General features: G+C 63.1%; 104 protein-coding genes and 4 tRNA genes (1 of these 108 only partly in view). 68 read left to right on the top strand and 40 right to left on the bottom strand.

The annotated features are described in order from the left end of the window. The 3 genes in view from kdsB to murB are tightly spaced (each overlapping or abutting the next) and all read left to right on the top strand, a layout consistent with a single transcriptional unit that may run on beyond the window. Nucleotides 1–550, top strand: partial view of a 3-deoxy-manno-octulosonate cytidylyltransferase gene (gene kdsB, locus BM315_RS02120; protein ID WP_090497321.1) — the 3' portion only. Its footprint begins 215 nt before the window's first position; the window shows 550 of its 765 coding nt (coding positions 216–765); its start codon lies off the left edge, out of view; the stop codon is at nt 548–550. Further along, nucleotides 550–1011, top strand: coding sequence for a low molecular weight protein-tyrosine-phosphatase (locus BM315_RS02115; RefSeq protein ID WP_090497319.1), 462 nt, complete (start codon nt 550–552; stop codon nt 1009–1011). The genes kdsB and BM315_RS02115 overlap by 1 nt, the downstream gene beginning before the upstream one ends. Beyond that, nucleotides 1008–2027, top strand: coding sequence for a UDP-N-acetylmuramate dehydrogenase (gene murB, locus BM315_RS02110; RefSeq protein ID WP_090497317.1), 1020 nt, complete (start codon nt 1008–1010; stop codon nt 2025–2027). Before BM315_RS02115 ends, murB begins: the two co-directional genes overlap by 4 nt. A 106-nt stretch (nt 2028–2133) precedes the next feature. Here murB and rne read toward each other — a convergent pair whose 3' ends face one another. Next, nucleotides 2134–5181 (bottom strand): ribonuclease E, encoded by a 3048-nt coding sequence (rne, locus tag BM315_RS02105; RefSeq protein WP_090497315.1) that lies wholly within the window; start codon nt 5179–5181, stop codon nt 2134–2136. A gap of 590 nt (nt 5182–5771) precedes the next feature. On the opposite strand from rne, the gene rluC reads away from it, so the two are divergent. The 3 genes from rluC to BM315_RS02090 are packed head-to-tail and all read left to right on the top strand — an operon-like array spanning nt 5772 to nt 8383. Continuing rightward, nucleotides 5772–6725: a 23S rRNA pseudouridine(955/2504/2580) synthase RluC gene (rluC, locus tag BM315_RS02100; protein WP_090497313.1), complete on the top strand. Its 954-nt coding sequence runs from the start codon at nt 5772–5774 to the stop codon at nt 6723–6725. Next, on the top strand, nt 6718–7413 hold the full coding sequence (locus BM315_RS02095; RefSeq protein ID WP_090497311.1) for an HAD-IA family hydrolase: 696 nt from the start codon (nt 6718–6720) through the stop codon (nt 7411–7413). The genes rluC and BM315_RS02095 overlap by 8 nt, the downstream gene beginning before the upstream one ends. Beyond that, nucleotides 7403–8383, top strand: a complete 981-nt coding sequence (locus BM315_RS02090; protein ID WP_090497309.1) for a S49 family peptidase — start codon at nt 7403–7405, stop codon at nt 8381–8383. Before BM315_RS02095 ends, BM315_RS02090 begins: the two co-directional genes overlap by 11 nt. 48 nt (nt 8384–8431) lie before the next feature. Here BM315_RS02090 and BM315_RS02085 read toward each other — a convergent pair whose 3' ends face one another. Beyond that, on the bottom strand, nt 8432–9010 hold the full coding sequence (locus BM315_RS02085; protein WP_090497307.1) for a Maf family protein: 579 nt from the start codon (nt 9008–9010) through the stop codon (nt 8432–8434). A 112-nt stretch (nt 9011–9122) separates the two neighbouring features. Between BM315_RS02085 and BM315_RS02080 the strand changes: the two genes are divergently transcribed. The 13 genes from BM315_RS02080 to BM315_RS02020 all read left to right on the top strand — a co-directional run bounded on the left by BM315_RS02080 (nt 9123) and on the right by BM315_RS02020 (nt 19410). Beyond that, nucleotides 9123–9650, top strand: coding sequence for a YceD family protein (locus BM315_RS02080; RefSeq protein WP_090497305.1), 528 nt, complete (start codon nt 9123–9125; stop codon nt 9648–9650). A 13-nt stretch (nt 9651–9663) separates the two neighbouring features. Further along, entirely contained in the window at nt 9664–9846 is a 183-nt protein-coding gene (rpmF, locus tag BM315_RS02075) for a 50S ribosomal protein L32 (protein WP_079201670.1), read from the top strand. Between the two features lie 3 nt (nt 9847–9849). After that, nucleotides 9850–10860 carry a phosphate acyltransferase PlsX gene (gene plsX / locus BM315_RS02070; protein WP_090497303.1) on the top strand — a complete coding sequence of 337 codons (1011 nt, stop codon included), beginning with the start codon at nt 9850–9852 and terminating at the stop codon, nt 10858–10860. A gap of 160 nt (nt 10861–11020) precedes the next feature. Continuing rightward, nucleotides 11021–11956 (top strand): ACP S-malonyltransferase, encoded by a 936-nt coding sequence (fabD, locus tag BM315_RS02065; protein WP_090497301.1) that lies wholly within the window; start codon nt 11021–11023, stop codon nt 11954–11956. A gap of 16 nt (nt 11957–11972) precedes the next feature. Beyond that, nucleotides 11973–12716, top strand: coding sequence for a 3-oxoacyl-ACP reductase FabG (gene fabG, locus BM315_RS02060; RefSeq protein WP_090497299.1), 744 nt, complete (start codon nt 11973–11975; stop codon nt 12714–12716). Nucleotides 12717–12908: 192 nt separating this feature from the next. Beyond that, a complete protein-coding gene (gene acpP / locus BM315_RS02055; protein ID WP_090497298.1) occupies nt 12909–13145 on the top strand; it encodes an acyl carrier protein in 237 nt (78 codons plus the stop codon). A gap of 258 nt (nt 13146–13403) precedes the next feature. Further along, nucleotides 13404–14648 (top strand): beta-ketoacyl-ACP synthase II, encoded by a 1245-nt coding sequence (gene fabF / locus BM315_RS02050; protein ID WP_090497296.1) that lies wholly within the window; start codon nt 13404–13406, stop codon nt 14646–14648. Beyond that, on the top strand, nt 14648–15463 hold the full coding sequence (gene pabC / locus BM315_RS02045) for an aminodeoxychorismate lyase (protein WP_090497294.1): 816 nt from the start codon (nt 14648–14650) through the stop codon (nt 15461–15463). The genes fabF and pabC overlap by 1 nt, the downstream gene beginning before the upstream one ends. Before the next feature lie 3 nt (nt 15464–15466). Next, the gene (gene mltG, locus BM315_RS02040) at nt 15467–16519 is read left to right on the top strand and encodes an endolytic transglycosylase MltG (protein ID WP_090497292.1); all 1053 of its coding nucleotides are present in this window, start codon (nt 15467–15469) and stop codon (nt 16517–16519) included. A gap of 10 nt (nt 16520–16529) precedes the next feature. Then, nucleotides 16530–17162 carry a dTMP kinase gene (gene tmk, locus BM315_RS02035; RefSeq protein WP_090497290.1) on the top strand — a complete coding sequence of 211 codons (633 nt, stop codon included), beginning with the start codon at nt 16530–16532 and terminating at the stop codon, nt 17160–17162. Beyond that, complete coding sequence (locus BM315_RS02030; protein ID WP_090497289.1) at nt 17155–18141, top strand: DNA polymerase III subunit delta'; 987 nt, start codon at nt 17155–17157, stop codon at nt 18139–18141. The genes tmk and BM315_RS02030 overlap by 8 nt, the downstream gene beginning before the upstream one ends. A gap of 36 nt (nt 18142–18177) precedes the next feature. Then, nucleotides 18178–18534 (top strand): PilZ domain-containing protein, encoded by a 357-nt coding sequence (locus BM315_RS02025; protein ID WP_090497287.1) that lies wholly within the window; start codon nt 18178–18180, stop codon nt 18532–18534. A 93-nt stretch (nt 18535–18627) separates the two neighbouring features. Further along, the gene (locus BM315_RS02020; RefSeq protein WP_090497285.1) at nt 18628–19410 is read left to right on the top strand and encodes a TatD family hydrolase; all 783 of its coding nucleotides are present in this window, start codon (nt 18628–18630) and stop codon (nt 19408–19410) included. A 299-nt stretch (nt 19411–19709) separates the two neighbouring features. Here the strand turns inward: BM315_RS02020 and BM315_RS02015 are convergent, their stop codons facing one another. Then, entirely contained in the window at nt 19710–20840 is a 1131-nt protein-coding gene (locus tag BM315_RS02015; RefSeq protein WP_090497283.1) for an aminotransferase class V-fold PLP-dependent enzyme, read from the bottom strand. Between the two features lie 76 nt (nt 20841–20916). On the opposite strand from BM315_RS02015, the gene BM315_RS02010 reads away from it, so the two are divergent. The 4 genes from BM315_RS02010 (at nt 20917) to BM315_RS01990 (ending at nt 24033) form a co-directional block, all read left to right on the top strand. After that, the gene (locus tag BM315_RS02010; RefSeq protein ID WP_090497281.1) at nt 20917–21555 is read left to right on the top strand and encodes a TetR/AcrR family transcriptional regulator; all 639 of its coding nucleotides are present in this window, start codon (nt 20917–20919) and stop codon (nt 21553–21555) included. 89 nt (nt 21556–21644) lie between these two features. Further along, the gene (locus tag BM315_RS02005) at nt 21645–22613 is read left to right on the top strand and encodes a GTP 3',8-cyclase MoaA (protein WP_090497279.1); all 969 of its coding nucleotides are present in this window, start codon (nt 21645–21647) and stop codon (nt 22611–22613) included. A 240-nt stretch (nt 22614–22853) separates the two neighbouring features. Further along, nucleotides 22854–23456, top strand: a complete 603-nt coding sequence (locus BM315_RS01995) for a DUF4823 domain-containing protein (protein WP_090497275.1) — start codon at nt 22854–22856, stop codon at nt 23454–23456. A 10-nt stretch (nt 23457–23466) separates the two neighbouring features. Beyond that, a complete protein-coding gene (locus BM315_RS01990) occupies nt 23467–24033 on the top strand; it encodes a DUF1285 domain-containing protein (RefSeq protein WP_090497273.1) in 567 nt (188 codons plus the stop codon). Nucleotides 24034–24121: 88 nt separating this feature from the next. Here BM315_RS01990 and BM315_RS01985 read toward each other — a convergent pair whose 3' ends face one another. Continuing rightward, on the bottom strand, nt 24122–25786 hold the full coding sequence (locus BM315_RS01985) for an electron transfer flavoprotein-ubiquinone oxidoreductase (protein WP_090497270.1): 1665 nt from the start codon (nt 25784–25786) through the stop codon (nt 24122–24124). A 309-nt stretch (nt 25787–26095) separates the two neighbouring features. Between BM315_RS01985 and BM315_RS01980 the strand changes: the two genes are divergently transcribed. Continuing rightward, a complete protein-coding gene (locus BM315_RS01980; protein ID WP_090497267.1) occupies nt 26096–26845 on the top strand; it encodes an electron transfer flavoprotein subunit beta/FixA family protein in 750 nt (249 codons plus the stop codon). Beyond that, nucleotides 26846–27775, top strand: a complete 930-nt coding sequence (locus BM315_RS01975; RefSeq protein WP_090497264.1) for an electron transfer flavoprotein subunit alpha/FixB family protein — start codon at nt 26846–26848, stop codon at nt 27773–27775. 64 nt (nt 27776–27839) lie between these two features. On the opposite strand, the gene BM315_RS01970 is transcribed toward BM315_RS01975, so the two are convergent. Further along, complete coding sequence (locus BM315_RS01970; protein ID WP_090497262.1) at nt 27840–28778, bottom strand: alpha/beta fold hydrolase; 939 nt, start codon at nt 28776–28778, stop codon at nt 27840–27842. Between the two features lie 114 nt (nt 28779–28892). On the opposite strand from BM315_RS01970, the gene BM315_RS01965 reads away from it, so the two are divergent. The 8 genes from BM315_RS01965 to BM315_RS01930 all read left to right on the top strand — a co-directional run bounded on the left by BM315_RS01965 (nt 28893) and on the right by BM315_RS01930 (nt 36333). Next, nucleotides 28893–29720, top strand: a complete 828-nt coding sequence (locus BM315_RS01965) for a substrate-binding periplasmic protein (protein ID WP_090497260.1) — start codon at nt 28893–28895, stop codon at nt 29718–29720. 36 nt (nt 29721–29756) lie between these two features. Beyond that, a complete protein-coding gene (locus tag BM315_RS01960; protein WP_425287761.1) occupies nt 29757–30080 on the top strand; it encodes a DUF4398 domain-containing protein in 324 nt (107 codons plus the stop codon). Beyond that, the gene (locus BM315_RS01955) at nt 30080–30895 is read left to right on the top strand and encodes an OmpA family protein (RefSeq protein WP_090497256.1); all 816 of its coding nucleotides are present in this window, start codon (nt 30080–30082) and stop codon (nt 30893–30895) included. Before BM315_RS01960 ends, BM315_RS01955 begins: the two co-directional genes overlap by 1 nt. Before the next feature lie 233 nt (nt 30896–31128). Then, a complete protein-coding gene (locus tag BM315_RS01950) occupies nt 31129–32568 on the top strand; it encodes an aminotransferase-like domain-containing protein (RefSeq protein WP_090497254.1) in 1440 nt (479 codons plus the stop codon). Nucleotides 32569–32652: 84 nt separating this feature from the next. After that, nucleotides 32653–34377: a vWA domain-containing protein gene (locus BM315_RS01945; protein WP_090497251.1), complete on the top strand. Its 1725-nt coding sequence runs from the start codon at nt 32653–32655 to the stop codon at nt 34375–34377. Between the two features lies 1 nt (nt 34378). After that, nucleotides 34379–34969: an RNA polymerase sigma factor gene (locus BM315_RS01940; RefSeq protein WP_090497249.1), complete on the top strand. Its 591-nt coding sequence runs from the start codon at nt 34379–34381 to the stop codon at nt 34967–34969. Further along, on the top strand, nt 34966–35664 hold the full coding sequence (locus BM315_RS01935; RefSeq protein ID WP_342029866.1) for a hypothetical protein: 699 nt from the start codon (nt 34966–34968) through the stop codon (nt 35662–35664). Before BM315_RS01940 ends, BM315_RS01935 begins: the two co-directional genes overlap by 4 nt. A gap of 285 nt (nt 35665–35949) precedes the next feature. After that, nucleotides 35950–36333, top strand: a complete 384-nt coding sequence (locus tag BM315_RS01930) for a hypothetical protein (protein ID WP_244527236.1) — start codon at nt 35950–35952, stop codon at nt 36331–36333. A 51-nt stretch (nt 36334–36384) separates the two neighbouring features. Here BM315_RS01930 and BM315_RS01925 read toward each other — a convergent pair whose 3' ends face one another. The 7 genes from BM315_RS01925 to BM315_RS01895 form a co-directional block, all read right to left on the bottom strand. Beyond that, nucleotides 36385–37227: an SDR family oxidoreductase gene (locus BM315_RS01925; protein WP_090497244.1), complete on the bottom strand. Its 843-nt coding sequence runs from the start codon at nt 37225–37227 to the stop codon at nt 36385–36387. Between the two features lie 75 nt (nt 37228–37302). Continuing rightward, nucleotides 37303–39282 carry an acetyl/propionyl/methylcrotonyl-CoA carboxylase subunit alpha gene (locus BM315_RS01920; RefSeq protein ID WP_090497243.1) on the bottom strand — a complete coding sequence of 660 codons (1980 nt, stop codon included), beginning with the start codon at nt 39280–39282 and terminating at the stop codon, nt 37303–37305. 86 nt (nt 39283–39368) lie between these two features. Next, a complete protein-coding gene (locus BM315_RS01915) occupies nt 39369–40163 on the bottom strand; it encodes an enoyl-CoA hydratase/isomerase family protein (protein ID WP_090497241.1) in 795 nt (264 codons plus the stop codon). Between the two features lie 116 nt (nt 40164–40279). Then, complete coding sequence (gene atuD / locus BM315_RS01910; RefSeq protein WP_090497239.1) at nt 40280–41440, bottom strand: citronellyl-CoA dehydrogenase; 1161 nt, start codon at nt 41438–41440, stop codon at nt 40280–40282. An 83-nt stretch (nt 41441–41523) separates the two neighbouring features. Beyond that, nucleotides 41524–43140: a geranyl-CoA carboxylase subunit beta gene (gene atuC / locus BM315_RS01905; RefSeq protein ID WP_090497237.1), complete on the bottom strand. Its 1617-nt coding sequence runs from the start codon at nt 43138–43140 to the stop codon at nt 41524–41526. A 4-nt stretch (nt 43141–43144) separates the two neighbouring features. Beyond that, entirely contained in the window at nt 43145–44026 is an 882-nt protein-coding gene (locus BM315_RS01900) for an SDR family oxidoreductase (protein WP_090497236.1), read from the bottom strand. Nucleotides 44027–44063: 37 nt separating this feature from the next. Next, nucleotides 44064–45851, bottom strand: coding sequence for an acyclic terpene utilization AtuA family protein (locus BM315_RS01895; RefSeq protein WP_090497234.1), 1788 nt, complete (start codon nt 45849–45851; stop codon nt 44064–44066). Nucleotides 45852–46085: 234 nt separating this feature from the next. Here BM315_RS01895 and BM315_RS01890 point away from each other — a divergent pair, with 234 nt between their 5' ends. The 3 genes from BM315_RS01890 (at nt 46086) to BM315_RS01880 (ending at nt 48492) form a co-directional block, all read left to right on the top strand. Next, nucleotides 46086–46709: a TetR/AcrR family transcriptional regulator gene (locus tag BM315_RS01890; RefSeq protein ID WP_090497232.1), complete on the top strand. Its 624-nt coding sequence runs from the start codon at nt 46086–46088 to the stop codon at nt 46707–46709. Nucleotides 46710–46882: 173 nt separating this feature from the next. Then, nucleotides 46883–47596 (top strand): substrate-binding periplasmic protein, encoded by a 714-nt coding sequence (locus BM315_RS01885; protein ID WP_090497486.1) that lies wholly within the window; start codon nt 46883–46885, stop codon nt 47594–47596. Nucleotides 47597–47670: 74 nt separating this feature from the next. Next, nucleotides 47671–48492 (top strand): substrate-binding periplasmic protein, encoded by an 822-nt coding sequence (locus tag BM315_RS01880; protein WP_090497230.1) that lies wholly within the window; start codon nt 47671–47673, stop codon nt 48490–48492. Here the strand turns inward: BM315_RS01880 and BM315_RS01875 are convergent. The 4 genes from BM315_RS01875 to BM315_RS01860 all read right to left on the bottom strand — a co-directional run bounded on the left by BM315_RS01875 (nt 48443) and on the right by BM315_RS01860 (nt 53050). Continuing rightward, complete coding sequence (locus tag BM315_RS01875) at nt 48443–49201, bottom strand: CPBP family intramembrane glutamic endopeptidase (RefSeq protein WP_090497228.1); 759 nt, start codon at nt 49199–49201, stop codon at nt 48443–48445. The genes BM315_RS01880 and BM315_RS01875 overlap by 50 nt on opposite strands. 50 nt (nt 49202–49251) lie before the next feature. Beyond that, nucleotides 49252–50601, bottom strand: a complete 1350-nt coding sequence (locus tag BM315_RS01870; protein WP_090497226.1) for a hypothetical protein — start codon at nt 50599–50601, stop codon at nt 49252–49254. Between the two features lie 16 nt (nt 50602–50617). Beyond that, nucleotides 50618–50794 carry a DUF2897 family protein gene (locus BM315_RS01865; protein ID WP_090497224.1) on the bottom strand — a complete coding sequence of 59 codons (177 nt, stop codon included), beginning with the start codon at nt 50792–50794 and terminating at the stop codon, nt 50618–50620. Between the two features lie 93 nt (nt 50795–50887). Next, nucleotides 50888–53050 (bottom strand): methyl-accepting chemotaxis protein, encoded by a 2163-nt coding sequence (locus tag BM315_RS01860; protein ID WP_090497222.1) that lies wholly within the window; start codon nt 53048–53050, stop codon nt 50888–50890. 539 nt (nt 53051–53589) lie between these two features. Between BM315_RS01860 and BM315_RS01850 the strand changes: the two genes are divergently transcribed. Next, nucleotides 53590–54894 carry an ATP-binding protein gene (locus BM315_RS01850; RefSeq protein ID WP_090497218.1) on the top strand — a complete coding sequence of 435 codons (1305 nt, stop codon included), beginning with the start codon at nt 53590–53592 and terminating at the stop codon, nt 54892–54894. 1 nt (nt 54895) lies between these two features. After that, nucleotides 54896–55813, top strand: coding sequence for a response regulator (locus BM315_RS01845; RefSeq protein ID WP_090497216.1), 918 nt, complete (start codon nt 54896–54898; stop codon nt 55811–55813). Between the two features lie 111 nt (nt 55814–55924). Here the strand turns inward: BM315_RS01845 and BM315_RS01840 are convergent, their stop codons facing one another. Further along, nucleotides 55925–57271 carry a class II 3-deoxy-7-phosphoheptulonate synthase gene (locus BM315_RS01840; RefSeq protein ID WP_090497213.1) on the bottom strand — a complete coding sequence of 449 codons (1347 nt, stop codon included), beginning with the start codon at nt 57269–57271 and terminating at the stop codon, nt 55925–55927. Nucleotides 57272–57517: 246 nt separating this feature from the next. On the opposite strand from BM315_RS01840, the gene BM315_RS01835 reads away from it, so the two are divergent. Continuing rightward, nucleotides 57518–58291: a spermidine synthase gene (locus tag BM315_RS01835; protein WP_425287760.1), complete on the top strand. Its 774-nt coding sequence runs from the start codon at nt 57518–57520 to the stop codon at nt 58289–58291. Between the two features lie 6 nt (nt 58292–58297). Here BM315_RS01835 and BM315_RS01830 read toward each other — a convergent pair whose 3' ends face one another. After that, on the bottom strand, nt 58298–59089 hold the full coding sequence (locus BM315_RS01830) for a crotonase/enoyl-CoA hydratase family protein (protein ID WP_090497211.1): 792 nt from the start codon (nt 59087–59089) through the stop codon (nt 58298–58300). Between the two features lie 457 nt (nt 59090–59546). Between BM315_RS01830 and BM315_RS01825 the strand changes: the two genes are divergently transcribed. Next, a complete protein-coding gene (locus BM315_RS01825) occupies nt 59547–61208 on the top strand; it encodes a DEAD/DEAH box helicase (protein ID WP_090497209.1) in 1662 nt (553 codons plus the stop codon). 93 nt (nt 61209–61301) lie between these two features. Here BM315_RS01825 and BM315_RS01820 read toward each other — a convergent pair whose 3' ends face one another. Then, nucleotides 61302–62069, bottom strand: coding sequence for a DODA-type extradiol aromatic ring-opening family dioxygenase (locus tag BM315_RS01820; protein ID WP_090497208.1), 768 nt, complete (start codon nt 62067–62069; stop codon nt 61302–61304). Between the two features lie 102 nt (nt 62070–62171). Between BM315_RS01820 and BM315_RS01815 the strand changes: the two genes are divergently transcribed. Continuing rightward, nucleotides 62172–62828, top strand: a complete 657-nt coding sequence (locus BM315_RS01815) for a thiopurine S-methyltransferase (protein ID WP_090497206.1) — start codon at nt 62172–62174, stop codon at nt 62826–62828. A gap of 87 nt (nt 62829–62915) precedes the next feature. On the opposite strand, the gene htpX is transcribed toward BM315_RS01815, so the two are convergent. The 3 genes from htpX to BM315_RS01800 all read right to left on the bottom strand — a co-directional run bounded on the left by htpX (nt 62916) and on the right by BM315_RS01800 (nt 65547). Further along, nucleotides 62916–63788, bottom strand: coding sequence for a protease HtpX (htpX, locus tag BM315_RS01810; protein ID WP_090497204.1), 873 nt, complete (start codon nt 63786–63788; stop codon nt 62916–62918). 90 nt (nt 63789–63878) lie between these two features. Continuing rightward, nucleotides 63879–64331 carry a hypothetical protein gene (locus BM315_RS01805; RefSeq protein ID WP_090497203.1) on the bottom strand — a complete coding sequence of 151 codons (453 nt, stop codon included), beginning with the start codon at nt 64329–64331 and terminating at the stop codon, nt 63879–63881. A 4-nt stretch (nt 64332–64335) separates the two neighbouring features. Continuing rightward, complete coding sequence (locus BM315_RS01800) at nt 64336–65547, bottom strand: pyridoxal phosphate-dependent aminotransferase (protein WP_090497201.1); 1212 nt, start codon at nt 65545–65547, stop codon at nt 64336–64338. Nucleotides 65548–65726: 179 nt separating this feature from the next. On the opposite strand from BM315_RS01800, the gene msrB reads away from it, so the two are divergent. From msrB to BM315_RS01785, 3 genes are all read left to right on the top strand, one after another. Further along, nucleotides 65727–66125 carry a peptide-methionine (R)-S-oxide reductase MsrB gene (msrB, locus tag BM315_RS01795; protein ID WP_090497199.1) on the top strand — a complete coding sequence of 133 codons (399 nt, stop codon included), beginning with the start codon at nt 65727–65729 and terminating at the stop codon, nt 66123–66125. 189 nt (nt 66126–66314) lie between these two features. Next, nucleotides 66315–66800 (top strand): glutathione peroxidase, encoded by a 486-nt coding sequence (locus BM315_RS01790; RefSeq protein ID WP_090497197.1) that lies wholly within the window; start codon nt 66315–66317, stop codon nt 66798–66800. Beyond that, nucleotides 66797–67261 carry a MarR family winged helix-turn-helix transcriptional regulator gene (locus BM315_RS01785; protein WP_090497196.1) on the top strand — a complete coding sequence of 155 codons (465 nt, stop codon included), beginning with the start codon at nt 66797–66799 and terminating at the stop codon, nt 67259–67261. The genes BM315_RS01790 and BM315_RS01785 overlap by 4 nt, the downstream gene beginning before the upstream one ends. Here BM315_RS01785 and BM315_RS01780 read toward each other — a convergent pair. Continuing rightward, nucleotides 67245–69578 (bottom strand): hybrid sensor histidine kinase/response regulator, encoded by a 2334-nt coding sequence (locus BM315_RS01780; RefSeq protein ID WP_090497194.1) that lies wholly within the window; start codon nt 69576–69578, stop codon nt 67245–67247. The genes BM315_RS01785 and BM315_RS01780 overlap by 17 nt on opposite strands. 117 nt (nt 69579–69695) lie before the next feature. Here BM315_RS01780 and BM315_RS01775 point away from each other — a divergent pair, with 117 nt between their 5' ends. After that, a complete protein-coding gene (locus BM315_RS01775) occupies nt 69696–70586 on the top strand; it encodes an ATP-binding protein (RefSeq protein WP_090497192.1) in 891 nt (296 codons plus the stop codon). Continuing rightward, nucleotides 70583–71065, top strand: coding sequence for a GAF domain-containing protein (locus BM315_RS01770; RefSeq protein WP_090497190.1), 483 nt, complete (start codon nt 70583–70585; stop codon nt 71063–71065). Before BM315_RS01775 ends, BM315_RS01770 begins: the two co-directional genes overlap by 4 nt. Before the next feature lie 38 nt (nt 71066–71103). On the opposite strand, the gene BM315_RS01765 is transcribed toward BM315_RS01770, so the two are convergent. Continuing rightward, entirely contained in the window at nt 71104–71766 is a 663-nt protein-coding gene (locus BM315_RS01765; protein ID WP_090497188.1) for a glutathione S-transferase family protein, read from the bottom strand. A 42-nt stretch (nt 71767–71808) separates the two neighbouring features. Then, on the bottom strand, nt 71809–72579 hold the full coding sequence (locus tag BM315_RS01760; RefSeq protein ID WP_090497186.1) for a hypothetical protein: 771 nt from the start codon (nt 72577–72579) through the stop codon (nt 71809–71811). A 221-nt stretch (nt 72580–72800) separates the two neighbouring features. On the opposite strand from BM315_RS01760, the gene BM315_RS01755 reads away from it, so the two are divergent. From BM315_RS01755 to BM315_RS01740, 4 genes are all read left to right on the top strand, one after another. Then, nucleotides 72801–72876, top strand: a tRNA-Glu gene (locus tag BM315_RS01755). Between the two features lie 27 nt (nt 72877–72903). Next, nucleotides 72904–72979 (top strand) — tRNA-Gly (locus tag BM315_RS01750). Nucleotides 72980–73052: 73 nt separating this feature from the next. Next, nucleotides 73053–73128, top strand: a tRNA-Glu gene (locus BM315_RS01745). A 27-nt stretch (nt 73129–73155) separates the two neighbouring features. Beyond that, nucleotides 73156–73231 (top strand) — tRNA-Gly (locus BM315_RS01740). 126 nt (nt 73232–73357) lie between these two features. Here the strand turns inward: BM315_RS01740 and BM315_RS01735 are convergent. Next, a complete protein-coding gene (locus BM315_RS01735) occupies nt 73358–73768 on the bottom strand; it encodes a PA2817 family protein (RefSeq protein ID WP_090497185.1) in 411 nt (136 codons plus the stop codon). 82 nt (nt 73769–73850) lie between these two features. Beyond that, nucleotides 73851–76298, bottom strand: a complete 2448-nt coding sequence (locus BM315_RS01730; RefSeq protein WP_090497183.1) for an acyl-CoA dehydrogenase — start codon at nt 76296–76298, stop codon at nt 73851–73853. Between the two features lie 158 nt (nt 76299–76456). Here BM315_RS01730 and BM315_RS01725 point away from each other — a divergent pair, with 158 nt between their 5' ends. Then, entirely contained in the window at nt 76457–77113 is a 657-nt protein-coding gene (locus BM315_RS01725) for a transglutaminase-like domain-containing protein (protein WP_090497181.1), read from the top strand. Between the two features lie 91 nt (nt 77114–77204). Here BM315_RS01725 and folE read toward each other — a convergent pair whose 3' ends face one another. From folE to BM315_RS01705, 4 genes are all read right to left on the bottom strand, one after another. After that, a complete protein-coding gene (gene folE / locus BM315_RS01720; RefSeq protein WP_090497179.1) occupies nt 77205–77753 on the bottom strand; it encodes a GTP cyclohydrolase I FolE in 549 nt (182 codons plus the stop codon). A 161-nt stretch (nt 77754–77914) separates the two neighbouring features. Beyond that, entirely contained in the window at nt 77915–78487 is a 573-nt protein-coding gene (locus BM315_RS01715; protein ID WP_090497176.1) for a Smr/MutS family protein, read from the bottom strand. Nucleotides 78488–78619: 132 nt separating this feature from the next. Beyond that, on the bottom strand, nt 78620–78940 hold the full coding sequence (locus BM315_RS01710) for a hypothetical protein (RefSeq protein WP_090497174.1): 321 nt from the start codon (nt 78938–78940) through the stop codon (nt 78620–78622). 100 nt (nt 78941–79040) lie between these two features. Continuing rightward, entirely contained in the window at nt 79041–79637 is a 597-nt protein-coding gene (locus tag BM315_RS01705) for a cysteine hydrolase family protein (RefSeq protein ID WP_090497172.1), read from the bottom strand. A gap of 145 nt (nt 79638–79782) precedes the next feature. Here BM315_RS01705 and BM315_RS24605 point away from each other — a divergent pair, with 145 nt between their 5' ends. Then, nucleotides 79783–79920: a hypothetical protein gene (locus tag BM315_RS24605; RefSeq protein ID WP_170862138.1), complete on the top strand. Its 138-nt coding sequence runs from the start codon at nt 79783–79785 to the stop codon at nt 79918–79920. Nucleotides 79921–79964: 44 nt separating this feature from the next. Here the strand turns inward: BM315_RS24605 and nhaD are convergent, their stop codons facing one another. Beyond that, nucleotides 79965–81194, bottom strand: coding sequence for a sodium:proton antiporter NhaD (gene nhaD, locus BM315_RS01700; RefSeq protein WP_280140410.1), 1230 nt, complete (start codon nt 81192–81194; stop codon nt 79965–79967). Between the two features lie 238 nt (nt 81195–81432). On the opposite strand from nhaD, the gene prmB reads away from it, so the two are divergent. After that, nucleotides 81433–82353 carry a 50S ribosomal protein L3 N(5)-glutamine methyltransferase gene (gene prmB / locus BM315_RS01695; protein ID WP_244527234.1) on the top strand — a complete coding sequence of 307 codons (921 nt, stop codon included), beginning with the start codon at nt 81433–81435 and terminating at the stop codon, nt 82351–82353. Nucleotides 82354–82382: 29 nt separating this feature from the next. Here prmB and BM315_RS01690 read toward each other — a convergent pair whose 3' ends face one another. Both BM315_RS01690 and BM315_RS01685 read right to left on the bottom strand, forming a co-directional pair. After that, nucleotides 82383–83009 (bottom strand): LysE family translocator, encoded by a 627-nt coding sequence (locus BM315_RS01690; protein ID WP_090497166.1) that lies wholly within the window; start codon nt 83007–83009, stop codon nt 82383–82385. Between the two features lie 68 nt (nt 83010–83077). After that, entirely contained in the window at nt 83078–84427 is a 1350-nt protein-coding gene (locus BM315_RS01685; RefSeq protein ID WP_090497164.1) for an NCS2 family permease, read from the bottom strand. Between the two features lie 634 nt (nt 84428–85061). On the opposite strand from BM315_RS01685, the gene BM315_RS01680 reads away from it, so the two are divergent. Continuing rightward, nucleotides 85062–85832 (top strand): GntR family transcriptional regulator, encoded by a 771-nt coding sequence (locus BM315_RS01680; protein ID WP_090497162.1) that lies wholly within the window; start codon nt 85062–85064, stop codon nt 85830–85832. Nucleotides 85833–86007: 175 nt separating this feature from the next. Here BM315_RS01680 and guaD read toward each other — a convergent pair whose 3' ends face one another. The 4 genes from guaD to xdhA all read right to left on the bottom strand — a co-directional run bounded on the left by guaD (nt 86008) and on the right by xdhA (nt 92342). Further along, nucleotides 86008–87312, bottom strand: a complete 1305-nt coding sequence (gene guaD / locus BM315_RS01675; RefSeq protein ID WP_090497160.1) for a guanine deaminase — start codon at nt 87310–87312, stop codon at nt 86008–86010. Nucleotides 87313–87456: 144 nt separating this feature from the next. Beyond that, nucleotides 87457–88293, bottom strand: coding sequence for a xanthine dehydrogenase accessory protein XdhC (gene xdhC, locus BM315_RS01670; protein ID WP_090497158.1), 837 nt, complete (start codon nt 88291–88293; stop codon nt 87457–87459). A 220-nt stretch (nt 88294–88513) separates the two neighbouring features. Beyond that, the gene (xdhB, locus tag BM315_RS01665) at nt 88514–90910 is read right to left on the bottom strand and encodes a xanthine dehydrogenase molybdopterin binding subunit (protein WP_090497156.1); all 2397 of its coding nucleotides are present in this window, start codon (nt 90908–90910) and stop codon (nt 88514–88516) included. Next, the gene (xdhA, locus tag BM315_RS01660; RefSeq protein ID WP_090497154.1) at nt 90903–92342 is read right to left on the bottom strand and encodes a xanthine dehydrogenase small subunit; all 1440 of its coding nucleotides are present in this window, start codon (nt 92340–92342) and stop codon (nt 90903–90905) included. The genes xdhB and xdhA overlap by 8 nt, the downstream gene beginning before the upstream one ends. Nucleotides 92343–92848: 506 nt before the next feature. On the opposite strand from xdhA, the gene smc reads away from it, so the two are divergent. The 14 genes from smc (at nt 92849) to flgL (ending at nt 111923) form a co-directional block, all read left to right on the top strand. After that, nucleotides 92849–96337: a chromosome segregation protein SMC gene (gene smc, locus BM315_RS01655; protein ID WP_090497152.1), complete on the top strand. Its 3489-nt coding sequence runs from the start codon at nt 92849–92851 to the stop codon at nt 96335–96337. Between the two features lie 238 nt (nt 96338–96575). Then, nucleotides 96576–97400 (top strand): cell division protein ZipA, encoded by an 825-nt coding sequence (zipA, locus tag BM315_RS01650; RefSeq protein WP_090497150.1) that lies wholly within the window; start codon nt 96576–96578, stop codon nt 97398–97400. 424 nt (nt 97401–97824) lie between these two features. Continuing rightward, a complete protein-coding gene (gene ligA / locus BM315_RS01645; RefSeq protein WP_090497149.1) occupies nt 97825–100194 on the top strand; it encodes an NAD-dependent DNA ligase LigA in 2370 nt (789 codons plus the stop codon). Nucleotides 100195–100555: 361 nt separating this feature from the next. Next, complete coding sequence (gene flgB / locus BM315_RS01640; RefSeq protein ID WP_090497147.1) at nt 100556–100963, top strand: flagellar basal body rod protein FlgB; 408 nt, start codon at nt 100556–100558, stop codon at nt 100961–100963. A 14-nt stretch (nt 100964–100977) separates the two neighbouring features. After that, nucleotides 100978–101421 (top strand): flagellar basal body rod protein FlgC, encoded by a 444-nt coding sequence (flgC, locus tag BM315_RS01635; RefSeq protein ID WP_090497145.1) that lies wholly within the window; start codon nt 100978–100980, stop codon nt 101419–101421. A 21-nt stretch (nt 101422–101442) separates the two neighbouring features. Next, complete coding sequence (gene flgD, locus BM315_RS01630) at nt 101443–102108, top strand: flagellar hook assembly protein FlgD (protein ID WP_090497143.1); 666 nt, start codon at nt 101443–101445, stop codon at nt 102106–102108. Between the two features lie 44 nt (nt 102109–102152). Continuing rightward, complete coding sequence (locus tag BM315_RS01625) at nt 102153–103556, top strand: flagellar hook protein FlgE (protein ID WP_090497141.1); 1404 nt, start codon at nt 102153–102155, stop codon at nt 103554–103556. A gap of 275 nt (nt 103557–103831) precedes the next feature. Continuing rightward, entirely contained in the window at nt 103832–104572 is a 741-nt protein-coding gene (locus BM315_RS01620; RefSeq protein ID WP_090497139.1) for a flagellar basal body rod protein FlgF, read from the top strand. Between the two features lie 46 nt (nt 104573–104618). After that, entirely contained in the window at nt 104619–105404 is a 786-nt protein-coding gene (gene flgG / locus BM315_RS01615) for a flagellar basal-body rod protein FlgG (RefSeq protein ID WP_090497136.1), read from the top strand. A gap of 60 nt (nt 105405–105464) precedes the next feature. Continuing rightward, nucleotides 105465–106160, top strand: a complete 696-nt coding sequence (flgH, locus tag BM315_RS01610; RefSeq protein ID WP_090497133.1) for a flagellar basal body L-ring protein FlgH — start codon at nt 105465–105467, stop codon at nt 106158–106160. 77 nt (nt 106161–106237) lie between these two features. Continuing rightward, nucleotides 106238–107335, top strand: a complete 1098-nt coding sequence (locus BM315_RS01605; protein WP_090497131.1) for a flagellar basal body P-ring protein FlgI — start codon at nt 106238–106240, stop codon at nt 107333–107335. 13 nt (nt 107336–107348) lie between these two features. Continuing rightward, nucleotides 107349–108521, top strand: a complete 1173-nt coding sequence (gene flgJ, locus BM315_RS01600; RefSeq protein WP_090497129.1) for a flagellar assembly peptidoglycan hydrolase FlgJ — start codon at nt 107349–107351, stop codon at nt 108519–108521. A gap of 8 nt (nt 108522–108529) precedes the next feature. Next, nucleotides 108530–110581: a flagellar hook-associated protein FlgK gene (gene flgK / locus BM315_RS01595; protein WP_090497127.1), complete on the top strand. Its 2052-nt coding sequence runs from the start codon at nt 108530–108532 to the stop codon at nt 110579–110581. A 103-nt stretch (nt 110582–110684) separates the two neighbouring features. Beyond that, nucleotides 110685–111923, top strand: coding sequence for a flagellar hook-associated protein FlgL (gene flgL, locus BM315_RS01590; RefSeq protein ID WP_090497125.1), 1239 nt, complete (start codon nt 110685–110687; stop codon nt 111921–111923). Between the two features lie 34 nt (nt 111924–111957). Here the strand turns inward: flgL and BM315_RS01585 are convergent, their stop codons facing one another. Both BM315_RS01585 and BM315_RS01580 read right to left on the bottom strand, forming a co-directional pair. After that, nucleotides 111958–112329, bottom strand: a complete 372-nt coding sequence (locus BM315_RS01585) for a helix-turn-helix domain-containing protein (protein ID WP_090497123.1) — start codon at nt 112327–112329, stop codon at nt 111958–111960. Between the two features lie 5 nt (nt 112330–112334). Further along, complete coding sequence (locus BM315_RS01580) at nt 112335–112637, bottom strand: type II toxin-antitoxin system HigB family toxin (RefSeq protein WP_090497121.1); 303 nt, start codon at nt 112635–112637, stop codon at nt 112335–112337. Nucleotides 112638–112804: the final 167 nt, after the last annotated feature.

Here is a 112804-nt window from a genome sequence, read left to right as displayed (position 1 = left end):
CGACCATAACTCCGGCACCGATCGCCTGGCCGAAGTGGCCGCCGTGCTGGGGCTGGCGCCCGACGCCATAGTGGTCAACGTGCAGGGCGACGAGCCGCTGATTCCGCCGGCGATCATCGATCAGGTGGCGGCCAACCTGGCGGCCAACCCGCAGGCGGCAATCGCTACTCTGGCCGAACCGATCGACGATGTGGCGGCGCTGTTCAATCCTAACGTGGTCAAGGTGGTCAGCGATCGCCATGGCCTGGCGCTGACCTTCAGTCGCGCAGCGCTGCCCTGGGCGCGCGATGCCTTTGCCGTCAGTCGCCAGCAGTTGCCGGCTAACGTGCCCTACCGCCGGCATATCGGCATCTATGCCTACCGCGCGCAGTTCCTTCACGATTTCGTCGCCTGGGGCCCTTGCTGGCTGGAGGACGCCGAGTGCCTGGAGCAGTTGCGCGCGCTCTGGCACGGTGTGCGCATCCATGTCGCCGATGCCCGGCAGGCGCCGCCAGCCGGGGTCGATACGGCGGAAGATCTAGAGCGTGTGCGCCGACTGCTGGGGGCTTGATGCGGATCTTGTTTGTCTGTCTGGGCAATATCTGCCGCTCGCCTACCGCCGAGGCGGTGCTGCGGCACAAGTTGCGTGAGCTGGGGCTGGAGGGCGTCGAGGTCGATTCCGCCGGCACCGGCGATTGGCATGTGGGCAAGCCGCCGGATAGCCGCACTCGGCAAGCGGCGCAGTTGCGCGGTTATGATCTTTCCGCCCTGCGCGGGCGTCAGGTCTGCGTCAGTGATTTCAGGCGTTTCGATCTGATTCTGGCCATGGATAACAGCAATCTGGAACAGCTGCGCCGCATGCGCCCCGGCGACGCCATGGCCGAGCTGGATCTGTTCCTGCGCCGCTATGATCTGGCGCCGGTTGAGGTGCCGGACCCCTATTACGGTGGCGAGGAAGGTTTCCAGCAGGTACTGGATCTGCTCGAGCAGGCCTGCGATGGCTTGCTCCGCGAGCTGCGGGGGCGACTATGAGCTTTGGTGTTCAGTCGCGGGTTTCGCTCAAGGCCTATAACAGCTTCGCCGTGGATGTTGCGGCGCGCTGGTTCGCCGAGGCGCATGACGACGATCAGGTGCGTGAGGCGTTGGCTTATGCGCAACGGCAGCAGTTGCCCGTGCTGCTGCTCGGCGGCGGCAGCAATATGCTGCTGACCGCCGATGTCGAGGCGCTGGTGCTGCGCATGGCCAGTCGCGGCATTCGCGTGTTGCAGGATGATGGCGAGCGGGTGCTGGTCGAGGCCGAGGCCGGCGAACCCTGGCACCCCTTCGTGCAGTGGGCCCTGCGGCAGGGACTGGTGGGTCTGGAAAATCTCAGCCTGATACCCGGTACGGTCGGCGCCGCACCGATGCAGAATATCGGCGCCTATGGCGTCGAACTGAAAGACCTGTTCGTCGGCTTGACCGCCCTGGATCGTCGCAGCGGCGAGCTGCGCGAATTTTCCCTGGACGACTGTGGCTTCGCCTATCGCGACAGCCTGTTCAAGCAGGATGCGGGGCGTTGGGTGATCCTGCGCGTACGCTTCGCCTTGAGCCGCACGGCCGCGCTGCACCTCGAGTACGGTCCGCTGCGTCAGCGCCTGGCGGAGCAGGGGGTGATGGCGCCGACGGCTGCCGATGTCAGCCAGGCCATCTGTGCGATTCGCCGCGAGAAATTGCCGGATCCGGCGGTGCTGGGCAACGCCGGCAGCTTTTTCAAGAACCCTATGGTCTCGGTTGAGCTGGCGCAGCGCCTGAATGCCGAACATGCCGATCTGGTGGCCTATCCGCAGGCCGATGGTCGGGTCAAGCTGGCCGCTGGCTGGCTGATCGAGCGCGCCGGTTGGAAAGGCTTTCGCGAGGGCGATGCCGGGGTGCATCGGCTGCAGGCGCTGGTGCTGGTCAATTATGGTCAGGCCACCGGGCAGCAGCTGTTGGCGTTGGCGCAGCGGATCCAGGCGGATATTTTCCGACGCTTTGCGGTTGAGCTGGAAATCGAACCTAACGTGCTTTGAGTCGTATTCGGCGTTACGAGGCCCGCAGGCCATGATTCCATTGGGCTGGCAGAAGCATAAAAAAGGGGATGCCGAAGCATCCCCTTTTTTATTGCGCTGAATAGTCTCAGGCGTGCGGTTTGTCCGCGTGCTCATCCTGCTGCTTTTCAGTTTCAGTTTCAGCGTCGGCATCCATCACGCTGACTGGTGTGTGCTCCGGTTCGTCGCTCTCGGCCGCTGGTGCTACGTTAGCTGCTTCGGTGGCTTCGTCGTTGACTGCAGCTTCGGGTTCGGCTGGGCTGCTTTCTTCTACCACTTCGGTTGGCTGGCTGGCTGCGGCCTCGGTGGCTTCGCGCGCCAGGCGCTCGGCTTCGCGTTGGCGGCGACGTACTTCGCGGGGATCGTTCGGCGCGCGACCGGTGGCGCTCGGTGCGATGCCCTCGATCTCTGCAGGCTCTTCGCTCGCGGTTTCGGTCGCAGTGATGGCTGGTGCGGCCGGCTCGCTGGCAGCGATTTCGGCAGTCACTTCGGCCGGCTCTTCGCTTGGGGCGGGAGTGACGGCTTCTGTGCTGGCCTCAGGGGTTGCTTCAGCGATCTGTGGTGCACTGACTTCCTCTGCAGCTTCAGCCGTCTCAGTGCCTGCTTCGCCGAGTTGCTCGGCCACTGGCAACTCTGGTTCTGCAGGCTGAGCCGGAGTTTCCTCGGCAGCTTGCTCGATCGCCGCGGGCTCGGCGCTGACCAGTTCGGCGCCCATCTCGGCGGCAGCCGCTGCGGCTACTGCCAGTGGGGCAGTGGCCTCAGCCTGGCTTGCGCTGCTTTCTTCAGTGCCTTCGATCGCATTGCCGCTGGCGTCGCCTTGACGCTCGCGGCGATTGCTGCGACGACGCTGGCCGCGCGAGCGGCGGCGCGGGCGCTCACCTTCCGCGCCTTCCGGCTCATCGTCTTGCTGCGGCTGTTCGTTGCTCAGTACTTCGTCGTCGATGACTGCAGCCGTTTCGGGGCGTGGTTGGCGCTCTTCGCGGGGAGTGCGCGGCTGGCGTGGCTCGCGTTGCGGGCGCTCGGCACGAACTTCTGCGGCGCTGCTGTCGCTGCTGCTGTCAGTGCTTTGCGGTGCATCGAGTGGCTCGCGCAGTTCGCGGGTTGGACGCTCTTCGCGTGGCTTGCGCTCGCGGCGATTCTCCTGGCCTTCGCGCGGTGGGCGCGATTGGCGGACTTCCTGCGGCTCGCGAACCTCGACGACTTCGCGTGGTTGGCGTTCTTCACGCGGTTGCGCCTCTTCGCGTGCCACACGCGGCTGGCGTTCTTCGCGAGGTGCCCGTTCTTCGCGCGGGGCGCGCTCTTCACGGGGTTTGCGCTCTTCGTCGCGGCGACCGCTACGGCTGCGGTTCTGCTGACGGCCACCGCGGCGCTCATCGCTGCGCTGCGGACGTTCGCTGGCTTTCTTCTCGATTACCGCAGGTTTGGCTTCCTCTTCCTTGCTGGCAAACAGGCTGACCAGCGATTTCACCAGGCCCTTGAACAACCCTGGCTGGCTGACAACCGGCGGGCTGACTTCGGTCGTCGCTGCCGGTGTTGGTGCGGTGCGTTGTGGTGCGGCCTTGATCGCTGCTTCCTGGCGAACCAGGGTGCGGGTGGCGGCGGCCGGTTGCACTTCTTCCACTTCGGCGGCAGCCATTTCATAGCTGGACTGGGTGGATTGCGCTTCCGGGCTGTCGTCACGGATGCGCTGCACTTCGAAGTGCGGCGTTTCCAGGTGATCGTTGGGCAGGATGACGATGCGGGCGCGGCTGCGCAGTTCGATCTTGGTGATCGAGTTGCGCTTCTCGTTGAGCAGGAAGGCGGCCACCGGGATCGGCACTTGGGCGCGCACTTCGGCGGTGCGGTCCTTCAGGGCTTCTTCCTCGATCAGGCGCAGGATCGCCAGCGACAGCGATTCGACGTCACGGATGATGCCTTGGCCATTGCAGCGCGGGCAGACGATGCCGCTGCTTTCGCCAAGCGATGGACGCAGGCGCTGACGGGACATTTCCAGCAGGCCGAAGCGCGAGATGCGCCCGACCTGAACGCGAGCGCGGTCGGCTTCCAGGCTTTCGCGGACTTTCTCTTCCACGGCGCGCTGGTTCTTCGCTGGGGTCATGTCGATGAAGTCGATGACGATCAGGCCGCCGATGTCGCGCAGACGCAGCTGGCGGGCGATTTCTTCGGCCGCTTCCAGGTTGGTCTGCAGGGCGGTTTCTTCGATGTCGCTGCCTTTGGTTGCGCGCGCCGAGTTGATGTCGATGGACACCAGGGCTTCGGTCGGGTCGATGACGATGGAGCCGCCCGAGGGCAGCTTCACTTCGCGCTGGAAGGCGGTTTCGATCTGGCTTTCGATCTGGAAGCGGTTGAACAGCGGCACGCTGTCCTCGTACAGCTTGATCTTGCTGGCGTACTGCGGCATCACCTGGTTGATGAAGCTCAGGGCTTCCTGCTGCGCCTCGACGCTGTCGACCAGTACTTCGCCGATGTCCTGGCGCAGGTAGTCGCGGATGGCGCGGATGATCACGTTGCTTTCCTGGTAGATCAGGAAAGGTGCGGCGCGATCGAGCGAGGCTTCTTTAATGGCGGTCCAGAGTTGCAGCAGGTAATCGAGGTCCCACTGCATTTCTTCGCTGGAACGACCGAGGCCGGCGGTGCGCACGATCAGGCCCATGTCGCTCGGGGCGACCAGGCCGTTGAGCGCTTCGCGCAATTCGTTACGCTCTTCGCCTTCGATGCGCCGCGAGATGCCGCCGGCGCGCGGGTTGTTCGGCATCAGCACCAGGTAACGACCGGCCAGGCTGATGAAGGTGGTCAGGGCTGCGCCCTTGTTGCCACGCTCTTCTTTCTCGACCTGGACGATGACTTCCTGGCCTTCCTTGAGCACGTCCTTGATGTTGACGCGGCCTTCGGGAGACTTGCTGAAGTATTCGCGGGAGATCTCCTTGAGCGGGAGAAAGCCGTGGCGTTCCGAGCCGAAGTCGACAAAGGCGGCTTCGAGACTGGGTTCGACGCGGGTAATGCGGCCTTTATAGATGTTGGCCTTCTTCTGCTCGCGGGCGCCCGATTCGATGTCCAGGTCGTACAGGCGTTGGCCGTCGACCAGAGCAACACGCAACTCTTCGGGTTGAGTGGCGTTAATCAGCATTCTTTTCATGTTGTACCGTCGGTTTCCGGTGCTGGCGGAAGCGGCGTTCGGCACACACGACTCTCAGGGTCGGTGTCAGGCGCGTCAGAAACGGGCGTAAATCGTTTCATTGTCAAGCGACAGTCAGCCAGTTGGGCTGGGTCGCGACGGACATCTCCTGCTCGCTGTTGTGACAGAAAGCAATGGTCAGGAGGAGGAATCAACTGTCGGTAGCGGACGAGATGAAGCGTCTTCGATAAAGCTAATTGCTACGCAGACCGACGGTTGTGCATCTCCACCTACACGTATCACTGAAAATCGGGTGCCGCTCGCATAACATCCGCAGCGGGTTGGCAGTTACCGCAAACGCCCAATGGGGCGGCTGCGCATCATGGCTTAAGGCTTTATTTCCGAGTTATTCGCGGCCTTTGCGGCTTTCTATCGTCTGAATAACCCGTTGGACGGCCTTACGTCCCAAATGGGTTGCGTCGGTTGGGGATGGCAGTTTTGGCGATCATCCGCAGACCAGACCGCTTTTGGCGGCGTTCGCGACTATAACAGTAATGATTAAGTGCTTCAATTTTATAAAATATGTCCATAAAAATTGTTATGATTGCGCGATGACAATTCCTACTCCTACAACCTCCGGCGTTCAGCTGCTCGAGGTTGCGCCGGAACTCGCCGGCCAGCGCATCGATAATTTCCTCCGCACCCAGTTAAAGGGTGTGCCCAAGACATTGATTTACCGCATTTTGCGTAAAGGTGAGGTGCGGGTGAACAAGGGCCGTATCAAGCCGGAATACAAGCTGCAGGCGGGTGACATCATCCGCGTTCCGCCGCTGCGTCTGGCTGAGCGCGATGAGCCGGTGCCCTTGGCGCAGGGTCTGCTCGAGCGTCTCGAGGCGGCCATCGTTTATGAAGACAAAGCCTTGATCGTGCTGAACAAGCCGGCCGGTATCGCCGTGCATGGTGGCAGCGGCCTCAGCTACGGGGTGATAGAGGCCTTCCGTCAGCTGCGCCCGGACGCCAAGGAGCTGGAGCTGGTGCATCGCCTCGATCGCGATACTTCCGGGCTGTTGATGATCGCCAAGAAGCGCAGCATGCTGCGCCATCTGCATGAGGCTTTGCGCGGCGACGGTGTGGACAAGCGCTATATGGCGCTGGTTCGGGGGCATTGGGCGACCGCCAGGAAGCGGGTCAGTGCACCTTTGCAGAAGAGTAATCTGCGCTCCGGCGAGCGCATGGTCGAGGTCGATGACGAGGGCAAGGAGGCGCTGACGCTGTTTCGCGTGCTGCGCCGTTTCGGTGAGTTTGCCACCCTGGTCGAGGCCAAGCCGGTGACCGGTCGCACCCACCAGATTCGCGTGCACAGCCAGTATGCCGGGCATTGCATCGCCGGTGACAGCAAGTACGGCGATGACGACTTCAGTCGCGAGATCCGCGAGCTGGGCGGCAAGCGTCTGTTCCTGCATGCCTATGCGCTGGTCGTGCCGCTGCCCGATGGTGGCGAGCTCAGGCTGGAGGCGCCGGTCGATGCTGTCTGGGCGCATACGCTGGAGCGCCTGAGTGTCTGACTATGAGCTGTTGATCTTCGATTGGGACGGCACGCTGGTCGACTCCATTGGCCGTATCGTCGAGTCGATGCACTGGGCGGCGGATTCTTGCGGGCTGGCTCGGCGTGGCGATGCGCAGGTCAAGGGCATTATCGGGCTTGGCCTGCCGGAGGCGATCGCCAGTCTGCATCCCGAGCTGGTCGAGCCAGGGTTGGTCGAGCGCTTCCGTCGCTGTTACAGCGAGCGTTACCTGGCGCTGGAGGCTCAGCCTTCTGCGTTGTTCCCGGGGGTGGCCGAGGCGCTGGAGATGTTCCGTGCGCAGGGCTATCGTTTGGCCGTGGCCACGGGCAAGAGTCGTCATGGTTTGCAGCGCGTGCTGGCAGGGCGTGGCTGGCTGGATTACTTCGATGTCACCCGCTGCGCCGACGAAACGGCGAGCAAGCCGAATCCGCTGATGCTGGAACAGATCCTCGGGCATTGCGGCATTCCCGCGGAGCGGGCCTTGATGGTGGGTGATTCGTCGTTCGATTTGCAGATGGCTCGGTATGCCGGGGTGGACTCCGTAGCGGTAGGCTATGGAGCCCAGTCCCTGGCCGCGTTACGTGAGTATGGTCCGGCACTGGCGATAGACAATTTCGTGGAATTGCATGCCTGGCTCGATCGGCGTGCAGATGGGCAACCAATTGAGGTGGGTGAACATGTCGGATGAATGGAAAGCATCGGCTGTCGGCGAAAGCGATGATAAAAGCTGGAAGTTGCTGGAAAAAACCCTGTTGGCCGGCGTCCAGGAGCAGCGCCGGTCGCGGCGCTGGGGGATCTTCTTCAAGTCGCTGACTTTTATTTATCTGTTTGCTGCGCTGGCGCTGTTTGCGCCGCTGCTCGATCTGCAGGAAGGGGTCAAGGGCGGTGCGAGTCATACCGCATTGATCGAGGTGCGCGGGATGATCGCCGACAAGGAGATGGCCAGCGCCGACAACATAGTCGGCAGCCTGCGCGCAGCCTTCGAGGACAGCAAGACCAAGGGTGTGATTCTGCGGATCAACAGTCCGGGCGGCAGTCCGGTGCAGTCGGGTTACATCTATGACGAGATTCGGCGTCTGCGCGCCGAGTACCCGGCGATCAAGCTATATGCGGTGATCACCGATCTCGGGGCCTCCGGGGCCTATTACATCGCCAGTGCCGCGGATCAGATCTATGCTGACAAGGCCAGTCTGGTCGGCTCGATCGGCGTGACGGCGGCCGGGTTCGGCTTCGTCGGGGTGATGGAGAAGCTGGGTGTCGATCGCCGCGTGTATACCGCCGGCGAGCACAAGGCGTTTCTCGATCCCTTTCAGCCGCCTAGAGACGATGAGGCGCGGTTTTGGCAGGGCGTGCTGGAGACTACCCATCGCCAGTTCATCGACAGCGTCAAGCAGGGGCGTGGCGATCGGTTGAAATCGGCGGAGCATCCCGAGCTGTTTTCGGGGCTGGTGTGGTCGGGTGAGCAGGCGCTGCAGCTTGGCTTGATCGATGCCCTGGGCAATGCCAGCTATGTCGCGCGTGAAGTGATCGGCGAGAAGGAGTTGGTTGACTTCACGGTCAAGGAGTCGCCGTTCGATCGCTTTGCCAAGCGCCTGGGTGCCAGTGTCGCCGAGGATCTGGTCATGTGGATGGGCTTTCAGGGACCAAGCCTGCGCTAGTCGATTTTGCGTTGCATGCAGGCCCGGTCATTGATCGGGCTTGTTGCGTTATGGGATGTCGATGCCGGCTAGCTGGAGCATGTCCACCAGGCGGATCAGGGGTAGCCCGATCAGGCTGGTGGCGTCAGTGCCTTCGGTGCTGCGAAACAGGCTGACGCCCAGTCCCTCGGCCTTGAAGCTGCCGGCGCAGTCGTAGGGCTGCTCGGCCTCCAGGTAGCGGGTGATTTGCGCATTGCTCAGCTGGCGAAAGTGCACGGTGAAGGGGATGCAGTCGATCTGGCAGTGGCCGCTTTGGCTGTCGAGCAGGGCCAGGCCGGTGAGGAAGGTGATGCTGTTGCCGCTTGCGGCGAGCAATTGTGCGTGGGCGCGTTCGTGTGTGCGGGGTTTGCCGAGGATCTGCTTGCCCAGTACGGCGACCTGGTCCGAGCCGATGATCAGGTGCTGCGGATGCTGGAGCGATAGTGCACGGGCTTTTTCTTCCGCCAGGCGGCGCACCAGTGAGCTGGCGTCTTCATCGGGTCTAGCGGTTTCATCGATCGCCGGCGCGCTCCAGGTAAAGGGTAGGCGCAGGCGGGCCAATAGTTCTCGGCGGTAGGGCGAGCTGGAAGCGAGCACCAGGGGTAGCATGTTCGTGCATCTCCTTTTATATGGGTCGGGCAATTCTAGTCGGCGCTCTTCGCGCTGGACAGGCCGAATATCCTTTGACAGGGGCAGGGTGCATCCATAGAATGCGGCGCCTATGTTAAATGCACCGATTCCACCTCATGTTGATCCGCGCAAGTTGGCTGATCGTGGTGCCACGCTTGAAGGCGAGGTGCCGCTGGCCGATTTGGCGCGACTCTGCGAGCCACTTGCCGATAACCAAGGCATGGTACGTGCGAAGTTTTTCTTCGAGCGTGATGAGCGTAATGCTGTGGTTTTCCATAGTGAGCTCGAGGTTGAGGTCAAGATGGTTTGCCAGCGTTGTCTGGAACTGGTTGCCCTGCCGATCCACAGCACCTGTGATTACGCTGTGGTGAAAGAAGGTGCGCATACCCAGTCCGTGCCGAAGGGCTATGACGCGCTGGAGTTGGGTGAAGATCCATTGGATCTGCTGGCGCTGGTTGAGGAGGAGCTGTTGCTCGCCTTGCCCATTGTCCCGGTTCATGACCCTAAAGATTGCCAGCAGCCGGTCGGCCTCGAAGAGCCCGAGCCGAGCGAGGACGAGGTAACGCGGTCCAACCCGTTCAGTGTATTGGCGCAGTTAAAGCGTGACCCAAACGTTTAGGAGTTAATCAGTTATGGCTGTTCAGCAGAACAAAAAATCCCGTTCCGCCCGTGACATGCGTCGTTCGCACGATGCGCTCGATGCCAGCACGCTGTCCGTCGAGAAAAGCACCGGCGAAATCCATCTGCGCCACCACGTATCGCCGGAAGGTGTTTACCGTGGTCGCAAAGTGATCGACAAGGGCGCTGACGAGTAAATCTTGTCCGCTCCGATCATCGCGATTGATGCAATGGGTGGGGACTTCGGTCCCCACAGCATTGTTCAGGCCAGCATTGCCTGCCTGGCCGAGTACCCCTCGTTGCACCTGGTCCTAGTCGGCCAAGCCCCTCTTATCGAAGATTTGATTGCCCACAGCCCGGGCGTCGATCGTGCACGTCTGCATGTCGAGCATGCTGGCGAAGTGATCGCCATGGACGAGCGTCCGGCGCAGGCGTTGCGTGGCAAGGCGGATTCGTCGATGCGGGTGGCGCTGGAGTTGCTGCGTGACGGGCGGGCCCAGGCCTGCGTCAGTGCCGGCAATACCGGGGCCTTGATGGCGTTGTCGCGTTATGTGCTGAAAACCTTGCCGGGGATAGATCGTCCGGCCATGGTGACGGCTGTGCCAACTCGGACCGGCTGCTGTCACTTGCTCGACCTGGGGGCCAATGTCGACTGCAGTGCCGAGCAGCTCTACCAGTTCGCCGTGATGGGCGCGGTGGCCGCCGAGGCGCTGGGGGTGGTGCGGCCGCGGGTGGCGTTGCTCAATGTCGGCACCGAAGAGGTCAAGGGCAATCAGCAGGTCAAGCTTGCCGCGAGTCTCTTGCAACAAGCCTCCGGCTTGAATTACATCGGCTTCGTCGAGGGCGACGGGCTCTATCGTGGCGACGCCGATGTGGTGGTGTGCGACGGTTTTGTGGGCAATATTCTGCTCAAGTCCAGCGAAGGCCTGGCGACGATGATCGCGGCGCGTATCGAGCTGTTGTTCAGGCGCAACCTGGTTTCGCGGTTGGCAGGTCTGCTGGCGATGCCGGTGTTGCGTCGCTTGCGCACCGAGCTGGCGCCCGCGCAGCACAATGGTGCGAGCTTGCTCGGCCTGCAGGGTATTGTGGTGAAGAGTCATGGCTCGGCCGGCGCGGACGGTTTCAAGAGCGCCATTCGTCGCGCGCTGAGGGAAATTGGGGACAATTTGCCGCAGCGCTTGCATGGTCGCCTCGAGGGCAGGTTGCTCTGAGGCGGCTGTCGATCGGCTCTTCAGGTTTTCCGGTGCAGGGCTGGCGGTTGCCTGCCGATGTGACCGCGGCGGGTGGCCTGTCATCCAACTGTCAGTTTGTTGCGCTTGACTCTGCCAGGCGTGAATTTATTCGACGATAAGACCATAGAGGCTCGTTTACATGTCTGCATCCCTCGCATTCGTCTTTCCAGGACAAGGCTCGCAGTCGCTGGCGATGTTGGCCGGGCACGGCGCGCAGCAAGTCGTTATCGATACTTTTGCCGAGGCTTCCGAAGCGCTTGGCTACGACCTCTGGGCCTTGACCCAGCAGGGACCGGAAGAGCTGCTCAATCAAACCGACAAGACCCAGCCGGCGATCCTTGCCGCATCCATTGCCTTGTGGCGTCTGTGGTGCGCTGAGGGGGGGAGGCAGCCGGCGTTCGTTGCCGGCCATAGCCTGGGTGAATACTCGGCGCTGGTTGCTGCGGGCAGCCTGGCGTTCGCTGAGGCAGTCAAGCTGGTGGAGCTGCGCGGCCAGTTGATGCAGCAGGCGGTCCCGGCCGGTCAGGGCGGCATGGCGGCTATCCTCGGACTGGACGATGCCGAGGTGCTGGCGTCCTGCGCCGAGGCGGCGCAGGACGAGGTGGTGAGCGCGGTGAATTTCAATGCGCCTGGTCAGGTGGTGATCGCCGGTTCGGCTGCTGCTGTGACGCGCGCCGTCGAGGCGTGCAAGGCGCGTGGCGCCAAGCGGGCCATGCCGTTACCGGTCAGTGTGCCGTCGCATTGCGCGTTGATGCGCCCGGCTGCCGAGCGCTTCGCCGAGGCGGTTGCGGCTGTTGCCTGGCAAGCACCGCAGATCCCGTTGGTGCAGAATGTCAGCGCGAGCGTGGTTGCCGATCTCGCTACGCTCAGGGCCGATCTACTGGCGCAGTTGTACAGCCCGGTGCGCTGGGTCGAGTCTATCGTCTGTATGGCTGAGCAAGGCGTGACCGATCTGCTCGAGTGCGGCCCGGGCCGGGTCCTGTCGGGGCTGAACAAGCGCTGCGTCAAAGGAATCAATACTTATAATCTGGACACCCCGGACGCCTTCGCCGCCGCACGCGCGGCCTTGGCCTGAATTAGGAGAGGTTGTTATGAGCCTGCAAGGTAAGGTTGCATTGGTCACTGGCGCGAGTCGCGGCATTGGTCAAGCCATTGCTCTGGAGTTGGGCCGGCAGGGCGCCGTTGTGATCGGCACGGCGACTTCGCCGTCTGGTGCCGAGCGGATCGCCGAATACCTGAAAGAACATGGCGTCGAAGGGGCGGGTCTGGTGCTGGATGTCGGCAGCGACGAATCGGTCGCCACGACTCTGCAGCACATTCAGCAACACCTTGGCCAGCCGCTGATCCTGGTCAACAACGCGGGTATCACCCGCGATAACCTGATGTTGCGCATGAAAGATGACGAGTGGTTCGATGTCATCAACACCAACCTGAACAGCCTCTATCGGTTGTCCAAGGCAGTGCTGCGCGGTATGACCAAGGCGCGCTTCGGGCGCATCATCAATATCGGTTCGGTTGTCGGTGCCATGGGCAACGCCGGGCAAGTGAACTATGCTGCGTCCAAGGCCGGGCTGGAAGGTTTCGGTCGTGCCCTGGCGCGTGAAGTAGGTTCGCGGTCGATCACCGTAAATGCGGTGGCGCCTGGTTTTATCGATACCGATATGACCCGTGAACTGCCGGAGGCGCAGCGTGATGCGTTGCTGACACAGATTCCTCTGGGTCGTTTGGGGCAGGCCGAAGAGATCGCGAAAGTGGTCGCTTTCCTTGCTTCCGATGGCGCAGCCTACGTCACAGGCGCTACTATCCCTGTGAACGGCGGAATGTACATGAGCTGAATGTGGTCGTGCCTTCGGAAACTGTCATGGATGCTGCCTAGAATCCGCTATAAAAGCTGCATCGGATTATAGGTGGATCTTTCAAGTGTTCTGGGGCAACCTCGCATTCTGCTTGAAATGCTGAAAACCCTTTCTATACACTTGGCCGCAGACCAGCTGCCCGGATTTGTCCAATAGGAGTGAAAACACGGTATGAGCACCATCGAAGAACGCGTCAAGAAAATCGTTGCCGAGCAACTTGGCGTCAAAGAAGACGAAGTAACCAACAGCGCTTCCTTCGTTGAAGACTTGGGTGCCGACTCCCTTGACACTGTTGAGCTGGTGATGGCTCTCGAGGAAGAATTCGAGACGGAAATCCCGGATGAACAAGCCGAGAAAATCACCACCGTTCAGGAAGCTATCGATTACGTGACTGCGCACGCGCAATAAGCTGATCGTCGATTCCCGACCTGGAAAAGCCGCACAGCCCTTATCGGGCGTGCGGTTTTTCTTTGACGGGGTGTTGAAAACGGCCATGCGGCCCGCTTGCGTATGCTTGGCTGGATGACTTGCTACGTTTGCCCTGCGGGTCCGCTTTGGCTGTTGCTGCGTAGCGTGGCGTAGTGTCTTGCCTTTTCTTCGCTCGTTATCTGCGGTCAGGATAAGGGAGCTGTTAGGCGTTGAATAACCGAATAAGAGGAGATTGCTGTGTCGCGTAGACGCGTCGTGGTTACCGGTATGGGCATGCTGTCGCCGCTGGGTAACGATGTGCCGAGCAGCTGGCAGGGGATTTTGGCCGGACGCAGTGGCATCGCCCCCATCGAACACATGGATCTTTCCGCTTACACCACCCGTTTTGGTGGTTCGGTCAAGGGGTTCAATGTCGAGGAGTATTTGTCCGCCAAAGAGGCGCGCAAGCTCGATCTATTTATTCAATACGGCTTGGCCGCGAGCTTTCAGGCTGTGCGCGATTCCGGGTTGGAAGTGACCGACGCCAACCGTGAGCGTATCGGTGTGGCGCTTGGCTCGGGTATTGGCGGTCTGACCAATATCGAGAACAACTGCAAGTTGTTGCATGAACTCGGCCCGCGGCGCATTTCGCCGTTTTTCGTGCCGGGCTCGATTATCAACATGATTTCCGGGTTCCTGTCGATCCATCTGGGGCTGCAGGGGCCGAATTATGCGATCGCCACGGCCTGTACCACAGGTACTCATTGCATCGGCATGGCCGCGCGCAATATTGCCTACGGCGAAGCCGATGTAATGGTCGCCGGTGGCGCCGAGATGGCCGCGTGTGGTTTGGGCATCGGTGGTTTTGCTGCGGCGCGGGCGCTGTCCACGCGCAACGACGATCCGGCCAGTGCCAGCCGTCCGTGGGATAAGGATCGTGACGGCTTCGTGCTGGCCGATGGTGCCGGTGCGCTGGTGCTGGAAGAGTTGGAGCACGCCAAGGCGCGTGGTGCGACCATCTATGCCGAATTGATCGGCTTTGGCATGAGTGGCGACGCCTATCACATGACGTCGCCACCGGAGGATGGTGCCGGCGCCGCCCGCTGCATTGCCAATGCCATGCGCGACGCCGGCTTGAATGCTGATCAGGTGCAGTACATCAACGCCCACGGCACCTCGACTTCAGCGGGCGACAAGGCCGAGGTCGCGGCCATCAAGTCGGTGTTCGGCGAACATGCCTACCGGCTTGCCGTCAGCTCGACCAAATCGATGACCGGCCACCTGCTGGGCGCTGCTGGCGCGGTTGAGGCGATCTTCAGCATCCTGGCGATTCGTGAGCAGGTGGCGCCGCCAACCATCAACCTGGACGAACCTGGTGAGGGCTGCGACCTCGACTTCGTTGCGCACCAGGCCAAAGCCATGCCGATCGATGTGGTGCTGTCCAATTCCTTCGGTTTTGGCGGCACCAACGGCTCGCTGGTGTTCCGCCGGTACGTCGGTTGATGCCGAGCTGGATCGACGGTCAGCCGCTGGAGTGGCTCTCCGTCAAGGATCGTGGTCTGGCCTACGGCGATGGGTTGTTCGAGACCGTCGCCGTCAGAGCAGGCAGCCCCGTACTGCTGGACCGGCACCTGGCGCGGCTTGGCGAAGGCTGTGCGCGCCTGCTGATCGATCTCGATCTGGCGCTGGTGCGTGCGGAGCTGCTGGCCTTCAGTCGTGAATTGGGCGATGGCGTGGCCAAGTTGATCGTGACCCGTGGCGACGGTTTGCGCGGTTACGCTCCGCCGCAGCCAGCGGTGCCGCGACGGATTCTGCAGGGCGGCGCGAAACCCGCTTATCCGGCCGGTAATGCAGCGCTGGGCGTACGTTTGTTCCCCTGTGCGACGCGCCTGGCCGAGCAACCGCTGTTGGCCGGGATCAAGCATTTGAATCGGCTCGAGCAGGTGCTGGCGCGTGCCGAGTGGCAGGACGCCGAGCATGCCGAAGGCTTGATGCTGGATGCCTCGGGGCGGGTGATCGAGGGTGTCTACAGCAATCTGTTTCTGTTGAAGGGTGGCGTCTTGCTCACGCCTGATCTTGCTCGTTGTGGCGTGGCTGGGGTGATGCGTGCCGAACTGCTGGCACAAGCTGAGCGGCAAGGTTTGCCCTGCCAGGTGGGCGACATCGCACTTGAGGCGTTGCTGCAGGCCGATGAGGTCTTTCTCTGCAACAGTCTCTATGGCGTCTGGCCTGTCCGTGCCTTGCAACGGCATCAGTGGTCGGTTGGCCCGCTGACCCGTAAACTGCAGGTCATAGCCCGCGATCTACTGGACAGCTGATTTGTGATACGTAAATTGTTGTTGCTGCTTGAGGGCGGTGTATTAGTGGCTGGTCTGCTGTTGGTCTTTGTTGCCTGGCAGCAGCACTCTGCGCTCGAGCAACCGTTGAATCTGACCGAGGAGTTGATGCTTGAAGTGCCTGCAGGCGCCACGCCGGGTGGCGTGCTCAATCGCCTGCAGGCTGATGGTGTTTTGCATGATGCGTTCTGGCTGCGACTCTACTGGCGCTTCAATCTCAAGGGGCAGCCTCTGCATAGTGGCGAGTATCGCCTCACTCCGGAACTCAGCGTACGCGATTTGCTCGGGCTGTGGCGACGTGGCGAGGTGGTGCAATACAGCCTGACGCTGGTGGAAGGTTGGAGTTTTCGTCAGGTTCGTGCGGCCCTGGAGCGCCAAAGCAAGCTTGAACTGACCTTGAGCGAACTTAGCGACGCCCAGTTGATGGCGCGCCTGGGCTACCCGGACGTCAATCCGGAAGGGCGCTTCTTTCCCGATACCTACCGTTTCGTGCGCGGCATGAGCGACCTTGATTTACTCAAGCAAGCCTACACCCGCCTGGAGCAGGTCTTGGCCGATGAGTGGCAAGGGCGCGCCGATGGGCTGCCTTATAAGAGTCCTTATGACGCCTTGATCATGGCCTCGATCATCGAAAAGGAGACCGGGGTGCCTGAGGAGCGTGGCGAGATTGCCGGTGTGTTTGTCCGGCGTCTGCGCATCGGCATGCGCCTGCAGACCGACCCGACGGTGATTTATGGCCTGGGTGAGCGCTACAACGGCAAGTTGACGCGCGCGCACCTGCGTGAGCCGACGGCCTATAACACTTATGTGATCGATGGCATGCCGCCGACGCCGATCGCCATGGTCGGACGCGAGGCGATCAATGCCGCGCTGCATCCGGTGGCGGGCAAGAGCCTGTATTTCGTCGCCCGCGGCGATGGCAGCCATGTATTCTCCGACAGCCTCGAGGCGCACAACCGTGCAGTGCGCGAGTACCAGCTCACGCGCCGCGAGGATTACCGTTCAACTCCTGCCCCGGTGCAGTCGAACAATCAATAAAGGACAGCCTGTGAGCGGTTTGTTTATCACGCTGGAAGGCCCTGAAGGCGCTGGCAAAAGCACCAACCGCGAGTTCCTCGCCGAGCGTCTGCGCGCGCAAGGTATAGAGGTGCTGTTGACTCGTGAGCCAGGCGGTACACCACTGGCCGAGCGCATCCGTGAGCTGTTGTTGACGCCGAGCGATGAACCGATGGCGGCCGATACCGAGTTGCTCTTGGTGTTCGCGGCCCGTGCCCAGCATCTGACCCAGGTGATTCGCCCCGCGCTGGCCCGTGGTTGCGTGGTGCTCTGCGACCGCTTTACCGATGCGACCTATGCCTATCAGGGTGGCGGTCGCGGTCTGTCGCAGGCACGTATTGCCGTGTTGGAAAACTTCGTGCAGGGCGATCTGCGTCCGGATTTGACCCTGGTGTTCGATTTGCCGGTAGAGGTCGGCCTGGCCCGTGCTGCGGCGCGCGGCCGCCTGGATCGGTTCGAGCAGGAGGGGCGGGGTTTTTTCGAAGCGGTGCGCCAGACCTATTTGCGCCGTGCCAGTGAAGAGCCGCGGCGTTATCGGATCTTGAATGCCGCGCAGTCGCTGAGTCAGGTGCAGCAGGATCTGGACGCCATGTTGGGGCATATCGTGGAGCTGTGCCGTGGCTGAAGGCTATCCCTGGCAGGCCACACTCTGGCAGCAACTGGCCGGGCGCAGCCAGCATGCCCATGCCTATCTGCTGCATGGGCCGGCCGGTATCGGTAAGCGTGCGCTTGCCGAACGTCTGATGGCCCGTTTGCTCTGTCAGCGGCCTGTAGAGCTGGATGCCTGCGGTCAGTGCAAGTCCTGCCACCTGCTGGCTGCCGGCAGCCATCCGGACAACTACATTCTGCAGCCGGAAGAAGTCGACAAGGCGATCAAGGTCGACCAGGTGCGTGATTTGGTCAATTTCGTGGTGCAGACCGCCCAACTCGCCGGACGCAAGGTGGTGCTGGTCGAGCCGGCCGAAGCGATGAACCTCAACGCCGCCAACGCCCTGCTGAAAAGCCTGGAAGAGCCTTCCGGCGATACGGTTCTGCTGTTGATCAGCCATCAGCCCAGTCGCTTGCTGCCGACGGTGAGGAGTCGCTGCGTGCAGCAGGCCTGCCCATTGCCGAGCCAGGCGCTGAGCCAGGACTGGTTGGCCCAGGCGTTGCCGGAGTGCGCCGAGGAGGAGCGCGCCGAGCTGCTCTGTCTGGCGGCTGGCTCGCCCTTGGTCGCCGCGCGCATGCACGCTCAGGGCGTGCGTCAGCAGCGTGCCCTGGTGGTCGAGGGGGTCAAGAAGCTGCTCAAGCAGCAGATCGCGCCGAGTCCGCTGGCGGAAAGCTGGAACGCGGTAGCCTTGCAGCTGTTGTTCGACTGGTTCTGTGATTGGGCGCAGTTGATCCTGCGTTATCAGCTGACCCGTGACGAGACCGGGCTGGGGCAGGCCGATATGCGCAAGGTCGTACAGTACCTGGCGGAGAAAACGCCCCAGCCGAAAGTCCTGCAGATGCAGGATTGGTTGCTGGCGCAGCGGCAGAAGGTCATGGGCAAAGCCAACCTCAATCGTGTCCTGCTTCTCGAAGCCCTGCTGGTGCAGTGGGCAAGCTTGCCCGGACCGGGCTAGAATCGGCCAACAAGTAATGGAAACCAGGAACGCCGCATGAGCTTGCCACCTAATTTGGGTCCGCGTAACGGAATCCTGTCTCTGACCATCAAAGACAAGTCCGTGCTCTATGCCGCTTACATGCCCTTTATCAAGAATGGCGGGCTGTTTATCCCGACCAACAAGAGCTACAAGCTTGGCGATGAGGTGTTCATGTTGCTCAACTTGATGGACGAGCCGGAGAAGATCCCGGTTGCCGGCAAGGTGGTGTGGATCACCCCCAAGGGCGCGCAAGGCAACCGCGCGGCGGGTGTCGGTGTGCAGTTCAATGACGGTGACAACTCCGCGCGCAACAAAATCGAGACCTACCTGGCGGGTGCGCTGAAGTCGGATCGGCCAACCCATACGATGTAATAATCGTGAGCGACAAGCCGCAAGCCATAAGCTGCAAGCTAGAAACGAGTTTGTGACTTGGCGCTTGAAGCTTACGGCTTGAGGCTTCACTCCATGCTTATCGATTCCCACTGTCACCTCGATCGCCTCGATCTGGCCGCCCATGGCGGTTCCCTCGATGCCGCGCTGGATGCGGCGCGGGCGCGCGGCGTCGGGCATTTCCTCTGTATCGGCGTCAGCGCCGACAATGCGGCGGCGGTCAAAGGCCTGGCCGAACGCTATGCCGATGTCGATTGCTCGATCGGGGTTCATCCGCTGGATCTCGAACCAGGCGTTGCGCCAGGCCTGGACTGGCTGCTGGCCGAGCTGAAGCATCCACGGGTGGTGGCCATCGGTGAGACCGGGCTGGACTACCACTATGAACCGCAAGCCGCAGCCTTGCAGCAGCAGGCTTTCCGCCTGCACCTGCAGGCCGCCCGGATCACCGGCAAGCCGGTGATCGTGCACACCCGGGAAGCCCGTGCCGATACCCTGGCCTTGCTGCGCGAGGCTGCCTTGCCCCAGGCGGGGGTGCTGCATTGTTTCACCGAGGACTGGGCAATGGCCAAGGCCGCGCTGGATCTCGGCTTTTATATTTCCCTGTCGGGCATCGTCACCTTCCGCAATGCCGAGGCGCTGCGCGAAGTCGCTCGCCAGGTGCCGGCCGATCGCTTGCTGGTGGAAACCGACTCGCCTTACCTGGCGCCGGTACCGCACCGCGGCAAGCCGAATCTGCCTGAATACGTACGCGAGGTGGCCGAGTATCTGGCGCAGTTGCGGGGCGTGAGCTTCGAGCAGTTGGCCAATCAGACCGGCGCCAACTTCAAGCGCCTGTTCCCGTTGGCGCGGGTTGCCTGACGATTGCGAGCGGGCGCAATGCCACCCGTCTGATGCAGTCCGTGCTTCATGGAGCGTTGCTCGCCGCAGGCGGTATGCCTAAGGGAGGCAAAAAAAACCCGGGTTCTGGGGGGGAATCCGGGTCAAGACCATTAGGAGTAAATCAAGGCACGCGGTCCACGGTACCTTGCCTGGTGGGGCACTTGGGGGGAGATGCCGCACACCAGTACCTATGAGTATTGGCGAAGTTTGCCGAACGTCCAGGCTCATTAAGCTCATTTTTTAAACAGATTTGGAATACCTGGCCGGCTGTTGAGTCCTCACCCTGTTGCCAACTGGTGTAGCAGGCTCAGGGTTTCCTCTATTACCCCTGCCTCGCTGTAGAAATGTGGGGACAGGCGGATGCCGGCGCCACGCTGCGCACAAATCACCTGTTCAGACCTGAGGCGTTGGAACAGTGCCTGATTATTCCAGCCGGCGAGGCTGAAGGTGACGATGCCGGCACGGCGCGCCGGGTCAATCGGGCTATGCAGCGTTACGCCAGGGACAGTGGCCAGGCCGTCGAACAGCCATTGCACGCGTGCCTGCACGGCCTTGCCGACCTCGATCATGCCGACTTCCTCGAGCAGTGACAGGCTGGCTTCCAGCGCCATGGCCCCGAGCATGTTCGGGCTGCCGCACTCGAAGCGTCTGGCCGAGTGCGCAGGCTGCCAATCCTGGCGCAGGTAGTCGCTGTGGTGTTCGAGCATATGCCAGCCGTATTCATGCAATTCAAGCTGGGCGCGCAGGTCGCTGCGGCAATAGAAGACGCCGAGTCCTTCCGGGCCGAGCAGCCATTTATGCCCATCGGCCATGGCGAAGGCGCACTGGCAGGCCTGGGCGTCGAAGGGCAGGGCGCCGAGTTGCTGGATCGCATCGACGCAAAACAGTACGCCGCGTTGTTGGCAGCCATGGCCGAGGCGCTGCAGGTCCAGGCGCAGGCCGCTGGCGTATTGCACGGCGCTGATCGACAGCAGCCGGGTGCGCGGGCCGCAGGCGTTGAGCAGGCTGGCTTCCGGGGCGTAGCTAAGGTCGACCTTGATCACCTCGACCCCTTGCGGTTCGAGCGCCTCCCAGACCACCCGGTTGGACGGGAACTCCTCGTTGCTGATCACCACCTGATCGCCCGCGTGCCAATCCAGGCCGAACGCCACGAAGGACAGCGCCTGCGAGGTGCTTTTGACCAGCGCGATATCGTCGCACGAGGGGGCATTGAGCAGTCGCGTCAGGCGTTCGCGCAGGCGGTGTTCGACCAGCAGCCAATCCGCGTAGTCGCGGGCGCCGACCCGGGCGTTCTGTTCGGCAAAGCGCTTGACCGCCAGCACGGCGCGCCGTGGCCAGGGCGCGACTGCGGCATGGTTCAGGTAACGCAGACCGGGAAGTTGCGGAAACTCGTCATGAATGCCGTACATGGTCGGATGATCCGTGCAATTTTGCGCTAGTTAGGCATAATACTCGGCTTCGATTTTCGACCTCTTAGTCCTTCTTATGCAGAATGAACCCCGTAAGGTCCGTGAGTTTCGCCGCCGCGAGCAGGAAATTCTCGACACCGCGCTGAAACTGTTCCTCGAGCAGGGTGAAGACAGCGTTACTGTCGAGATGATCGCCGACGCCGTCGGTATCGGCAAAGGCACCATCTACAAGCACTTCAAGTCCAAGGCGGAGATCTATCTGCGCCTGATGCTCGACTACGAACGCGACTTGAACGAGTTGCTGCATTCGGCCGACATCGACCGTGACAAGGAAGCGCTGTCGCGTGCCTACTTCGAGTTCCGTATGCGCGATCCGCAACGCTACCGCTTGTTCGACCGCCTGGAAGAGAAGGTGGTCAAGGGTAACCAGGTGCCGGAACTGGTCGAGCAGTTGCACAGGATCCGCGCCTCCAACTTCGAGCGTCTGACTCAGCTGATCAAGGGCCGCATCGCCGAAGGCAAGCTGGAAGACGTGCCGCCGTATTTTCATTATTGCGCAGCCTGGGCGCTGGTGCATGGTGCCGTGGCGCTTTATCACTCGCCGTTCTGGAGCAACGTGCTGGAAGACCAGGAGGGCTTCTTCCAGTTCCTCATGGATATCGGTGTACGCATGGGCAACAAGCGCAAACGCGACACCGAGACTCCGGCCAGTTGACGGTATTCGGCTGCTTGATAGCGCATGCAGTGCGTGTGCCGGCGCTGATTGCGGCGATATACTCCGAGTAATGTCAATCGGAGTCCTCCATGATCGTTGATCGCCAAGGTAGACGCTTTCGCAACCTGCGAGTCAGTCTGACCGCCGCCTGCAATTACGCCTGTACCTACTGCGTGCCCGACGGCAAGCGCCTGGTCGCAGCGCAGGACGAGCTGTCCGCCGAGGCCATGGTGCGCGGTGTCGGTTACCTGATCGAGGCGGCGGGTATCGAGCGTTTGCGTATTACCGGTGGCGAGCCCCTGGTCAGTCCGAAATTGGAGGCGTTTCTGCGCGGCGTCAGCCCCCTGGGCTTGGCCGATATCAGCCTGACCAGCAACGGTCAACTGCTCTCGCGCAAGCTGCCGTTGCTGCTGGAAAGCGGCATTCGCCGCCTCAACGTATCCCTGGATACCCTCGATCCCGTGGCTTTCCGCAGCATCGCCCGCGGTGGTGATCTGCCCACCGTGTTGGCTGGTTTGGACGAAGCGCAGGCGGCCGGCATGCGGATCAAGCTCAATATGGTGCCGTTGCGCGGGCAGAACCTCGATCAAGTCCTGCCGTTGCTGGATTACTGTCTGGAGCACGGCTTCGAGTTGCGCTTTATCGAGCTGATGCGCATGGGTCATCTGGCGCGCGACGGCAACGGTTTCCAGCGCCAGTTCGTCGGCATGCCCGAGCTGTTGGCCATGATCGGCGAGCACTACGACTATGCCCAGGCCGATGCACCGGTGGATGCCACCGCACTGCGCTACGAGATCCCCGGTCAGGGCTTCTTTGGGGTGATCGCCAACGAAAGTGTGCCGTTCTGCCGGACTTGTTCGCGCTTGCGCCTGTCGTCGACCGGCTGGCTGCATGGCTGCCTGTCGTCGAGCAATCGCCACTATGTCGGCGATCTGCTGGATAAGCCGCGGCATCAGGCGCTACCGGCCTTACAAGGGTTGCTGGTCAAGGCCCTTGGCGACAAGCAGGAGGTGGCCTTCTCAGGTGGGGTGACGGTGATGAAGATCATTGGCGGATAGAGGGGTGGCAGGCGGGTGAAAAGGGATGGGGGATGAGGAAAAGCAACGGTAACGGCGCAAGAGCTTGCCTTGAGTGAGCCATGAGTCGCAGCATTCCCCATTCCCCATTCCCCATTCCCCATTCCCCATTCCCCATTCCCCATTCCCCATTCCCCATTCCCCGCACACTCTGTGATGGCGTGAAACCTGCATTGCTGTCCTGTCCGCCGGTATTCCGTCACCGGCAACGGGAGGAGAGTGATGCGCAGTCTGATGTTGATCCTGGCGCTGTTAGCCTTGGGTGGCTGCATGAAGGTCAGCGACCTGGCCGATGGCGCCGCCTATCAATTGCGCGATGCCGGTTTTCTCGATCACGGGCAAACCGAGCGCCTGGCCTCGCGGCGCCTGCAGCAGGACTCGTTCATCTACATCGCCCAGGGGCACTTCGTTCCGTCCGGCGCGGCCTATCCGCGACCGAATGTGGTGGCGGAGGAGGCGTTCAAGGGGTTCGTCGAATATTTTCCGCTGGTCCGTCGGGCGCGTAGCCCGGCCGGGCTGGAGGAGGCCATGGCGCAGGCGCGTGGGGCCGGTGCGCATTATCTGCTCTACAGCCGCTTCGCCTACGCCGATGACCGCATCGGTACCGGCGATGAGTGGGCGGATCAGCAGGCGCTGGATCGGCTCGGCACCGACCGTAGTGTCATTCAGCTGATGCTGATCGAGACCAGCACCACTTACCTGGTCGATAGCGCGCGAATTCGTAGCCGCGGCGGCTTCCTGACGTTCTATGATGCCAAGCCAGAAGACTTGCTCGGTCCGCCGCTGCGCGATTATGCCCGCAGCCTGATTGGCCTGAGCCGCTAAGGACACTCGCATGACCGACTCAAGCAAAGCCGGCGACCTGCTGGCGCAAATTCCCAAGGGGGAGCAGAAGGGCTTGCCGCCCGTGCACCTGTGGAACCCCGATTTTTGCGGCGACATCGACATGCGCATCGCCCGCGACGGCACCTGGTATTACCTGGGTACGCCGATCGGGCGCAAGCCGATGGTCAAGTTGTTCTCCACCATCATCCGCCGCGATGGCGACGACTACTTCCTGGTCACCCCGGTGGAGAAGGTCGGCATCAAGGTCGACGATGCGCCTTTTGTCGCCGTCAGTCTGCATGTGGAGGGCGAGGGCGAGGCCCAGGTGCTGCGGTTCACCACCAATGTCGAGGAAGAGGCCGTCGCGGGCGCCGAGCATCCGCTGCGCGTGGCACTTGATGAGCAGACCCAGGAGCCGGCGCCTTACGTGCATGTGCGCAGCAACCTGGAGGCGCTGATTCACCGCAACGTGTTCTATCAACTGGTGGAACTGGTGGTGCCGCGCGAAATCGACGGCCAGATATGGCTGGGGGTGTGGAGCAACGGGCAGTTTTTCCCGATCGGGCCGCAGCCGTAAGGCTCGGCTGCAAGGGCGAGATCGTAGGATGCGCTGTGCGCACCATGCGGGCCAAAGAAAAAGGCTCCCGAAGGAGCCTTTTTGCAGCTTACATATTGGGGTAGTTGGGCCCACCGGCACCTTCCGGTGCCACCCAGTTGATGTTCTGAGCCGGATCCTTGATGTCGCAGGTCTTGCAGTGCACGCAGTTCTGCGCGTTGATCTGGAACTTCTTCTCGCCGTCTTCCTGGGTGACGATTTCGTAAACGCCGGCCGGGCAGTAGCGCTGCGCCGGTTCGTCGTACAGCGGCAAGTTCTTGGTCAGCGGAATGCTCGGGTCGATGAGCTTCAGGTGGCAGGGTTGTTCCTCTTCGTGGTTGGTGTTGGAGAGGAATACCGAGCTGAGTTTGTCGAAACTGAGCTTACCGTCCGGTTTCGGATAGCTGATCTTCTTCGCCTGGGCGGCTGTCTTCAGGCAGGCATGGTCCGGCTTGGTGTCGTGCAGGGTGAAGGGGATCTTGCCGCCGAACAGGTTCTGGTCGACGTAGTTGAACGCGCCGCCGCCGAGCACGCCGAACTTGTGAATCGCCGCGCCGAAGTTGCGGCTGCGGAACAGTTCGTCGTACAGCCAGCTGGCTTTGAACGCCTCGACGTAGCCGGTCAACTGGTCGCCGCCTTCACGGCCGGCAAACAGCGCATCGGCCACCGCTTCGGCGGCGAGCATGCCGGACTTCATGGCGGTGTGGCTGCCCTTGATCTTGGCGAAGTTGAGGGTGCCGAGGTCGCAGCCGATCAGCGCGCCGCCGTTGAATACCATCTTCGGCAGCGAGTTGAGGCCGCCCTTGCTGATGGCGCGTGCGCCATAGGCCACGCGTTTGCCACCCTCCAGGTACTGGGCGATCACCGGGTGGTGCTTGTAGCGCTGGAACTCGTCGAACGGCGACAGGTGCGGGTTGCTGTAGGACAGGTCGACGATCAGGCCGACCACCACCTGGTTGTTCTCCAGGTGATAGAGGAAGGAGCCGCCGGTGTTTTCGCTGTCGACCAGTGACAGTGGCCAGCCGGCGGTGTGCACCACCAGGCCTTGCTCGTGTTTGGCCGGGTCGACGTCCCAGATTTCCTTGATGCCGATGCCGTAGTGCTGGGCATCGGCTTCGCTGTCGAGGTTGTACTTCTTGATCAGCTGCTTGCCGATATGGCCGCGGCAGCCTTCGGCGAACAGGGTGTACTTGGCGCGCAGTTCCATGCCTGGGGTGTAGTAACCCTCTTTCGGGTTACCTTCGCGGTCGACGCCGAGGTCGCCGGTGAGGATGCCGTAGACCGAGCCCTTCTCATCGATCAGTGCTTCCTGAGCGGCGAAGCCGGGGTAGATTTCCACACCCAGATTCTCGGCCTGCTGCGCCAGCCAGCGGCACAGATTGCCCAGGGAGATGATGTAGTTGCCCTGGTTGTGCATGGTCTTGGGCACGAACAGGTCGGGGATTCGGCTGGCCTTGGTCGCGTTATTCAGCAGATAGATGTCATCGCGCACAACCTGCGTGTTCAGCGGTGCGCCGAGTTCCTTCCAGTCGGGGAACAATTCGGTCAGGGCACGCGGTTCGAACACCGCTCCAGAGAGAATGTGTGCACCGACTTCGGAGCCTTTTTCGACCACGCAGACGCTGATTTCCTTGCCCGCTTCGGCGGCTTTCTGCTTCAGTCGGCAGGCGGCGGACAAGCCGGCTGGGCCGGCGCCGACGATGACGACGTCGAATTCCATAAACTCGCGTTCCACAGGCTATCTCCTACTCAAGGCTCTCTAATTTTATTTGACGATCAGGCTCGTTCCCTGGGCGATGCTGGCGCATTATATCTGCACCCTCCTGGCTGGCCAATACAAACGTTTGTTTGAATTTTCTGTAGCCCTGCTAGAATGCTGCTACATCGCGGATGACTGGCCGGTTCATTGTATTGACCCGGTCGGGTCGTGCGGTCAAGATACGGGCGGTTTTGCGTTCGCCGTCTGGGTCGAAGGTCGGTTTCGGTCGATCTGCATCACCCGCCCTGGCGACATCCCTATTCACCGGAGAGTAACGAGGAATCCATGAAGGTTCTTGTAGCTGTCAAACGAGTGGTCGACTACAACGTCAAGGTTCGCGTCAAGGCGGACAACAGCGGCGTTGATCTTGCCAACGTCAAGATGTCGATGAATCCCTTCTGCGAAATCGCCGTGGAGGAAGCGGTACGCCTGAAAGAAAAGGGCGTGGCGAGCGAAATCGTCGTGGTGTCGATCGGTCCGACTGCTGCTCAAGAGCAGCTGCGTACCGCGCTGGCGCTGGGGGCCGATCGCGCCATTCTGGTCGAGTCCAGCGATGAGCTGAACTCCCTGGCCGTGGCCAAGCTGCTCAAGGCAGTAGTCGACAAGGAGCAGCCGCAGCTGGTGATCCTCGGCAAACAGGCGATTGACAGCGACAACAACCAGACCGGGCAGATGCTCGCCGCCCTGAGTGGCTACGCCCAAGGCACCTTCGCCTCCAAGGTGGAAGTGGCAGGCGACAAGGTCAACGTCACTCGCGAAGTCGACGGCGGTCTGCAGACCGTGGCGTTGAACCTGCCGGCGATCGTCACCACCGACCTGCGCCTGAACGAGCCGCGCTACGCCTCCTTGCCGAACATCATGAAGGCCAAGAAGAAGCCGCTGGAAGTGCTCACCCCGGATGCACTGGGTGTTGCCACCGCGTCCACCGTGAAGACCCTGAAAGTCGAGGCGCCGGCTGCCCGTAGCGCCGGGATCAAGGTCAAGTCGGTGGCTGAACTGGTCGAGAAACTGAAGAACGAAGCGAAGGTAATCTAAATGACTATCCTGGTTATCGCTGAACACACCAATGCCGCCCTGGCGCCTGCCACCCTGAACACCGTGGCGGCTGCCGCGAAGATCGGTGGCGACATTCACGTCCTGGTTGCCGGTGCCGCCTGCGGCGCAGCTGCCGAAGCCGCGGCCAAGATCGCCGGCGTGGCCAAGGTGCTGGTGGCCGACAACGCCGCCTTCGCCTATCAACTGCCGGAAAACGTCGCACCGCTGGTAGCCGAGCTTGGTGGTAACTACAGCCACATCCTGGCTGCCGCCACCAGCAACGGCAAGAACATCCTGCCGCGGGTCGCCGCTCAACTGGACGTCGATCAGATCTCCGAGATCATCGCCGTGGAAAGCGCCGACACCTTCAAGCGGCCGATCTATGCCGGTAACGCCATCGCCACCGTGCAGTCCAGCGCTGCCGTGAAGGTGATCACCGTGCGTGCCACCGGTTTCGACCCGGTCGCAGCCGAAGGCGGCAGTGCTGCCGTTGAAGCCGTGGCTGTTGGCTTTGATGCCGGCAAGTCGGCATTCGTCGGCGAAGAGCTGGCCAAGTCCGATCGTCCGGAGCTTACCGCTGCCAAGATCGTCGTCTCCGGCGGCCGCGGCATGCAGAACGGCGACAACTTCAAGCACCTCTACGCCCTGGCCGACAAGCTCGGCGCAGCGGTCGGTGCCTCGCGCGCCGCGGTCGACGCCGGTTTCGTGCCCAACGACATGCAGGTCGGCCAGACCGGCAAAATCGTTGCGCCGCAGCTGTACATCGCCGTCGGTATCAGCGGTGCGATCCAGCACCTGGCGGGCATGAAAGATTCCAAGGTGATCGTGGCGATCAACAAGGACGAAGAAGCGCCGATCTTCCAGGTGGCCGATTACGGCCTGGTGGCGGATCTGTTCGAAGCTATTCCGGAGTTCGAGAAGCTGGTGTAAGCCGGTTGCCTTGCTCCATGAAAAACCCGCCTTGTGCGGGTTTTTTCTTGCAGGCTATTTGGTGTTATTCAGCTTCCGCCGCGACGCTGTCGAGGAATGCCTGGTAATGCTCGGCGGTTTCCTCGGGGCGTTCGAGCATGGGTGCATGTCCGCAATCCTGCATGATCACTACGCTGGGTCGCTGCAGGAGTGGCTGCATGACCTCGATACTGGAAACATGCAGCACCCTGTCCTGGGCGCCCCACAGCAGCAGCGTCGGCGCCTGGATCTTCGGCAGTACGGGTTCGAGCGGGATATAGCGACTGACCAGTTGGGCGAAGACCCGCTCGTTATGCGCACTGTTGGCGATGCTTCTTTGCGCCAGCGCCTGCTGCAGGCGCTCGGGCATGCTCGGCACTTCGACGAAAATCAGCGCCAGCAACTGCTCGAACTGTTGCGCAGTTTTCACGATCAGCGGATTGGCTTCGCCGCGTTCGAGGCGCTCGATCAGCTCGCTTTTCTGTGGCGAGTCGATGCCGGCATTGGCGAGCAGCGCCAGCGACAGGATCTGCTCGGGATAGCGTGCGGCATACAGGGCGCTGATATGGCCACCCATCGAGCTGCCGATCAGGTGCAGTTTCTTGATCTGCAGGGCTTGAGTGAAAGCGGCGAGGCGCTCGACCTGGGTGCCGACATCGTAACTGGCGTAGGGCTTGCTGCTGTCGCCAAAGCCGGGCAGGTCGAGGGCGATCACCTGGTAGTCCTGGGTAAAGTGGCGGGCAAGACGCAGCCAGTTGTCCTTGCTCGCGCCGAAGCCGTGAACCATCAGAATGGTTTCGCCGTCCCTCGGGCCGCCCTGGTAGTAATGAATGCTAAGATCGCCGACAGTCGAGCGCTCGGTACCGAGCTCTGCCTGTTGCAGTGCGACCAGTTGCACAGTGGCCAGCAGCGCTGCGGGGCATAGATAGAGCGTCACTGCCGAGCCGCCGAGCAACAGTATCAAGCCGAGAAGCAGTTTTTTCATGGCGCGCCCTTATCGCGAATTATTATTGAGCCGGTTGTAAGCTAACATGCAGTCGGCATTTACCAGTGTTCGCATGCATTGAATCTCCATCAAAAGTTCAGCCGAGAAATTGCCATGCTCGAAGGTGGTTTGTTGAAATCCATAGTGCTGCTGCTTGGCGTGGCTCTGTTGCCAGGGTTGAGTGCTGCCGCCGGCAGGTGTGAGCGCCTGGTTGCCACCGGTAATCCCGAGTATCCGCCGTATTTGTGGCGTGACCCGCAGAATCCGCAGCAGTTGATCGGGGCCAATGCCGACTTGCTCAAGCATCTGGCCAAAGAGTTGGATCTGGTGATCGATGTGATCTACACCGGACCCTGGTCGCGCGCCCAGGACGAAGTGCGCACGGGGCGGGTCGATTTGCTCGCCGGTGCTTTTCTGACCTTGCCGCGTCTGGAGCGCATGGACTATGTGCACCCGGCGTTTTTTTTCACCCCTAGCGTGGTCTGGGTGCGTAAAGGTGCGGAGTTTCCCTATGCCAGTTGGGCCGACCTGCATGGCCGCACTGGCGGCACGTTGGTGAATAACAGCTTCGGTCAGCAGTTCGACGCCTATGCCAAGGCCAACCTGACCCTGGAAGGTGTGTCCAGCCTGACTCAGGCATTCCAGAAGCTGTTGCTGGGACGTAGCGATTACGTGCTCTATGAGCGTTTCCCCGGTCTGGCGCTGGCCGAAGCGCAGGGCATCGAGGACGAGTTGCTGGTGCTGGATCCGCCTGTTTCCAGCGAGGGCTTGTACCTGACCCTGTCGCACAACTCGGCATGCAACGACCCTTGGCTGCGCGGACAACTGGCGAAAAAAATGACAGAATCGATCGCCGCCGGCCTGCCGGAAACCTTGCTGCAGCACAATCTATTGCGCTGGGAAGAGCAGCAGTTGCAACCCGCAAGCACCCCGAATCCGTAGGAAGTTTTTGTGATTAATCGATTTTCATGCGCCGCAATGCTGGCGCTGAGTTTGACCGGTTGCGCCAGCGATCCGGCGCCTACCGAGCAATTGCGCCTCACCGAGCAAGCTGTGACGCAAGCCAAGGCTGTTGGTGCCGATGAGCAAATAGTTGAACTGGCGATGGCCGAAGCCAAGCTGCAGCAGGCCCAATCTGCCATGCAACGGGATGCCTTCAAGGAGGCGCGTATACTTGCCGAACAGGCCGAGCTGGATGCCCGTCTGGCGGAAGCCCGGGTGTTGACGCAGAAAAGTCAGGATCAGCTGAACGAACTGAATAACCGGATCAATCGCCTGCGCAAGCAGCTGGGGGCGTTGTGATGAATGCTCGGGTCCGGCTGTTGGGAGGTGCTCTGTTGGCGTTGCTGCTGAGCGGTTGCGCGGGTTCGCGGCAACTGAGCAGTAGTGAGGCGCTAGAGATGGCCCACAAGAGTTTTCAGGCGGTAAAGGAGAACTCCGATGTGCTGCGCAGCGCACCCAAGGATGTGATCCGTGCTGGCGAATCCCTGGCCCGCGCAGACCGCTTGTCGAGCTATTGGGGCAGTACCGATGACGTTAGCCATTACGCCTACCTCAGTCAGCGTTACAGCGAAATCGCTGGGCAAAACAGTGCCTTGAGCCTGAATCAGGAGCGGGCGGCCAAGCTCGAGCTGGAGCGCCAGCGTCTGCAACTCGCCCTGCGTGAGGCCAAGCTGCTCAGCGTGCAGGAGCAGAGTAACTGGCTGGAAGAGCAGATAGTCAGCCTGGCAACCAGCGAGACCGAGCGTGGTCTGGTAATGACCCTGGGCGATGTGTTGTTCGATGCCGGACAGGCCAATCTGAAAGCCTCGGCCAATCGTACGGTATTGAAACTGGTGCAGTTCCTGCAACTGAACCCGCGCCGTGTCGTGCGCATCGAAGGCTACACCGACAGCCGTGGCGACAAGCTGGAGAACCTTGAGCTGTCCCGCGCACGGGCGCAGACCGTCGCCGATGTCTTGATCGACCTGGGTATCGATAGCAAGCGCATTGAGGCGCAGGGCCACGGTGAAAGTTTCCCGGTGGCCGAGAACGCTTCGGCCAGGGGGCGGGCGCAGAACCGCCGGGTCGAGATCGTGTTCTCCGATGCGCAGGGGCGTCTGGGCGCTACCCGCTGATCCGGGCGGCGCGCCGGGGCTTCATGCTCCGCTCGGTATATCGCAGCCCGTGGCCTCGATCGAGGCTGCCTGGGGGATGCGAAGCTCTCCAGTAACAGTTGACTGGTCGGCGAATTGTTCCCATACAGCCGCTGGCGGGTCGCCGCTGTTTCGTCCACAATTCATGGAACTGTACCGGTGCACTTGCAGGGTGCCGGGTTACTGTATGGTTTCAATGAAGCGGGAAGGCGACCATGACCAGTCTGTTGCTCTATCAGCGTATCGCCCAGCAATTGGCGGAAGACATCCGCCGCGGCGTCTATCAGCCAGGGGAGCGGGTGCCTTCGGTGCGCAAGATGAGCTCGCAGCTCAACGTCAGCCATGCCACGGTATTGCAGGCCTATGCCAACCTGGAGGACCAGGGGCTGATCCGCGCCCGCCCGCAATCCGGTTTCTACGTGCACCAGACCCCGGCCCTGACCGCGCCGACCCCGGATATCGCCCGGGTCGAGCGGCCCAGCCTGGTGACGCGCAGCAGCATCATCAATCAGATCCTCACCGAGTCGCGCCGCGAGGGCGTATTTCCGTTGGGCGCGGCGGTGCCGCATGTCGACTACCTGCCGGTGCGCGCCTTGCATCAGCAGTTGGCCAAGGTCACCCGCTTTCAGAGTCCGCGCGCCTTCAGCTATATGTTCAGCCCCGGTTTCGAGCCACTGCGCCGTCAGGTAGCGATCCGCATGCGCGATGCCGGTGTGTTGGTCGATCCGGCAGAAGTGGTGATTACCCATGGCTGCGTCGATGCCTTGCAGATGTCGTTGCGGGTGCTGACCAAACCGGGGGACCTGATCGCCACCGAGTCGCCGACCTATTACGGCCTGCTGCAATTGGCCGATCTGCTGGGCCTGAAAGTCATCGAGATTCCCAGCGATCCAACCACGGGGATCAGCCTGGAGGCGTTGCAACTGGCGGCCAGCCAGTGGCCGATCAAGGCACTGGTTCTGACCGCACGCCTGAGCAATCCGCTGGGCGGCAGCATCCCCGAGGCGCGGCAGAAGCAGTTGCTGCGCCTGGCCGGGGACTTCGATATGCAGATCGTCGAGGACGACATCTACGGCGAACTGATGTTCGAGCAAGGCCCGATCAAGGCACTCAAGGCGCATGACCGGGAAGGACGGGTGGTGTATTGCTCGAGCTTCTCCAAGACCCTGTCGCCCGGGGTGCGCATCGGTTGGATCATCGCCGGCAAATACCAGGAGGAAATCCAGCGCCTGCAGACCTTCAGCACCCACTCGGCGTGCAGCGTCACGCAGATGGCGGTGGCCGCCTACCTGGAGAACGGCGGCTACGACCGCCACCTGCGCTATATCCGCCAGGAGTACCGCAAGAATCTCAGTGCCTTCCAGCTGGCGATCCAGCAGTACTTCCCCGAAGGCACGCAGATGACCCGGCCCAACGGCGGCTTCATCCTCTGGATCAGCCTGCCGGTGCGGGTCAACACCAAGGACCTGCACGTACGCGCCCTGCAGCAGGGCATCAGCATCGCGCCGGGGCTGATCTTCAGCAACACCGAACAGTTCAACCACTGCGTGCGCCTCAATTGCGGCATCCCCTGGAACCGCGAGGCGGAGCGGGCGCTGATGACCCTGGGCATGTTGGCCGGCCAGCTGTGTCAGGAGGCGGCGAGCACTGGGTGAACAGGCCTTTGCTCGGTTAACCCGAATAGCTCAGGCATTGCGTCTACTGGGGCGAAGAGGTTTTTCGTCCCAAGGAGAGACGTCATGTCGAAGATTTCTGTGTTACAGCCGCAGTCATTGCTGCAAGGATTTGCCGGTAGCCTGCTGCTGACCCTGGCTGCCTGCAATGCCACTCAACCGGAGCCGCCGCAGGCGCATGTTGCCGATCAGCAAGAGGCAGTCGCGGCCGTCGAGCAATCCCGGGCGCCGTCGCGGACGAAAAAAGCCGAGTTGCAGCGCCAGATCGCCGTTGCTTCGCCGCCGGCAATGGTACGGCCTGGCGCGCCTGTGGCGGACCATCTGCCGCCGGCGTACCGCGAGCAGTACCGCGAGCAGTACCAGAAGCTCGCCGACAACCCGGTGCATGCCGTGGCCGAAACCCCGGTGTCGACCTTCAGTATCGATGTCGATACCGGCAGCTATGCCAACGTCCGGCGTTTCCTCAACCAGGGCCAGTTGCCGCCGGCTGAGGCGGTGCGCTTGGAGGAGCTGGTCAATTACTTCCCCTATGCCTACCCGCTGCCGAGCGGCGATACGCCCTTTGGCGTCGGCACCGAGTTGGCGGTGACGCCGTGGAACCCGCAGAGCCGGCTGCTGCGTATCGCGATCAAGGCAGCGGATCTGTCGGTGGCGGCCATGCCGCCGGCCAATCTGGTGTTTCTGCTGGATGTCTCCGGCTCGATGGACAGGCGCGAAGGCTTGCCGCTGGTGCAGAGCACCCTGAAGTTGCTGGTCGAGCAGCTGCGCGCCGAGGACAAGGTGTCCCTGGTGGTCTATGCCGGCTCCTCCCGCGTGGTGCTGGAGCCGACCGCCGGCAGCGACAAGGCCAGGATCCGCGCGGCCATCGATCAGTTGCGTGCCGGCGGTTCCACTGCCGGCGAGTCGGGTATTCAGTTGGCCTATCGGCAGGCGCAGCAGGGCTTTGTCGAGGGCGGCATCAACCGCATCCTGCTGGCCACCGATGGCGACTTCAATGTCGGCATCAGCGACTTCGAAACGCTCAAACAACTGGCGGCCGACAAGCGCAAGAGCGGGATTTCCCTGACCACCCTGGGCTTCGGCACCGACAACTACAACGAGCAGCTGATGGAGCAACTGGCCGACGCCGGCGATGGCAATTACGCCTATATCGACAACCTGCGCGAGGCGCGCAAGGTGCTGGTCGACCAACTCGGCTCGACCCTTGCGACTGTGGCCAAGGACGTGAAGATCCAGGTCGAATTCAATCCGGCCCAAGTCAGCGAATACCGCCTGCTCGGCTATGAGAACCGCGCCTTGAGGCGTGAGGACTTCAGCAACGACAAGGTCGACGCCGGCGAGATCGGCGCGGGTCATACGGTCACCGCGCTCTATGAAATAGTCCCGGCCGGCAATCAGGGCTGGCTGGAGCCGCTGCGCTATCGGCAGGCGGAACAAGCCGCCGGCAAGCAGGGCGAACTGGCGCTGCTGCGCATCCGTTACAAGGCGCCGCAGCAGAGCAGCAGTAAGTTGCTGGAAATCCCCATCGAGGCGCAGCGCAACACCCCGGCGATTGCCCAGGCCAGCGAGGATCTGCGCTTCGCTGCCGCCGTCGCCGCCTTTGCCCAGCAACTGAAAGGTGCGCGCTACACCGGCGACTTCGACCTGGCCGCCAGCGCCGAATTGGCGCGCAGCGGCAAGGGCGAGGATCGCTTCGGCCTGCGCGGCGAGTTCGTGCAACTGGTCGAACTGGCGCAAAGCCTGCAAACTCCGTCTTCATTTCCCGCCCCCAGCGCTGCCAAGGTCGATTAGCGTGACTGCCCATCCTGTTGCTCCGCCGCCCGACGATGCCGCCTTGTTGCGGCGTTATCGCCAGGGCGATGCCGAGGCCTTTGCGCTGCTCTATCAGCGCCATCGCCTCGGCCTGTTCCGTTTTCTCTGTGGTCTGTGCGGCGACCCGACACTGGTCGAGGAGGTGTTCCAGGACACCTGGATGAGCCTGATCCGCAGCCAGTCGCTGCAACGCGAGGCGGTGCTGTTCAAGACCTGGCTGTACCAGATCGCGCGCAATCGGCTGATCGATCACTGGCGCAAAAGCGGCCGCCAGCAGGGCAGGCATGAGGCGTTCGACGAGCAGCTGCATGACCAGCCGTGCAGCGCGAGCAATCCCGAGCAGCAGCTCAGTTTGAGTCGCGATCAGCAGCGCCTGCAGGCCGCGTTGGCCGATCTGCCGGCCGAACAACGGGAAGTCTTCCTGCTGCGCGCCCACGGCGACCTGGAGTTGCACGAGATCGCCGAGCTGACCCGCACGCCGGCGGAAACGGTGAAAAGCCGCTTGCGCTATGCGTTGCAGAAATTACGTCGGCTGCTGGCTGACCCGGCCGCCGAGGAGTTATCCGCATGAACCGCGACCAACATGATCCGCATGAGCAGGCGTTGCTCGAGCACTTTCGCGCCCATAGCCGGGCCGAGCCTTCCGCCGAGCTGGATGCACGCATCCTCGCCGCGGCACGCGCCGCGCAGGTATCGAGCAGGCCCAGCTGGAGCCAGCGCCTGCATGCCTGGCTGTTCGGTCAGGGTGGGCGCCAGCGCTGGTCGCTGGCGGTGGCCGGGCTGGCTTGCGTCGGCATCGGCGTGAGCCTGACCTGGCGCACCCTGGAGCAAGCCCCGGAGACTTATGACGCGCCCATGCCGCGTGCGGTGATGGCGCCGGCACCAGCGGCACCTGTGGCCGAAGCCGAGGCGCCGCAAGATCTGCTGCGCGAACAGGCGCCGGCCATGCAGAGCTATTCGCAGACGCGGCAAAAGGCCGAGAAGAAAGAGTCGGCGCCGGAGGCAATGCGTAAACAGGCGCCGAGCGCCAGCGAGGCTTTATCGGATGCCTTGGCGCCAGAGGGCGCACCGTCGATGGCGGCGGGGGCCGCGCCGCAGGCGAGCAAGGCGGTTCAGTCGCAGCCGGAACAACTGTTGGCGCAATTGCTGGAGCTACGCCGCGTCGGCAAGGTGGATGAGGCGAAAGCCTTGCAGCAGCGTTTGCAGCGCGACTACCCGCAGCTGGATATAGAAGCGCAGCTGCAGCGCCTCGAAAACAACCGCTAGCGGGGCGCTATGAAGCCTGTACAGGCTCAATCAAGCCAGGGGTTTTGTAGCGACTGGAACAGGCGCAATGCAGAGCAGGCTTGCTAGATCGCGGATGAGAGGGGAGCATGCAAGCTTTCCCCAGGCGCATTTGTGTCGTTGATGATCAGTTTCCGTTGTTTTTTTGTGTGTTTACCCCTGCTGGCGCTCGCTGCTTGCGATAACGACCCGGCGCCGCCTATCGTGCCGGTCGAACCGCCTAAGCCGCGGGTGCCGGCCCCGGCCGTTCCGGTTGCCCCGGCGCCAGTGGTTGCGCCTGCTGTCAAGCCACCAGCCGCGCCACCAGCCAAGCAAGCGAACGAGCCGGCCAAACCGGACCCGCTGCCCAAGACCGTTGCCAGCAAACCCGTAGTCAAAGAGGCGCCTAAGGCCAACGAGCCCAAGGCGCCGGTACCGGCGCCCAGGTTGGAGCTGGATCTGAGCCTGCCGACCGAGTTGCTGGAGCCGAGCGAGTCGGTCGAGTCCTTCAGCGAACTGCCTTCGACGCTATTGCCGCCGTTGTTCGACGAGCAGAATCCTGCGGTCAGCCCCTTTCAGCTACAGGGCAAACTGATCACCAACGAGCGCGGCGATCAGGACTACTGGGAGTCGCTGGAAGGCGCCGAGTTGCAATTCGAGTTCAAACGCTAGCCTGGTTGTTTTCAGGGGCGCTGTTTGTTGGGCTTACCCAGCGGCGACACGCTAGTCGACGAAAAGATCGGCCAGCAGCGCGCCGCCGTCCGGGTCGAAACGGTAGTGCTCGAATTCGCTCTGGCCCTGTTCGCGCAGGATCTCCTCGTCGATCAGCAGACGGCCGCTGATACTGCGCCCGCTGCTGGACAGGATGGCGTGGGCGGCGTCGGCCATGATCGCCGGGGTGCGTGCGCGCTTGAAGGCATCGCGGCTGCCCAGCTCGAACTCGATAGCGGCGGTGGCGATCATGGTCTTGGGCCATAGCGAGTTGACGCTGATGGCGTATTTCTTGAATTCCTCGCTCATGCCCAGGGTCAGCATGCTCATGCCGTATTTGGTCACGCTGTAGGGGCCGTGCTGGGCGAACCATTTGCTGTGCATATTCAGCGGCGGCGACAGGTTGAGGATATGTCCGCCGCTTTGCTTGCCCGCAGCGGAGCTGCTTTTCAAGTACGGCAGCGCGGCCTGGCTGCAGACCATCACCGCGCGGGTGTTGATCTGGAACATCAGGTCGAAACGCTTGGGTTCGAGTTTTTCCACTCCCATAAGCTTGATCGCGCCGGCGTTATTGACCAGCCCATCGATGCCGCCGAAGTGCTCGGCGGCCCGGAGCATGGCGGCCTGTACCGCGGCCTCGTCGCGCACATCCAGCTGCAGGGCCAGGGCCTTGCCACCGACTTGCTCGACCTCGGCCGCCACCGAATGGATGGTGCCCGGCAGCTTGGCGTGGGGCTCGGCGCTTTTCGCCGCGATGACGATGTTGGCGCCGTCGCGGGCCGCGCGCAGGGCGATTTCGCGGCCGATGCCACGGCTGGCGCCGGTAATGAACAGGGTTTTGCCTTGCAGTGACATGGTGAGGCTCCTTGTGGCGTAGGGTGCGCCGTGCGCACCGCGGGGATTCTGGTGCGCACGGCGCACCCTACGGAGTCAGGCTTCGATCTCGACCAATAGTTGGCGGTTTTTCACCTGATCGCCGCGGCTTACGCCAACCCGGCGGACCACGCCGTCGATGCTGGCCTTGAGCGGGTGTTCCATCTTCATCGCTTCCAGCACCAGCAGCAGTTGGCCCTTGCTGACCTGGCTGCCTTGCTCGACCAGCACTTCGACTATGGCACCGTCCATCGGTGCCTTGACGCTGCCGCAGCCGGCGCCCGCGGCGCTGCCGACCGGCAGGTGGGTGATGTCGCTGAACTGCAGATTGCCGTTGTGGCCGTACAGCCAGAGCTTGTCACCTTCCAAGTGATAGGCCAGGCGCTGGCGAATGCCGTCCAGCTCCAGGCTGGCCCAGCGGCCGTCACAGGTCAGCAGCTTGAGGCTGATCGACTGTTCGCCGACCTTGGCCAGCAGGCTGGGTTGTGCACCGTCCGCCAACACATCCAGTTCGACGCTATGCTGCTGCTCGCCTTGTTCCAGAACGAAGCGCCAGGGTGCGCTGCCGGCATTGCGCCAGCCGGAGAGGCCCGGTTGGTGGGCGCGAGCGTTGGCCGATTGCTGGTAGAGCAGGGCGGCGGCCAGCGCCAGTTCGCCGGCTGCCGGCGGCTGCGGGCTGAGGCTCGGGTCGTCGGCGAAATGCTCGACGATAAAGGCGGTGGTGGCGTTACCGGCGGCGAACTCGGGGTGCCTCAGCAGGTTGGCGAGAAAGCGCTGGTTGCCATTGACCCCCAGCAGCACGCAATCCTCGACCGCGCGCACCAGCTTGCGCCGGGCTTCCTCGCGGGTGGCGCCGTAGGCGATGACCTTGGCCAGCATGGGATCGTAGAACGGGCCGATGGCCTGGCCTTCGAGCAGGCCGTGGTCGATGCGGATGCCCTCGAGCAGCTCCGGCTCCCAACGCAAAACGCGACCGGTCTGCGGCAGGAAGTTGTGCGCCGTATCCTCGGCATACAGGCGCACTTCCATGGCGTGGCCGGTCAGACGGATTTCCTCCTGCTTGAGCGGCAACGGTTGGCCGGAGGCTGTGCGAATCTGCCAGGCCACCAGATCCTGGCCGGTGATCAGTTCGGTGACCGGGTGCTCGACCTGCAGACGGGTGTTCATTTCCAGGAAGAAGAACTCGCCGTTGCGGTCCAGCAGGAACTCCACGGTACCGGCGCCGACATAGTCGACCGAGGCAGCCGCCTTGACCGCCGCTTCGCCCATGGCCAGGCGCAGCTCGGGCGTCATCAGCGGGCAGGGCGCTTCCTCGACCACTTTCTGGTGGCGACGCTGCACCGAGCAGTCGCGCTCGCCGAGGTAAACGATGTTGCCGTGCTGGTCGCCGAACACCTGGATTTCCACATGGCGTGGCTGGATCACCGCCCGTTCCAGAATCAGCTCGCCGCAGCCGAAGGCGTTCTGCGCCTCCGAGCGGGCGGTGCGGATCTGCGCCAGCAGTTCCGACCCATCATGCACCAGGCGCATGCCCCGGCCACCACCGCCGGCACTGGCCTTGATCATCAGCGGGTAGCCGATGCGCTGAGCTTCGCGGCCGAGGGTCTGATCGTCCTGCGCCGCGCCCTCGTAGCCGGGAATGCAAGGCACGCCGGCCTCGAGCATGGCGATCTTCGACAGACGCTTGCTGCCCATCAGCTGGATGGCTGCAACTGTCGGGCCGATAAACACGATGCCGGCGGCTGCGCAGGCGCGGGCGAAGTCGGCGTTCTCCGAAAGGAAGCCATAGCCGGGGTGGATGGCGTCGGCGCCGGTTTTCTGCGCGGCGGCGATGATGGCGTCGATCCGCAGGTAGGACTGGTTGGCCTGGGCCGGGCCTATGCACACGGCCTGGTCGGCCAGTTGCACATGACGCGCGTCGGCATCGGCCTCGGAGTACACCGCCACGCTGCGGTAGCCAAGGCTGTGCGCGCTGCGCATCACCCGGCAGGCGATCTCGCCGCGGTTGGCGATCAGGATTTTGTTAAAGGCGGGCATGCGGTGCTCCTGCTTTGCGTAGCCCGGATGCAATCCGGGGAATCATCTTTGCGAGCGGCTCCGGATTGCATCCGGGCTACGGTTATTCATTCGGCCCACTTCGGCGCGCGCTTCTGCATAAAGGCCAGGGTGCCCTCGACGCCTTCGGCTCCCGTCACCGCCGCGGCGAACTGTTCGGCGGCGCTATCCAACAGTGGGCCTAGTGCTGCGTTCTCGCTTGCCAGCAGCAGCGCCTTGGTCGCGGCATTGGCCTGGGGCGCGCACTGGCGGACCTGGCTGAGCACCTGCTGCAAGCGCGCTTCGAGGGCCGCATCGTCCGGCTCGCTGAAATGCACCAGCCCCAGGCGCTCGGCCTCGCTGCCATCGAAACGCGCGGCGGTGAGGGCCAGGCGGCGGGTCTGGGTCAGGCCGATGCGCGCCACCACGAAGGGCGCGATCTGCGCCGGCAGAATCCCCAGGCTGGTTTCCGGCAGGCCGAACCTGGCGTCCTGGCGGGCGATGGCGATATCGCAGACGCAGGCCAGGCCGAGACCGCCGCCGAGCACCGCGCCTTCGAGTACGGCGATCAGCACCTGGGGCGTGTGCTGTGCTTGTTCCAGCAGGCTGCCGAAGGCGCGGTTGAGCGTGCGGTAGGCGTCGGCTCCGCTAGCCCTGGCACTGGCCATGTCCTTGATGTCGCCGCCGGCACAGAAGTGCCCGCCGGCGCCGCGCAACACTATGGCGCGCACGCTCAGGTCGCCATGCACCGCTGCCAGCACTGCACGCAGTTCGTCGACCATGGCCAGGCTCATGGCGTTGCGGTTGTCCGGGCGGCTGAGGGTGACCTGCAGCACGCCGGCTTCGAGGTTGAGCAGCAGGGTTTCGCAGTTCGGTAATGGCATGTACGTGTCCCGATGCAAGGTGATCGTAGGATGGGTTGAGGCGCGCAGCGCCGATACCCATCGTGACCGGGTTGATGGGTATCGCTACGCTCAACCCATCCTACGGACGCTTGGCTCTAGCCCTTATGCTTGCCCGGCAGAATGCCCATCAGCTTGCAGATGATGCCGAGCATGATTTCGTCGGCGCCGCCGCCGATCGACACCAGGCGCACATCACGGTAGGCGCGGGCCACTGGGTTGTCCCACATGTAGCCCATGCCGCCCCAGTACTGCAGGCAGCTGTCGGTGACTTCGCGACCGAGGCGGCCGGCCTTGAGCTTGGCCATGGAGGCCAGGTTGGTCACATCGCGACCAAGCACGTACTGCTCGGTGGCCTGGTAGACCAGGGCGCGCAGGCATTCGACTTCGGTCTGCAGCTCGGCCATGCGGAAGTGGATGACCTGGTTGTCGATCAGCGCGTTGCCGAAGGTCTTGCGCTCCTTGCAGTAGGCGATGGTGGCCTCGATGCAGTGCTCCAGGCCCTTGATCATATTGGCTGCGCCGAATAGGCGTTCTTCCTGGAACTGCAGCATCTGCATCATGAAACCGGCGCCTTCGTGGCCGATGCGGTAGCGCTGCGGCACGCGCACATCGTCGAAGAACACCTGGGCGGTTTCCGAGCTGCGCATGCCGAGCTTGTCCAGGTGCGGGCTGATGCTGATGCCGGGCGTGTTCATCGGCAGCATGATCAGCGATTTGTTGACGTGGGGCTTGTCGTCCGAGGTATTGGCCAGCAGGCACATGAAGTCGGCGCTCGGCGAGTTGGTGATCCACATCTTGCTGCCGTTGATCAGATAGTCGTCGCCGTCCTTGCGCGCGCTGGTCTTCAACCCGGCCACATCGGAGCCGGCGCCGACTTCGGAGACGCCGATACAGCCGACCCTCTCGCCGCTGATCGCCGGGCGGAGGAACTCCTCGCGCAGCTCATCGGAGCCGAAGCGCGCCAGGGCCGGGGTGCACATGTCGGTCTGCACGCCGATCGACATGGGGATGCCGCCGCAATGGATGGTGCCGAACTCTTCGGCGGCGACTATCGAATAGCTGTAGTCCAGGCCCATGCCGCCGAACTTTTCCGGCTTGGAGATGCCCAGCAGACCCAGCTCGCCGGCCTTCTTGAAAATCTCGTGGATGGGGAAGCGGCCGTCCTTTTCCCACTGCTCGACATGCGGGTTGATTTCCCGGTCGACAAAATTGCGCACGGTGCGGCGCAGCTCTTCGTGTTCCTGGGTGAAGATCATTGTTGTTCTCCGGTAGGGTGCGCTGTGCGCACCGAGATCTTGGATGGTGCGCACAGCCTAGGCGGCCCCGCACACCCTACGGGTTAGAAACGAGCCACGCCAAAGGTGCTTGATTTAAGCGGTCGCACAGCGGCTTCGGCGCAGATATCCAGCAGGTAGCCGAGCAGCTTGCGCGTGTCGCGCGGGTCAATCAGGCCGTCGTCCCACAGGCTGGCGGTGCCGTAGAGTGCGGTGGACTGGCTGTCGAGTTTCTGCGCGGTGACGCTTTCCAGCAGATCGAGCATCGCAGGGTCTGCTTCCTTGCCTTCCTTCAGGTGTTTTTCCTCGGTGACGATGCGCAGCACCTTGCCGGCCTGGGCGCCGCCCATGACCGCGGTCTTGCTGTTGGGCCAGGCGAAGATGAAGCGCGGGTCGAGGCCGCGGCCGCACATGGCGTAATTGCCGGCGCCGTAGGAACCGCCGACCACTATGGTCAGCTTCGGCACCGTGGCGTTGGCCACCGCCTGGATCATCTTCGAGCCGTGCTTGATCACGCCGAGCTGTTCCGATTCGGTGCCGACCATAAAGCCGGTGGTGTTGTGCAGGAACAGGATCGGCGTGTTGCTCTGCTCGCACAGCTGGATAAATTGCGCCGCCTTGGCCGCGCCCTGCGGGGTGATCGGGCCGTTGTTGCCGATAAAGCCGCAGGGCTGGCCTTCGATCTGCAAGTGGCCGCAGACCGTCTGGTTGTCGAACTCGTGCTTGAAGTCGAGGAACAGCGAGCCGTCGGCGATGCGGGCGATGATCTCGCGCACGTCGTAGGGTTTCTTGGCATCGGCCGGGACCAGGCCGAGCAGTTCTTCGACCGGGTACAGCGGTTCGCGCCAGCTCTTCTGCGGCCGTGCCGGCAACTGGGCATTCCACGGCAACATGGCGAGAATTTCGCGGGCGATGCGCAGGCCATCGGCGTCGTTTTCTGCCAGGTATTCGGCGGTGCCGGCGACCTGGGCGTGCATTTCGGCGCCGCCCAATTGCTCATCGGTGGCGATCTCGCCGGTGGCGGCTTTCAGCAGCGGCGGCCCAGCGAGGAACAGCTTGGCCTTGCCGCGCACCACCACCACATAGTCCGACAGCCCCGGCTGATAAGCGCCGCCGGCAGTGGAAGAGCCGTGCACCACGGTGATCTGCGGCAGGCCCATGGCCGACATGCGCGCCTGGTTGGCGAAGCCGCGCGCGCCTTCGACGAAGATATCGGCGGCGTAGTTGAGGTTGGCGCCGCCGCTCTCGGTCAGGGCCACCAGCGGTAGTTTGTTCTCGACGGCGATCTGCTGCAGGCGCAGGGTCTTTTTCAAACCGGTCGGGGAGATGGTGCCGCCCTTGATCGCGCTGTTGCTGGCGCTGACCAGGCAACGCACCCCGGCGATATAGCCGATGCCGGAGATGATGCCGCCGCCGGCCTGGCTGCCGTCCTTGTCGTCGTGCAGCTTGTAGCCGGCCAGGGAACAGAGTTCGAGAAAGGGCGCACCGGGGTCGAGCAGCAGGTTCAGGCGTTCGCGCGGCAGCAACTGGCCGCGCTTCTCGAACCGCGCCTTGGCCGCCTGCGCCTTGTTCAGGCAGTTCTGCTCGATCTGGCGAAAGCTCGCCACCGCGGCAAGCATGGCGGCGCGGTTGCTGGCGAAGTCTTCGCCGTGCACGTCGATCTCCGACTGAATCACCGGCATGGCGTTATTCCCCCTGGTCTTCTTTCAGCACATCGGGCAGGTAGGCCCGATGGAAGCCGTTATAGGCCCGGCTCTGCCCCGGTTTGCCCTTGGCCAGCGGGAAGGCGCGGCTGCCCTGGCTGGCGGCGCCGTCGATGCGCACCGTGGTGCCGCTGATGAAGGCGGCGCCCGGCGACAGCAGGAAGACGATGGCGGCCGAGACTTCCGACTCGCTGCCGATGCGTTTGAGCGGCACATGCTCGCGCAGGGTCGGGATTACCGCCTTGAACGCGCCTTCATAGGTGTCCATGCCGCTGGAGGCGATCCAGCCCGGCGCCACGGCGTTGACTCGCACCCCGGCATGGCCCCACTCGACGGCGGCGGTCTTGGTGAGGTTCTCCATGCCGGCGCGCGCCGCCCCGGAGTGGCCCATGCCGGGCATGCCGCCCCACATGTCGGCGAGCATATTGACGATGCTGCCACCGGTCTTGCTCATGCTCTGGTTGAACACTTCGCGGGCGACCAGAAAGCCGCCGACCAGATTGGTGCGCACCACGGTCTCGAAGCCTTTCTGGTTGATCGAGGCGAGCGGTGAGGGGTACTGACCGCCGGCATTGTTGACCAGATGGTGGATCTGTCCATGCTCCTCGACTACCGCCTTGACCATGGCCTTGACCGACTCCTCGTCGCGGATATCGCAGACCTGCAGGCTGGCGCTGCCGCCGTCCTCGCGGATCTCCTCGCAGGTGGCCTGGAGTTTCTCCCGCTTGCGCCCGACCAGCACCACATGGGCGCCCAGGGCGGCCAGCTCATGGGCGGTGCAGCGACCGATGCCGCTGCCGCCGCCGGTGACCATAATGATCTGGCCGGTAAACAGGTCGGGTTGGAAGATCGAGTCGTATGTCATTGTTTGTCCTGACTGGTTTTGGTGCGCGCGGCGCACCCTACAACGTCGCTGCCAGTGCCTTGGGTATTGGCACCGGGAATTCCAGCAACTGTTGAGCGAAGGCCTTGCCCTGCGGGTCGATACGCAGGCTGGCGACGCCGCCACCGCCCAAGGCGTTTTCCAGCAAAAAATTCAAACTGTGGCTGCCCGGCAGGTACCAGCGACTGACCTTGCCGGTCTGCGGGTCGAGGCAGTGCCGCATCCATTCGGCCACCGCCTCTTCGCTCAGCGCAGCGGCGATCCAGGCCAAATATTCGGGCTTTCTGGCCATGACGCCGATATTGCTGTGGTTGCCCTTGTCGCCGGAACGGGCCACGGCCAGTTCGATCAGCGGCACCACTGCGTCGGCTTGCCCCTCGACGCCCGGCACGGGCAGGTCGGCCGTGACCTGGCTCGGCTCGAAGGCATCGAGTGTCGGCAGGCTTACCGGGCTGCGCTGGCCGTGCAGTTCCACTTCCAGTCTGCAATGACTTTTATCGGCGAGGAACGAGAACAGGCGAATCACCGGGTACACCGTCGGCCGACCGCCGATGATGCCGGTCAGGCCCGGCGCCATGCCGGTGGCGGCCTGGGCGATCTCGCGGGAGAACAACACCAAGGCTTCTTTCTTCGCATGACGCACGGCGATCTTGATCACCACTTCGCGGGTATCGGCGCGCAGGCCATGGGGACCGTAGGTCGCCTCGGCGCCGAGTAGCTCGATGTTCACTTCTGTATAGGGCCCCCAGCCACGCTCGGCGAACAGCTCCTCGGTCTTGCCGATGATCGCCTGGCTGGCCCGCTGTGCCTTCTTGTGCGCGTCGATACCGGCCATCAGGCAACTGGCGGTGCAACGAAAACCATCGGGGTAGGTGGCGCTGACCTTGTACTGCGCGGTGGGCGGCAGGCCGCGGGCACCGGTCAAGGAGACGCGGTTGGCGCCGACCTGGCGCAGCTCGACCCGGGTGAAGTCGCAGACCACATCGGGCAGAAGATAGGCCCGTGGATCGCCGATCTCGTAGAGCATCTGCTCGCCGACGGTAAAGGGCGTGACCAAGCCGCCGGAGCCCTCCGGCTTGCTCACCACGAAGGCGCCGTCGGCGGCGACTTCCACCACCGGGAAGCCGATATGTTCGTAGTCCGGCACGCTGTCCCAGTCGGTGAAGTTGCCGCCGGTGCACTGCGCGCCGCATTCGATGATATGCCCGGCCAGGGCGGCCTGGGCCAAGCGGTCGTAATCGCTCCAGGCCCAGGCGAACTCGTGCACCAGGGCGGCGCTGACCACTGCGCTGTCGACCACCCGCCCGGTGATCACGATATCCGCGCCGAGCTTCAGGGCTTCGACTATTCCCGGCGCGCCCAGGTAGGCGTTCACCGAGACGCAGAATGGCGGCAGGGCGGCGCCGCTGAACATCTCCACCGCGCCGGCCTTGGCCAATTCGCCGAGCTGGGGTTGCAGGTTGTCGCCGTGCAGTACGGCGATCTTCAATTGCACACCGGCCTGTTCGCAGGCCGCCGCCAAAGCCGCGGCGCAGGCACTGGGGTTGACCCCGCCGGCGTTGCTGATCACGCGGATGTTCTTCTGCGCGATGTCCGCTAGCAGCGGAGCGAGGGTTTCCACGAAGTCGCTGGCATAGCCGGCGTCGGGTTGCTTCAGCCGCGCCCCGGCCATGATCGACATGGTTATTTCGGCCAGGTAGTCGAACACCAGGTAATCCAGCTTGGTGCCGCGCACCAGTTGAGCGGCGGCGGTGCCGGTATCGCCCCAGAAGGCGCAAGCGCAGCCGATGCGTACGGTTTTGCTCATTTAGAAAGTCCGTTGCGCTGGATTGAGTGGCTAAAGACTACCAAGCAAGCGCTTGGTTTTAAAGTCGTCGGGAGAATATTTCCTGCGGGGGGCATGCCCGAGCGCTTGCTTGGTTGGCCTGTGCGGCATAAATTTCACAATAACCACAAACACTTGGGCAAAATTGCCGGGCGTCGGTGGGTAATCGCTGGCTTGCGCGTCGAGTTCGAGCAAAAAGAGAGTTGGAGATTGAACGTGGATGATCAACAAGCCCAGGCGGTAATGCGCGAACTGGTGGCCAGTGGACAGGTGACCGACCCGGATAGCGCCCGCGGCAAACTGCTGCAAACCGCGGCGCACCTGTTTCGCAGCAAGGGCTACGAGCGCACCACGGTGCGCGACCTGGCCAGCGCGGTGGGCATTCAGTCGGGCAGTATCTTTCACCACTTCAAGAGCAAGGACGAGATCCTGCGCTCGGTGATGGAGGAGACCATCCGTTACAACACCGCCTTGATGCAGGCTTCCCTGGCCGAGGCGAGCAGCTTGCGCGAACGGGTGCTGGCACTGATCCGCTGCGAGCTGCAATCGATCATGGGCGGCACCGGCGAGGCCATGGCGGTACTGGTCTACGAATGGCGTTCACTGTCGCAGCCCAGCCAGCAATTTATCCTCGGCTTGCGCGACACTTATGAGCAGCTGTGGCTGGACGTGCTGAGCGAGGCCAGGGCGGCGGGGTATTTCAAGGCCGATCCATTCATCCTGCGACGTTTCCTCACCGGGGCCTTGAGCTGGACCAACACCTGGTTCCGCCCCGAAGGGCCGATGAACCTGGATCAACTGGCCGAAGAGGCGCTTTCGCTGGTGCTCAAGGATATTTGAGCGTTCAATACCCATTCATGGCCTTTTGGCAGTACTGCCGCGGTTAGGGATTGCCCGCCCAGCCAACACAAGGAGCCGCCTTGCGGTCAGGTGTCGCTTTCGAGGTGGGTGATTTGCGCGCGCTATTCAGGGGACTGCTGATTACGCTGGGTCTGTCGATTGCTCTGCCGGCGATGGCGGCTGAGCAGGTGCGGGTCGGCGCCTATCATTTCCCTCCCTATGCGGTTAAACCGGAAAGCGCCGCGCCCGGGGGCGTGCTGCCGGAGTTGCTGGCGGCCCTGAATGCCTTGCAGAGCGACTATCGCTTCACTCTGGTGCCGACCTCGGTGACCCGCCGTTACCGTGACCTGGAGAGTGGCCGTTTCGATCTGATCCTGTTCGAGTCGCCAGGGTGGGGTTGGCAGAATACGGCGCATACCGCGCTGGAACTGCATATCGAAGATGCCGAAGTCTATGTCGCGCTCGTCGAGCCGGGACGCGACCAGGACTATTTCGACCAACTCGAGGGCAAGCGCCTGGCGCTATACAGTGGTTATCACTACGGCTTCGCCGGTTTCAATGCAGATCAGCAATTTCTCCGGGAAAAATTTGCCGCGGTGCTGACCTATTCGCATGACAGCAACCTGCTGATGCTGATGCGCCATCGGGCGGATATCGCCGTGATCACCCGCTCCTATCTGCAGGGCTACCAGAGGCGTCATCCCGAGCGCAGCAAGGCTTTGCTGGTTTCGCAGCGGGTCGATCAGTATTACCAGCATCATGCGCTGTTCCGTAGGCAATCCCCGCTGACGCCAGAGGTCTTCGCCGCATTGCTGCTGGCGCTGAACCGTGATGGGCGGTTGGATGCCTTGCTCCAGCGTTATCACCTGGTGGTGCCGAGTGACTGAAATCGCTCTGTTCGGTCAGCTTTCCCTGGGCTAGGCTGTTTTCCAGGCGCAAATGATGGATGTCGGGGGAGCCTATGTCACAGTTGTTGGGCAGGGGGATCAGGGGTTGTGCTCTGTTCGTGGCGATGCTGGCTGCGGGGCCGCTCGCCGCCCAGCAAGTGGTGCATGTCGGGGGCGCGTTTTTCCCGCCTTATGTGGTCAAGGCGGAGCAGTCGCAACATGCCGGCCTGCTGCCAAACCTGCTCGATGCGCTTAACCGGGCGCAGAGCGATTTCCGTTTTATCGTGCGGCCTACTTCGATTCCCCGGCGTTTTCGCGATCTCGAGCAGGGGCGGATTGACATGTCGATGTTCGAAAATCCGGCCTGGGGTTGGCAAGAGATCGCACACAGCGTGGTCGACATGGGGCTGGAAGATGCCGAAGTGTTCGTCGCGCGGGCCGAGCCGGGGCGCGGACAGGGTTATTTCAAGCGGCTCAGGGGCAAGCGTCTGGCGCTGTTCAATGGCTACCATTATGGTTTCGCCGACTTCAATGCCGAGCCGCAATTCCTCGCCAGGAACTTCGATGCGACCCTGTCCTACTCCCACGACAGCAACCTGCTCATGGTGCTGCATGGGCGGGCAGATATCGCCCTGGCCACGCGTTCCTATGTCAGCGATTTTCTCGAGCGTCACCGGCAATACGCCGGGCAGTTGCTGATTTCAGAGCGGGTTGACCAGCGCTACCGGCATCAGGTGCTGCTGCGTCCCGCGGCGCCGATCAGTGCGGCGCAACTTGGCCGGCTGTTCGAGCAGTTGCGCCGCAATGGCCAACTGGCTGCGATCTTCGCGCCGTATCGGATCGAGGTCAGGTCAGGCGCAGCGGATAGCTCAGTAACAGCAGGTGCATCAGATTGACCGCGCCGTGCAGGGCGACGGCCAGGCTCAGGCGGCCACTGTAATGAAAAATCAGGCCGTAACCCAGGCCGGCTATACCTGCGACCACGGCAAATAGTGGACTGAAGGGCGCATGCACGGCGCCGAACAGCAGGGCGGTCAGCAGCACCCCCGGCCAGATCCCCAACCAGCCGATCAGGCGCGTCTGCAGCAGGCCACGAAACAGCAGCTCTTCGGCCAGGGCCGCCACGCCCAGGTTGACCGCCAGCCACAGCCACAATTCCTCCGGCCATTTCGGCTGCCAGCCGACCAGACCCAGAGCCAAGGCCAGCAGGGGTATGCCGGCCAAGGTCAGCAACGCCACCGCCCAGGCCCGTTGCGCTCGAGCGGCGCGCGGGCGGGACTGGCCCAGCCACCAGGCCAGCAAGGTCAAGCCGACCAGCAGCTTGTCCCATGACAGGCGCACGGCGTACGCCGCCGCATCGCTGCTGATCTGCCGTGGCGGCGACAACGGCCAGGGCGCGAACCCCGGTACCAGGTGGGCGGCGAGGGCAAGACTGGCGAGCAGGCCGAGGCTCCACCACAGGCGTGCGGGCAGTGCCTGGTCGGCACCAAGGATGAGGGCAATGTAGAGCAGGCCGGCAGCCAGCCCGACAGCCTGGATGAAGCCCAGGCCAACGCCCAGCCCCAGGCCGAGAATAGGCAGTAAAAGACGCAGATGTAACGGCACGACAGCTCCTCGTAAGGGGCGGCAGTTTAGCGGTGAAGCGCCGTGCGGGGTTACTGGAAATAGCGCCCGAGCAAGTGCGGGTCGTCGAAGTGGGCGCGGCCGATAAAGGCCGTGGCATGCCGACCCCACTGGCGCATGGCGCCTGGGGACACGACGCCGGATGGCCACAGCAGCCAGCGTTCCAGGCGCTCGCTGCCGGGCACCAGGCCATCGCTGGCGTACAGGCTGCGTCGGCCTTGCGGGTGGGGCAGCCCGCGTAGCTGGTCGAGCGCCACGCGTTGATAGCTCAGCGCCGGATAGGCCGAGCGGCGGGCATCGACCCAGTGCAGGCGATGCTCGCCGGTGCTCAACCACAGGGTCGGCGGTGTATCGCCAGCGAACGCCAGGCGCTGGCTCAGGCGCGCTTCTTCATCGACGTTCTGGCGCACTTGCAGCGGCGAGTCGGCCGGCAGGTAAAAACTGTGCCAGCAGCCACAGGGGTGGATGCTGTCGTAGAGCAGGGCCTTGCCCTGGCGGTCGAGGGTGACGCGCCAGAGCAAACCGTCCAGCTCGCCGCCATACAGATCCAGGGCATGGGGCTTGGGCCGCTGGCTGAACCAGAGCTGGTAGATCAGCTGCAGGTGCCAGCGGCCGTTCAATTGGCTCCAGCTGCTGTGCTGGTAGAGGCGCGTGTGCAGCGAATTGAAATCCCGGCCGCCGTCAGGCCGGTAGTACGGGCTGCCGATGCGGTCGCTGCGGCCGGCTTGGGCAATCTTCAGCCAGGGAGCGTGGCGGGCGAACAGCGCATCGAGTTGCTCTGGATCCGCTTGCGGCAGGCCCAGGCCATCTTCAGCCAGGCTCAGCGGCAGCGGCTGCGCTTGCTGCGCAATCGGCCGGTAGCTCAACCAGTGTGCGCCGTCCGCGGGTGCAGTGGCCGCGGCGGCGGCCTGCTGCCAGGCGGCGATGCCCTGGCGCAGGATCGGCTTGAACAGCGGGTAGAGGCCCAGGATGCGTGCCCAATCGCGATAGTCGTCGGGCACCTGCGCGGCCTCGACTGCGTGGGCAAACGCCTCGGGATCGCTGCTCAGGCGTTCGACCTGGCGGGTGCGGCAGGCGCCAAGCGCCGCTTGCCGGGTCGGGCTGTTCCAGTCACGGCGCTGGCGGGTGGGCAGTTGGGCGATTTCGATCCGGCTGGCTTCGGCGTCGCGCTCGGCCAGGTAGCGCAGCCACTGGCGGCGTTGCTGCGGGCTGTAGGCGCTGGGGCCAAGGGCAGCGAGGACTCTATCGCTGCGCAGGCCGATAAAGCCGGGCAGGCGATGGTACTGCGCATCCCGATGGGCCCGGATGACCGCCGGCAATTGGCCGAACAGCGCCGCACAGTCGTCAGTCGGTGCCGACTGCCAATACGCACAGCCCGTCAACAGCCCGGCCAGCAGGCTAACGCTGGCGAGAGTCCTTGGCGTCTTGGGCTTCCATCTCGATTTTACGTTCACGGATCCTCTGCAGTTGTTCTTCGTCCAGGGGCAGGGGTTTGGCGGTGCGCAACAGCACCAGCAAGCCGCCGACGATGGAGCCCAGAACGAGGAGAATCAGTAGCCAGGCATACCAGGGCATGGGCAGCTCCTTGAGGGGCGCAGTGGAGTCCTCACCTTAGCGCGCCTGGCCGGGGTTGTCAGGTGGCAGAGCATGGCGAAGGCCCGCTGATCCTCAACGCTGCCTGACTTTGAAGCGGCTCAGTGCCTGTTGCATGGCGGCTGCGCGTTCGGACAGTTGCCCGGCGGCCTGCGCGCATTCCTGGGAGCTGATGTTGTTCTGCTGGGTGACATCATCGATCTGCTCCAGGCCGGTACTCGCCTGTCCCAGCCCCGCGGCCTGTTCGCCGGAAGCCTGGGAGATCAGAGAAACCAGGTTGGAGACTTCCTCGGTGGCGCTGACGATGCCCTTGAGCGATTGCGCGGTGCGGCTGGCGATGACCATGCCGCGCTGGGTCTTGATCGATGAGTCGGCGATCAGGGACGAGGTTTTCTGTGCCGCTTCGGCACTGCGCGCCGCAAGGCTGCGCACCTCGTCGGCGACCACGGCGAAACCACGTCCCAGCTCCCCGGCACGTGCCGCCTCGATCGCGGCGTTGAGCGCGAGCAGGTTGGTTTGTGCGGCGATGTTGTCAATGGTGGCGATGATGCCGGTGATGTCCTGGCTCGCGTTGTCGATCTCGCTCATGGCGGTGATCAGCTCGTCCATCAATTGGTTGCTTTGCCCGGCGTCTTCGCGCGAGGCCCGGGATTGCGCATCGGCCTTGTGGGCGTTGTCGGCGTTCTCGTTGGTCTGCGCGGCCATCTGGGTCATCACCGCGCTGATTTCGGTGATCGAAGACGCCGAGTTGGCCGCGCCCTGGGACAGCGAATGGCTGAGCTCGGAGACCTGCAGCGAGCTGGCGGTGATGTGGGTCGCACCGCTCTGCACTTCAGTGATCAGCTCATTGAGGTTGTTGACCATCTGCTGCAGCGCCTTGCCGAGCTGGTCGCGCTCCGAAGACAGGGTCACCTCCAGGTCGAGGTCGCCGGTGGAGATCCGCTCGGCCACGCGAACCTGGCGTTGCAGACTGTCGGACATATCGTTCAAGGCCTGCGCCAGTTCGCCCACTTCATCGCTGGACTGGTGTTTGAGATGTTGGGAGAAATCGCCAAGGCGAATGTTCTGTGCCAGGGCGGCCGCGTTACGGATCGGCGCGGCCAGCTTGCCGGCTACATACCAGAGCACGGCCAATGCCAGGAGGAAGATGCTGGCACCGACCAGGATCTGCCAGATGCCGTTCATCTGGCTGCGCGACTTGAGCTCGCTGTCGAGGGCGATGGCTTGACTCATGACCACGGCCTTGGGCACGCGGATCAGGATGGCCCAGGGTTTGCCCGTGCGACCGAGCGGGATCGGCATCAGCACTTCGAGGTTCTGGGTGGCCTCGTTCAGGTGGGCCTCGCCCTGGCCTCGCTGAATGTCGTCGAGGGTCTGTTCCCAGGTATCCGGTAGCAGGTTCTTCAGGCTTTGACCGATCAGCTCGGTGCGCTGGCTGTCTGCAACCACCAGGCCCAGGTTGCTCAGGATGGAAACCGAGCCCTGGCCCTCGTACAGCTCGCTCGCCATCTGTTCGCTGAGTTTCTGGATGAACGTCAGGTCGTAATCGGCGCCGACAACGCCATGGAAGGTGCCGTCGACCACGATGGGTACCGACAGCGTCGCCAGCCATACCGACTGGCCTTGCACTTTATAGGGGATGGGGTCGAGCACGCTTTCCCTGAGCGTATCGCGCGGGCCGGTGTACCAGCCGCCCTTGGGCACACCGTTGGGGTGACGTTCCTGGCTGTCGTATTCGACCAGTGGCTGAACCGCGATATTGCCGTTGCTGCCGCGGGTCCAGTAGGGGGTAAAGCGTCCGGTGGTGCCGTTATTGCCCTCCAGGCCGGTGCGATGGATCGCATCTTCGCCATCGAGCGCGTCGGGTTCCCAGCAGGAGTAGGTGCCGTTGAAGTCGGGGTTGTCGCGCAGTACGCCGAGCAGGATCGCATTGATTTGCTCGCGCCCCAGTTCCAGCGGGCTGTCGTAGGGTATGGCCGCGGCAAAGGTGTTGGCCATGGTGCGTGCGGCATCGAGGGCGCTCTGCAGCTTGGCCTGGATGACTGTCGCCCTGGACTGCGCGAGGTTCTGCACCTCGCGCACTGTCGCGTCCTCGATCAGTGTCGAAATTTCTTGCTTGACGAAAGTGGCAGTCGCGTAGGAGGAGTAGAGACCATAGAGCACCAGCGAGGCGGAGGACAGCAGCAGGCACAGGCCGGCCGTAGAGCAAATGCGTGTTTGCAGCGAACGAAAAGCCATGGTGCAGCTACCTCGGGTGTCTTTGGAGATTGATGTTCAGTACTTCCCCGGTGGGTGGCGGTGCTGGCATGACCAGGTGACTGTCTGATCCGGGGCGCGCCAACCCACAGAGCAGCGGATTTCCGGACGCCTCCAGGTCAAAAATTGTCTCCAAGGATAACCATATGAGTCGGGGCGCTATATGCCGCTTTATGTCTGACTGGGTAGTGCTTTGGAACAAGGGCTGCCAGCCCGCAGAGGCGCCTGCTAGCGCTGTTTCGGTGCCCCCGGCCGGTGCTGGGACGAGCCGCTGATGAGGCTGTTGGGGTTATCAGGCCGTTGAAAAACTACCTGCGTTGGCAATACTGCGTTAAAAACGGCCTCGGAATGCTCATTTACAGCCAGTAAACTCCGCTTCCTCGGCCGTTTTTGCCTTGTCTTGCCTGCCTCGCCTACGTTTTTCAACGGCCTGTTATTGCTGGGTCGCGTGGCAAATGTCACAAGACGGCAACCTGACGCTGATTGAATGGCGGCTTTCCATCTGCCGCGAGCCTCTGCCAATGACCACCACCAGCGCTCTGGCGCGCCTGCTCAAACCGGTCCTGCCGCTGGCGCCGGAGATGAGCATCGCAGATGTCGCGGATCGCTTGTTGACCCCAGAACACAAGGCCTTCCTCTCCCTGCCGATCGTCGATGCGGCCGGCTATCCACTGGGGCTGGTCAGTCGCAGCGCCTTGCAGGACATCTTCATGCAGCGCTTCGGCCGCGATCTGCGTGGCCGCCATCCGGTGCACGAGGTGATGAACCCGGCGCCCTTGATCGTCAGTCTGGACACCAGTCTGGAACAGGCGGCCAAGCAGATCACCGGACAGTTGCAATACCCGATCACCGAAGACTTCATCCTGATCGATGCGCAGGGCCAGTACCGCGGCCTGGGCACCGTGCTCGATCTGCTCAAGGCCATGGAGGCGCGCATCGCCCAGCGCAATGCGGTGCTGCGCAGGGCCCTGGTCGACCTCAAGGAGTCCCAGGTGCAACTGGTGCAGTCGGAAAAGATGGCCTCGCTCGGGCAGATGGTTGCCGGCGTCGCCCACGAGCTGAACACCCCCCTGGGCTACGTGAAGAACAACGTACAGCTGTTGCGTGAGCTGAGCGCGCCGCTGTTCGAACTGGCCGAGGCCCAGGCCGCCCTGGCCGATTGCCTGGCCGACCCGGACTGCGCCGAAGCGCGCCTGGCCATGGCCCTGGACAACGCGGCCAAGGCCCGCGAGCAGGCCGCGCCGGAGCTGCTGGTCGAGGATCTCACGCAACTGTTCGACGACACCCTCTATGGCCTGCAGCAGATCGCCGAACTGGTGGTCGGGCTCAAGGACTTCGCCCGCCTGGATCGCGCCATGAGCGAGGAGGTGGATCTGAACGACTGCATTCGCAGCGCCCTGGTGATCGCCCGCAACAGCATCAAGGACAAGGCCGAGGCCATTCTGCAGCTCGGCGAATTGCCGCGCATTCCCTGCGCGCCGTCGCAGATCAATCAGGTACTGCTCAACCTGCTGACCAACGCCGCCCAGGCCATCGAGGGCTTTGGCCAGATCCGGGTGAAGACCTGGGCCGAAGACGCGGCGGTGTTCATCTCGGTACAGGACAGCGGCCGCGGCATGCAGGCGGCGGTGCTGGCGCGGATTTTCGACCCCTTCTTCACCACCAAACCGGTCGGCCAGGGTACCGGCCTGGGCCTGTCGATCAGCTTCAAGATCATCCAGGATCATGGCGGCCTGATCCGCGTGGCTTCCGAACCGGGACGCGGTACGCGCTTCCTGATCCGCCTGCCGCGCCCCCAGGCCGCCGCACTGCAACGGAGCGCCTGACATGACAGCAGCACCGATCCGCATCCTGTTCGTCGACGATGAAGAGCGCATCCTGCGCAGCCTGGCCCTGCAGTTCCGCCGCCAATACGAGGTGCTCACCGAGAGCGATCCGCGCCGCGCCCTGCAGCGCCTGCAAAGTGAGACGGTGCATATCCTGGTCAGTGACCAGCGCATGCCGCAGATGAGCGGCGCCGAACTGCTGGCCCAGGCCCGCGAGATCGCCCCGGACACCCTGCGCATCCTGCTCACCGGCTATTCCGATCTGGATGCGGCGGTGGCGGCGCTGAACAGTGGCGGTATCTTCCGCTACCTGACCAAACCCTGGGACCCGCAGGAAATGGCCTTCACCCTGCGCCAGGCTGCGGAGATCGCCGCGCGCCAGGCGCAGGCGGTGGTGTTACCGAGCGCCAGCCTGCTGGCCGCACCGCTCACTGTGCTGCTGCTCGACGAGGACCCGCAAACCCTGGCCGTGGTCGGCGATTTCTGCATGGCCGGCGGCCATCGCCTGGCGCGCGTGAGCAACCAGGCTGAGGCGCTGGGCGTGCTCAATGGGCAGTCGGTGGATCTGCTGGTCAGCGACCTGAAACTGGCCGGTGAGGAGGTCGCGCCCTTGCTGAAAACCCTGGCCCAGGCGCATCCGCGCTTGCTGACCCTGGTGGTGACGCCGTTCTGCGACACCCAGGCGCTGCTCAAGCTGATCAACGAGGCGCAGATTTTCCGCTACCTGCCCAAGCCGATCCGCCGTGGCCTGTTCGAAAAAGGCCTGCAGGCCGCCGCCGAGCAGGCCTTGCTGTGGCGTGCCCAGCCGGCACAGGTGGTCACGCGCCTGGCGCAGGTGCCGCGCGAGGAGCGCGAACGCGAGAAGGTGGGGAGCTTGATGGGCATGCTCGGACGTTTGCGCGAGCGTTTGACGGCGTAGAAGGTTGGCATAGGGTGCGCGGGGCCGCCCAGGCCGTGCGCACCAATGGCAACCGGGTGCCTGGTGCGCGCAGCGCACCCTACGAGCCGCAGAAATGGTTGAGACAGCAGGTTAACGTCTTACCTGCTTCAGCGTCTCGGCGATCAGGAAGGCCAGTTCCAGCGACTGGTCGGCGTTCATCCGCGGGTCGCAGTGGGTGTGGTAGCGGTCCGACAGGCCGTCCTCGGTGATCGGTCGGGCGCCGCCGATGCATTCGGTGACGTTCTGCCCGGTCATCTCGATATGGATGCCGCCGGCGTAGCTGCCCTCGGCCTGGTGCACGGCGAAGAACTGCTTCACTTCGGCGAGGATCTGCGCGAAGTCGCGGGTCTTGTAGCCGCTGCTGGCCTTGATGGTGTTGCCGTGCATGGGGTCGGAACTCCACAGCACCTGCCTGCCTTCACCCTGCACCTTGCGCACCAGGCGCGGCATATGGGCTTCGACCTTGTCCGCGCCCATGCGCACGATCAGGTTGAGCCGGCCCGGGTCGTTGTCCGGGTTGAGGATGTCGATCAGGCGGATCAGTTCGTCCGGGTCCATGCTCGGGCCGACCTTGACCCCGATCGGGTTGCCGACGCCGCGCAGGAATTCGACATGGGCGCCATCCAGCTGGCGGGTGCGGTCGCCGATCCAGAGCATGTGCGCCGAGCAGGCGTAGTCGCCGCCGGTGAGGCTGTCGCGACGGACGAAGGCTTCTTCGTAGTTGAGCAGCAGCGCTTCATGGGCGGTGAAAAAGCTGGTTTCGCGCAGTTGCGGCGAAGCGTCCATGCCGCAGGCGCGCATGAACGCCAGGGTCTCGTCGATGCGGTCGGCCAGGTGGCTGTACTTCTCGGCCAGGGCCGAGTTGGCGATGAAGTCGAGGTTCCACTGGTGCACCTGGTGCAGGTCGGCGAAGCCGCCCTGGGCGAAGGCGCGCAGCAGGTTCAGCGAAGCGGTGGACTGGTGGTAGGCCTGCAGCAGGCGCTCCGGGTCCGGTACCCGGCTCGTGGCGTCGAAACCTATGCCGTTGACGATATCGCCGCGATAGGCCGGCAGGGTGACCCCGCCGATGGTCTCGTCATTGGCCGAGCGCGGTTTGGCGAACTGGCCGGCCATGCGCCCGACTTTCACCACCGGACAGCCGGCGGCGAAGGTCATGACGATGGCCATCTGCAGCAGCACCTTGAAGGTGTCGCGGATCTTCGCCGCGCTGAATTCGGCAAAGCTCTCGGCGCAGTCGCCGCCCTGCAGCAGGAAGGCACGGCCCTGGGTCACCTCGCTGAACTGGCGGCGCAGCTCGCGGGTTTCGCCGGCAAATACCAGCGGCGGGTAACCGGCCAGGATCTGCTCGACCTTGGCCAGGTGGGCGGCGTCGGGGTAGTGCGGTTGCTGCTGGATCGGCTTGCTTCTCCAGCTTTCGGGACTCCAGGCTTGCGACATGATGATTCTCGGCTTCAGGCGGTTTATTAGGCAGACAGGCATGGTAACCGATCAGCCTGCGCCTTCAAGCCGATAGCCGTGATAGAGGCGCTGCATGACGACAGCGAAGAGGGCCAGGACCTGCCTCAGGCACTGGCCAACTGCGCCGCGATGAATTATCGCGTGACCCGGTGTGGCTGCTTCACTGACAATTGTTATCTTTACCCTGGTGCGACTGGTCGGGGCTGTCAGGCTGGAGAGCGATGCATGCCAGGTTTACCCCCGGTGGAAGATATGAAAGAAGAGGTCCTGCTCGCCGAAGTGCAGGACGCGTTCGGCGTGATCCGGGTGATCGAGATCGGCGAGTACCGCTTTCTCGAATTCGGCGACTCGATCGAGCAGAGCTGCGTGTTCACCGCCGACCCGAGCTGGCTGGAGTACGACTACACCCGCGCCATGCTGCTCGGTGCTCTGTGTCATGTCGCGCCGGAGAGCGCGCTGTTTCTCGGCCTGGGTGCCGGCAACCTGACCCAGGCCTGCCTCAGGTTCCTGGCGTTGGACGATGTCGAAACCATCGAGCTGCGCCCCGAGGTGCCGCGCCTGGCCATGCAGTACCTCGGTCTGGAGGACGACCCGCGCCTGACCATCCGCATCGGCGATGCCCTCGAGCTGCTGGAAACCGCGGAAAGCGCCGACCTGATCTTCGTCGACCTCTACACCGACCATGGTCCCGGCGTCGGCCACCTGGCCTGGCGTTTCCTGGAGAACTGCCAGAAGCAGCTCAACCCGGGTGGCTGGCTGATCATCAACCAGTGGGCCGGCAACGACGGCAAGCCGCTCGGTGCGCCGCTGCTGCGCGGGCTCTACCATCGGCATTACTGGGAGTGTCCGGTGAAAGAGGGCAATGTCATTCTGCTGGTGCCGGCCGATCTCGAGCAGCAGCTCGAGCTGGGCGATCTGCAGGCCAGGGCGGCAGCCCTGGCGCCGCAGCTGGGCTACTCCCTACAGCCGCTGATCGAGGCGCTGCGCCCGGCCAGTTGACTGTACTCAGCGGCCCTTGAAGTCGCCGGGGCGGCGTTCGAGCATGGCGCGCACGCCTTCCCGGGCGTCTTCGCTGGCCAGCAGGCGGGCCAGGGTCGGGTGCAGATTGGCCGTCGCCGCGGCTTCGCCTTCGCCCACGGCCTGGCGCGCCGAGGCCAGGGTGGCCCGCACGCCGAGCGGTGCCTGGGCGGCGATCCGTTCGGCCAGTTTGAGCGCACGGGGCAGCAGCTCTTCGCTGGCCAGTACTTCCTGCACCAGGCCCAGACGGTAGGCTTCATGGGCGTCGAACTCATCGCCGGTGAGCAGCCAGCGCATGGCATTGCCCCAGCCGGCGCTCTGGTGCATGCGCAGGGTGGCGCCGCCGAACGGAAAGATACCGCGCTGCACTTCCATCTGGGCGAAGCGGGTGTTGCTGGCGCACAGGTTGATGTCCGAGGCGAGCATCAGTTCGATGCCAAGGGTGAAGCAATAACCCTGGGCCGCCACTATCACCGGCTTGCTCACCCGTGGGCCGCCGAACACCCCCAGGGGGTCGCAGCCACCGGCGGGGACCTGCCAGCCGGCGGCAAAGCTGGCGGACACACTGGCCAGGTCCAGCCCGGCGGTGAAGTGCTCGCCATGGGCGAATACCAGGGCCACGCGCGCCTCGCCGTCGCGCTCGAATTCGCCATAGGCCAGGCACAGGTCATTGAGCATGTCCAGGTCGACGGCATTGCGCTTGGCCGGTCGATCCAGGCCGATCAGCATGATCCGGCCGCGTTGTTCGCGGCTGACGCGACCGCTGGTGCTTTGAGTCATGGCAGAAATCCTTGCACGGAGAATGTCGTGCAACAGGGTATAGCAGGGCAGTTGCAAAGCGCACATGACGGGGCGTATTGGCGGCGGCCAAACGCCTATTAATGCGGCGCCGGGATCTCGTTGGCCGGTATAGGATCCTGCGTCCCGAGCGGCGAATGACCTGCGGCGGGCGACCGTTTGGCGGTGCAGTTGTTTTAATTGTGGGAAAACCAGCACAACTGCCAGCTTTTCCGGTATAGTGCGCGCCGGTCAATTCATGGCCACGTTCAGGTTACACAACTCGCCCGGAGGTCACCTCCGGCAGTCAGTCTGCGTAGCGGACTATCCTTGACGATTCATTTACAACCACGTTTTCGCAAATCCCCGCCGACACGGCTGCCAGGGTGACTCTCAGAGTCTTACACGGCATGCGCAGCTTTGGAGCATGGGTCTTTGCGGATGCACTAGAGGCAGACCCATGACCCAAGTACTCGGCGGCTTCGCCGCACTCGATCTTCATCCCAATATCCTCGCCGCAGTGATCGCGACTGGCTACGAAGAGCCTTCGGCAATTCAGCTGCAGTCCATCCCGGTGATTCTCGCCGGCCACGACATGATCGGTCAGGCGCAGACCGGCACCGGTAAAACCGCTGCCTTCGCCCTGCCGATCCTCAGTCGCATCGATCCGGCCAAGCGCCAGCCGCAGGCGCTGATTCTCGCACCGACCCGCGAGCTGGCCCTGCAGGTCGCGACCGCCTTCGAAACCTACGCCAAGCAAATGCCCGGCGTGAACGTGATCGCCGTTTACGGCGGTGCGCCCATGGGCCCGCAACTGAAAGCCATCCGCAATGGTGCGCAGATTGTGGTCGCCACCCCGGGTCGTCTGGTCGATCACCTGCGTCGCGACGAGAAGGTATTGTCCACCGTCCAGCACCTGGTGCTCGATGAGGCGGACGAAATGCTCAAGCTGGGCTTCATGGATGACCTGGAAGTGATCTTCAAGGCCATGCCGGAAACCCGCCAGACCGTATTGTTCTCGGCCACCTTGCCGCATTCGATCCGCGCCATCGCCGAAAAGCACCTGCGTGAGCCGAAGCACGTCAAGATCGAAACCAAAACCCAGACCGTGACCGCCATCGAACAGGCGCACTTGCTGGTCCACGCCGACCAGAAGCACGCCGCGGTATTGCGTCTGCTGGAAGTCGAGGAGTTCGATGCGCTGATCGCCTTCGTGCGTACCAAGCAAGCCACTCTGGATCTGGCCGCCGTGCTCGAGGCGCGGGGTTACAAGGCCGCCGCCCTGAACGGCGACATCGCCCAGAACCAGCGCGAGCGGGTGATCGACTCGCTCAAGGATGGCCGCCTGGACATCGTCGTCGCCACCGACGTCGCCGCCCGTGGTCTGGACGTGCCGCGCATCACCCACGTGATGAACGTCGACATGCCCTACGATCCGGAATCCTACGTGCACCGTATCGGTCGTACCGGTCGTGCCGGGCGTACCGGTCGTGCGCTGTTGCTGGTGACCCCGCGCGAGCGTCGCATGCTGCAGGTGATCGAGCGGGTTACCGGGCAGAAAGTCAGCGAAGTACGCCTGCCTGACGCCCAGCAAGTGCTGGACGCGCGGATCAAGAAGCTGACCTCGAGTCTGGCACCGCTGGTAGCCGACGCCGAAGCCAGCCATGGCGAACTGCTCGACCGTCTGACCGCGCAAATCGGCTGCAGCCCGCGTGCCCTGGCCGCCGCGCTGCTGCGCAAGGCCACCAACGGTCAGGCCCTGACCCTGGCCGAAGTCGAGCGCGAGCAGCCGCTGGTGCCGAGCAGTGCGCCGCGTGAGCGCAGCGAGCGTTCGGACCGTGGCGACAGCCGTGAGCGTCGTGCGCCGGTGCCGTTGGCCGAAGGTCGTGCCCGTTGCCGTACCGCGCTGGGTGCGCGTGACGGTATTGCGGCGAAGAACCTGCTGGGCGCGATCCTCAATGAGGGCGGCCTGGTCCGTGAAGCCATCGGCCGCATCCAGGTGCGCGAGAGCTTCAGCCTGGTCGAGCTGCCGGAAGACGGTCTGGAGCGTTTGCTCAGCAAGCTGAAAGACACCCGCGTCGGCGGCAAGCCGCTCAAGCTGCGTCGTTATCGCGAAGATTGATTCGCGTTAAGCGTTAAACAAGAAGCCCCGCATTGGTGAGATGCGGGGCTTTTTTGTTGCTTATAGGTTGTCGCTCGATTGCAGGGTTGCGATTCAGCTGAAGCTGTAGATATCCATGCCCAATGCGCCGAGGGTGAAGCCGCTGTGCTCGACTCTGAAGCGGCCACCGGCGCCACGGGCGAAGAACAGCGGCAGGAGATGTTCGTCGCTGGGGTGGTTGCGTGCGGCTGCCGGAGCCCGCTGGCGATAGTCGTGCAGGGCCGCCTCGTCGTCCTCGGCGAGCTTGGCGACCATCCAGTCGCGGAAGTCCTGTGCCCAGGGCTCGATCACCTCGGGGCCGGCGTGCCAGTCGAGTTCGCCGAGGTTGTGGGTGATGCTGCCGGAGCCGATCAGCAGCACGCCCTGCTGGCGCAGGCCGGCCAGGGCGCGACCGATGCGGGTCTGTAATTCAGGACCCTGGCGGCTGGGTAGCGAGAGCTGCACGAGCGGGATGTCGGCGGCCGGGTACATCAGCGACAACGGTACCCAGGCGCCGTGATCGAAGGGGCGTGTGGGGTCGAGCTGGGCGGGGAAGCCGGCAGCACCGAGCAGTTGCACGATATCCGCGGCGAACTGCGGATGGCCGGGCGCCGGGTATTGCAGCTGATACAGCTGCGGGGGGAAGCCGCCAAAGTCATGCCAGGTTTCCGGTTGGGCGGCGCTGGTGACGCGCAACGTGGTGCTTTCCCAGTGGGCGGAGACTACCAGGATGGCCCTTGGTCTGGGCCGCGCCGCGGCCAGGCGGGCCAGGGCCGGACCGCTGGCGCCGGGCTCCAGGGCGAGCATGGGCGAGCCGTGGGAGATAAAGAGTGAAGGCAGCATGGGCTAGGTTCCTGCAGTAGGATGCTGCTATCTTCGCGGCTGGTATTATCGAATTCCAGTATAAATTCTTGAGCTATTTGATCGGATTTCTTGGGGGTAAGAGTGGACGAGGCATTCTGGCAGGCGCGCTGGGCACGCGATCAGATCGGTTTTCATCTGGATCGGGTCAACCCTTATTTGCAGCGCCACTGCTCGGCGCTAGAGCTGCAGCCGGGCGCGCGGGTGCTGGTGCCGCTGTGCGGCAAGAGTCTGGATCTGGCCTGGCTGGCGGGGCAGGGCTATCGGGTGCTGGGCGTCGAGCTGGCGCAGAAGGCGGTCGAGGAATTCTTCGCGGAACATGGCCTGAACGCCGAGATCAGCCAGGAGGGCGCGTTCAAGGTCTATCGCGCCGGCGCGCTGGAACTCTGGTGCGGAGATTTCTTTGCCCTGACGGCAGAGCAGCTCGGCGATTGCCAGGGCCTCTACGATAGAGCGGCATTGATCGCCTTGCCGGCCGCGATGCGCAAGCGTTATGTGGCCCATCTGCAGGCCATTCTGCCAGCGGGCTGCCGGGGCCTGCTAATTACCCTCGACTATGCGCAGGCGCAGATGGACGGCCCGCCCTTCGCCGTGAGCGATGCCGAAGTGCATGAGTTGTTCGGCGCGCTCTGGCAGATCGAGACGCTGGAGCGGCTGGATGTGCTGCAGGGCAACTGGAAATTCATCAAGCACAACCTGCAAGCGCTGGATGAGGTGGTGTATCGGCTGGTCAGGCGCTGAGGCGGGCGCGGGCTGAGTGTGGTCGCGGCTGCAATAATGCAATGAAAAAGGGCGACCCGAGGGCCGCCCTTTTTCATGGTTGCTGGTTTAGCGCAGCTGGCGCAGGGCTTCGATACGGTCTTCCAGCGGCGGGTGGGTCATCAGCAGGCCGGCGAGGCCGTGCTTCAGGCCGCCGTTGATGCCGAAGGCGGTGAGGCTGTCGGGCATGTTCACCGGCACCCCCTGTTCGGCGCGCAGGCGCTGCAGGGCGGCGATCATGGCGCCGGTGCCGGCCAGGCGCGCGCCGGCTTCGTCGGCCTTGAACTCGCGTTTGCGCGAGAACCACATGACGATGATGCTGGCCAGGATGCCCAGTACCAGCTCGGCGAAGATGGTCGCGACGAAGTAACCGATGCCATGGCTGCCTTCGTTTTTCAGGATGGCCTTGTCGACGAAGTTGCCGAAGATCCGCGCAAAGAACATCACGAAGGTGTTCACCACGCCCTGGATCAGCGCCAGGGTAACCATGTCGCCGTTGGCCACGTGGCCGATTTCGTGGGCCAGGACGGCTTTCACCTCGTCCGGCGAGAAGCGCTCCAGCAAGCCCTGGCTAACGGCCACCAGGGCATCGTTCTTGTTCCAGCCGGTGGCGAAGGCATTGGATTCGTAGGCGGGAAAAATCCCCACTTCCGGCATCTTGATACCGGCGTTGCGCGACAGCTCTTCGACGGTCTGCAGCAGCCACTGCTCGTGGCGGGTGCGTGGCTGGGTGATGATCTCGGTGCCGGTACTCATCTTCGCCATCCACTTGGACAGCAGCAGCGAAATCAGCGAGCCGGCAAAGCCGAATACCGCGCAGAAGATCAGCAGGCTGCTGTAGTTCTGGCCGGTATAGCGGTCTACCCCCAGTAGCTTGAGAGTGATACTGGCGATGATCAACACCGCCAGGTTGGTAGCCAGGAACAGCAAAATGCGCATCATGGTGTGAAACGACTCCTCACGGGATAAGACTTGCTTTATATGCCGGCTATATAAGGGCGCGCCCCCCGGCTCTTCAACCGGGGGACTATTTCAAACTGTGTCGCCTGTGACGCTCAGGCTGCTTTCGAAGAGTAAACGGGTGAGGCGGGCGAGGCGTTCGCCGTGGGTTTGGCTCAGCGCTTCGCGCAGTTGAAAGGCCAGGGTGGCGTGCACCCGGCGCACGCTGGGGGGCAGCGTTGCGCCTTCGCGCAGGGCATGGGGCACGCTGCGGCTCAGGCGCAGAAAGCCTTTTTCGCTGAGCACCGCCTGATCCAGGGCGTCGTAGGCGATGGTCGAGTCGAAGCGCAGGTAGCCTTCCTCGGCCAGCCACAGCAGTGCGCCCAGGCAGCTTTCATGGCGTTTGCTCGGTAGACCGAATTCATCCGGTTCCTCGCGGCCGATCAGGTCTTCGACATAGAGCGCCATCTTGCGCGGGAAAACCTGATAGAGCTGCAGCATGCCAGCTGCCGCATCCTTGTAGAAATCGTCGATTTGTAGGTCCATGGGCTTACTGGCTGTAGCCCTTGAGGAAGCTGCCGATCCGCCCGATGGCCTGTTCCAGATCGTCGACCCGCGGCAGGGTGACCACCCGGAAGTGATCCGGCCAGGGCCAGTTGAAGGCCGTGCCCTGGACGATCAGCAGCTTCTCGGAGAGCAGCAGGTCGAGGACGAATTTCTCGTCGTTGTGGATCGGGCAGACCTTGGGGTCGATTTTCGGGAAGGCATAGAGCGCGCCCATCGGCTTGACGCAGCTGACCCCGGGAATGTCGTTGAGCAGCTCCCAGGTGCGGTTGCGCTGCTCCAGCAGGCGGCCGTTGGGCAGCACCAGGTCGTTGATGCTCTGGTAGCCGCCCAGCGCGGTCTGGATCGCGTGCTGGCTCGGCACGTTGGCGCACAGGCGCATGTTGGCGAGGATGTCGATGCCCTCGATATAGCTCTGCGCGCGGTGTTTCGGCCCGGAGATGGCCACCCAGCCGGAACGGAAACCGGCCACCCGGTAGGACTTGGACAGGCCGTTGAAGGTCAGGCAGAGCACGTCCGGCGCCAGGGAGGCGGTGGCGATGTGCTGGGCCTCGTCGTAGAGGATTTTGTCGTAGATCTCGTCGGAGAACAGCACCAGGTTGTGCTGACGCGCCAGTTCTACGATGTCTTCCAGCACTTCTTTGGAGTAGACCGCGCCGGTCGGGTTGTTCGGGTTGATCAGCACCAGCGCCTTGGTGTTGGGGGTGATCTTGGCGCGCATGTCGGCCACGTCGGGGAACCAGCCGGCCTGTTCGTCGCACAGGTAATGCACCGGCTTGCCGCCGGACAGGGCCACGGCGGCGGTCCATAGCGGGTAATCGGGGGCCGGGATCAGCACCTCGTCGCCGTTGTTGAGCAGCGCCTGCATGGCCATGACGATCAGCTCGGACACGCCGTTGCCCAGGTAGATGTCCTCGATGCCGACGCCTTCCACCTGCTTCTGCTGGTAGTACTGCATCACCGCCTTGCGTGCACTGAACAGCCCCTTGGAGTCGCTGTAGCCCTGGGCGGTCGGCAGGTTGCGGATCACGTCCTGAAGGATTTCTTCCGGGGCTTCGAAACCGAACGACGCCGGGTTGCCGATGTTCAGCTTGAGGATGCGATGACCTTCCTCTTCCAGGCGCTTGGCGTGCTTGAGCACGGGCCCGCGAATGTCGTAGCAGACATTGGCCAGCTTGTTCGATTTGCTGAACTGCATGTAAGTGATCCCGAGTGGAGAAACGTCGTTGAATTACCGTGTAAAAGACTCGATCAGGCGAGCCTTGGCAGCGTGTAACGCGGCTGCCAGACTGAGGTCGAATGATACGTTGCAGCCCGACCTTGGCAAAGGTACTGGTCGGGCTTTTTTCACAGCCTTTCAGTTACGGAGACCTGCCTGTGGACAAGCTCGAGAAACCCCTGGAAGCCTGGCGCGAAGAACTGTCGGAGACCCAGTTCCATGTCTGCCGGCTGGGTGGCACGGAGCGCGCCTTTTCCGGCGAATACCATGACAGCAAGACGCCGGGCATCTATCACTGTGCCTGTTGCGGTACGGCACTGTTCGACTCGCACGCCAAGTTCGACTCCGGCAGCGGCTGGCCCAGCTACTTCCAGCCGCTGAGCAAGGACGCGATTACCAGCCTGGATGACTTCAGCCACGGCATGCACCGCATCGAGGTGAAATGTGGTAAATGCGATGCCCACCTGGGCCACGTCTTTCCCGACGGGCCGGCGCCGACCGGTTTGCGCTACTGCATCAATTCGGTGGCGCTGAAGCTGGTGCCCCGCGAGGCATGACGCCGGTTGCTAGCCTGTCGTGGATCGGCGAACTTAGATACCGTCTCGTCTCTCATCGGGCAAGACGGTATCTGCGATAGTGCTGTGGCTCGTTATAGGCGGGTCTTATTTTGCGGTAACTAAATTGCGTGCAATCTAATTGCTCGCTATGGTGTTTGCACTTTCCCCCGAGCACAGGCGTGATCCCCCATGAGCAACGAACTGTTCGATATTCCCGTCACCACTATCAAGGGCGAGCAGAAAACCCTGGCCGATTTCGCTGGCAAGGCCGTGCTGGTGGTCAATACCGCCAGTAAATGTGGCTTCACCCCGCAGTACAAGGGCCTGGAAAACCTCTGGCAGCAGTACAAGGACAAGGGGCTGATGGTGTTGGGTTTTCCCTGCAACCAGTTCGGCAAGCAGGAGCCGGGCAATGAGGGGGCGATTTCCGAGTTTTGCGAGCTGAACTTCGGTGTCAGCTTTCCCTTGTTCAAGAAGGTCGATGTCAATGGCAGCGATGCCCACCCCTTGTTCGTCCAACTGAAGAAGAAGGCTCCGGGCCTGCTCGGCAGCCAGGGCGTGAAATGGAACTTCACCAAGTTTCTGGTCAGTGCCGATGGCAAGCAGGTCAAGCGTTTTGCGCCGGCCACCAAGCCGGAAGATCTGACTGCCGAGATCGAAGCCCTGCTCAAATGAAGCCCTTCGAGCACGAAGACGCCCTGCAGCTGGATAACCAGCTGTGCTTCAAGCTCTATGCGGCTTCGCGGGCGGTGATCCGTGCCTACAAGCCGATGCTCGATCAGTTGAACCTTACCTACCCGCAATACCTGGCGATGCTGGTGCTCTGGGAATGGCAGTTGGTCCCGCCGCCACAGCCGACGGTCAAGGCCTTGGGCGAGCGTTTGCTGCTCGATTCGGGCACCCTGACGCCGTTGCTCAAGAGGTTGCAGCAGCTTGGTTTATTGCTGCGCCAGCGCTCGGCTGAGGACGAACGCGAGGTGCACCTGGCGTTGACCGAGGCGGGCCGCGCCTTGCGTCAACGGGTACTGCCGTTGCGCCGGCAGTTGCTGTGCGAGCAGGGTGTCGAGGTGGATGAACTGGCCGAGTTGCGCAGTCGTGTTGGCCAGTTGCTCGATCGCTTCATGGCGTCGCGCTAGGAGCTCTCGACGCCGGCAACCAGCGCTCGAGCAGGGCATCCAGCTCTTCGCGGCGGAAAGGTTTGGCCAGGTAGTCGTTCATGCCGGCGGCGCGACAGCGCTCGCGTTCATCGGGCAGGGCATTGGCGGTCAGGGCGATGATCGGCAGTTCGGGATGGTGCCCGCCCTGGCGAATTCTGCGACTGGCCTCATAGCCATCCATGATCGGCATGTTGCAGTCCATCAGGATCAAGTCGATGTCGTGCTGGGCCAGTTGGCTCAGGGCTTCGGCGCCATGGTTGGCCAGCACGACTTCGCAGCCGAGTTTACCCAGCATGCCCTTTGCCACCAGTTGGTTGACCGGATTGTCCTCCACCAGCAGCACCCGTGCCCGGTGTCCGCTCTGTTGCTCGACGAGGCTTGGCGCAGGCGCGCTTTCCATCTGCTGGCGGAGGCTGCGGCGCAATGCCTGGAGCAGGGTTTGCCGCGACAGCGGCCGGGCGATCTGCTCGAACGGCGCCAGGGCGTGCACCTGTTCGCTGGGCAGGAAGCTGCCGTAGGCGGTAACCAGCAGGATCGCTATCTGGCACGTCGGGCGCATGCCCGGCAGGCATTCGGGGCAGTCGCTGATCAACAGGTCGGCTGCGACCTCGTCCAGGTTGCTGTCGGGATCCAGGCGTCGATACTCCAGCCCCCATGCCGGCAGCAGCTTGCCAAGCAGTTCGTTGAGGCCTGAACTGGCCGAGCTGAGGGCCACGACCCGCCCGGTCAATGCCGGCAAGGCGGGCGCGGGGAGGTGACTGGGCAGTGGCAGTTCCGCGCAGAACCGGCTGCCGAAGCCCTCTTTGGACTCCAGTTCGAGTCGGCCCTGCATGGCTTCGCACAGGCGGCGGGTGAGTGCCAGGCCCAGGCCGGTGCCGCCGAACTGGCGGGTAATGCCGACCCCCGCCTGGGCGAAGGGCTGATAGATGCGCGCGCGTGCCTCTTCGGCGATGCCGATGCCGGTGTCCCGCACCGTGATCCGTATGCCGGTCTGGGTGCTGTCGACGTGCAGATCCACGCGGCCGGAACGGGTGAATTTCAGGGCGTTCGACAACAGGTTGCTGATGATCTGGCGCACCCGTGTCGGGTCGCCGAGCACTTGTGCGGGCAGTCGGGGGTCGATCAGGCAGGTCAGTTCGACGCTCGGCAAGGCGTTCTGCGACAGCAAGCTGGCGGTGTCTTCGGCCAGCGTGCCGAGGTCGAAGGGCAGGCTTTCCAGCTCGAGTTGACCGGCTTCGAATTTTGACAGGTCGAGGATGTCATTGAGCAGTTCGACCAACACCTTGCCGGAGCCGTGGGCGATCGATAGCTGCTGGCGTTGTTCGTTGTTCAGTGGGCCGTCGAGAGACAGTGCGAGCATGCCGAGCAGGCCGTTGAGCGGGGTGCGGATCTCGTGGCTCATGTTGGCGAGAAACGCCGAGCGGGCCTGAGCCATGTCCAACGCGGTGCGTCTTGCCTGTTCCAGTTCCTGATTGGACTCGAGCAGGCGTGCGTTGGCGGCCTCCAGCTCGGCAGTGCGGGCAGAGACGATATTCTCCAGTTCGCTCAGGTATTGAGTGAGGCGATCTTCTGCGTCGCGGCGCTGTTCGATCTCCATGGCGATGCTGGACAGTTGCTGGTTGGTGGCGTCGACCAGAATGCCGATTTCGTCGCGCTCGTGGCCGCGCGGGCAGGGCAGGCGGTTGCGGTTGGGCGCGTGCAGGTCGCGACCGCTGAGTGCGCGGATCACCTCGATCAGCGGCTTGGTCAGCATGAAATAGAACAGCACCAGCAGGATCAGCGAGAGCAACAGGCTGCGGGCGAAGCCGGTCAGCAAGGTGAGCATGGCGCGCCGCAGGAAGTGACTGCCGAACGCATAGGTGTCGACCTCCAGGCGCAGCAGGCCGAGGGCCTCCTCGGGCGCGTGGCTGACGAACAGGGGGGTTTCAAACTGGCGCCGTTCGCCGAACAGGAAATCGCTGAACAGCCGGTAGCGGTTGGTGCTGGGCGGGCGGCTGACCCTGGCCAGGGTCATGTCGCTGTTGTCTATGATCTCGGCGCGAATCACCGCCGGTGAGCGCAACAGGCCCAGCACCAGTTCCTGGGCCAATTCGGCGTCGATATTGTAGGCGATGCGTGCGGCGGGATTGTGGCTGATCTCCATCAGTGCGCTAATCTCGCGGTTGATGGAGGCATTCTCGCTGGCATAATCGATGCCCACTTGAATCAAGCTGAGCGCAGTGCCGAGGATAAACGCCACCAGTACGGTCAAACTGGCCTGTTTGAACGACAGGCGTTGGGTGAGCGATATATCCATGGATGGCAATAATCTCGGGTCCGTGCGCTTGCCAAGCATAGCCCATCCGTTCTGCCTTTCGGCAGGAGCAGTTGGCACTCAGGCTGTAACATCGAGGCGTACACCAAGGAGTGAATCGTGGATTCCCGTTTGAATGCTTTTCTGCAACGCGCCGAGAGCGTGCTGGCGCGACTCGAACCGCTATTGCCGGCCCAGCGTGGCGCTATCGACTGGCAGCACAGCCTGGCCGCGCGCTGGCACCGTGAGGGGCGCAGCGGTTACTTGCAGCCGTTGAGCATCGACCTCGATCTGAGTCTGAGCGACCTGATCGGTGTCGACGCTCAGCGTGAGCAGTTGGCGCGCAACACCCGGCAATTCATCCAGGGGCTGCCGGCCAACCATGCTTTGCTTTGGGGCGCGCGTGGCACGGGAAAATCATCGCTGGTGCGCGCGTTATTGGCCGAGCATGCCGCCGCCGGGCTGCGCCTGATCGAGATCGAGCGCGATCATCTGGCGGACCTGCCGCGAGTGGTCGAGCAGCTGAGTCGGTTGCCGCAGCGCTTCGTGCTGTTTTGCGACGACCTGTCCTTCGAGGCCGGCGAGGGTGATTACCGGGTGCTGAAAAGCGTGCTGGATGGCTCGCTGGAGCGCTCGCCGGACAATGTGCTGCTCTACGCCACGTCCAATCGTCGCCATCTGTTGCCGGAGAAGCACAGCGACAACCAGGCCTCGCAGATGGTCGACGGCGAACTGCACCCCAGCGAGGCGGTGGAGGACAAAATCGCGCTGTCTGACCGTTTCGGCTTGTGGCTGTCCTTTTACCCATTCACCCAGGATCATTTCCTCGCTGTGGTGCGGCATTGGATCGAGGTGCAGGCGGCGCAGGCCGGCTTGAGCTGGCAGTGGAGCGAGGCGCTGGAAAAGGCAGCGATTCGCTGGGCCCTGGGTCGCGGTAATCGCAATGGTCGCTGTGCCTATCAATTCGCCCGGCACTGGGTTGGGTTACAACTCCTGGAAAGCCAGTCATGATCGACCTTACGCAGGCTGACTCCGAGTCCGCAGGCTATTCGCTGCTGGCCGCGCAACTGCAGGCACTCTTGGCGCATGAGCGGGATTTCGTTGCCAACGCCGCACAGTTCTGCGCCTTGCTGTACCAGGAGCTGGTCGACCTCAATTGGACGGGCTTCTACCTGCTGCGCGGTGACGAACTGGTACTGGGACCATTCCAGGGGCGGGTGGCCTGTGTGCGGATACCTCTGGGCCGCGGCGTGTGCGGGGTGGCGGCAGCCACTCGGCAAACGCAACGGGTGGAGGATGTGCACAGCTTTGCCGGGCATATCGCTTGCGACAGCGCCTCGCGCAGCGAGCTGGTGGTGCCGTTGCTGAAGGCTGGGAGGCTGATCGGCGTGCTGGATCTGGACAGTCCGCAGTTGGCCCGCTTTACTGCAGCGGACCAGGCCGGGATCGAGCGCCTGGTCGAGATTTTCTTGCAGCTCAGCGATTGTTGACGCTGCGGGAAGAGAGCCGGGCTGGCGCTCCTTTTGGCTCAGGTTTTGCTGGCCATCTTGGCCAGTACCTTTTGCTCGCCGGCCAATAGCGCCTGCACCGAGGGGCGCGCTTTCACGCGCCGATGGAGTGCGGCCAGGTTCGGCCAGCGCTGGGCATCCAGGTGCTCATCGCCATGTTCCATGTTGATTAACTGGCAGGCAAATGCCAGGTCGGCCAGGGTCAGGCTGTCTCCGACGAAGTACTCGGCGCTGCCCAGTGTCTGCTCCAGGTAGTCGAAGTGCGCCGGCAGCTTTTCCGTCAGAGCGCGCTGCACTGCTGCCTCATCGCAGGGCTGGCCCATGGACTGTTTCAGAACGCGGTTGCGGAATACGCCGAAGGTACAGAGTGGCCCCAGCTCGTAGTCGCTGTATTTCTCCAGCCAGCGCACACGGGCGCGCTGCTCGGCATTGCGGCCCAGCAGGGCTGTGCGTTCCGGGTAGTTGTCTTCGAGGTACTGGCAGATCACGCTGGAGTCGGCCAGGCTGAAATCGCCGTCCTGCAGTGCCGGGATACGGCCCAGCGGGTTGAGTTCGCGATACCAGGCGGGCTGGCCGAAGGGCAGAATGATTTCCAGGCTGTACTCGAGGTCTTTCTCCGCCAGGCACAGGCGTACTTTGCGTACGAAGGGCGAGAGCGGCGCGCCATAGACTGTCAGGCTCATCGAATGTCCTTGTCTGCTGTGGGTAAGGGGGGGCGGTCGGGCTCAGTCGTAAATATTCTTCTTCTTCCAGTCTTCTTCGCTTTCCAGGCTTTTCAGGCCCGCGGTCAGCTCACTGGCATCGTCGGCTGCAGGCTTGCCCATGTCCACCACCATGGCATTGGCGCGGGCGAGTTGGGCTTCGAATTTCTGCAGCGGTGCTTGGTAGCGCGCGTTGTCGGTTTGCTTGCGCAGGTACTGCACGCCGCGCTCGAACGCCAGGCGCGCCTGACCGGGTTGGTTCTGTTGCAGAGCCTGATGGCCGAGGTTGCCGAATAGCTCGATATGCAGTTGCACCAGCATGTGGCGAATTTCATTGACCCAGTGCTTGGCTTCATTGGCAGGCAGGATGCCATCCTGGGTGCAGCGGGTGATTTGTCCGTGCAGGTTTTCCAGTTGAAAGCGAACTTCCTTGGCTTTGACTTCGCTGACGATCTGCTGCAGCGGATTCTGTACCGGGATCGCCTCGCCCTGGGCAATCAGCTGGTGCAGTGCTTCCAGTTGCGCTTTGCTGTCAGCATTGCTTGGCTGCAATTGCACCAGACGCTGGGCGAAATGCATCTGCAGGCGGCTGAGCATGAGTTTCAGCTGGGGCGTCATCAGCTGTCCGGGCAGGGACTCGGATACAGTGGCGCAACGGCGGATACGCTCATTGAGCTCGGTCCTGAGGCGGGCTTTTTCCAGCTTGTTGTTCTCGACCATGTGATTGACCAAGGCAATGGCGATCAACAGGGCGATGCCGCCGACAATCAGCAGGGTAATGACCAGTGGGGACATCGGTACCGCCTCGCGAATGCTGGTTTGCGTTGGAGTGTAGTGCCTTAGCCGCAGGGCTGATAGAGCAGCCTTATAATCTGGATTGAAGTCATTGATTTTAAAAAAAATTTACAGAGAGGTTGACGACCGTGCAGAGGATCCATAGAATGCGCGCCACTTCCAGCGCAATGCATTGTTGCAGTGAGCAGGAAGCCGGAAGTGTATTGCAGGTTCCGGGTTGCGTCCCCTTCGTCTAGTGGCCTAGGACACCGCCCTTTCACGGCGGTAACAGGGGTTCGAGTCCCCTAGGGGACGCCATTATTGTTGTGGCTGTCTGTTGTATTTGCGGGAATAGCTCAGTTGGTAGAGCACGACCTTGCCAAGGTCGGGGTCGCGAGTTCGAGTCTCGTTTCCCGCTCCAGATTTTCCGGCAGTGCTTGTAGAGCGCTGCCCGGGTCAGCCGGTAATCAGTCGGCTGAAGCAGTAAGTTCCAGGTCCCCTTCGTCTAGTGGCCTAGGACACCGCCCTTTCACGGCGGTAACAGGGGTTCGAGTCCCCTAGGGGACGCCATTTTTGTTGTAGCTGTCTGTTGTATCTGCGGGAATAGCTCAGTTGGTAGAGCACGACCTTGCCAAGGTCGGGGTCGCGAGTTCGAGTCTCGTTTCCCGCTCCAAATTTCAAGGTAAAGCAACGAAAACGCCGTTCATTGAGCGGCGTTTTCGTATCTGCTTGATTTTCCCACTCAAGAAAAAGCCCGCCGGTGATGCCGTGCGGGCTTTTTCGTTTAACTGCTGCGCTCCTAGTGCTTGCTGCCTTGCGCGGGCATGGTCAGCAACTGCTTTTCCTGGATCCAGTCGAACGGCTCGTCGTTTTCCAGGGCATGGAAGCGGCGTTCTTCCAGGATCTGGTATATCTCGATTTCTTCGTCGGGCATGAAGTGCAGGCAGTCGCCGCCGAAGAACCACAACAGGTCGCGCGGGACCAGGTGGGCGATTTGCGGGTAGCGCTGGAAGATCTGGCTGATCAGATCCTGGCCGAGGTAGAGGCTGGCTTCCGGATCGTTTGGCAGATCGGCGAGCAGTTCGTCGTAGCGTTCCAGGTACATGGCGTGGCTGTCATCGAGGATCTGCTCGGCTTCGCCCAAGGCGACCAGAATGGTGCGCAGATGGGCGAGCAGGGCGAGGTGATGATCGAGGTGGGCGTTGGCCATGAGAAGAATCCTGTAGGTAAAACGGGCGCGCCAGTATAAGGCTCTGGGTGGCCACTGTCCCAGGCCGTGAACAACTCCTGCACTAGCGCACCTTGCCGCGGCCGAGCTTCAGTTCTTCCTTGGCGAAGTCGTCGACGTCGATCACCACGCGTCGCGCCGTTTCGGCCTGGTGCAGGCTCTGCGCTTCTTCCGCACTGAGAACGCCGGCGCCGACTGCGGCGTCAAGCGGGCTTTGCCCCGGCACTTCCTGCACCCGGCCTTTCCTGAGAGCCTCGTCCAGTTTCTTCTGCAGGGGTTGCGCGCCTTGCAGCAGGTCCACCGCTTGCTGCAGGGCGGCCACCGGGTCGTTTTCCGCCTGCGGGCGGTAGCAGCCGACGAGCAACTCTTCCAGGGCCGGATCGCCGCTGTTGCGTCCGAGGATCTCGGCGACCTGGGTATCCTGTGCGTCGCTTGGGCCTTTGTGCCGGCGGCCGAAGGGGAAGATCAGTACGCGCAGGGCGCAGCCGAGCAGTTTGTTCGGGAAGTTGCCGAGCAGTTCATCCAGCGCCTGTTCGGCGTGGCCCAGGCTTTCTTCCATGGCCCAGCACAGCAGTGGGCGCGAATGCGCCGGGTAATCCAGGTCGTGGTAGCGCTTGAGCGCCGCCGAGGCCAGGTACAGGTGGCTGAGCGCATCGCCCAGGCGTGCGGACAGGCGCTCGCGGCGTTTCAGTTCGCCGCCCAGCAGCAGCATGCTCAGGTCGGCAAGCAGGGCGAAGGCCGCGGCCAGGCGATTGAGGGCGCGGAAGTAGGGGCGACAGAGGTTATCGCCCGGCACCTCGCTGAATCCGCCCAGGCCGAGGCTGAGGATCAGGCTGCTGGCCGCGTTGCTCACGGCGAAGCCGATGTGCTGCAACAACAGGGCGTCGAATTCCAGCAGGGCTTGTTTCTTGTCTTCACGACCGGCCAGGGCCATTTCCTTGAGCACGTAGGGATGGCAGCGGATCGCGCCCTGGCCGAAGATCATCAGGTTGCGCGAGAGGATGTTGGCGCCTTCCACGGTGATGGCGATGGGCGCGCCTTGCCAGGCTCGCGCCAGGTAGTTGTTGGGGCCCATGATGATGCCCTTGCCGCCGTGCACGTCCATGGCGTGGCTGACGCATTCGCGGCCGCGCTCGGTCAGGTGGTACTTGAGAATCGCCGAGAGCACCGAGGGTTTTTCGCCCAGATCCACCGCGCCGGCGGTGAGGATGCGGGCGCTGTCCATCAGCCAGGTATTGCCGCCGATGCGGGCCAGGGCCTCCTGGATGCCCTCGAAGGCGGCCAGCGGGACATTGAATTGCTCGCGTATCTGACAGTACTGGCCGCTGACCAGGCTGCTGAACTTGGCCGAACCGGTGGCTCCGGCCGGCAGGGAGATGGAACGGCCGACCGATAGGCAGTTCATCAGCATCATCCAGCCTTTGCCGAGCATGTCCTGGCCGCCGATCAGGTAGTTGAGCGGGATGAACACGTCTTTTCCCGAGTTGGGGCCGTTCATGAAGGCGGCGCCGAGTGGCAGATGGCGCCGGCCGATTTCCACCCCGGGCGTGTCGGTTGGCACCAGGGCCAGGCTGATGCCGAGGTCTTCCTGCTCACCGAGCAGATGATCCGGGTCGTAGGCCTTGAAGGCCAGGCCGAGCAGGGTCGCGACTGGGCCCAGGGTGATGTAGCGCTTTTCCCAGGTCAGACGCAGACCGAGTACCTCCTCGCCTTGCCACTGACCCTTGCAGACGATCCCGCTGTCCGGCATGGCCCCGGCGTCCGAGCCGGCCAGTGGGCCGGTGAGGGCGAAGCAGGGGATGTCGTCGCCGCGGGCCAGGCGCGGCAGGTAATGCTGGCGCTGCTCGTCGGTGCCGTAGTGCAGCAGCAGTTCGGCCGGGCCGAGGGAGTTGGGCACCATCACAGTGGAGGCCAGGTCACCGCTGCGAGTGGCCAGTTTCATCGCCACCTGGGAGTGGGCATAGGCGGAAAAGCCCTTGCCGCCGTATTCCCTGGGGATGATCAGGGCGAAAAAACCGTGCTGCTTGATGTGCTGCCAGGCCTTGGCCGGCAAGTCCAGCTGCTGGCCGATCTGCCAGTCGCTGACCATGGCGCAGAGTTCTTCGGTGGGGCCGTCGAGAAAGGCCTGTTCCTCCTCGCTCAGTTGCGCCCTGGGATAGGCCAGCAGCTTGTTCCAGTCCGGGCGGCCACTGAACAGTTCGCCGTCCCACCAGACTGTGCCGGCTTCGATGGCGTCGCGTTCGGTATCCGACATGGGCGGCAGCACCCGTTGAAACCAGGCGAACATCGGGGTGCTGAGCAGTTTTCGCCGTTGCTCCGGCAACGCCAGCGGCAGCGCCACCGCCAGCAGCAATAGCCAGAAGACAGCCAGCAGCCAGGTGGGTGCATTGCTGAACAGCCCCATGAGGACCAGGTACCCGGCAACCACGCCGAGAGCGGGCAGCGCTGCGGTGCGGCGGTGGGCCAGGTAGGCCGTGCCAACCAGCAGGACGAGCAACCAGACAACGAGCATGCAAAATCCTCCATGACGACGAGTAGGAAAGAACCAAGGATGAGTCTAGTCGGCATCCATACAAAGATGGCGGCAAGGGCGCCGAGCTTGGCCGGAGTGTCGTGACACGCACCCGCACGGCGTCGTTAGACTGGGTGCTCTATCACGGAGAACCCCCAATGCGTGAATACCTGGAGCCCGGCCGCTGCATCGATAGTGACCACCCGGCGTTGGTCGAATTCGCGGAAAAGTCGCGCGGCAGCAGTCGCGATCCGGTGGAGCAGGCGGTCGGGCTGTATTACGCGGTGCGCGATGGTATTCGCTACAACCCTTATACATTCAGTCGTGATCCGCAAACGCTGAAAGGCAGCCATGCGCTTCTCAATGGCGAGAGCTACTGCGTGCCGAAGGCCACACTGCTGGCGGCCTGTGCGCGGCATTGTGGGATTCCGGCGCGCATCGGTCTGGCCGATGTGCGTAACCACCTGGCCACCCCGCGGCTGCTGGAACTGCTGCGCAGCGAGGTGTTCGCCATGCATGGCTATACCGAGTTGTATCTGCGGGGGCGCTGGGTCAAGGCCACGCCGGCGTTCAATCTGCAGCTGTGCCGGCTATTCGAGGTGGCGCCGCTGGAGTTCGATGGGCTTGGCGACAGCGTGTTCCATCCGTTCAACCGGGAGGGACAGCGTTACATGGAATATCTGCTCGACCATGGCCGTTTCGCCGACGTGCCGCTGGAGCTGTTCTTCGGCCATTTGGCGGCGGTCTATCCGCATTTGTTCGCCGAGGATGCGCCGCTGCTTGTGGGGGATTTTCAGGGCGAAGCCGCGCACTAGCAGGCCGCGTCGGACCCGGCTGCAAAAGCCGGGTCGTCGGCATCAGGCTGCAGATTGTCGTTAGCCCGGTTTGCTCATGCTGTGGAATCGATCAGTTATTGATCAGGCTGAGAAATTCGCTGCGGGTGGCGGCATTGTCGCGGAACTCGCCGAGCATCACCGAGGTGACCATCGAGGAGTTCTGCTTTTCCACCCCGCGCATCATCATGCACATGTGCTGGGCTTCGATCACCACGGCGACGCCGAGGGCGCCGGTGACCTCCTGGACGGCTTCGGCGATCTGCCGGCTGAGGTTTTCCTGGATCTGCAGGCGGCGGGCGAACATGTCGACGATCCGCGCGACCTTGGACAGGCCGAGCACCTTGCCATTGGGGATGTAGGCGACGTGGGCCTTGCCGATGAACGGCAGCAGGTGGTGCTCGCACAGCGAATACAGCTCGATGTGCTTGACCAGCACCATTTCGCTGTTGTCGGAGCTGAACAGCGCGCCGTTGGTGACCTCTTCCAGGGTCTGCTGGTAGCCGCGGCAGAGGTATTGCATGGCCTTGGCGGCGCGCTTGGGGGTGTCGAGCAGGCCTTCGCGGGACGCGTCTTCGCCGATCTGGCCGAGGATTGCCGTGTAGTTTTGTTCCAGGGACATGGATCTTCCTGTGGACCTTCATAAAGGATGAGAACAGGGGGCGCAGGGTAGGGTGCGGCCGCCCCGCTGGCAAGAGCGGCGCGCGACAGACTGCCTCAGCGGTGGGCCGGCCTTTGGCTCAGTAGCTTAAGGGGGCAGAGCCTTATAAAGATCTTCGCCGCCTATTCGTCGCGGCCATCGAGCATGGTGCGTTTGAGCATCACGTACACCGCTCCGGTGCCGCCATGCTTGGCCAGGCAGGAGGTGAAGCCCAGCACCTGGGGATGCTGGCGCAGCCAGGTGTTGACGTGGCTCTTGATCATCGGCTTGCGTCCGTCCATGCGCACGGCCTTGCCGTGGGTGATGCGCACGCAGCGTACTTCCAGCTTGCTGGCTTCGGCGAGGAACTCCCACAGGGTGTCGCGGGCCTTCTCCACGCTCATGCCGTGCAGGTCGAGGCTGCCATCGAAGCCGATCTGGCCGAGTTTGAGCTTGCGCATCTGGCCTTCCTGCACGCCATTGGCGGCCCAGTACAGCGGGTCTTCCGCGCCGACGTCGATGACGAACTGGTCGGACAGGCCGTCGACTTTTACCGTATCCACGCGCACGCTTGCCGCCTGGCGCAGGCTGGCCAGGTGTTTACGGTCGGGCTTGGCTTTGCCGGTGTCGGCGCGGTCGTGCTTGAGCGGCTTGACGCCACGCAACTCGGCTTTGAACAGGGCGCTGTCGTTGTCTTCTCTGCTGTCGTCTTGCATCTGGGCCTCCGCGAAGGCCGCTAGTGTAACCAAGGCTGAGAACTTGTGAAAAAACTCTCGCCTACTGTGACGGCGCTCGATAGTTTCACAAACTCTGAGGCTTTGGTGTCGCCTCGATCGATGAGGCGACCGTCAGTCGCGTTTCTTCATCAGGTGCGGAGCCATGCTCAAATCGCTGGGACGACGCAGGCGGCGTCGGCACAGGCGCCACACCGCGATGCCGGCCCACAGCAGGAATAAACCGAGTCCCAGCAATACCGCGGCTGCGCCGGTCGAATCGTTCAGCGCACCAAGCGCCGGGGCCCGGCCGAGCAGGCTGGCTGCGCCGGCCATCGCCAGCAACACGCCGAAGGCGGCAAGCAGGGCTGCCAGCATGGCTGCGAGGCGCATGCGCCAGCTGCCCGGCCCGCGCGGGCGCAGGCGACGAGCATCGAAACCATCGGATAACTTCATTCCGACTTCCTTAGTGGGTATCGGCGGTTTGGCCGGCATACATTATGGTGGTTCCGGTGGCATGCCAAGCTTGGCCGCAGGATGTGACCTGGTCTGGGGGTCAGATCAGGGCGCTGGCTTGCGGCACCACCGCCGCGAAGTTGTCGGCCAGGGCGATGATCTCCGCGCGGTGCATGTCGGCGGCGCTGATGACCTTGCCGTCCAGTGTCGGCAGGTCGCGGGTAGCGCAGGCGGTGTCGACCACCGTGCAGCGGTAGCCATAGTCCTTGGCCGCGCGCACCGTGGTGCTGATGCTCGAGTGGGTCATGAAGCCGCAGACGATCAGGTCGAGGTGGCCAAGCGCTTGCAGCTGGTCATGTAACTCGGTCCCGGAGAAGGCGTTGGGCATGCGTTTTTCCACCACGATTTCGCCCGGCAAGGGTGCGACCTCGGGCAGGTGGTGGCCGCGGGGGCCGCGGGGGTCGAGCAGGCCGTCGGGAATTCCCAGATGCTTGACGTGGACGATGGAAGCGCCGGTGTTGCGTGCGGCGGTCAGCAGTTTGGCGATCTCCGCGAGTGCCGAGTCGAGCCCTGGCAGCTGCAGCACGCCGCTGCGGTACTCCTCCTGGACGTCGATGATCAGCAGGGTCGCATTGCCCAGGGTGGCGGGGGCATGGCTGCGCCCTGTGAGCTGAAACAGTGTTTGCGGATGAGACATGACCTAACTCCTCGCTGGCGCGGACGACAGCACTCATTGTCCGCTTGTGTGACGCTGCTGTGAACCTCTTCGACGCGCGAGCGCGGCGACGAACAGAATCGAACCTATCCAGAGGGTCTGGAGTCGTACGCAAAAGGAGTTGCTTATGGATCTGCTATCAGTATTTTCCGCACATTTCTGGTTGTTGTTCGCCCTGGCGGTTTCCATCGCGGTGTTGCGCGAACTCAGGCGCGCGCCGGGTGAGCCGTCCTTGCGCGCACCGCGGCGCAAGAAAACCGAGTGAGCGCCTCAGAGCGAGCGCCCGGCCGATCGCCGGGCGCCGCTCGGTCAATGGAGGCCGAGAACCTGGAACTGCAGGTACCAGATGCCCAGCGAGCCGAAGAAGTTGACCAGAATGGCCGGCAGGAACTTCAGGTGCACGCCGAAGCTGTAGCTCTTGTCCAGCGACATGGCCATGACCCCGGCGGCAGAGCCGACCACGGTCAACGAGCCGCCGATCCCGACCATCAAGGCGTTGAGTGCCCACTGATCGAGGCCCAGTTGCGGGTTGGACATCAGCGCGGCGGCCTCGACCGGCACGTTATCCATGACCCCGGAGGCGATGCCGAGAATCACGTTGACCCCGGTGGGACTCATCATCTCGAACAGTTGCGAGATATAGGTCAGCCAGCCGACGTGGTTGAGGCAGGCAACCGAGGTGATGATGCCGATAAAGAACAGCAGGGCGTTCCATTCGACCTTCTGCAGCTGATCCTGCCAGGGCAGTTCGATGCCGCGGCGCATCAGCAACCAGGCGTAGAGGGCGACCAGACCCAGGCCGATGCCGATGGCGAATTCGATGCTGACCTTGAGCAGGATGTTGCACAGCACCGCACCGACCACGGCGCAGAAACCGACGATGGCCAGCCCCGCGCCACCGGGCTTGAGCCCGGTTTCCGAAGCGTCGGCCAGGTGGATCAGGTCCTGGCCGTCGAGCTTGCGCAAATAGAAGAAGTGCAGGGTGGCGGCGAACAGCAGCCAGCCGATCAGGGCCGAGGGAATTAGCAGCAACAGCCCGGCGATGCTGATCTTGCCGGCCAGCACCACCATCAGACTGGTCGAGGTGCCGAGAAACCACACCCCGCTGTTGGACGCCACGACGATGTTGCACAGCGCCACATGGGTGTAGCGCTGGTGGGTGGAGATGCTTTTCACCGTCTTGCCGAAGATCATCGCGGTGGTGATGTTGTTGAGAAACGGCGAGAGCAGTGCCGACAGGGCGCCGGTGGCCCAGAACATGCCTTTGGCGCCCAGGCCCCTGCGCATCAGGTAGCCGTTGAGCGCGGTGAACACGTTCCGCTCGTTGAGCAGCTCGACCACCATCCACATGAACGCCATGAAGGCGATCAGGCCGAACAGTTCTTCCTTGGTCTCGCTCTGCGCGTGGAGGAAGTACTGCACGCCGTTGGGGTCGTTGATGGCGTAGTGGACGCCGATGACGATCAAACCGGACATCATGAACATGGCCGGCTTGAATTTATCCATCTCCAATTGTGCTTCAAAAACGATAAGCGTCATGCCAAGCAGGAATATCGCCAGCACGAGCAAGCCCGTGAGCGAGAAGGGTTCTATGACCATTTGTGGTGGGTCTCGAAAGGAAGGGGTAGGGAGGGGTTGAGAATTCGTTACAAATTATATCGGAACGCCTGGCGCTGCGACACGGGGTCGCATGGGCCGCACGCTATTTAATTGCGGCCATACGCCATGCTCGGGCGCTTCGGCTAAACTGCGCCGACTTTTGCCAGGAGAGACTCTTGTGACTGCAGTGCCTACCCGTTTACGGACCCTGCGTGATTACATCCGCTGGGCTGTCAGCTGTTTCAATCGCGAAGAGCTGTTCTTCGGTCATGGCAGCGACAATGCCTGGGACGAGGCCCGCCAGTTGGTGCTGGGGGCTGTGCATCTGCCTTGGCAGATCGCCGACAGCTACCTCGACTGCCGTCTGGAGGATGACGAGCACGCACATCTGCAAGCCTTGCTCAAGCGGCGCATCGAGGAACGCGTACCGACCGCCTACCTGCTGGGCGAGGCCTGGTTCTGTGGCCTGCCCTTTATCGTCGACGAGCGCGTGCTGATTCCCCGCTCACCGATTGGCGAGTTGATCGAGCAACATTTCCAGCCCTGGCTACCCGAGGAACCTACGCGGATTCTCGACCTCTGTGCGGGCTCCGGCTGCATCGGCATCGCCTGCGCCTACGAATTCCCCGAGGCCGAGGTGGTATTGGCCGACCTGTCGTATCAGGCGCTGGAGGTGGCCAACCAGAATATCGAGCGGCACCAGCTGGATGATCGCGTCTACAGCGTGCAGGGCGATGGCTTCGACGGGTTGCCGGGGCAGCGCTTCGATTTGATCGTATCCAACCCGCCCTACGTCGATGCCGAGGATTTCGCCGACATGCCGGCCGAATACCAGCACGAGCCGGCCCTGGGCCTGGCGTGCGGCGAGGATGGTCTGGATCTGGTGCGGCGTATGCTGGCCGAAGCTGCCGATCATCTGACTGACAAGGGCCTGCTGATCGTCGAAGTCGGCAACAGCCAGGTGCATGTCAGCGCCCTGTACCCGGAAGTCGACTTCACCTGGCTGGAGTTCGAGCGCGGCGGCCATGGCGTATTCCTGCTGGCGGCCCAGCAGTGCCGCGAGCATCAGGCGCTGTTTCGCCAGCGTCTGAACGGTTGATGGGGGTGGGGCAACCGCTCTATGGTTAATCAGCGGCTCAGCAGCGAGGCCGCGCCAGCACCGCCAAACAGGGCCGCGCTGACCCGGTTGAACCACACCTGGCCCTTGCCCGAACGCAGGTAGCGCGCCGCACCGTGGGCGCTGAGGCCGTAGAACAGCTTGCAGCCCAGGTCGAGCACCGCCCAGCTGGCGATCAGCACCAGCAGCTGGCTCAGCATCGGCTTGTCCGCGCTGATGAACTGCGGCAGGAAGGCGGCGAAGAACAGGATGTCCTTGGGGTTGCTGGCGCCCAGGCCGAAAGCCTGCCAGAACATGGCGCGAAAGCCCGGATTGACCGGCTGTTCTTCGGCGCTGGCCGGCTTGGCCGCCTGGCGCGAGGCTTGCCAGCTCTGCCAGGCGAGGTAGAACAGGTAGAGTGCGCCGACGATCTTCAGGGCGCGGAACAGCGACTCCGAGGCCAGCAGCAGGGCGCCCAGGCCCAGGGCCGAGGTGCTGAGCAGGCAGATCGAAGCCGATACCCCGCCGAGAAACGCCGGCAATGAGCGGCGCAGGCCATAGTTCAGGCTGTTGCTGACCATCAGCAGCGACAGCGGCCCGGGGATCAGGATCACGACCAGCGCGGCGCTGCTGAACAGCAGCCAGGTTTCCAGACTCATTCATTCTCTCCTGATATGGAAAAGCCCCGGCGCCATGCGCCAGGGCTCGGGTATCGCTCGGGTGAACCTTACAGGAAGGCGAACTTGGCGATAAAGATGATGCACAACACATACAGGCTGACCGAAACCTTGTCGCGCTGGCCGGTCAGCAGCTTCAGCGTGGCGTAGGTCAGGAAGCCCAGGGCGATACCGTTGGCGATGGAGAAGGTCAGCGGCATCATCACCACGGTGACGATCGCCGGGATGGTATCGGTCTGGTCCTTCCAGTCGATATGCGCCATGCCGCTCATCATCAGCATCGCCACATAGATCAGCGCGCCGGCGGTGGCGAAGGCGGGAATCATTCCGGCCAGGGGGGCGAAGAACATCGCCGCGAGGAACAGCAGGCCAACGGTGACCGCGGTGAGACCGGTGCGGCCACCGGCGGCAACGCCCGAGGCACTTTCCACGTAGCTGGTCACCGGCGGGCAACCGACCAGGGCACCAACCACGCTGGAGGTGCTGTCGGCCTTGAGCGCCCTGGACAGGTTCTGGATCTTGCCGTCTTCATCGACCAGATTGGCCCGGTGCGCCACGCCCATCAGGGTGCCGGCGGTGTCGAACATGTTGACGAAGAGGAAGGCCAGAATCACGCTGATCATCGCCACGTTGAAGGCACCGGCGATATCCATGGCCAGGAAGGTTGGCGCCAGGCTCGGCGGCATCGACACCAGGCCATTGTACTCGACCAGACCCATGGCCCAGCCCAGGGCGGTAACGCCGAGCATGCTGAACAGGATGGCGCCGAACACATTGCGGTGGCTGAGTACCGCGATCAGCAGAAAGCACAGGGCGGCCAGCAGCGCGCTGGGTTCGCCGAACGAGCCCATGGTCAGCAGGGTGGCCGGGCTGTCGACGACGATGCCCGCGGTTTTCAGGCCGATCAGGCCGAGGAACAGACCGACCCCGGCGCCCATGGCGAAACGCAGGCTCATGGGGATGCTGTTGAGCAGCCATTCGCGGATGCGTGACAGGCTCATGATCATGAACAGCACACCGGAGATGAACACCGCACCCAGGGCAATCTGCCAGCTATAGCCCATCTCGCCGACCACCGTATAGGTGAAGAAGGCGTTCAGACCCATGCCCGGCGCCAGGCCGACCGGCCAGTTGGCGTATAGACCCATGAGGAAGCAACCCAGCGCCGCGCCTATGCAGGTGGCAACGAAGGCCGCGCCGTGATCGACGCCCGCACTGGCCATGATGCTGGGGTTGACGAAGATGATGTAGGCCATGGTGACGAAGGTCGTCAGGCCGGCCAGCAGTTCGGTTTTGATGCTGGTACGGTGTTCGGTCAGCTTGAAGAAACGATCGAGCAGGCCAGGTTTGATCAGCCCTTGGACGTGAGTTGCATGTTGTTCTTGTTTGGCGCTTTCCACAGTGGGAACTCCTCATCTCTCTTGTTGTGTACCACCCAGAGCCTGTACTGCGCACGCTCGACTCTCTGAGGTAGGTGGTGCGTTCGGGTGTGCTCACTGGGTCAATTGTTGACCGGTAGGTCAGAAAGCTACACTGAGGCGATTATGCTGTTGTATACAAAAAAAGCAATTAATGTTTTATGTTTTGCACGACGGATGTCGGCTGATTATCGTTAGCCGGTCCGCACCGTTTTCAACGCGGAAACGGTCAGCCGTATATCATTTAAAATCTATTTGAATCAGATAGATAAGAGGATAAAACAGGGGCTTTTCGGCATTCGTCGTGTGCGCTCCTGGCGCTGGCATTAACGCCGTCGATGGGGTCTTGAGTTGATTTTTTGGCAACAGCCCCGCTTCTTATAAGAAATTGATTTAGGCGCATCAGGCGGCTGGCGAGAGTGGCAGACGCAGCCGGGGCGCTGCGTTTCGATCGGGCGGTGGCGCAATGGGTCTACGGAGCCTGTGTGAATTGGTCGAATTGTGTACAATACGCCAGTATTTTTCCTGTTGTTTTTCACCACATACTGCTTGCCAGTCACTGGGTGAATAGCAGTAGAGTCTCGGTACAGGCCGAACCTCTTTGACGCGAGCCAGAATGAACGAGCAATTGCAGCCCCTCAAGAAGCAGCCGGGTACCGGCAAAAGCAGCCACAGCGGGACTCAGGACGATGTCGTCTACGCACATATCTTCGACGCCATCCTCGAACAGCGCCTGGCGCCTGGCACCAAGCTGAGCGAAGAAGCCCTGGGCGAAATCTTCGGCGTTAGCCGCACCATCATCCGCCGCGCCTTGTCGCGTCTGGGCCACGAAAGCGTCGTGTTGTTACGACCCAATCGTGGTGCCGTGGTCGCCAGCCCCAGCGTGGAAGAGGCCCGGCAGATTTTCTATGCGCGGCGCATGGTCGAGCGCGCGATTACCGAGCTGGCGGTCGAGCATGCCACGGCCGAGCAACTGGCCGAATTGCGGCAGATGGTCAGGGACGAGCAAGCCTGCTTCTCCCGTGGCGACCGTGGGGCGGGTATCCGCCTGTCAGGCGAGTTCCACCTGAAGCTGGCCGAGGCGGCGAAGAATGCGCCGCTGATCAGCTTCCAGCGCAGCCTGGTGTCGCAGACCTCGTTGATCATTGCCCAGTACGAGAGCGGCAGCCGTTCGCACTGCTCCTATGACGAACACAACCAGCTGATCGATGCCATCGAGGCCCGCGATGCGAGCAAGGCCGTGAGCCTGATGATGCATCACATGGACCATATCGACAGCAAGCTCAACCTCGACGAGGAGAGCGCCTCCGACGACCTGCACGCGGTGTTCTCGCACTTGCTGCAGACCGCCAAGAAGAAGCCGGGGCGTACTCCGGCCGGTCGTTGATTGGCAATCGACCTGTAGAATGCGGCGCGCCACGATCGCGGTGTCTGATACGGGACCGTGGGCGGGGCCGGGCGGCGCTCCGCTTTAGCCGCGACAGTCGCCGCTGCGACTGCATGGATGCAGGAGGTAGAGCGAAGCAGGATGCCCGAGCCGAAAGCGCCTCCCACGGTCTGCCTCAATCGCGTACGTGGACCGACTGGCCGGCGGCGAAGGTTTGCTTGATCGCGCGGTCGTCGCCGAGCATGCACAGGGCGAACAGCTTCTCGGCCAGGCTCCTGGCCTGTTGCATGCGGTAGTCGATCAGCGGTGTGGCCTTGTAGTCGAGCACCACGAAATCCGCGTCTTTACCGCTGACGAAGTTACCGATCTTGTCGTCCAGGTACAGCGCTTCGGCGCCGCCCAATGTGGCCAGGTATAGCGACTTGAATGGATCGAGCTTCTTGCCCTGCAACTGCATGATCTTGTATGCCTCGTTCAGCGACTGCAGCTGGCTGAAGCTGGTGCCGGCGCCGACATCGGTGCCCAGGCCGACGCGCACGCGGTGCTGCTCCAGCTTGTTCAGGTCGAACAGGCCGCTGCCGAGGAACAGGTTGGAGGTCGGACAGAAGGCCACCGCCGAGCCGGTCTCCGCCAGACGCTGGCATTCCTCGTCGCACAGGTGCACACCGTGGGCGAAGACCGCGCGCGGGCCGATCAGCTGGTAGTGGTCGTACACATCCAGGTAGCCCTTGCGCTCGGGGAACAGCGCCTTGACCCATTCGATCTCCTGACGGTTCTCCGACAGGTGGGTGTGCATATACAGGTCCGGGTATTCGCCGAGCAGCTTGCCGGCCAGACTCAGCTGTTCCGGCGTACTGGTCGGGGCGAAGCGCGGGGTCACCGCGTAATGCAGGCGGCCCTTGCCATGCCAGCGCTCGATCAGCTCCTTGCTCTCGGCGTAGCCCGACTCGGCGGTGTCGGTCAGGTAGTCCGGCGCGTTGCGGTCCATCAGCACCTTGCCGGCGATCATGCGCAGGTTCAGCGCGCAGGCCACCTCGAAGAAGGCGTCCACCGATTGCTTGTGCACGCTGCCGAACACCAGGGCGGTGGTGGTGCCGTTGCGCAGCAGCTCCTTGAGGAAGATGCCGGCCACATCCGCCGCGTGGGCCTTGTCGGCGAACTGTTTTTCGGTGGGGAAGGTGTAAGTGTTCAGCCAGTCGAGCAACTGCTCGCCGTAGGAGGCGATCATCCCGGTCTGCGGGTAGTGGATATGGGTGTCGATAAAGCCGGGGGTGATCAGGGCATCCTGATACTCGGTAAGCTCGACACCCTTGAGCATCGGTAGCAGATCGGCGGCGTGGCCGACCCGGGCGATCCGGTCGTCCTCGACCAGCAGCACGCCGTCCTCGAAATATTCATAGGACTGCTCGACGCCGACCACTGCGGGGTCGGCGATGCTGTGCAGGATGGCGGCGCGGTAGGCTTTGAGGGTGCTAGTCATCTAGTGCATCTCGTTCATGCGTAGGGTGCGCCGTGCGCACCGAGGAGGATGGGGTGGTGCGCACAGCCTAGGCGGCCCCGCGCACCCTACGACCTGGCCGGTTCTGCGAACCGGATGTTGGGTATCGCTTCGCTCAACACCAACCTACGAGGAAGTTCGGCGCGAGGCCGGTAGAAGCTTGGCAACGCTGCTCTCGCCCTTTTTCACGTCCTGGCCAAATGCGGCGTTGTAGGTGGCGATCACCTCGCCGGCGATGGACACGGCGATCTCGATCGGCAGCTTGCCTTTCACTTCGGGCAAACCCAGCGGGCAGCGCATCCGCTGCATCATCTCGGCGGCCACGCCGCGCTCGCGCAGGCGGTGTTCGAACTTGGCGCGCTTGCTTTTCGAGCCGATCAGCCCGTAGTAGGCGAAATCGTTGCGCTTGAGGATGGCGGCGGTCAGCTCCAGGTCGAGCTGGTGATTGTGGGTCATGACGATGAAGTAGCTGCCGGCCGGCATGCGCTCGACCTCGTCGACCACGTCTTCCTCGACCACCTTGTCCACCCCGGCGGGGATCTGTTCGGGAAACTCGTTTTCCCGTGAGTCGATCCAGCGCACCTTGCACGGCAAACTGGCGAGCAGCGGCACCAGGGCGCGGCCGACATGGCCGGCGCCGAACACGGCGATCTGCGCCTGGGGTTGGCCCATGGGCTCGAACAGCAGCACGGTGGCGCCGCCGCAACACTGGCCGAGGCTGGCGCCGAGGTTGAAGCGCTCCAGGCGGGTGTCCTGGCTGCGTGAGGCGAGCATTGCGCGGGCCAGTTCCATCGCCTTGTATTCCAGATGGCCGCCGCCGATGGTTTCGAAGATGCGATCAACGGTGACCACCATCTTCGAGCCGGCATTGCGCGGGGTCGAGCCGCGCTCTTCGATGATGGTCACCAGCACGCAGGGCGTGCCTTGCTGCTGCAGTTCGGCGAGGGCGCTGATCCAGCTCATTTGCTCAGCCTCCAGGTTGGCGGCAGTTGTCCCGGGCGCGGCAGGCGCCAGTTGCTCGGCGACGGGTCCAGTATCGGAACCGGCACCGGCCGGGTCGGTTGGCTATTCGGTTCGGTGTGTTTTGTCATTGTTGTTCACCGTTGTGCTTGTGTAGGAGCGGGCCATGCCCGCGAAGGCCTGCGATGCAGAAGCATCGCGGGCATGGCCCGCTCCTACAGGTTTAGGCCGGTTCGACTTCTGCACTCACGGCTTTGGCCGTCTGCTGCAGTTTCTTCATCTGCTCCACGCCCCAGAGCACGCGCTCGGGGGTAGCCGGGGCGTCGATGTTCGGTTGCACCCGGTAGTCGCCCAGGCTGGCCACCGCATCCTTGATCGCGCACCACACGGCGATGCCGAGCATGAAGGGCGGCTCGCCCACGGCCTTGGAATGGAACACCGTGTCTTCCGGGTTCTTGCGGTTCTCCACCAGCTTGACCCGCAGGTCCAGCGGCATATCGGCGATGGCGGGGATCTTGTAGCTGGCCGGGCCATTGGTCATCAGCTTGCCTTTGCCGTTCCACACCAGCTCTTCCATGGTCAGCCAACCCATGCCCTGGACGAACGCACCTTCGACCTGGCCGATATCAATGGCCGGGTTCAGCGAGGCGCCGACGTCGTGCAGGATATCGGTGCGCAGCATCTTGTATTCGCCGGTCAGGGTATCGACTATCACCTCGGCGCAGGCCGCGCCGTAGGCGAAGTAGTAGAACGGTCGACCCGCAGCCTTGTCGCGGTCGTAGTAGATCTTCGGCGTGCGGTAGAAGCCGGTGGAGGACAGCGACACCTGGGCGAAGTAGGCCTTCTGGATCACTTCCTCGAAGCTCAGGAACAGATCACGCACGCGCACCTGGCCGTTGCGGAACTCGACGTCTTCCGGGGTGACCTTGTATTCGCGCACCAGGAAATCCACTAGACGCTGCTTGAGCGTTTCGGCGGCGTTTTGCGCAGCCTTGCCGTTCAGGTCGGCCCCCGAAGAGGCGGCGGTCGGCGAGGTGTTCGGCACCTTGTCGGTGTTGGTCGCGGTGATCTGGATGCGAGAGATATCCACCTGCAGCACCTCGGCGACTATCTGCGCAACCTTGGTGTTGAGGCCCTGGCCCATCTCGGTGCCGCCGTGGTTCAGGTGGATCGAGCCGTCGGTGTAGATATGGATCAGTGCGCCGGCCTGGTTGAGGAAGGTGGCGGTAAAGCTGATGCCGAATTTAACCGGGGTCAACGCCAGGCCTTTCTTCAATACCGGGCTTTTCTTGTTGAACTCAACAATTTCACGACGGCGCTTGGCGTACTCGCTGCTTTCCTCCAGCTCGGCGGTCATCTCATGGATGACGTTGTGCTCGACGGTCTGGTGGTAGTGGGTGACGTTGCGCTCAGTCTTGCCGTAGTAGTTGAGCTTGCGCACCTCAAGCGGGTCCTTGCCCAGCTTGCGCGCCACCGCGTCCATGATTTCTTCGATGGCGACCATCCCCTGCGGGCCGCCGAAGCCGCGGTAGGCGGTGTTCGAGGCGGTGTTGGTCTTGCAACGATGACCGTTGATGGTGGCGTTGCCGAGGAAGTAGGCGTTGTCGGCGTGGAACATCGCGCGGTCGACGATGGAGCCGGACAGGTCAGGGGAATAACCGCAGTTACCGGCCAGCTCGATCTGGATGCCATGCAGCAGACCGTCGTCGTCGAAGCCGACGTCGTATTCGACATAGAAGGGGTGGCGTTTGCCGGTGATGCTCATGTCTTCCATGCGCGGCAGACGCATCTTGGTCGGCCGCCCGGTCAGGTGCGCGATCACCGCGCAGAGGCACGCCGGGCCGGCGGCCTGGGTTTCCTTGCCGCCGAAACCGCCGCCCATGCGGCGCATGTCGATGACGATCTTGTGCATCGGCACGCCCAGTACTTCAGCCACCAGCTTCTGCACTTCGGTGGCGTTCTGCGTCGAGGTGTAGACCAGCATGCCGCCGTCTTCGCTGGGCATCACCGAGGAAATCTGGGTTTCCAGGTAGAAATGTTCCTGGCCGCCGATATGCAGGCTGCCTTGCAGACGCTGCGGCGCGGTGGCCAATTCGGCCGCGGAGTCGCCGATCTTGTGCTGATGGCTGTCGAGGACGAAGTGCTTGTTGCGCAGCGCATCGACCACGTCGAGCACCGGTTCCAGGTCTTCGTATTCGATGATCGCCGCCATGGCCGCCTTGCGTGCGGTTTCCAGGCTGTCGGCGCCGACCGCGAGCACCACTTGGCCAACGTATTCGACCTTGCCGTCGGCCAGCAGCGGATCGCCGGCGACCACCGGACCGATATCCAACTGGCCGGGCACATCCTTGCTGGTGATGGCGATGGCCACGCCGGGAATCGCATAGCAGGGCGCGGTGTCGATCTTGACGATGCGCGCGTGGGCGCGGTCGCTCATGCGGGCATAGACGTGCAGCTGGTTGGGGAATTCCAGGCGGTCGTCGACATACACGGCTTCACCGGACACGTGCTTGTCCGCGCTCTCGTGTTTGACGCTTTTGCCGACGCCGGTGGTGATGTCGGCGCGGAACAGGGCGGCCAGCTGTTCCTGGGTTTTGCTGGTTTTGTGATGGCTAGACATAGGCGGTCACCCGGGTTTCGACTTCGGGAGCGTTGAGCTCGAGGAAGAATTTACGCAGCAGGTTCTGCGCGGTGAGCAGGCGGTATTCCTTGCTGGCGCGAAAATCGCTCAGCGGGGTGAAGTCCTCCGCCAGCGCCGCGCAGGCACGTTCGATCTCGGCCGGATAGCAGACGCCACCGAGCAGGGCAGCTTCGCAGGCGGCCGCGCGCTTGGGGATGGCGGCCATGCCGCCGAAGGCAATACGCACATCCTGCACCACGCCGTCTTCGATACGCAGGTTGAAGGCGGCACACACCGCGGAAATGTCGTCGTCCAGGCGCTTGGACACCTTGTAGGCGCGGAACGCCTGATTGGCCTGCGCGCGCGGCACCAGAATCTTCTCGATGAACTCGGCCTCCTGGCGGGCGGTGACCTTGTAGTCGAGGAAGTAATCCTCGATCGGCAGGCTGCGCGTGTCGTTGCCTTTGCGCAGGACGATCTGCGCACCGAGGGCGATCAGCAGCGGCGGGGCATCGCCGATTGGCGAGGCGTTGCCGATATTGCCGCCCAGGGTGCCCTGGTTGCGGATCTGCAGGGAGGCGAAACGGTGCAGCAGCTCGCCGAAGTCCGGGTACTCCGCGGCTAGCGCGGTGTAGCAGTCGGACAGCGCGGTGGCGGCGCCGATCTCGATATGCTCGGCGGTGACTTCCACACGCTTCATCGATTCTATATGGCCGACATAGATCATCACCGGCAGCTCGCGGTGGAACTGGGTGACTTCCAAGGCCAGGTCGGTACCGCCGGCGAGCAGGCGCGCTTCCGGGTTGGCGGCATAGAGCTCGGCCAGGTCGGCCACGGTCAGCGGCAACAGGCAGCGTTTGTCGCCGCTATTGAGTTCGGCGGTATCGCGCGGGGCGATGGCCTTCAGCTGGGCCACGGTTTGCGCTTCGACAGCGTCGAACTGGTCCGGCTGCTGCTGGCAGCAGGCTTGCTCGGCGGCATCGATGATCGGCCGGTAGCCGGTGCAGCGGCACAGGTTGCCGGCCAGCGCTTCCATGGTTTCGGCCTTGTCGAAGCTCGTGCTGTTTTTTTGCAAAGCGAACAGCGACATGACGAAGCCCGGGGTGCAGAAGCCGCATTGCGAGCCGTGGCAATCGACCATGGCCTGCTGCACGCTGTGCAGCCTGCCCTGGTGTTTGAGGTCTTCGACGCTGATCAGCTGCTTGCCGTGCAGGGAGGAGACGAAGGTCAGGCAGGAATTCAGTGTGCGGTAGCGCACGCGCTCGCCATCCAGTTCGCCGACCACCACGGTGCAGGCACCGCAGTCGCCCGAGGCACAGCCTTCTTTGGTACCGGGCTTGCCGACATGCTCACGCAGGTACTGGAGCACGGTGACGTTGGGGTCCAGGGCGTGCTCGGTGCGCAGCTCCCGGTTGAGTAAAAACTGGATCAAGGACGACCTCCAGGCACTTTATTGTTCTTTACGAATGGCTCGTATCAGGCTCTGCTAAAACGACTTTGCAGGTGAGTGCGACGTTTTGGCACGGCTTGGCATGGGGCAAATCTAGAGTTTTCTGACTTTTGGGTCAACAAATATTTGACCCTATGGTCAGGCGGTTGCCATGCGATTCGGTTATGAGCGCAAAAAACAGCAAAGGCGTGGTTAAAAGGTAGCGGCTTTCTATGCAAACTTCGCCGCCTGTGCGTAGCGCTTGCGTGATGGGAGGTATGGCGCGGCGCAAAGCCCTGCCGGCGTATCTTGGTCGGCCAATACCCTGTGTTACACTCGCGCCCCGCGCTCTCCACGATTCCGAAGGAAAATCATGACCTTCCAGGCTCCCGGCAGCTTCGCTGAGCAGATTGCTCATCACCTTGCTGAGCGCATCCTTCGTGGAGCCCGAGTGGCCGAACTGACCCCGCCATTGCCAGCTACCGCTGGCGCGCCAAGGATGGCAGTACATGCGGCTTAAATGCATCAAGCTGGCCGGCTTCAAGTCCTTCGTCGACCCGACCACGGTGAGTTTTCCGAGCAACATGGCAGCGGTGGTCGGGCCCAACGGCTGCGGCAAATCGAACATCATCGACGCCGTGCGCTGGGTGATGGGCGAGAGTTCGGCGAAGAACCTCCGTGGCGAGTCGATGACCGACGTCATCTTCAACGGCTCCAACACGCGCAAGCCGGTGACCCAGGCCAGCATCGAACTGGTCTTCGACAACTCCGACGGCACCCTGACCGGCGAATACGCCGGTTACAACGAGATATCCATCCGCCGCCGGGTCACCCGCGATTCGCAGAACACTTACTTCCTCAACGGCACCAAGTGCCGCCGGCGCGATATCACCGACATCTTCCTCGGCACCGGTCTGGGCCCGCGCAGCTACTCGATCATCGAGCAGGGCATGATCAGCAAGCTGATCGAGGCCAAGCCCGAGGATCTGCGCAACTTTATCGAGGAAGCCGCCGGCATCTCCAAGTACAAGGAACGCCGCCGCGAGACCGAGAACCGTATCCGCCGCACCCACGAGAACCTGGCGCGCCTGAGCGACCTGCGCGAGGAGCTGGAGCGCCAGCTCGAACGCCTGCACCGCCAGGCCCAGGCCGCGGAGAAATACCAGGAATACAAAGCCGAAGAACGCCAGCTCAAGGCTCAGCTGACGGCCCTGCGCTGGCAGGCGCTGAACGAGCAGGTCGGTCAGCGCGAGGCGGTGATCGGTAATCAGGAAGTCAGCTTCGAGGCGCTGGTCGCCGAGCAGCGCAATGCCGATGCCAGCATCGAGCGCCTACGCGACGGTCACCACGAGTTGAGCGAGCGCTTCAATCTGGTGCAGGGGCGCTTCTATTCGGTCGGCGGCGATATCGCCCGGGTCGAACAGAGCATCCAGCACGGCCAGCAGCGTTTGCGTCAGTTGCAGGACGACCTGCGCGAGTCGGAGCGCGCGCGCCTGGAAACCGAAGCGCACCTGGGGCACGACCGTACCCTGCTGGCCACCCTCGGCGAAGAGCTGGCCATGCTCGCACCCGAGCAGGAACTGACCGCCGCTGCCGCCGAGGAAGCCGCCGCCGCGCTGGAAGAGTCCGAGAGCGCCATGCACGGCTGGCAGGAGCAGTGGGACGGCTTCAACCAGCGTAGCGCCGAGCCGCGCCGCCAGGCCGAGGTGGAGCAATCGCGCATTCAGCAACTGGAGCAGAGCCTGGAGCGCCTGGCCGAGCGTCAACGCCGGCTGGCGGACGAGTTGCAGCAACTGGCCGCCGACCCGGAAGACGTCGCCATCGCCGAACTGGGCGAGCAGATCGCTGCCAGCGAACTGGGCCTGGAAGATTTGCAGCTCGCCGAAGAGCAGCAAGCCGAGCGCCTGCAACAACTGCGCAACGACCTGCAGCAAGCCGGTCAGGCTCAGCAGCAGGCGCAAGGCGAACTGCAACGCCTGAACGGCCGCCTGGCCTCGCTGGAAGCCCTGCAGCAGGCGGCGCTCGATCCCGGCAAGGGCGTCGGCGACTGGCTGCGCGAGCAGCACCTGAGCGAGCGCCCGCGCCTGGCCGAAGGCCTGCGGGTCGAGGCCGGCTGGGAGTTGGCGGTGGAAACCGTGCTCGGCGCCGACCTGCAAGCGGTACTGCTGGACGATTTCAATGGTCTGGACTTCAGCGGCCTGGCCCAGGGCGATCTGCGCCTGGCCAGCCCGGATAAAGGCGGCGCGCGGGTCGCCGGCAGCCTGTTGGACAAGGTCGAGGCCAGCGTCGACCTGGCGCCCTGGCTGGCCAGCGTCAAGCCGGTGGATTCGCTGGACGATGCCTTGGCGGCGCGCACCAGCCTGGGCGAAGGCGAAAGCCTGATCAGCCGCGACGGCTACTGGGTCGGCCGGCATTTCCTGCGGGTGCGCCGCGCCAGCGAGGCGGAGAGCGGCGTGCTGGCGCGTGGCCAGGAACTGGAACGCCTGGGTTTGCAGCGCGATGAATTCGAGGCGGCGCTGGCGTTGCTCGACGAGCGCCTGCTGCATTTGCGCGAAAGCCAGGGCCAGCAGGAGCAAGTGCGCGAACAGCAGCGCCGCCAGTTGCAGGATCAGGCCCGCACCCTGGGCGAGCTGAAGGCGCAACTGTCCGCCGGGCAAGCCAAGGTCGAGCAGTTGACCCTGCGCCGCCGGCGTCTCGACAGCGAACTGCTGGAGTTGGCCGAACAGCGTGAGCTGGAGCAGGAACAACTGGGCGAATTGCGCCTGCAGCTGCAGGCCGCTCTCGACGCCATGGCCAGCGACAACCAGCAGCGCGAGAGCCTGCTGGCCAGCCGCGATGCCCTGCGTGAAAAACTCGACCGGGTACGCCAGGAGGCCCGCCAGCACAAGGATCACGCCCACCAATTGGCCGTGCGCCTGGGCTCGCTCAAGGCCCAGCACGATTCCACCCGCCAGGCCCTGGAGCGTCTCGAGTCCCAGGCCGAGCGCCTGCACGAGAAGCGCGAACAGCTCAGCCTCAACCTGGAAGAGGGCGAAGCGCCGCTGGAAGAGCTACGCCTGAAACTCGAAGAGCTGCTCGACAAGCGCATGGCGGTGGACGACGAACTCAGGCTGGCGCGCCTGGCCCTGGAAGATGCCGACCGCGAACTGCGCGATGCGGAGAAGCGCCGGACCCAGGCCGAGCAGCAATCCCAGCTGTTGCGCGGCCAGCTGGAGCAGCAGCGCATGGACTGGCAAGCGCTGACGGTACGACGCAAGGCCCTGCAGGATCAGCTGCTGGAAGACAATTACGACCTGCACGGCGTGCTTGCCACGCTGCCGGCCGAGGCCGGCGAGCAAGCCTGGGAAGAGCAACTGGAGCGCCTGGCCGCGCGCATCCAGCGTCTCGGCCCGATCAACCTGGCGGCCATCGACGAATACCAGCAGCAATCCGAGCGCAAACGCTACCTGGATGCGCAGGACGCCGACCTGGTCGAGGCGCTGGATACCCTGGAAAACGTCATTCGCAAGATCGACAAGGAAACCCGCAACCGCTTCAAGGAGACCTTCGATCAGATCAACGGCGGGCTGCAGGCCTTGTTCCCCAAGGTTTTCGGCGGCGGCAACGCCTATTTGGAACTCACCGGCGAAGATCTACTCGATACCGGGGTGACCATCATGGCCCGGCCGCCGGGCAAGAAGAACAGCACCATCCATCTGCTCTCGGGCGGTGAGAAGGCGCTGACCGCGCTGGCCCTGGTGTTCGCCATCTTCCAGCTCAATCCGGCGCCGTTCTGCATGCTCGACGAGGTCGATGCGCCATTGGACGACGCCAACGTTGGACGTTATGCCCGGTTGGTCAAGGAAATGTCGGAAAAAGTGCAGTTCATCTATATCACCCACAACAAGATCGCCATGGAAATGGCCGAGCAACTGATGGGCGTGACCATGCATGAACCGGGCTGTTCGCGGCTGGTGGCCGTGGATGTGGAGGAGGCCCTGGCCATGGTGGAGGCGTGAGCGGGAGCTTGCTGGCGATGCGGGCCTGGCGATGACCTGCAACAAAATGACGCATGGCGTTTTTTAACGGCTTGTTGGCTGTGTAAAGTTACCTTTCGTCGTGCTAGCTTATCGTCCACTTTTGTCACACGTGGGAAACGCCTGTCAGAACATGGAGTTGGCACCACGTATAGAGATGACGCAGCAGGGGCGGGACGCCTTTTTTCATAAGATTTTCAATTAGGGGTCAAGGTATTTCATGGAATTCGGTCTGCGCGAATGGCTGATCGTCATCGGCATCATTGTGATCGCTGGCATCTTGTTCGATGGCTGGCGGCGCATGCGCGGTGGCAAGGGTAAATTGAAGTTCAAACTCGACCGCAGTTTTGCCGATCTTCCGGAGGTCGATGGCGACCCCGGTTTGCTCAGCCCGCCACGGGTTGTTGACCGCAATCACGAGCCTTCCCTGGATGAGCATGACCTGCCCTCGATGAGCGCCCGCGAGTTGAATCGTCGCCGCGGTGGCGAGCCACAACAGGGTGACCTCAACCTGGGCCTGGACGAGCCGGTGCCGACTCTGCTCAATCCGGTGGACGATGCGGCCGAGTCGCGCAAGGAAAAGGGGCACAACGGCAGCCAAGAGCTGCCACCGGTCGAGGAAGTGCTGGTGATCAATGTGGTCGCCCGCGACGACGGCGGCTTCAAGGGCCCGGCGTTGCTGCAGAATATTCTGGAGAGCGGCCTGCGTTTCGGCGAGATGGACATCTTCCATCGTCACGAAAGCATGGCCGGTAACGGCGAAGTACTGTTCTCCATGGCCAATGCGCTCAAGCCGGGTACCTTCGACCTGGACGATATAGAGGGCTTCAATACCCGCGCGGTGAGCTTCTTCCTCGGCCTGCCGGGGCCGCGCCATCCCAAGCAGGCGTTCGACGTGATGGTCGCCGCCGCGCGCAAGCTGGCCCACGAACTCAACGGCGAACTCAAGGACGACCAGCGTAGTGTGATGACCGCGCAAACCATCGAACATTACCGTCAGCGCATCGTCGAATATGAGCGCAAGCAGTTGACCCAGAAACGCTGAACCGGCTGCAAACGACAAGCCTCAAGCTACAAGCCGCGCGCTTGGTTTGAGGCTTGGTCTTTTCTGCCGCCCGATGCACCAACGTGCAGGAGGATCCGGGCGGCGTTCCGTGCTCCGGCGCGATGCTTTTGCCTGTTGGGCGGACCCTGTCCGCCATCGCCCCGAGGTCGGGCCTCCTACAGGGGGTGCGGTGTCTGCTGCTTTTGTGGGGGGTGACCCTGGCGCGGTGCTTTGGCGTTTCGGCTCGCGCTGACCAGCCTTGTTCAGCGGCATAGGCTCCGCACCCACATAGCCAAGGCACGCCCGCCTGCAAACCGCTAGAATCCTGCGCCTGAATATCAACCAAAGGTTGAACTGGACGCCAGGGCCGGAATTATCCGGCAGCCGTCTCCAGCTTCACGCCTGCAGCTACGGCTTGTGAATTATGTCCGTCACCCCAACCGCCGCCGAACGCATCGCCCAGTTGCGCAGCGAACTCGATGCGCACAACTACCGCTATTACGTGCTCGACGAGCCGAGCGTGCCGGACGTCGAGTACGACCGTCTGTTCAATGAACTCAAGGCGCTGGAGACCGAGCATCCGCAACTGGTGACGCCGGAGTCGCCGACCCAGCGCGTCGGCGGTAGCGCCTTGAGCGCCTTCGGCGAGATCAGGCATGAGGTGCCGATGCTCAGCCTCGGCAACGCCTTCGAGGAGGCCGATCTGCTGGACTTCGACCGCCGCGTGCGCGAGGGCCTGGACCTGCCGTCCGGCGACCTGTTCGGCGGTGGCGCCGAGGTGGAATACAGCTGCGAACCCAAGCTCGATGGCCTGGCCGTCAGCCTGCTGTATCGCGATGGCTTGCTGGTGCGCGGTGCCACCCGTGGCGACGGCAGCACCGGTGAGGACATCAGCGTCAATGTACGGACCATCCGCAATATCCCGCTCAAGCTGCAGGGCAGCGGCTGGCCGCGCGTGCTGGAAGTGCGCGGCGAGGTGTTCATCTCCCGGGCCGGTTTCGAGGCGTTGAACGCCCGACAACTGGAAAGCGGCGGCAAGACTTTCGCCAACCCGCGCAACGCCGCGGCCGGCAGCCTGCGCCAGCTCGACCCGAAGATCACTGCCAGCCGTCCCTTGCAGTTATGCAGCTACGGCATCGGCCAAGTCCAGGGCGAGTTGCCGGACAGCCATATCGGCATCCTCCAGGCGCTCAAGGGCTGGGGCCTGCCGATCAGCCCCGAGCTGCAGCTGGCCAAGGGCGTGCAGGAGTGTCTGGCTTATTACCGCGCCATCGGCGACAAGCGCGATGCCCTGCCTTATGAGATCGACGGCGTGGTGTTCAAAGTCAACAACCTGGCCTATCAACGCGAGCTGGGCTTCCGCGCCCGCGAGCCGCGCTGGGCCATCGCCCACAAGTTCCCGGCGCTGGAGGAGCTGACCGAGCTGCTGGATGTCGAGTTTCAGGTCGGCCGCACCGGCGCCGTCACCCCGGTGGCGCGCCTGAAGCCGGTCAAGGTGGCGGGCGTCACGGTATCCAATGCGACCCTGCACAACATGGACGAAGTGGCGCGACTGGGGTTGATGATCGGCGACACAGTAATTATCCGCCGCGCCGGCGACGTGATTCCGCAGGTGGTGCAGGTGGTAGCCGAGCGGCGCCCGGCCGATGCGCGAGCGGTGCAGATCCCCGAGAGCTGCCCGGTATGCGGCTCCCACGTCGAGCGCACCCAGCTGGTCAAGCGCAGCAAGGGCAAGGAGTCGTTCAGCGCCGGCTCGATCTACCGCTGCGTCGGCCGCCTGGCCTGCGCGGCCCAGCTCAAGCAGGCGATCATCCATTTCGTCTCGCGGCGCGCCATGGACATCGAAGGCCTGGGCGAGAAGAGCGTCGAGCAACTGGTCGATGAAGGCCTGGTCGGCTCGCCGGCGGACCTCTACACCCTCAGGTTCGAGCAGATCGTCGGCCTGGAGGGCTTTGCCGAGCTGTCGAGCAACAACCTGCTGGCGGCCATCGCCGCCAGCCGCAAACCGAGCCTGGCGCGCTTCATCTATGCCCTGGGCATCCCCGATGTCGGCGAGGAAACCGCCAAGGTGCTGGCCCGTGCGCTGGCTTCGCTGCGGCGCATCGAGCAGGCGCTGCCGGAGGTGCTGACCTACCTGCCGGATGTCGGTCTGGAAGTCGCCTATGAGATTCACAGCTTCTTCCGCGACGAACACAACCGCAAGGTGATCGCCCAATTGCTCGAGCGCGGCATCGAGCTGCAGGAGGAGGGCGAGGTGCACCCGGAGTTCGCCGGCTGCGCGACCCTGGCGGGCCTGCTCGACAAGTTGAACATCGCCGGCATCGCCGTCACCGGGGCGAAGAACCTGGCGGACAAGGCCGGTAGCCTCGAGCGGGTGATCGAACTCAGTCAGGACTGGCTGGAACTGAGCGTGATGAAGGGCCTCAATGAGAAAGGCAAGCAGGCGCTGCGCGAGTTCTTCGCCGAGCCGGCCAATGTCGAACATGCTCGTGCCATCGAGGCGCAGTTGCGCGAGTTCGGCATGCATTGGCAGAGTGAGAAGAAAGCCGTCGAAGGCCTGCCCCTGGCCGGCCAGACCTGGGTGCTGACCGGCAGCCTGGAAGTCATGAGCCGCGACATCGCCAAGGACAAACTGGAAAGCCTGGGCGCCAAGGTGGCCGGTTCGGTATCGGCCAAGACCAGCTGCGTGGTCGCCGGCCCCGGCGCCGGCTCCAAGCTGGCCAAGGCCAGCGAGCTGGGCGTGCGGGTGCTGGACGAAGCGCAGTTTCTCGCAGAGCTGGAGCGCCTGGGCTAAGCCTGTAGGGTGCGCCGTGCGCACCAGGTAGTCCTGCCTGCGCAGCGGTGGATGACGCTTCACCCATCCACCTTGGCGCTACTTGGGCGGACGTTGTCCGTCATCGCCGCGGGGGCGGAACGCCGCCTGGCGCCCCCGCATTGAAACGAGGCATGCGACGCACCCTGCAGTGGCCATGCGCAGCGGCAAAACCCTGGCCGGGTTGCTTGCCATAAGGCGGAAAAGTCTTGCCGCTTGATCGTTCGAAACGCCATGAGTATTTATCAAGCTGTTGAAAAATAACGAATAATTTAAATGGCACGACCTTTGCTTTTTGTCTTGTACGCAAAACAGGCAAGCCCAACGGCAAAGGTTCCTGACCATGAGCATCAGCTTCGACAGTGCACTCGGCATCCATGAAAAGGCACTCGGCTTTCGCGCCCAGCGTGCCGAGGTATTGGCCAACAACATAGCCAACGCCGATACGCCCAACTACAAGGCGCGCGATCTGGATTTCGCTTCGGTGCTGGCCGAGCAGAGCGCCAGGAACCAGCAGAGTTCGGCTGGCTTGGCCCGCACCAATAGCCAGCATATCGCCGCCGAGGGCGTGGCCATGGGCAGTGCCAGCCTGGCTTACCGCATTCCCGCGCATGCCTCGATCGATCAGAACACCGTCGACGTGCAGGTCGAGCAGTCCACCTATGCGGAAAACGCGGTGAACTTCCAAGCCAGCTTCACCTTCCTCAACAGCAAATTCAAAGGGCTGGTCAGCGCCCTGCGCGGCGAATAAAGGAGCCTGAAGCCATGTCACTCGCCAGTGTTTTCAATATCGCCGGAACCGGCATGAGTGCCCAGAGCACTCGCCTGAACACCATATCCAGCAACATCGCCAACGCCGAGACGGTGTCGTCGAGCGTCGACCAGACTTACCGCGCACGCCATCCGGTATTCGCCACCGTGTTCCAGCAATCCCTGGGCGATGGCAGCGGTTCGCTGTTCGCCGAGCAGGGTCAGGCCGGCAGCGGCGTGCAGGTGCTGGGTATCGTCGAGGATCAGAGCAATCTGGTGCCGCGCTACGAGCCGAACCATCCGGCGGCCGATGAAGGCGGTTATGTGTATTACCCCAACGTCAATGTGGTCGAGGAAATGGCCGACATGATCTCCGCCAGTCGGGCATTCCAGACCAACGTCGAGATGATGAACACGGCCAAGCAAATGTTGCAGCGCGTACTGACCCTGGGTCAGTAAGCCGCACGAGGGAGACAGGACATGAGCACGGTAAATGGCGTCAGTTCGGCACTCGATCAATACCAGATCAAGAGCGATACCACGGCCAACAAGGAGTTGGGCAAGAACGAGTTTCTCAACTTGTTGGTGGCCCAACTGAATAACCAGAACCCCCTGGAGCCGCAGGGTAATGGCGAGTTCATTGCCCAGCTGGCGCAGTTCAGTCAGGTCGAAGGCATCGAGAAACTCAACTCCAGCATGGGTTCGCTGCTGTCCGGTTATCAGTCCTCCCAGGCGCTGCAGGCCTCATCCCTGGTCGGGCGCAAGGTGATAGTGCCGACCGACAAGGCGGTGGTCGATACCAGCGAGAGCTTCAAGGCCAGCCTGGTGCTGCCGACCAGCAGCAGCAACGTCTACGTCAACGTCTACGACAACGCGGGGACTGTGGTCAGTCGGGTCAACATGGGTGAGCAGGCCGCCGGCAATGTCAGCTTTATCTGGGACGGCAAAGACGCCAACGGCAAAGTATTGCCGCCCGGTACCTACAAGTTCGAGGCGCAGGCTACCTACGAAGGCGAGACCGAGGGGCTCTACACCATGCTTCCGGCCAACGTCGACAGCGTGGTGCTGGGCGGCAGCGAGTTGATGCTCAATCTGGCGGGGCTTGGCAGTGTGCCGCTTTCCCAGGTGCAGGTCATCGGTCAGTAATTTCAGGGTTTTAATCGCCGGCCATCCCGGCAAAGGAGACTTCCATGGCGTTCAATATCGGTCTTAGCGGCCTGCGCGCGGCGACCAGCGATCTCAACGTGACCGGCAACAACATCGCCAACGCCGGTACGGCCGGCTTCAAGCAGTCGCGAGCGGAATTTTCCGATGTCTATGCGGCCTCGGTGAACGGATCCGGCAAGAATGCGCTGGGTAGCGGTGTGCTTCTGAGCAACGTGTCGCAGCTGTTCAACCAGGGCAACGTCAACTACACGCAGAACTCCCTGGACCTGGCGATCAACGGCAACGGCTTCTTCCAGACCAGCAACAACGGTGAGGTCAGCTACACCCGTGCCGGCTATTTCGGTACCGACCGTGAGGGTTTCATGGTCAACAACTTCGGTTACAAGCTGCAGGGCTACGCCGTCGATGGCAATGGCAACCTGCAGAATGGCGTGATCAGCGATCTGCGCATCGAAACCGCGAGCCAGGCGCCGCGCTCGACCACCGAGCTGAGTCAGACGTTCAATCTGAACTCGACCAATGCCGTGCCGACATCCTGGCAGGGTGCTTATGACGCGTCGATTGCCGGTGCCGTGGATCCGCTTAATCCGACTGCTGCGGAGGTCACCGCTGCCGAAGCGACAGGTAACGCCACCTTCGATCCGGCCGACCCGACCACCTACAACTCCTCCACCTCGACCAACGTCTACGATACCCAGGGCAATGCCCATGTGCTCAGCCAATATTTCGTCAAGACCGGGGCCAACGAGTGGCAGATGAATGTGCTGGTCGATGGGCGCAATCCGGCTACCCCGACATCGACTACGCCCTACTCGATGGGCGTACGCTTCGATGCCAATGGTCAGCTGAATACCAGCAGCCTGACCTCCAGTGCGGCTTTCACCGTCGACACCAGCGGGCGTTTCACCTTGAATGACTGGGTGCCCGCAGCCTCGGATGGCGGCGAGCCGCCGGTATGGTCGAGCAATGGCGCGGATGCCAGTCCTACCGGCATTCTGGTCGACATGCGTAACTCCACCCAGTTCTCCAGCTCCTTCGCGGTCAACGCCGTCAGTCAGGATGGCTACACCACCGGCCAGCTCGCGGGCCTGGAGATCGATGACACCGGGGTGATTTTCGCCCGTTACACCAACGGTCAATCCAATGTGCAGGGGCAGGTGATCCTGGCCAGCTTCGCCAACGTGCAGGGCCTGACCCCGGTGGGTAAAACCGCCTGGGTGCAATCCTTCTCCTCCGGCGAACCGGTGGTCGGTACGCCGCGCAGCGGCACCCTTGGCGCCTTGCAATCCGGCGCCCTGGAAGACTCCAACGTCGAGCTGTCCGACCAGTTGGTCAACCTGATCGTCGCCCAGCGCAACTACCAGGCCAACGCCAAGACCATCGAGACCGAAAGTTCGATTACCCAGACCATCATCAACCTGCGTTGATAAGGCGCGGCAGTAGGGGCAAGCGATTGATGGGTATCGACCGCCACTCAATCCGCCCGATTGGCGCGGCAGCGTCCTTGGGCGGCAGGCTCTGGCTTTGCCGTCGGCGGCAATAACTCGCCGATCTCGTCTCGAAAGGCTCCTCATGGGGCCTTTTATTTATTTAAAAAATTAATATTTTCAACGTCTTATGATTTCTGTTCGAGGCTGGCACGACCTTTGCTCTATTCCCTTTCATAGAGCAGCGGGTAATACGCCCACCTCGGAGGATGACCATGGACAAGATGCTGTACGTCTCTATGACTGGAGCCCACAACAACAGCCTGGCGCAGAGTGCCCACGCCAATAACCTGGCGAACATCTCGACCAATGGCTTTCGCCGCGACTTCGAGCAGGCGCGTTCGATGCAGGTCTTTGGCGACAGTTTCCCGGCACGGGTCTACGCCATGACCGAGCGCCCCGGAACCGACTTCACCCCAGGTGCTCTGCAGGAAACCGGTCGCGATCTGGATGTGGCGATCGGCGGGCGCGGTTGGCTGGCCGTACAGGCGGCCGACGGCAGCGAGGCCTATGTGCGCACCGCTAGCCTGAATATTGACGCTCTTGGGGTCTTGCGTACTGGCAACGGTTTGCCGGTGATGGGCAATGGCGGACCGATTGCCGTGCCGCCGGAGCAGAAGGTCGAGATCGGCCAGGATGGCACCATCAGCATTCGCGCCCTCGGCGAAGGGCCTAGCGTGCTGGCAGAAGTCGATCGGCTGAAGCTGGTCAATCCCGACCTGAAGCAGATGGAGAAGGGCAGCGACGGCCTGATTCGCTACAAGGGTGGCGAGCCGGTGCAGGCCGATGCCAGCGTGCAGGTGACCTCCGGCTTTCTCGAGTCGAGCAACGTCAATGCGGTGGAGGAGATGACTGCCATCCTCTCCCTGTCCCGCCAGTTCGAGCTGCAAGTGAAGATGATGCGCACTGCCGAAGACAATGCGGCCGCTGTGGCGCGGGTTTTGCAAATTAGCTAATCACCAGCACGCGGCGCCTTGAAAATGGCGCTCGAGGAGAATCGATATGCTTCCGGCACTGTGGGTCAGCAAGACCGGTCTGTCCGCCCAGGACATGAACCTGACTACCATTTCCAACAACCTGGCCAACGTCTCGACCACGGGCTTCAAGCGCGATCGGGCCGAGTTCGAGGATCTGCTGTACCAGATCCGCCGCCAGCCCGGCGGCCAGTCCAGCCAGGACAGCCAGCTGCCGTCCGGTTTGCAATTGGGTACCGGGGTGCGGGTGGTCGGCACGCAGAAGATCTTCACCGCCGGCAGTCTGCAAACCACCGAACAACCCCTGGATCTGGCGGTCAACGGCCGCGGTTTCTTCCAGGTGCTGATGCCCGATGGCACGGTGTCCTATACCCGTGATGGCAGCTTTCACCTGAACTCGGACGGCCAGGTCGTCACCTCCAACGGTTATGCCCTGGAGCCGGCGATCGTCCTGCCCAACGAAGTACGCACCTTCACCGTCGGCGAAGACGGTACGGTGTCGGTGACCACCGACGGCAATCCGCAGCCGCAGATCGTCGGCAACCTGCAGACCGCCGACTTCATCAACCCGGCCGGTCTGGAAGCGATCGGCAACAACCTGTTCCTGGAAACCGCCGCCAGCGGCGCGCCGCAGGTCGGCACCCCGGGCCTCAACGGCTTGGGCACCACCCTGCAGCACACCCTGGAAAACTCCAACGTCAGCGTGGTCGAGGAGCTGGTCAACATGATCACCACCCAGCGCGCCTACGAGATGAACTCGAAAGTCATCTCCACCGCCGACCAGATGCTGGCCTTCGTTTCGCAGAATCTTTAATCGTTGAGGTCGGGCGGTTGCCCGGCCCTGACTCGATACAAACGCCGTGAGGTAGTGGTTATGAACCGGCTGGTAATAGTGCTCTCGATGCTGGGTCTGGTTGTCCTGGGTGGCTGCGTCGCGCCGCCGGCGAAGCCCAACGACCCCTATTACGCGCCGGTACTGCCGCGCACGCCGTTGCCGGCGGAGCAGAACAACGGCTCGATCTATCAGGCCGGCTTCGAGAACAACCTGTTCGACGATCGCAAGGCCTTCCGCGTCGGCGACATCATCACCATCACCCTCAACGAGCGCACCCAGGCCAGCAAGAATGCCGGCTCGCAGATCCAGAAGGACAGCAGCGCCGACATCGGCCTGACCTCGCTGTTCGGCGGCGCGGTGACGGCAGCTAACCCGTTCTCCGACAATCAGCTGTCGCTGAGCGCCGAGTACAGCGCCAACCGCGACACCAAGGGCGATAGCAAGGCGGCCCAAGGCAACAGCCTGAGCGGCTCGATCACCGTGACCGTGGCCGAGGTATTGCCCAACGGTATTCTGGCGATCCGCGGCGAGAAGTGGATGACCCTCAATACCGGTGACGAACTGGTGCGCATCGCCGGGCTGGTCAGAGCCGACGATATTGCCACGGACAACACCGTGGCCTCGACCCGCATCGCCGATGCGCGCATCACCTACTCGGGCACCGGCGCCTTCGCCGACGCCAGTCAGCCGGGTTGGCTCGATCGTTTCTTCATCAGCCCGCTGTGGCCGTTCTAAGGGTGACGCAGATGATGATCGTAGGAGCGGGCCATGCCCGCGAAAGCATTCACAGGGTCGGTAGCAGGATCGCGGGCATGGCCCGCTCCTACCTCTTATTGCTATGCGCTCTGCTGTGCCTGCCGGCCCAGGCCGAGCGGCTCAAGGATCTGGCCAGTATCCAGGGCGTGCGCAGCAACCAGTTGATCGGCTACGGCCTGGTGGTCGGCCTCAATGGCAGCGGCGACCAGACCACCCAGACGCCGTTCACCGTGCAGACCTTCAACAACATGCTGGCGCAGTTCGGCATCAAGGTGCCGCCAGGCGGCAACGTGCAGCTGAAGAACGTCGCGGCGGTGTCCATCCATGCCGATCTGCCGGCGTTCGCCAGGCCGGGGCAGACCATCGACATCACCGTTTCCTCCATCGGCAACGCCAAGAGCCTGCGCGGCGGTAGCCTGCTGATGGCACCGCTTAAGGGCATCGACGGCAATGTCTACGCCGTCGCCCAGGGCAATCTGGTGGTCGGTGGTTTCGATGCCGAAGGCGGCGATGGTTCGCGCATCACCGTCAACGTGCCTTCGGCGGGGCGCATTCCTGGCGGTGCGACGGTCGAGCGTTCGGTGCCCAGCGGTTTCGATCAGGGCAATACCCTGACCCTCAACCTCAATCGTCCGGACTTCACCACGGCGAAGAATATCGTCGACCAGATCAACGACCTGCTCGGCCCAGGTGTCGCCCAGGCGCTCGACGGTGGCTCGATCCGCGTCAGCGCGCCGCTCGATCCGAATCAGCGGGTGGATTACCTGTCGATTCTGGAAAACCTCGAAGTCGAAGTCGGCCAGGCGGTGGCCAAGATCATCATCAACGCCCGTACCGGCACTATCGTCATCGGCCAGAACGTGCGCGTGCAACCGGCGGCCGTGACCCACGGCAGCCTCACGGTAACCATCACCGAAGACCCCATCGTCAGTCAGCCGGAAGCCCTCTCCGGTGGCCAGACCGTGGTGGTGCCACGCTCGCGGGTGGGGGCCCAGGAAGAGGCTAAACCGATGTTCAAGTTCGGCCCCGGTACCACCCTGGATGAAATCGTTCGGGCGGTGAACCAGGTGGGCGCATCGCCCTCCGACCTGATGGCCATCCTGGAGGCGCTCAAGCAAGCCGGCGCCCTGCAGGCCGACCTGATCGTGATTTAAGGAGGCAGCGGCGATGGATTCTCGACTCTCGGCCGGTATGCCCGGCAGCATCAACGGCAACAGCCCGCTGGACAGCGGCGCCTTCACCGACCTGAACCGGCTCAACCAGTTCAAGGTCGGTGGCGACAGCGAGCAGAACATTCGCAAGGTGGCGCAAGAGTTCGAGTCGCTGTTTCTCAATGAAATGCTCAAGGCCATGCGCTCGGCCAACGAAGTGTTCGCCGAAGGCAACTTCATGAACAGCAACGAGAGCAAGACCTACCAGGACATGCACGACCAGCAGCTGTCGGTGACCCTGTCGAACAACCAGAACGGTATCGGTCTGGCCGACGTGCTGGTGCGGCAGATGTCAAAAATCAAGGACGCCGGCAGCCGGCCCAACCCCTTCGCTCAGGTCGACCAGCCGCTACCGAGTGCGCCGAGCAAGCCCTTGGCCAGGGTCGACAGCAGCCGCGACGACTCGTCCCTGCTCAATCAGCGGCGCCTGTCGCTGCCGGGTAAATCGAGTGACCGGTTGATGGCGGGCATCGTGCCTGCGGCCGACACGCTGGATGCACAGCCGCTGGCGCAAAACGACTGGATCCCGGCCAAGGCGTTTGCCGCTCCCGCCGACAAGGCCCTGGACCTGAATGGCGCGGATGCCATCAGCGGCCGGCGTCTGGCGCAGGCAGCGGGCAAGACCGTCTTCGCCTCGAAAGACGAGTTCATCGCCGCCATGCTGCCGATGGCCGAACAGGCCGCCGAGAAGATCGGCGTCGATGCCCGCTACCTGGTGGCCCAGGCCGCGCTGGAAACCGGTTGGGGCAAGTCGATCATCCGCCAGCAGGACGGCAGCAGCAGCCACAACCTGTTCGGCATCAAGAGCCACAACAGCTGGGACGGCGAGTCGGCACGGGTGCTGACCACCGAGTACAAGGGTGGCAAGGCGGTCAAGGAGGCGGCCACGTTCCGTGCCTATGATTCCTACGCCCACAGCTTCGAAGACTTCGTCAGCTTCTTGCAGAGCAACGGTCGCTACGAAAAAGCCCTCGATGCCACGCAGAACCCCGAGCAGTTCGCTCGCGAGTTGCAGAAGGCCGGTTACGCCACCGATCCGCAGTACGCGCGCAAGGTGTCACAGATCGCCCGGCAGATGTCGACCTACCAAACCATCGCGTCCAGCGACACGGCGCCGACCCGGGGATGAACTGAGCCATGGCTGACCTACTGAGTATCGGCCTGTCCGGCTTGTCGGCGAACAAGACCTCGCTGGCCGTCACCGGGCATAACATCACTAACGTCAACACCCCCGGGTTTAGCCGTCAGGACACGGTGCAGGCCACGCGCAATCCGCAGTTCAGCGGTGCCGGCTATATCGGCTCGGGCACCACCCTGGTGGATGTCCGCCGCACCTACAGCGAGTTCCTGAGTGCCCAGGTGCGCAGCAGCACCGCGCTGAGCAGCGACGTGGAAGCCTACAGAAGCCAGATCGAACAGCTCGATTCGCTGCTGGCAGGCACCACCACCGGCATCACGCCCTCGGTGCAGAAGTTCTTCTCTTCCCTGCAGACGGCCGCCGAAGACCCGGCCAACATTCCGGCGCGGCAACTGGTGCTGTCCGAGGCGGAAGGCCTGGCCAGGCGCTTCAATACGGTTGCCGACCGGATCGGCGAGCAGAACGAGTTCATCAACAAGCAGATGGTGGCCGTCAGCGACCAGGTCAATCGCCTGGCCACCTCGATTGCCAGCTACAACGATTCCATCGCCAAGGCCGCGGCCAACGGTCAGCAACCCAACGACCTGCTCGATGCCCGCGAAGAGGCGATCCGCCAGCTGTCCACCTTCGTCGGCGTGACCGTGGTGGCGCAGGACGACAACTCGCTCAACCTGTTCGTTGGCTCCGGCCAGCCGCTGGTGGTGGGCAGCAGCACCAGCCGCCTGGAAGTCGGGCCGGGGCAGGGCGACCCGACGCGTTTCGAGGTGAGCTTCGTCAGCGGCGGCTCGCGCCAGGGCATCACCTCCCTGCTCAGCGGTGGCGAGCTGGGCGGGCTGATCCGCTATCGCAGCGAGACCCTGGATCCGACCCTCAACTCCCTGGGGCGACTGGCCCTGGCGGTCAGTGACCAGGTCAACAGCCAGCTCGGCCAGGGTCTGGACCTGAAAGGCCAGGTGGGCACGGCGCTGTTCGGCGATTACAACGACACGGCGCTGGCCCAGCTGCGGGTGCGGGCTTATTCGACCAACACCAGCAACGTCCAGCCGGCGCTGAATATCACCGACAGCAGCATCCTGACCACCAGCGACTACCGCCTGGATTACGATGGCAGCAACTACAGCGCACGGCGCTTGAGCGATGGCGCGACCATGACGATCAACCCCAGCTCGCCCGGCAGCTATCCGGCGACCCTGACCTTTACCGATGCGAGCGGCCGCGACCAGGGTTTCGAACTGGCCATCGACTCCGCGCCGGCGGCGGATGACCGGTTTCTCCTGCAGCCGACCCGGCGCGGCGCCACCGCCATCAGCGCCCAGTTGGATCAGCCCGATCAGTTGGCGTTTGCCGCGCCGGTGCGTTCCGAGGCCGATCTGCAGAATCGGGGGAATGCGGTGATAGGTCAGCCGCAGCTCACCTCTACCCATGACCCCCTACTGCCGTCAGTGTTGAGTGGTTTCTCGCCGGTCACCATGACCTACAACGCCACCACCCAACAGCTTGACCTGAGTTTGCCCAGCCCCGCACCAGCAGGAGTGGTTATTTCTCCTGCATCGTTGTCCGTCAACCCGGGTCAGGCCAATACGCTGAGTTACACCATTGCAGTTACTTCCGGTGTTCCGGCAGTCACCGAGAACTACAGCATCGAGCAAGCGTTCAGCGGTCGCCCGGAAAATGGCGATAGTTTCACCCTGGGCTTCAATCAAAACGGCGTCTCCGACAACCGCAACGCCCTGAAATTGGTCGATCTGCAGAACAAGCAGAGCGTGGGCGTGGACCCGTCGGTGGGCATCGGCACCGGCGTCAGCTTCACCGACGGCTATGGCGACCTGGTCGAGCGGGTCGGCACCCTGACGGCGCAGGCCAGGCAGGACAGCGACGCCACCGGCGCCATTCTCAAACAGGCGAGCAACAACCGCGACTCGCTGTCGGCGGTCAATCTCGACGAAGAAGCCGCCAACCTGATCAAGTTCGAGCAGTACTACAACGCCTCGGCCCAGGTCATTCAAGTTGCCCGTTCTTTGTTCGATACCCTGATCAGTGCCTTCAGATAAGTCGTGGGGTGCGCGAGGCCGCCTAGGCCGCGCGCACCGATGAACCAGCCGGTGCGCAAGGCGCACCCTACAGAACTCGCCGGTTGCAACAAGAGGCTCCAGTATGCGCATCTCCACCATCCAGACGTTCAACAACGGCGTACAGGGCATTCAGCGCAACTACGCCAATGCCACCCGTACCCAGGAGCAGATCAGCACCGGCAACCGCATCCTCACCCCGGCGGACGACCCGGTCGCCTCGGTGCGCCTGCTGCAACTGGAGCAGCAACAGAATGTGCTGACCCAGTACAAGGACAACCTCACTGCGGCGAAGAACAGCCTGAGTCAGGAAGAAGTCACCCTCAACTCGGTCAACACCGTGTTGCAGCGCGTGCGCGAACTGGCGGTGCAGGCCGGTAATGGTGTGCTCAGCACCGCCGATCGCCAGTCCATCGCCGCGGAATTGGGCGAACGAGAAAACGAACTGTTCGGCCTGATGAACACCCGCAATGCCCGCGGCGAATACCTGTTCGCCGGGTTTCAGGGCAAGACCCAGCCCTTCGTGCGCGAGGGCGATGGCAGCTACAGCTATCAGGGCGATGAGGGCCAGCGCAAATTACAGGTGGCCAGTTCGCTGGATCTGGCGATCAGCGACAGCGGCAAGAAGATCTTCCAGAGCGTCACCAATGCCGGGCGTCTGGATGCGGTGCTCGACGCTTCACTGGCGCCCGGTTCCACCCTCGGTGTGTCCGCACTGCTGGTGCAGGACGAAGTGGCCTTCTCCGGTAGTCCGGTATTCCCCGATACGGGCGTCGAAATCCGCTTCGATCCGACAGATCCGCACCGCTACGAGGTCTACGGCATTCCTGCTGCCGCCGTGCTCGCCAGTGGGCGTATGGACGCTGACGTTGCAACCAGCGACCAGTTGGTTTTTCGCGGTGTGGCCATGCAATTCGACGGTGTGCCCGTGGGTGGTGAAAGCATCCAGATCACCGCCGATCCTACTCGGCAGAAGCAGGGCATCCTCGACACCATCGCCAATCTACGCACCAGCCTGGAAAGCCCGGCAGCGGGCTCGCAGGTGCGTGATGCGGTGGCTGTGGCCTTGACCAACCTCGATCACGGCATGAGCACGGTCGACAGCGTGCGCGGCGAAATCGGCGCACGCCTGAATATCATCGACTCGACCCAGACTGATAACGAAGACGTCGCGCTGGTCAACAATTCCGTGCAGGCCGACTTGCGCGAACTGGACTACGCCGAAGCGCTGTCGCGGCTGTCCTTTCAGTCCATTGTTCTGGAAGCAGCGCAGCAGAGTTATGTGAAGATCAGCAGTCTCAACCTGTTCAGCCAGTTGCGCTGACGATTCGTATCGCTGTGCCCACCTATCGCTGCGCTCAGGCGTGAGTGGCGGGCTTGATAAGGCTTTCCGCTGGAATGCCGAACATGGCGTGCAGCTTCCAGATCATCGGTAGCGTGAGCGCGCGCTTGCCGTTCAGCACCTCGTAAACACGATTGGTTCTGCCGATGGCAGGGGCCAGGTCGGCTGCTGTCAGGCCGGATTGCTCCATGCGAAATTTGATCGCATCGATGGGGTTTGGCAGGTCAACGGGGAAGTGCCTGGCTTCATAGGCTTCGATGAGGGTGATCATCACCTCGAAGCTGTCGCCTTCGGCGGTGCCTGGCTCTGGCTGGTTATCAAATAGAGCGGACACGTCCTTGAGGGCTTCCCGGTAGTCGTTGTTTGTACGAATCGGGCGAATATTCATGGCGGTTACTCCATTTCTACTGTGTTGGCATCAATGGCGTCGTACTGCCGATGTGTTCCGACGAACTTGATGTAAATGGCGCCGAAACGGTAGGCGACAGCAGTCACCAGCCGATAGTCGTTACCCTTGATGTTGAAAACGACCCTGCGGCTTTTGAGAATGCTCGCGCTACGGAACTGCTCCTTTATTTCAGTCGGGCTGGACCAGTTGGCCTTCCTGGCCTCATCTATCCACGCCAGCAAGGGCTGTTCAGCGTCCGGGTATTGCTCCCAGAAGGCTTTCAGATGGCTGATGGCGATAATTCTCATGGGTGAACTTTAGTCCCGTGCTGGGACTTGTGCAAGTGCTCGCCGTAGGCTGTGCCCATGATTTATCGGACTGCCGTGGGAGGGCGGGCGGCGTTCCGTTTTAGCCGCGATGGGCCTTGAAGGCGCTGAAAGCATCGCGACCGTAGCAGACCCGTAGGATGGGTTAG

It is taken from the genome of Pseudomonas borbori, from assembly GCF_900115555.1.
In the GTDB taxonomy this organism is placed as follows: Bacteria; Pseudomonadota; Gammaproteobacteria; order Pseudomonadales; family Pseudomonadaceae; genus Aquipseudomonas; species Aquipseudomonas borbori.
Note: the sequence above shows the minus strand (reverse complement) of the source record. Positions and strands in the feature narration are given on the sequence as shown.

Excerpts from the sequence above, each read along its gene's own strand:
- BM315_RS01895 (WP_090497234.1), bottom strand. The coding sequence starts at position 45,851 with ATGAGCAAAACCGTACGCATCGGCTGCGCTTGCGCCTTCTGGGGCGAT.
- BM315_RS01925 (WP_090497244.1), bottom strand. The coding sequence starts at position 37,227 with ATGTCACTGCAAGGCAAAACCCTGTTCATTACCGGCGCCAGCCGTGGC.
- fabG (WP_090497299.1), top strand. The coding sequence starts at position 11,973 with ATGAGCCTGCAAGGTAAGGTTGCATTGGTCACTGGCGCGAGTCGCGGC.
- acpP (WP_090497298.1), top strand. The coding sequence starts at position 12,909 with ATGAGCACCATCGAAGAACGCGTCAAGAAAATCGTTGCCGAGCAACTT.
- BM315_RS01955 (WP_090497256.1), top strand. The coding sequence starts at position 30,080 with ATGAATGCTCGGGTCCGGCTGTTGGGAGGTGCTCTGTTGGCGTTGCTG.
- BM315_RS01840 (WP_090497213.1), bottom strand. The coding sequence starts at position 57,271 with ATGTCGCAAGCCTGGAGTCCCGAAAGCTGGAGAAGCAAGCCGATCCAG.
- BM315_RS01625 (WP_090497141.1), top strand. The coding sequence starts at position 102,153 with ATGGCGTTCAATATCGGTCTTAGCGGCCTGCGCGCGGCGACCAGCGAT.
- BM315_RS01690 (WP_090497166.1), bottom strand. The coding sequence starts at position 83,009 with ATGAGTCTGGAAACCTGGCTGCTGTTCAGCAGCGCCGCGCTGGTCGTG.
- BM315_RS01825 (WP_090497209.1), top strand. The coding sequence starts at position 59,547 with ATGACCCAAGTACTCGGCGGCTTCGCCGCACTCGATCTTCATCCCAAT.
- BM315_RS02005 (WP_090497279.1), top strand. The coding sequence starts at position 21,645 with ATGATCGTTGATCGCCAAGGTAGACGCTTTCGCAACCTGCGAGTCAGT.
- BM315_RS01725 (WP_090497181.1), top strand. The coding sequence starts at position 76,457 with ATGCGTGAATACCTGGAGCCCGGCCGCTGCATCGATAGTGACCACCCG.
- ligA (WP_090497149.1), top strand. The coding sequence starts at position 97,825 with ATGTCCGTCACCCCAACCGCCGCCGAACGCATCGCCCAGTTGCGCAGC.
- BM315_RS01970 (WP_090497262.1), bottom strand. The coding sequence starts at position 28,778 with ATGAAAAAACTGCTTCTCGGCTTGATACTGTTGCTCGGCGGCTCGGCA.
- BM315_RS01845 (WP_090497216.1), top strand. The coding sequence starts at position 54,896 with ATGACAGCAGCACCGATCCGCATCCTGTTCGTCGACGATGAAGAGCGC.
- BM315_RS01885 (WP_090497486.1), top strand. The coding sequence starts at position 46,883 with ATGGCGGCTGAGCAGGTGCGGGTCGGCGCCTATCATTTCCCTCCCTAT.
- BM315_RS01995 (WP_090497275.1), top strand. The coding sequence starts at position 22,854 with ATGCGCAGTCTGATGTTGATCCTGGCGCTGTTAGCCTTGGGTGGCTGC.
- BM315_RS01785 (WP_090497196.1), top strand. The coding sequence starts at position 66,797 with ATGAAGCCCTTCGAGCACGAAGACGCCCTGCAGCTGGATAACCAGCTG.
- BM315_RS01710 (WP_090497174.1), bottom strand. The coding sequence starts at position 78,940 with ATGAAGTTATCCGATGGTTTCGATGCTCGTCGCCTGCGCCCGCGCGGG.
- BM315_RS02020 (WP_090497285.1), top strand. The coding sequence starts at position 18,628 with ATGCTTATCGATTCCCACTGTCACCTCGATCGCCTCGATCTGGCCGCC.
- BM315_RS02010 (WP_090497281.1), top strand. The coding sequence starts at position 20,917 with ATGCAGAATGAACCCCGTAAGGTCCGTGAGTTTCGCCGCCGCGAGCAG.
- BM315_RS01920 (WP_090497243.1), bottom strand. The coding sequence starts at position 39,282 with ATGCCCGCCTTTAACAAAATCCTGATCGCCAACCGCGGCGAGATCGCC.
- BM315_RS01705 (WP_090497172.1), bottom strand. The coding sequence starts at position 79,637 with ATGTCTCATCCGCAAACACTGTTTCAGCTCACAGGGCGCAGCCATGCC.
- BM315_RS01620 (WP_090497139.1), top strand. The coding sequence starts at position 103,832 with ATGGACAAGATGCTGTACGTCTCTATGACTGGAGCCCACAACAACAGC.
- BM315_RS01945 (WP_090497251.1), top strand. The coding sequence starts at position 32,653 with ATGTCGAAGATTTCTGTGTTACAGCCGCAGTCATTGCTGCAAGGATTT.
- BM315_RS01715 (WP_090497176.1), bottom strand. The coding sequence starts at position 78,487 with ATGCAAGACGACAGCAGAGAAGACAACGACAGCGCCCTGTTCAAAGCC.
- guaD (WP_090497160.1), bottom strand. The coding sequence starts at position 87,312 with ATGACTAGCACCCTCAAAGCCTACCGCGCCGCCATCCTGCACAGCATC.
- rluC (WP_090497313.1), top strand. The coding sequence starts at position 5,772 with ATGACAATTCCTACTCCTACAACCTCCGGCGTTCAGCTGCTCGAGGTT.
- BM315_RS02025 (WP_090497287.1), top strand. The coding sequence starts at position 18,178 with ATGAGCTTGCCACCTAATTTGGGTCCGCGTAACGGAATCCTGTCTCTG.
- murB (WP_090497317.1), top strand. The coding sequence starts at position 1,008 with ATGAGCTTTGGTGTTCAGTCGCGGGTTTCGCTCAAGGCCTATAACAGC.
- rne (WP_090497315.1), bottom strand. The coding sequence starts at position 5,181 with ATGAAAAGAATGCTGATTAACGCCACTCAACCCGAAGAGTTGCGTGTT.
- BM315_RS02085 (WP_090497307.1), bottom strand. The coding sequence starts at position 9,010 with ATGCTACCCCTGGTGCTCGCTTCCAGCTCGCCCTACCGCCGAGAACTA.
- flgK (WP_090497127.1), top strand. The coding sequence starts at position 108,530 with ATGGCTGACCTACTGAGTATCGGCCTGTCCGGCTTGTCGGCGAACAAG.
- BM315_RS01585 (WP_090497123.1), bottom strand. The coding sequence starts at position 112,329 with ATGAATATTCGCCCGATTCGTACAAACAACGACTACCGGGAAGCCCTC.
- smc (WP_090497152.1), top strand. The coding sequence starts at position 92,849 with ATGCGGCTTAAATGCATCAAGCTGGCCGGCTTCAAGTCCTTCGTCGAC.
- pabC (WP_090497294.1), top strand. The coding sequence starts at position 14,648 with ATGCCGAGCTGGATCGACGGTCAGCCGCTGGAGTGGCTCTCCGTCAAG.
- xdhB (WP_090497156.1), bottom strand. The coding sequence starts at position 90,910 with ATGTCTAGCCATCACAAAACCAGCAAAACCCAGGAACAGCTGGCCGCC.
- BM315_RS01820 (WP_090497208.1), bottom strand. The coding sequence starts at position 62,069 with ATGCTGCCTTCACTCTTTATCTCCCACGGCTCGCCCATGCTCGCCCTG.
- atuD (WP_090497239.1), bottom strand. The coding sequence starts at position 41,440 with ATGATCTTCACCCAGGAACACGAAGAGCTGCGCCGCACCGTGCGCAAT.
- BM315_RS01880 (WP_090497230.1), top strand. The coding sequence starts at position 47,671 with ATGTCACAGTTGTTGGGCAGGGGGATCAGGGGTTGTGCTCTGTTCGTG.
- BM315_RS01935 (WP_342029866.1), top strand. The coding sequence starts at position 34,966 with ATGAACCGCGACCAACATGATCCGCATGAGCAGGCGTTGCTCGAGCAC.
- BM315_RS02115 (WP_090497319.1), top strand. The coding sequence starts at position 550 with ATGCGGATCTTGTTTGTCTGTCTGGGCAATATCTGCCGCTCGCCTACC.
- htpX (WP_090497204.1), bottom strand. The coding sequence starts at position 63,788 with ATGATGCGCATTTTGCTGTTCCTGGCTACCAACCTGGCGGTGTTGATC.
- flgH (WP_090497133.1), top strand. The coding sequence starts at position 105,465 with ATGAACCGGCTGGTAATAGTGCTCTCGATGCTGGGTCTGGTTGTCCTG.
- BM315_RS01860 (WP_090497222.1), bottom strand. The coding sequence starts at position 53,050 with ATGGCTTTTCGTTCGCTGCAAACACGCATTTGCTCTACGGCCGGCCTG.
- BM315_RS01915 (WP_090497241.1), bottom strand. The coding sequence starts at position 40,163 with ATGCCATTACCGAACTGCGAAACCCTGCTGCTCAACCTCGAAGCCGGC.
- BM315_RS01900 (WP_090497236.1), bottom strand. The coding sequence starts at position 44,026 with ATGACATACGACTCGATCTTCCAACCCGACCTGTTTACCGGCCAGATC.
- BM315_RS01800 (WP_090497201.1), bottom strand. The coding sequence starts at position 65,547 with ATGCAGTTCAGCAAATCGAACAAGCTGGCCAATGTCTGCTACGACATT.
- BM315_RS01965 (WP_090497260.1), top strand. The coding sequence starts at position 28,893 with ATGCTCGAAGGTGGTTTGTTGAAATCCATAGTGCTGCTGCTTGGCGTG.
- folE (WP_090497179.1), bottom strand. The coding sequence starts at position 77,753 with ATGTCCCTGGAACAAAACTACACGGCAATCCTCGGCCAGATCGGCGAA.
- flgG (WP_090497136.1), top strand. The coding sequence starts at position 104,619 with ATGCTTCCGGCACTGTGGGTCAGCAAGACCGGTCTGTCCGCCCAGGAC.
- BM315_RS01765 (WP_090497188.1), bottom strand. The coding sequence starts at position 71,766 with ATGAGCCTGACAGTCTATGGCGCGCCGCTCTCGCCCTTCGTACGCAAA.
- flgJ (WP_090497129.1), top strand. The coding sequence starts at position 107,349 with ATGGATTCTCGACTCTCGGCCGGTATGCCCGGCAGCATCAACGGCAAC.
- BM315_RS01580 (WP_090497121.1), bottom strand. The coding sequence starts at position 112,637 with ATGAGAATTATCGCCATCAGCCATCTGAAAGCCTTCTGGGAGCAATAC.
- BM315_RS01960 (WP_425287761.1), top strand. The coding sequence starts at position 29,757 with ATGCTGGCGCTGAGTTTGACCGGTTGCGCCAGCGATCCGGCGCCTACC.
- flgC (WP_090497145.1), top strand. The coding sequence starts at position 100,978 with ATGTCACTCGCCAGTGTTTTCAATATCGCCGGAACCGGCATGAGTGCC.
- BM315_RS01605 (WP_090497131.1), top strand. The coding sequence starts at position 106,238 with ATGGCCCGCTCCTACCTCTTATTGCTATGCGCTCTGCTGTGCCTGCCG.
- BM315_RS01835 (WP_425287760.1), top strand. The coding sequence starts at position 57,518 with ATGCCAGGTTTACCCCCGGTGGAAGATATGAAAGAAGAGGTCCTGCTC.
- zipA (WP_090497150.1), top strand. The coding sequence starts at position 96,576 with ATGGAATTCGGTCTGCGCGAATGGCTGATCGTCATCGGCATCATTGTG.
- BM315_RS01780 (WP_090497194.1), bottom strand. The coding sequence starts at position 69,578 with ATGGATATATCGCTCACCCAACGCCTGTCGTTCAAACAGGCCAGTTTG.
- atuC (WP_090497237.1), bottom strand. The coding sequence starts at position 43,140 with ATGCCGGTGATTCAGTCGGAGATCGACGTGCACGGCGAAGACTTCGCC.
- BM315_RS01830 (WP_090497211.1), bottom strand. The coding sequence starts at position 59,089 with ATGACTCAAAGCACCAGCGGTCGCGTCAGCCGCGAACAACGCGGCCGG.
- fabD (WP_090497301.1), top strand. The coding sequence starts at position 11,021 with ATGTCTGCATCCCTCGCATTCGTCTTTCCAGGACAAGGCTCGCAGTCG.
- BM315_RS02080 (WP_090497305.1), top strand. The coding sequence starts at position 9,123 with ATGTTAAATGCACCGATTCCACCTCATGTTGATCCGCGCAAGTTGGCT.
- BM315_RS01990 (WP_090497273.1), top strand. The coding sequence starts at position 23,467 with ATGACCGACTCAAGCAAAGCCGGCGACCTGCTGGCGCAAATTCCCAAG.
- BM315_RS01770 (WP_090497190.1), top strand. The coding sequence starts at position 70,583 with ATGATCGACCTTACGCAGGCTGACTCCGAGTCCGCAGGCTATTCGCTG.
- BM315_RS02090 (WP_090497309.1), top strand. The coding sequence starts at position 7,403 with ATGTCGGATGAATGGAAAGCATCGGCTGTCGGCGAAAGCGATGATAAA.
- BM315_RS01980 (WP_090497267.1), top strand. The coding sequence starts at position 26,096 with ATGAAGGTTCTTGTAGCTGTCAAACGAGTGGTCGACTACAACGTCAAG.
- BM315_RS01790 (WP_090497197.1), top strand. The coding sequence starts at position 66,315 with ATGAGCAACGAACTGTTCGATATTCCCGTCACCACTATCAAGGGCGAG.
- BM315_RS01865 (WP_090497224.1), bottom strand. The coding sequence starts at position 50,794 with ATGCCCTGGTATGCCTGGCTACTGATTCTCCTCGTTCTGGGCTCCATC.
- xdhC (WP_090497158.1), bottom strand. The coding sequence starts at position 88,293 with ATGAGCTGGATCAGCGCCCTCGCCGAACTGCAGCAGCAAGGCACGCCC.
- flgD (WP_090497143.1), top strand. The coding sequence starts at position 101,443 with ATGAGCACGGTAAATGGCGTCAGTTCGGCACTCGATCAATACCAGATC.
- BM315_RS01975 (WP_090497264.1), top strand. The coding sequence starts at position 26,846 with ATGACTATCCTGGTTATCGCTGAACACACCAATGCCGCCCTGGCGCCT.
- flgB (WP_090497147.1), top strand. The coding sequence starts at position 100,556 with ATGAGCATCAGCTTCGACAGTGCACTCGGCATCCATGAAAAGGCACTC.
- rpmF (WP_079201670.1), top strand. The coding sequence starts at position 9,664 with ATGGCTGTTCAGCAGAACAAAAAATCCCGTTCCGCCCGTGACATGCGT.
- BM315_RS01735 (WP_090497185.1), bottom strand. The coding sequence starts at position 73,768 with ATGGCCAACGCCCACCTCGATCATCACCTCGCCCTGCTCGCCCATCTG.
- BM315_RS01850 (WP_090497218.1), top strand. The coding sequence starts at position 53,590 with ATGACCACCACCAGCGCTCTGGCGCGCCTGCTCAAACCGGTCCTGCCG.
- flgL (WP_090497125.1), top strand. The coding sequence starts at position 110,685 with ATGCGCATCTCCACCATCCAGACGTTCAACAACGGCGTACAGGGCATT.
- BM315_RS01730 (WP_090497183.1), bottom strand. The coding sequence starts at position 76,298 with ATGCTCGTTGTCTGGTTGCTCGTCCTGCTGGTTGGCACGGCCTACCTG.
- nhaD (WP_280140410.1), bottom strand. The coding sequence starts at position 81,194 with ATGACGCTTATCGTTTTTGAAGCACAATTGGAGATGGATAAATTCAAG.
- BM315_RS01805 (WP_090497203.1), bottom strand. The coding sequence starts at position 64,331 with ATGGACCTACAAATCGACGATTTCTACAAGGATGCGGCAGCTGGCATG.
- BM315_RS24605 (WP_170862138.1), top strand. The coding sequence starts at position 79,783 with ATGGATCTGCTATCAGTATTTTCCGCACATTTCTGGTTGTTGTTCGCC.
- BM315_RS01680 (WP_090497162.1), top strand. The coding sequence starts at position 85,062 with ATGAACGAGCAATTGCAGCCCCTCAAGAAGCAGCCGGGTACCGGCAAA.
- BM315_RS01760 (WP_090497186.1), bottom strand. The coding sequence starts at position 72,579 with ATGTCCCCACTGGTCATTACCCTGCTGATTGTCGGCGGCATCGCCCTG.
- BM315_RS01950 (WP_090497254.1), top strand. The coding sequence starts at position 31,129 with ATGACCAGTCTGTTGCTCTATCAGCGTATCGCCCAGCAATTGGCGGAA.
- BM315_RS02015 (WP_090497283.1), bottom strand. The coding sequence starts at position 20,840 with ATGTACGGCATTCATGACGAGTTTCCGCAACTTCCCGGTCTGCGTTAC.